Source organism: Salinicola rhizosphaerae, from assembly GCF_014652715.1.
GTDB classification, from domain to species: domain Bacteria; phylum Pseudomonadota; class Gammaproteobacteria; order Pseudomonadales; family Halomonadaceae; genus Salinicola; species Salinicola rhizosphaerae.
Genome location: NZ_BMZI01000004.1, coordinates 41,922 through 157,264, shown reverse-complemented (window position 1 = coordinate 157,264; position 115,343 = coordinate 41,922). Strand labels below are relative to the sequence as shown.

103 protein-coding genes (1 of these 103 only partly in view) are annotated in these 115,343 nt (G+C 63.2%); 49 read left to right on the top strand and 54 right to left on the bottom strand.

What is annotated here, in order from left to right; translation table 11 throughout:
* Together IE125_RS09475 and IE125_RS09470 are read right to left on the bottom strand one after the other, a co-directional pair.
* Positions 1-2,099 carry the 5' portion of a PhoX family protein gene (locus IE125_RS09475; RefSeq protein WP_189444427.1) on the bottom strand. The gene continues 28 nt to the left of window position 1, outside the view, so 2,099 of the gene's 2,127 nt are visible here — the first part of the coding sequence; the start codon lies at positions 2,097-2,099; its stop codon lies beyond the left edge, outside the window.
* 88 nt (positions 2,100-2,187) lie between these two features.
* The gene (locus tag IE125_RS09470) at positions 2,188-3,261 is read right to left on the bottom strand and encodes a 3-deoxy-7-phosphoheptulonate synthase (RefSeq protein WP_308430131.1); all 1,074 of its coding nucleotides are present in this window, start codon (positions 3,259-3,261) and stop codon (positions 2,188-2,190) included.
* A 452-nt stretch (positions 3,262-3,713) separates the two neighbouring features.
* Between IE125_RS09470 and IE125_RS09465 the strand changes: the two genes are divergently transcribed.
* Both IE125_RS09465 and IE125_RS09460 read left to right on the top strand, forming a co-directional pair.
* Positions 3,714-4,268, top strand: a complete 555-nt coding sequence (locus tag IE125_RS09465) for a sigma-70 family RNA polymerase sigma factor (protein WP_189444425.1) — start codon at positions 3,714-3,716, stop codon at positions 4,266-4,268.
* On the top strand, positions 4,247-4,954 hold the full coding sequence (locus IE125_RS09460) for an anti-sigma factor (RefSeq protein WP_189444424.1): 708 nt from the start codon (positions 4,247-4,249) through the stop codon (positions 4,952-4,954). Before IE125_RS09465 ends, IE125_RS09460 begins: the two co-directional genes overlap by 22 nt.
* Positions 4,955-5,002: 48 nt before the next feature.
* Here IE125_RS09460 and folM read toward each other — a convergent pair whose 3' ends face one another.
* From folM to IE125_RS09435, 5 genes are all read right to left on the bottom strand, one after another.
* On the bottom strand, positions 5,003-5,689 hold the full coding sequence (folM, locus tag IE125_RS09455; RefSeq protein WP_189444423.1) for a dihydromonapterin reductase: 687 nt from the start codon (positions 5,687-5,689) through the stop codon (positions 5,003-5,005).
* Positions 5,686-6,492 carry a ferredoxin reductase domain-containing protein gene (locus IE125_RS09450; protein WP_189444422.1) on the bottom strand — a complete coding sequence of 269 codons (807 nt, stop codon included), beginning with the start codon at positions 6,490-6,492 and terminating at the stop codon, positions 5,686-5,688. Before IE125_RS09450 ends, folM begins: the two co-directional genes overlap by 4 nt.
* A gap of 128 nt (positions 6,493-6,620) precedes the next feature.
* Entirely contained in the window at positions 6,621-8,120 is a 1,500-nt protein-coding gene (gene ubiD / locus IE125_RS09445) for a 4-hydroxy-3-polyprenylbenzoate decarboxylase (RefSeq protein ID WP_189444421.1), read from the bottom strand.
* Between the two features lie 211 nt (positions 8,121-8,331).
* Positions 8,332-9,591: a transcription termination factor Rho gene (gene rho, locus IE125_RS09440; protein WP_189444420.1), complete on the bottom strand. Its 1,260-nt coding sequence runs from the start codon at positions 9,589-9,591 to the stop codon at positions 8,332-8,334.
* Positions 9,592-9,987: 396 nt separating this feature from the next.
* On the bottom strand, positions 9,988-10,311 hold the full coding sequence (locus IE125_RS09435) for a thioredoxin family protein (RefSeq protein WP_189444419.1): 324 nt from the start codon (positions 10,309-10,311) through the stop codon (positions 9,988-9,990).
* A 176-nt stretch (positions 10,312-10,487) separates the two neighbouring features.
* On the opposite strand from IE125_RS09435, the gene IE125_RS09430 reads away from it, so the two are divergent.
* The gene (locus tag IE125_RS09430; protein WP_189444418.1) at positions 10,488-11,996 is read left to right on the top strand and encodes a Ppx/GppA phosphatase family protein; all 1,509 of its coding nucleotides are present in this window, start codon (positions 10,488-10,490) and stop codon (positions 11,994-11,996) included.
* A gap of 1 nt (position 11,997) precedes the next feature.
* On the opposite strand, the gene tilS is transcribed toward IE125_RS09430, so the two are convergent.
* The 18 genes from tilS to rpsB form a co-directional block, all read right to left on the bottom strand.
* Entirely contained in the window at positions 11,998-13,281 is a 1,284-nt protein-coding gene (gene tilS, locus IE125_RS09425; RefSeq protein ID WP_189444417.1) for a tRNA lysidine(34) synthetase TilS, read from the bottom strand.
* 406 nt (positions 13,282-13,687) lie between these two features.
* Positions 13,688-14,641: an acetyl-CoA carboxylase carboxyl transferase subunit alpha gene (gene accA / locus IE125_RS09420; RefSeq protein WP_189444416.1), complete on the bottom strand. Its 954-nt coding sequence runs from the start codon at positions 14,639-14,641 to the stop codon at positions 13,688-13,690.
* A 121-nt stretch (positions 14,642-14,762) separates the two neighbouring features.
* A complete protein-coding gene (dnaE, locus tag IE125_RS09415) occupies positions 14,763-18,272 on the bottom strand; it encodes a DNA polymerase III subunit alpha (RefSeq protein ID WP_189444415.1) in 3,510 nt (1,169 codons plus the stop codon).
* Positions 18,273-18,396: 124 nt separating this feature from the next.
* On the bottom strand, positions 18,397-19,023 hold the full coding sequence (rnhB, locus tag IE125_RS09410; RefSeq protein WP_189444414.1) for a ribonuclease HII: 627 nt from the start codon (positions 19,021-19,023) through the stop codon (positions 18,397-18,399).
* Positions 19,024-19,034: 11 nt separating this feature from the next.
* Positions 19,035-20,201: a lipid-A-disaccharide synthase gene (gene lpxB / locus IE125_RS09405; protein ID WP_189444413.1), complete on the bottom strand. Its 1,167-nt coding sequence runs from the start codon at positions 20,199-20,201 to the stop codon at positions 19,035-19,037.
* 12 nt (positions 20,202-20,213) lie between these two features.
* Positions 20,214-20,981 (bottom strand): acyl-ACP--UDP-N-acetylglucosamine O-acyltransferase, encoded by a 768-nt coding sequence (lpxA, locus tag IE125_RS09400; protein WP_189444412.1) that lies wholly within the window; start codon positions 20,979-20,981, stop codon positions 20,214-20,216.
* A complete protein-coding gene (gene fabZ, locus IE125_RS09395; RefSeq protein ID WP_189444411.1) occupies positions 20,978-21,421 on the bottom strand; it encodes a 3-hydroxyacyl-ACP dehydratase FabZ in 444 nt (147 codons plus the stop codon). The genes lpxA and fabZ overlap by 4 nt, the downstream gene beginning before the upstream one ends.
* A 201-nt stretch (positions 21,422-21,622) precedes the next feature.
* The gene (gene lpxD / locus IE125_RS09390) at positions 21,623-22,663 is read right to left on the bottom strand and encodes a UDP-3-O-(3-hydroxymyristoyl)glucosamine N-acyltransferase (protein WP_189444410.1); all 1,041 of its coding nucleotides are present in this window, start codon (positions 22,661-22,663) and stop codon (positions 21,623-21,625) included.
* A 21-nt stretch (positions 22,664-22,684) separates the two neighbouring features.
* Positions 22,685-23,188, bottom strand: a complete 504-nt coding sequence (locus IE125_RS09385; RefSeq protein WP_189444409.1) for an OmpH/Skp family outer membrane protein — start codon at positions 23,186-23,188, stop codon at positions 22,685-22,687.
* Positions 23,189-23,279: 91 nt separating this feature from the next.
* The gene (bamA, locus tag IE125_RS09380) at positions 23,280-25,619 is read right to left on the bottom strand and encodes an outer membrane protein assembly factor BamA (RefSeq protein WP_229809026.1); all 2,340 of its coding nucleotides are present in this window, start codon (positions 25,617-25,619) and stop codon (positions 23,280-23,282) included.
* A gap of 146 nt (positions 25,620-25,765) precedes the next feature.
* Positions 25,766-27,121, bottom strand: a complete 1,356-nt coding sequence (gene rseP, locus IE125_RS09375; RefSeq protein ID WP_189444781.1) for a sigma E protease regulator RseP — start codon at positions 27,119-27,121, stop codon at positions 25,766-25,768.
* Positions 27,122-27,135: 14 nt separating this feature from the next.
* Positions 27,136-28,440, bottom strand: coding sequence for a 1-deoxy-D-xylulose-5-phosphate reductoisomerase (gene ispC / locus IE125_RS09370; RefSeq protein ID WP_189444408.1), 1,305 nt, complete (start codon positions 28,438-28,440; stop codon positions 27,136-27,138).
* A gap of 7 nt (positions 28,441-28,447) precedes the next feature.
* A complete protein-coding gene (locus IE125_RS09365) occupies positions 28,448-29,248 on the bottom strand; it encodes a phosphatidate cytidylyltransferase (RefSeq protein ID WP_189444407.1) in 801 nt (266 codons plus the stop codon).
* Positions 29,241-30,002 (bottom strand): polyprenyl diphosphate synthase, encoded by a 762-nt coding sequence (gene uppS / locus IE125_RS09360; protein WP_189444406.1) that lies wholly within the window; start codon positions 30,000-30,002, stop codon positions 29,241-29,243. Before uppS ends, IE125_RS09365 begins: the two co-directional genes overlap by 8 nt.
* 60 nt (positions 30,003-30,062) lie before the next feature.
* On the bottom strand, positions 30,063-30,620 hold the full coding sequence (gene frr / locus IE125_RS09355; RefSeq protein ID WP_189444405.1) for a ribosome recycling factor: 558 nt from the start codon (positions 30,618-30,620) through the stop codon (positions 30,063-30,065).
* A 10-nt stretch (positions 30,621-30,630) separates the two neighbouring features.
* On the bottom strand, positions 30,631-31,344 hold the full coding sequence (pyrH, locus tag IE125_RS09350) for a UMP kinase (RefSeq protein ID WP_189444780.1): 714 nt from the start codon (positions 31,342-31,344) through the stop codon (positions 30,631-30,633).
* A 314-nt stretch (positions 31,345-31,658) separates the two neighbouring features.
* Entirely contained in the window at positions 31,659-32,525 is an 867-nt protein-coding gene (tsf, locus tag IE125_RS09345) for a translation elongation factor Ts (RefSeq protein ID WP_189444404.1), read from the bottom strand.
* Positions 32,526-32,695: 170 nt separating this feature from the next.
* On the bottom strand, positions 32,696-33,430 hold the full coding sequence (gene rpsB, locus IE125_RS09340) for a 30S ribosomal protein S2 (RefSeq protein WP_189444403.1): 735 nt from the start codon (positions 33,428-33,430) through the stop codon (positions 32,696-32,698).
* 357 nt (positions 33,431-33,787) lie between these two features.
* On the opposite strand from rpsB, the gene map reads away from it, so the two are divergent.
* The 7 genes from map to IE125_RS09305 all read left to right on the top strand — a co-directional run bounded on the left by map (position 33,788) and on the right by IE125_RS09305 (position 41,588).
* Positions 33,788-34,579 carry a type I methionyl aminopeptidase gene (map, locus tag IE125_RS09335; protein WP_189444402.1) on the top strand — a complete coding sequence of 264 codons (792 nt, stop codon included), beginning with the start codon at positions 33,788-33,790 and terminating at the stop codon, positions 34,577-34,579.
* Positions 34,580-34,615: 36 nt separating this feature from the next.
* The gene (locus IE125_RS09330; protein ID WP_189444401.1) at positions 34,616-37,360 is read left to right on the top strand and encodes a [protein-PII] uridylyltransferase; all 2,745 of its coding nucleotides are present in this window, start codon (positions 34,616-34,618) and stop codon (positions 37,358-37,360) included.
* A 102-nt stretch (positions 37,361-37,462) separates the two neighbouring features.
* On the top strand, positions 37,463-37,804 hold the full coding sequence (locus IE125_RS09325) for an ArsC family reductase (protein WP_229809025.1): 342 nt from the start codon (positions 37,463-37,465) through the stop codon (positions 37,802-37,804).
* Positions 37,805-37,894: 90 nt separating this feature from the next.
* Complete coding sequence (gene dapD / locus IE125_RS09320; protein ID WP_189444399.1) at positions 37,895-38,917, top strand: 2,3,4,5-tetrahydropyridine-2,6-dicarboxylate N-succinyltransferase; 1,023 nt, start codon at positions 37,895-37,897, stop codon at positions 38,915-38,917.
* On the top strand, positions 38,917-40,104 hold the full coding sequence (gene dapE / locus IE125_RS09315; RefSeq protein WP_189444398.1) for a succinyl-diaminopimelate desuccinylase: 1,188 nt from the start codon (positions 38,917-38,919) through the stop codon (positions 40,102-40,104). Before dapD ends, dapE begins: the two co-directional genes overlap by 1 nt.
* A 7-nt stretch (positions 40,105-40,111) precedes the next feature.
* Positions 40,112-40,504, top strand: coding sequence for a hypothetical protein (locus tag IE125_RS09310; protein ID WP_189444397.1), 393 nt, complete (start codon positions 40,112-40,114; stop codon positions 40,502-40,504).
* Positions 40,505-40,652: 148 nt separating this feature from the next.
* Complete coding sequence (locus IE125_RS09305) at positions 40,653-41,588, top strand: cation diffusion facilitator family transporter (RefSeq protein ID WP_189444396.1); 936 nt, start codon at positions 40,653-40,655, stop codon at positions 41,586-41,588.
* Positions 41,589-41,722: 134 nt separating this feature from the next.
* Here the strand turns inward: IE125_RS09305 and IE125_RS19365 are convergent, their stop codons facing one another.
* Positions 41,723-42,205, bottom strand: a complete 483-nt coding sequence (locus IE125_RS19365) for a cold-shock protein (protein WP_189444395.1) — start codon at positions 42,203-42,205, stop codon at positions 41,723-41,725.
* Positions 42,206-42,565: 360 nt separating this feature from the next.
* Here IE125_RS19365 and IE125_RS09295 point away from each other — a divergent pair, with 360 nt between their 5' ends.
* Complete coding sequence (locus IE125_RS09295; protein WP_189444394.1) at positions 42,566-42,784, top strand: SlyX family protein; 219 nt, start codon at positions 42,566-42,568, stop codon at positions 42,782-42,784.
* Positions 42,785-43,060: 276 nt separating this feature from the next.
* On the opposite strand, the gene trxB is transcribed toward IE125_RS09295, so the two are convergent.
* From trxB to IE125_RS09280, 3 genes are all read right to left on the bottom strand, one after another.
* Positions 43,061-44,014 (bottom strand): thioredoxin-disulfide reductase, encoded by a 954-nt coding sequence (gene trxB / locus IE125_RS09290; protein ID WP_189444393.1) that lies wholly within the window; start codon positions 44,012-44,014, stop codon positions 43,061-43,063.
* A 172-nt stretch (positions 44,015-44,186) separates the two neighbouring features.
* A complete protein-coding gene (locus IE125_RS09285; RefSeq protein WP_189444392.1) occupies positions 44,187-44,789 on the bottom strand; it encodes a peroxiredoxin in 603 nt (200 codons plus the stop codon).
* Between the two features lie 211 nt (positions 44,790-45,000).
* A complete protein-coding gene (locus IE125_RS09280) occupies positions 45,001-45,207 on the bottom strand; it encodes a zinc ribbon domain-containing protein (protein ID WP_189444391.1) in 207 nt (68 codons plus the stop codon).
* Positions 45,208-45,687: 480 nt separating this feature from the next.
* Here IE125_RS09280 and acnA point away from each other — a divergent pair, with 480 nt between their 5' ends.
* Entirely contained in the window at positions 45,688-48,450 is a 2,763-nt protein-coding gene (acnA, locus tag IE125_RS09275) for an aconitate hydratase AcnA (RefSeq protein WP_189444390.1), read from the top strand.
* A gap of 15 nt (positions 48,451-48,465) precedes the next feature.
* Here the strand turns inward: acnA and IE125_RS09270 are convergent, their stop codons facing one another.
* Positions 48,466-49,227, bottom strand: a complete 762-nt coding sequence (locus IE125_RS09270) for a response regulator transcription factor (protein WP_189444389.1) — start codon at positions 49,225-49,227, stop codon at positions 48,466-48,468.
* Entirely contained in the window at positions 49,224-50,432 is a 1,209-nt protein-coding gene (locus IE125_RS09265) for a GAF domain-containing sensor histidine kinase (protein ID WP_189444388.1), read from the bottom strand. The genes IE125_RS09270 and IE125_RS09265 overlap by 4 nt, the downstream gene beginning before the upstream one ends.
* A 273-nt stretch (positions 50,433-50,705) precedes the next feature.
* Between IE125_RS09265 and IE125_RS09260 the strand changes: the two genes are divergently transcribed.
* From IE125_RS09260 to IE125_RS09240, 5 genes are read left to right on the top strand one after another with little or no spacing between them, the layout of a single operon-like run.
* Positions 50,706-51,746 (top strand): ABC transporter substrate-binding protein, encoded by a 1,041-nt coding sequence (locus IE125_RS09260; RefSeq protein WP_189444387.1) that lies wholly within the window; start codon positions 50,706-50,708, stop codon positions 51,744-51,746.
* A 9-nt stretch (positions 51,747-51,755) separates the two neighbouring features.
* Positions 51,756-53,198, top strand: coding sequence for an ATP-binding cassette domain-containing protein (locus tag IE125_RS09255; protein WP_189444386.1), 1,443 nt, complete (start codon positions 51,756-51,758; stop codon positions 53,196-53,198).
* Complete coding sequence (locus tag IE125_RS09250) at positions 53,195-54,127, top strand: ABC transporter permease (protein WP_189444385.1); 933 nt, start codon at positions 53,195-53,197, stop codon at positions 54,125-54,127. The genes IE125_RS09255 and IE125_RS09250 overlap by 4 nt, the downstream gene beginning before the upstream one ends.
* A 10-nt stretch (positions 54,128-54,137) precedes the next feature.
* Positions 54,138-55,076 (top strand): ABC transporter permease, encoded by a 939-nt coding sequence (locus IE125_RS09245; RefSeq protein ID WP_189444384.1) that lies wholly within the window; start codon positions 54,138-54,140, stop codon positions 55,074-55,076.
* Positions 55,073-55,999 carry an SMP-30/gluconolactonase/LRE family protein gene (locus IE125_RS09240; protein WP_189444383.1) on the top strand — a complete coding sequence of 309 codons (927 nt, stop codon included), beginning with the start codon at positions 55,073-55,075 and terminating at the stop codon, positions 55,997-55,999. Before IE125_RS09245 ends, IE125_RS09240 begins: the two co-directional genes overlap by 4 nt.
* A gap of 212 nt (positions 56,000-56,211) precedes the next feature.
* On the opposite strand, the gene IE125_RS09235 is transcribed toward IE125_RS09240, so the two are convergent.
* From IE125_RS09235 to ald, 5 genes are all read right to left on the bottom strand, one after another.
* Positions 56,212-57,894: an NAD-dependent malic enzyme gene (locus tag IE125_RS09235; RefSeq protein WP_189444382.1), complete on the bottom strand. Its 1,683-nt coding sequence runs from the start codon at positions 57,892-57,894 to the stop codon at positions 56,212-56,214.
* 311 nt (positions 57,895-58,205) lie between these two features.
* Positions 58,206-59,420, bottom strand: coding sequence for a YeeE/YedE family protein (locus tag IE125_RS09230; RefSeq protein WP_189444381.1), 1,215 nt, complete (start codon positions 59,418-59,420; stop codon positions 58,206-58,208).
* A 330-nt stretch (positions 59,421-59,750) separates the two neighbouring features.
* Positions 59,751-60,764, bottom strand: coding sequence for a tryptophan--tRNA ligase (locus IE125_RS09225; protein WP_189444380.1), 1,014 nt, complete (start codon positions 60,762-60,764; stop codon positions 59,751-59,753).
* A 110-nt stretch (positions 60,765-60,874) separates the two neighbouring features.
* Entirely contained in the window at positions 60,875-61,240 is a 366-nt protein-coding gene (locus tag IE125_RS09220) for a hypothetical protein (protein ID WP_189444379.1), read from the bottom strand.
* A gap of 324 nt (positions 61,241-61,564) precedes the next feature.
* Entirely contained in the window at positions 61,565-62,683 is a 1,119-nt protein-coding gene (ald, locus tag IE125_RS09215; protein WP_189444378.1) for an alanine dehydrogenase, read from the bottom strand.
* Positions 62,684-63,048: 365 nt separating this feature from the next.
* Between ald and IE125_RS09210 the strand changes: the two genes are divergently transcribed.
* From IE125_RS09210 to IE125_RS09200, 3 genes are all read left to right on the top strand, one after another.
* The gene (locus IE125_RS09210) at positions 63,049-64,440 is read left to right on the top strand and encodes an amidase (protein WP_189444377.1); all 1,392 of its coding nucleotides are present in this window, start codon (positions 63,049-63,051) and stop codon (positions 64,438-64,440) included.
* 76 nt (positions 64,441-64,516) lie between these two features.
* The gene (locus IE125_RS09205; protein ID WP_189444376.1) at positions 64,517-64,792 is read left to right on the top strand and encodes a hypothetical protein; all 276 of its coding nucleotides are present in this window, start codon (positions 64,517-64,519) and stop codon (positions 64,790-64,792) included.
* The gene (locus IE125_RS09200) at positions 64,785-66,296 is read left to right on the top strand and encodes a sodium:solute symporter family protein (RefSeq protein WP_189444375.1); all 1,512 of its coding nucleotides are present in this window, start codon (positions 64,785-64,787) and stop codon (positions 66,294-66,296) included. Before IE125_RS09205 ends, IE125_RS09200 begins: the two co-directional genes overlap by 8 nt.
* A 23-nt stretch (positions 66,297-66,319) precedes the next feature.
* Here IE125_RS09200 and IE125_RS09195 read toward each other — a convergent pair whose 3' ends face one another.
* The 7 genes from IE125_RS09195 to radC form a co-directional block, all read right to left on the bottom strand.
* Positions 66,320-66,763, bottom strand: a complete 444-nt coding sequence (locus tag IE125_RS09195; RefSeq protein ID WP_189444374.1) for an acyl-CoA thioesterase — start codon at positions 66,761-66,763, stop codon at positions 66,320-66,322.
* 116 nt (positions 66,764-66,879) lie between these two features.
* On the bottom strand, positions 66,880-67,218 hold the full coding sequence (locus tag IE125_RS09190; protein ID WP_189444373.1) for a putative signal transducing protein: 339 nt from the start codon (positions 67,216-67,218) through the stop codon (positions 66,880-66,882).
* A 168-nt stretch (positions 67,219-67,386) separates the two neighbouring features.
* Positions 67,387-68,577, bottom strand: coding sequence for a class I SAM-dependent rRNA methyltransferase (locus IE125_RS09185; RefSeq protein WP_189444372.1), 1,191 nt, complete (start codon positions 68,575-68,577; stop codon positions 67,387-67,389).
* A 125-nt stretch (positions 68,578-68,702) separates the two neighbouring features.
* Positions 68,703-69,518 (bottom strand): bifunctional DNA-formamidopyrimidine glycosylase/DNA-(apurinic or apyrimidinic site) lyase, encoded by an 816-nt coding sequence (gene mutM, locus IE125_RS09180; protein ID WP_189444371.1) that lies wholly within the window; start codon positions 69,516-69,518, stop codon positions 68,703-68,705.
* 165 nt (positions 69,519-69,683) lie between these two features.
* Positions 69,684-69,839, bottom strand: a complete 156-nt coding sequence (gene rpmG, locus IE125_RS09175) for a 50S ribosomal protein L33 (RefSeq protein ID WP_035472447.1) — start codon at positions 69,837-69,839, stop codon at positions 69,684-69,686.
* 11 nt (positions 69,840-69,850) lie between these two features.
* Positions 69,851-70,087 (bottom strand): 50S ribosomal protein L28, encoded by a 237-nt coding sequence (gene rpmB, locus IE125_RS09170; protein WP_189444370.1) that lies wholly within the window; start codon positions 70,085-70,087, stop codon positions 69,851-69,853.
* Between the two features lie 515 nt (positions 70,088-70,602).
* Positions 70,603-71,277 carry a RadC family protein gene (radC, locus tag IE125_RS09165; protein WP_189444369.1) on the bottom strand — a complete coding sequence of 225 codons (675 nt, stop codon included), beginning with the start codon at positions 71,275-71,277 and terminating at the stop codon, positions 70,603-70,605.
* A gap of 249 nt (positions 71,278-71,526) precedes the next feature.
* Here radC and IE125_RS09160 point away from each other — a divergent pair, with 249 nt between their 5' ends.
* The 14 genes from IE125_RS09160 to slmA all read left to right on the top strand — a co-directional run bounded on the left by IE125_RS09160 (position 71,527) and on the right by slmA (position 86,089).
* Positions 71,527-72,228, top strand: a complete 702-nt coding sequence (locus IE125_RS09160) for a GntR family transcriptional regulator (protein WP_189444368.1) — start codon at positions 71,527-71,529, stop codon at positions 72,226-72,228.
* Between the two features lie 28 nt (positions 72,229-72,256).
* Entirely contained in the window at positions 72,257-73,468 is a 1,212-nt protein-coding gene (gene manD, locus IE125_RS09155) for a D-mannonate dehydratase ManD (protein ID WP_189444367.1), read from the top strand.
* A gap of 76 nt (positions 73,469-73,544) precedes the next feature.
* Positions 73,545-74,567 carry a Zn-dependent oxidoreductase gene (locus IE125_RS09150; RefSeq protein WP_189444366.1) on the top strand — a complete coding sequence of 341 codons (1,023 nt, stop codon included), beginning with the start codon at positions 73,545-73,547 and terminating at the stop codon, positions 74,565-74,567.
* A 156-nt stretch (positions 74,568-74,723) separates the two neighbouring features.
* Complete coding sequence (locus tag IE125_RS09145) at positions 74,724-75,704, top strand: TRAP transporter substrate-binding protein (protein ID WP_189444365.1); 981 nt, start codon at positions 74,724-74,726, stop codon at positions 75,702-75,704.
* Between the two features lie 100 nt (positions 75,705-75,804).
* Positions 75,805-76,398 carry a TRAP transporter small permease gene (locus tag IE125_RS09140; RefSeq protein WP_189444364.1) on the top strand — a complete coding sequence of 198 codons (594 nt, stop codon included), beginning with the start codon at positions 75,805-75,807 and terminating at the stop codon, positions 76,396-76,398.
* Positions 76,398-77,681, top strand: a complete 1,284-nt coding sequence (locus tag IE125_RS09135; RefSeq protein WP_189444363.1) for a TRAP transporter large permease — start codon at positions 76,398-76,400, stop codon at positions 77,679-77,681. Before IE125_RS09140 ends, IE125_RS09135 begins: the two co-directional genes overlap by 1 nt.
* Positions 77,681-79,198: a mannitol dehydrogenase family protein gene (locus IE125_RS09130; RefSeq protein WP_229809024.1), complete on the top strand. Its 1,518-nt coding sequence runs from the start codon at positions 77,681-77,683 to the stop codon at positions 79,196-79,198. Before IE125_RS09135 ends, IE125_RS09130 begins: the two co-directional genes overlap by 1 nt.
* A gap of 2 nt (positions 79,199-79,200) precedes the next feature.
* Positions 79,201-80,382 (top strand): mannonate dehydratase, encoded by a 1,182-nt coding sequence (gene uxuA / locus IE125_RS09125; protein WP_189444362.1) that lies wholly within the window; start codon positions 79,201-79,203, stop codon positions 80,380-80,382.
* A gap of 105 nt (positions 80,383-80,487) precedes the next feature.
* Positions 80,488-81,747 (top strand): bifunctional phosphopantothenoylcysteine decarboxylase/phosphopantothenate--cysteine ligase CoaBC, encoded by a 1,260-nt coding sequence (gene coaBC / locus IE125_RS09120; protein ID WP_189444361.1) that lies wholly within the window; start codon positions 80,488-80,490, stop codon positions 81,745-81,747.
* An 85-nt stretch (positions 81,748-81,832) separates the two neighbouring features.
* A complete protein-coding gene (gene dut / locus IE125_RS09115; RefSeq protein WP_189444360.1) occupies positions 81,833-82,303 on the top strand; it encodes a dUTP diphosphatase in 471 nt (156 codons plus the stop codon).
* 25 nt (positions 82,304-82,328) lie between these two features.
* On the top strand, positions 82,329-82,880 hold the full coding sequence (locus tag IE125_RS09110) for a YaeQ family protein (protein WP_189444359.1): 552 nt from the start codon (positions 82,329-82,331) through the stop codon (positions 82,878-82,880).
* Positions 82,881-82,957: 77 nt separating this feature from the next.
* A complete protein-coding gene (locus IE125_RS09105) occupies positions 82,958-84,355 on the top strand; it encodes a phosphomannomutase/phosphoglucomutase (RefSeq protein WP_189444358.1) in 1,398 nt (465 codons plus the stop codon).
* 100 nt (positions 84,356-84,455) lie between these two features.
* The gene (gene argB, locus IE125_RS09100; RefSeq protein ID WP_189444357.1) at positions 84,456-85,358 is read left to right on the top strand and encodes an acetylglutamate kinase; all 903 of its coding nucleotides are present in this window, start codon (positions 84,456-84,458) and stop codon (positions 85,356-85,358) included.
* 116 nt (positions 85,359-85,474) lie between these two features.
* Positions 85,475-86,089 (top strand): nucleoid occlusion factor SlmA, encoded by a 615-nt coding sequence (slmA, locus tag IE125_RS09095; protein ID WP_189444778.1) that lies wholly within the window; start codon positions 85,475-85,477, stop codon positions 86,087-86,089.
* 67 nt (positions 86,090-86,156) lie between these two features.
* On the opposite strand, the gene rpoH is transcribed toward slmA, so the two are convergent.
* The 4 genes from rpoH to ftsY all read right to left on the bottom strand — a co-directional run bounded on the left by rpoH (position 86,157) and on the right by ftsY (position 90,476).
* The gene (rpoH, locus tag IE125_RS09090) at positions 86,157-87,023 is read right to left on the bottom strand and encodes an RNA polymerase sigma factor RpoH (RefSeq protein ID WP_189444356.1); all 867 of its coding nucleotides are present in this window, start codon (positions 87,021-87,023) and stop codon (positions 86,157-86,159) included.
* A 188-nt stretch (positions 87,024-87,211) separates the two neighbouring features.
* Positions 87,212-88,222, bottom strand: a complete 1,011-nt coding sequence (gene ftsX / locus IE125_RS09085) for a permease-like cell division protein FtsX (protein ID WP_189444355.1) — start codon at positions 88,220-88,222, stop codon at positions 87,212-87,214.
* The gene (gene ftsE / locus IE125_RS09080; RefSeq protein ID WP_189444354.1) at positions 88,219-88,887 is read right to left on the bottom strand and encodes a cell division ATP-binding protein FtsE; all 669 of its coding nucleotides are present in this window, start codon (positions 88,885-88,887) and stop codon (positions 88,219-88,221) included. Before ftsE ends, ftsX begins: the two co-directional genes overlap by 4 nt.
* Positions 88,884-90,476: a signal recognition particle-docking protein FtsY gene (gene ftsY, locus IE125_RS09075; protein WP_189444353.1), complete on the bottom strand. Its 1,593-nt coding sequence runs from the start codon at positions 90,474-90,476 to the stop codon at positions 88,884-88,886. Before ftsY ends, ftsE begins: the two co-directional genes overlap by 4 nt.
* 127 nt (positions 90,477-90,603) lie before the next feature.
* On the opposite strand from ftsY, the gene rsmD reads away from it, so the two are divergent.
* On the top strand, positions 90,604-91,257 hold the full coding sequence (gene rsmD / locus IE125_RS09070; protein WP_189444352.1) for a 16S rRNA (guanine(966)-N(2))-methyltransferase RsmD: 654 nt from the start codon (positions 90,604-90,606) through the stop codon (positions 91,255-91,257).
* Positions 91,258-91,358: 101 nt separating this feature from the next.
* Positions 91,359-91,577 (top strand): cell division protein ZapB, encoded by a 219-nt coding sequence (locus IE125_RS09065; protein WP_189444351.1) that lies wholly within the window; start codon positions 91,359-91,361, stop codon positions 91,575-91,577.
* A 41-nt stretch (positions 91,578-91,618) separates the two neighbouring features.
* On the opposite strand, the gene rimI is transcribed toward IE125_RS09065, so the two are convergent.
* From rimI to prfB, 7 genes are all read right to left on the bottom strand, one after another.
* On the bottom strand, positions 91,619-92,119 hold the full coding sequence (gene rimI / locus IE125_RS09060; protein WP_229809023.1) for a ribosomal protein S18-alanine N-acetyltransferase: 501 nt from the start codon (positions 92,117-92,119) through the stop codon (positions 91,619-91,621).
* 12 nt (positions 92,120-92,131) lie between these two features.
* Positions 92,132-92,989, bottom strand: a complete 858-nt coding sequence (locus IE125_RS09055) for a hypothetical protein (RefSeq protein ID WP_189444350.1) — start codon at positions 92,987-92,989, stop codon at positions 92,132-92,134.
* Positions 92,986-93,297, bottom strand: a complete 312-nt coding sequence (locus IE125_RS09050) for a BolA family protein (RefSeq protein ID WP_189444349.1) — start codon at positions 93,295-93,297, stop codon at positions 92,986-92,988. Before IE125_RS09050 ends, IE125_RS09055 begins: the two co-directional genes overlap by 4 nt.
* An 85-nt stretch (positions 93,298-93,382) precedes the next feature.
* Positions 93,383-94,771: an MFS transporter gene (locus IE125_RS09045; RefSeq protein WP_189444348.1), complete on the bottom strand. Its 1,389-nt coding sequence runs from the start codon at positions 94,769-94,771 to the stop codon at positions 93,383-93,385.
* A 64-nt stretch (positions 94,772-94,835) separates the two neighbouring features.
* Positions 94,836-95,222 (bottom strand): hypothetical protein, encoded by a 387-nt coding sequence (locus IE125_RS09040; RefSeq protein ID WP_189444347.1) that lies wholly within the window; start codon positions 95,220-95,222, stop codon positions 94,836-94,838.
* A 511-nt stretch (positions 95,223-95,733) separates the two neighbouring features.
* The gene (lysS, locus tag IE125_RS09035) at positions 95,734-97,269 is read right to left on the bottom strand and encodes a lysine--tRNA ligase (RefSeq protein WP_189444346.1); all 1,536 of its coding nucleotides are present in this window, start codon (positions 97,267-97,269) and stop codon (positions 95,734-95,736) included.
* Between the two features lie 164 nt (positions 97,270-97,433).
* A protein-coding gene (gene prfB / locus IE125_RS09030; RefSeq protein WP_189444345.1) for a peptide chain release factor 2 occupies positions 97,434-98,532 on the bottom strand; the annotation gives its coding sequence in 2 pieces (ribosomal slippage) (positions 97,434-98,456 and positions 98,458-98,532; 1,098 coding nt in all).
* 183 nt (positions 98,533-98,715) lie between these two features.
* On the opposite strand from prfB, the gene IE125_RS09025 reads away from it, so the two are divergent.
* From IE125_RS09025 to IE125_RS08965, 13 genes are all read left to right on the top strand, one after another.
* Positions 98,716-100,293 (top strand): peptide ABC transporter substrate-binding protein, encoded by a 1,578-nt coding sequence (locus tag IE125_RS09025; protein WP_189444344.1) that lies wholly within the window; start codon positions 98,716-98,718, stop codon positions 100,291-100,293.
* Positions 100,294-100,600: 307 nt separating this feature from the next.
* Positions 100,601-102,214 carry a peptide ABC transporter substrate-binding protein gene (locus IE125_RS09020; protein WP_189444343.1) on the top strand — a complete coding sequence of 538 codons (1,614 nt, stop codon included), beginning with the start codon at positions 100,601-100,603 and terminating at the stop codon, positions 102,212-102,214.
* A 14-nt stretch (positions 102,215-102,228) separates the two neighbouring features.
* Positions 102,229-103,176, top strand: a complete 948-nt coding sequence (locus IE125_RS09015; RefSeq protein WP_189444342.1) for a C40 family peptidase — start codon at positions 102,229-102,231, stop codon at positions 103,174-103,176.
* A gap of 100 nt (positions 103,177-103,276) precedes the next feature.
* A complete protein-coding gene (locus IE125_RS09010; RefSeq protein WP_229809022.1) occupies positions 103,277-104,896 on the top strand; it encodes a peptide ABC transporter substrate-binding protein in 1,620 nt (539 codons plus the stop codon).
* Between the two features lie 134 nt (positions 104,897-105,030).
* Positions 105,031-106,635 carry a peptide ABC transporter substrate-binding protein gene (locus IE125_RS09005; protein ID WP_189444341.1) on the top strand — a complete coding sequence of 535 codons (1,605 nt, stop codon included), beginning with the start codon at positions 105,031-105,033 and terminating at the stop codon, positions 106,633-106,635.
* Between the two features lie 91 nt (positions 106,636-106,726).
* The gene (gene oppB / locus IE125_RS09000; RefSeq protein ID WP_189444340.1) at positions 106,727-107,653 is read left to right on the top strand and encodes an oligopeptide ABC transporter permease OppB; all 927 of its coding nucleotides are present in this window, start codon (positions 106,727-106,729) and stop codon (positions 107,651-107,653) included.
* Positions 107,654-107,664: 11 nt separating this feature from the next.
* Positions 107,665-108,642 (top strand): ABC transporter permease, encoded by a 978-nt coding sequence (locus IE125_RS08995; protein ID WP_189444339.1) that lies wholly within the window; start codon positions 107,665-107,667, stop codon positions 108,640-108,642.
* A gap of 10 nt (positions 108,643-108,652) precedes the next feature.
* Positions 108,653-110,257, top strand: coding sequence for an ABC transporter ATP-binding protein (locus IE125_RS08990; RefSeq protein WP_189444338.1), 1,605 nt, complete (start codon positions 108,653-108,655; stop codon positions 110,255-110,257).
* Between the two features lie 68 nt (positions 110,258-110,325).
* Positions 110,326-112,254, top strand: a complete 1,929-nt coding sequence (gene pepF, locus IE125_RS08985) for an oligoendopeptidase F (protein ID WP_189444337.1) — start codon at positions 110,326-110,328, stop codon at positions 112,252-112,254.
* 627 nt (positions 112,255-112,881) lie between these two features.
* A complete protein-coding gene (locus tag IE125_RS08980; RefSeq protein ID WP_189444336.1) occupies positions 112,882-113,757 on the top strand; it encodes an energy transducer TonB in 876 nt (291 codons plus the stop codon).
* A 55-nt stretch (positions 113,758-113,812) separates the two neighbouring features.
* Positions 113,813-114,529, top strand: coding sequence for a MotA/TolQ/ExbB proton channel family protein (locus IE125_RS08975; protein ID WP_229809021.1), 717 nt, complete (start codon positions 113,813-113,815; stop codon positions 114,527-114,529).
* 48 nt (positions 114,530-114,577) lie between these two features.
* Entirely contained in the window at positions 114,578-114,979 is a 402-nt protein-coding gene (locus IE125_RS08970; RefSeq protein WP_189444335.1) for an ExbD/TolR family protein, read from the top strand.
* A 183-nt stretch (positions 114,980-115,162) separates the two neighbouring features.
* On the top strand, positions 115,163-115,343 hold a 181-nt coding region (locus IE125_RS08965; protein WP_189444334.1), incomplete at its 3' end, for a hypothetical protein.

The following is a 115,343-nucleotide window of genomic DNA, read 5'->3' as shown; positions in this document are numbered from 1 at the left end:
TTCCAGATCACCACCGTCGAGGCGCGCGGGCGAACCGCTCCGGACGTCGTTACCGTGGCATCTTGGATCAGCGCATCGCCATCTGCCGGCCAGTTGCCCGGGTGCTGGATGTTGATGAAAAGCGCCGTCCTGTCGGGCGTGGCGAAAATGCCGGTCACTTCGCAGTCGTTGGGACCGACGGCAAAGCGCTTGAGCTGATCCTGATTGCCGTCATCGATCACCGCACCACCGTTGCCAGCCTTTAGTGACGCCGGTACCACCGCCAGCAGCTGGTCGTTGGTGTACTCCGCCACCGCGTTATCGCTATTGTCGGTCTGAAACCAGAGAATCCCTCGGCCGTCACCGCGCTCGTCGTACCAGAGTCCATCGGGGCTTGCGAACTGGTTGCTCGCCGTGAGTCCCGAGCGATTGGCGTTGCCCTGGGCATCGCTACCGAAGACGAAGATCTCCCAATGGAAACGGCCGTCACCCTGCTCGCGCCAGCGAATGATATGACCGTTGCCGTTGTCGGCACGCGGGTTGGGCGCGTTGGTGGGCGCCGTGGCATAACCGACACCCGTTTCGTCGATCGCGCTGCCTTCGTTGGTATAGGTCGCCTCGCTGCCCTCCGCCGTGCGTTTGGAATTATTGGTCAGCGTGAAATAGACCTCGCCGGAGACCGGATCGACGCTGGACCACTCCGGGCGATCCATTGGTGTGGCCCCCATGCAGTCGGCAGCGTCGCAGGTGTGGATGATCACGCCAGCGAGATCGCCCGCTTCGAGCCCGAGCGCGTCGGCCAGGGACTCTCCATCTGGGGTCCTGGCATCCGGCGTCAGCGGCAGCCACTCTCCGCTGCCGTCTTCATCGAAGCGCGCCGCATACAGCGTTCCCTCATCGAGATACTTGTTACCGATCGCCAGACGCTCCGCTTCGTTGCCCGGGCTCGGGGCGTCGGCCGGGTCCCAGGTCGCCGCGCTGACGAACTTGTAAATATACTCGTTGCGCGAGTCGTGGCCGGTATAGAACACCAGCGGTTCGCCCTCGCGCACCGGCCCCGGCCAGCAGCCCTCGTGACGGAAGCGTCCGAGCGCAGTCCGCTTGATCGCCTTGGCCTGCGTGTAGGGGTCGATCTCGACGACATAGCCAAAGGTGCGGGCTTCGTTGCGATAGTCGTCGCTGGCCTTCTCGCCACGCGGCGTGACATCAAAGCGCGAGAACTCGCCCGACTGTTCGTCTTCGCCTGCCGCGCTCTCCCAGCCGTAGCGCCCGCGGTCGGTCGGCATGCCGAGTCGCGCATCGTCGGCATGGCGTTCCCCGGTATTGACGAACACTTCCGGCCAGTTCTCTTCGCAGGTCAGGTAGGTGCCCCAGGGGGTATAGCCGTTGGCGCAGTTGTTGTTGGTGCCGCGGGTTTCGGTGCCGTCTTTCGAGTAGGCCGTCACGACGTAGTCGCTGCCGGCCACCGGACCCGAGAGCGTCATCGGCGTTGCGGTGGTGAAGCGGCGGTTGTAGCGCGAATCGGCGACGTGCGACCAGCTGCCATTCGGCTGCCGTTCGATCTCCACGATGGTCACGCCATGCGCATTGATCTCCGTGCGGACCTCGTCGGCCGGACGCACGCCGTCGGGATCGGTCGGGCCACCCTGAGGTGCCCAGAGCGCATCCTGATCGATGTATTCGTTGTTGAGCGCCAGCAGGAATCGGCGCGATTCGCTGTCCGCGTCGAGCGCGAAGGCGTGCATGCCATCGTGGTGCATGCCCACACTCGCAGCCTGCTGCGCCGGCGTCATCGCCAGATCACTATGCCAGGCGGCCGCCTCGGCGCTCAGCGGCGTCCCCCACGGGATCAGCACCTGCGCGCGATAGCCGGCCGGCACGACGACGGCATCGGTGCGCGACCCCTGGATGGCCTCGAACGCGAGCGACAGCGGCGTTTTCTCTTCCGCCAGCGCCAGACCGCTTGCCCCTAGACCGAAGCCGCCCATCATCGAAAAGGCGGCGAGCCCGAGGCCGCCCTGGAGGATCTGGCGGCGCGACAGATGACGCTCAACGATCTCCTCGAACGGCGTGTTCGTGCTCTGGTTGTGCAGGCGGTGATCTTCGACTTCCCGACTCATCGTTATTCTCCTCGTCACGATAAATGCCGCCGAAGAGAATAGAACCGAAGCGATGACAGAACGGTGTCAGCCAGAGGCCATCCGCACTTCAAACCGCGGGCAGGCGCAGGCGCTCGGCCATCGTGACCAGCGCTTGCTCGGTGGTTTCCCAACCCAGACAGGCGTCGGTCACCGACACCCCGTAGCGCAGATTGTCACCGAGTGGCTGCTTACCCTCGAACAGGTGGCTCTCGAGCATAACACCGATGAGACCGCGCTCGCCGGCAAGACGCTGTGCCAGCACGTCGTGCAGGACCTCGACCTGCCGCCGATGGTCCTTGCGCGAATTGGCATGACTGCAGTCGACCATGATGCTGGCGTCGAGCCCTGCCTGTGCCATCGCCAGCCGGCTGGCGACGACACTGTCACGATCATGATTGGGTCCCTGCTGCCCCCCGCGCAGCACCAGATGCGTGTGCGGGTTGCCGGCGGTTTCGATCATCGCCGGCGCCCCGTCGAGCGAGGTCCCGAAGTGCCGATGCGAGTGCGCTGCAGACTGCATGGCGGCGATGGCGACATCGATATTGCCCTGAGTGCCGTTCTTGAAGCCCACTGCCGCGTGGAGGCCACTCGCCATCTCGCGGTGGATCTGGCTCTCCGTGGTTCGTGCTCCGATGGCGGCCCAGCTCAGCAGGTCATCGAAGTAGGCCGCGGCCGTCGGTTGCAACAGCTCCGTGGCGATCGGCAGCCCCAACGTCGCGATATCTCGCATCAGGCGCCTGCCCATGGCGAGACCTGCCGCCATGTCGTCGCTGCCGTCGAGGTAAGGATCGTAGGCCAGCCCTTTCCAGCCCACGGTGGTCCGGGGCTTCTCGACGTAAACCCGCATCACCAGCAACAACCGATCGCCGACCCGCTCGTTCAACGCGGCCAGGCGTTCGGCGTATTCAAGCGCTGCCTGCGGATCATGAACCGAACAGGGGCCGGTCACGACCAGCAGTCGATCGTCTTCGCCTTGCAGGATTGCCTGGATCGCCCGGCGATGCGCGGCAATGTCGGCGTCGAGTACAGGGGACAGCGGTAGACGCTCGCGAAGCTCTCGCGGCGTCGGTAATGGCTGTGACATACGCCTGACGGCAGAGTCGCACGGCGCAGTGTTTCGGGGGGCAATTACGGCATCCATCATCATCTCGTTCCAGTGTGATGCCTGAAACGCAAGAACCCCCGGAGGTGGGCAGCCATCCGGGGGTTCTTGAAGCGAGGGAGGCAGCCCGGTTCCGGGCGTGCCTCGCGGTTCAGGTCATATCGACCGACCAGCGGGCACGCCAGTCCTAAACCAATAGCCATAACCCACAAACGCCGACGCCAGCGCATGCACAACAGAAGCAGCGGCGCTCACCACAGAAGCAGCGGCGCTTTCAGCATCTCTGACGTGTTGGGCAGCGAACCGGGGCATGACCATCTCTCGCGAAATTCGAGCCTCTATCGTACCGCCCTTTTTACGTTTGGCAAGTATCGGCCTCGACTTCCTTGTCCATCGGCACCGATTCGCCAAGCGAGGATGCCAAACTTTACTTGTGTGAAACCGTTGGCGAGACTGACACTGAGAAAAAGAAAGGGAATCCAAGGACATCCATGGCTTATCCGCCCCCCGACCTGCTGAAAGCCCACCTCGAAGCCTGCGCCCGAGGTGATGGCCCGGCCTTCGAGAAGCTTTATCGCGCGACCAGCCCGCATCTGTACGCTCAGCTTCTGCGTATCGTTCGCCAGGAAGCTGCCGCACAGGATTGTCTGCAGCAGGTCTATTTGCGAATCTGGCAGGTCGCCGGTCAGTACGACGCCAACCGATCCCGCCCCATGACCTGGCTTTCGACGTTGACGCGCAATGTCGGTATCGACTGGCTGCGCCGTCAACGTCCGCAGGAATCCGATAGCGAAGCGATCATCGATACGCTACCCGGAGAGGCGGATGTCGAACACGAGAGCGATCTCAACCAGCAGGCCGAGTCGCTGCAACAATGTCTGACGGAATTGACGGCGCAGCAGCGTCAGGCCTTGGAATTGGCTTTTTTCGAGGGGCTGACCCATCACGATCTGGCATCGCATCTGACCACGCCGCTGGGCACGGTCAAAAGCTGGGTTCGGCGCGGCCTCGAGAGGTTGAAAGAATGCATGACACGTTTCGCTTGAGCGACCCGGAAGGACGCGACCTCGCCGCAGGCGAGTACGTGCTCGGCACGCTCGAGCCCGAGCAGCGTGTCGAGTTCGAGTCGCTGCTGGCCGTGAGCCCCGAGCTGCAGCGCAGCGTCGACGCCTGGCGCGAGCATCTGCAACTGCTCAATCAGCAGCTGACACCCGTTTCTCCGCCGCAGCGCCTGTGGCCGGAGATCGCCCAGCGGCTGGGCCTTCGCACCGGACTGCTGCACCGACTCGGATTCTGGCGGACGATCAGCGGCGTCGCGACCGCCGCCGCGCTGGCCCTGGCCGTGATGGCGTTGGCGCCGCGAGAGCCAGCGATGATGCCCGGTGAGTACGTCTTCGTGATCAACCAGCCTAACGGTCAGCCAGCCTGGATTCTGAACGCCACGCTCAACGGCAAGATGATGGTCCAGGCCGTGGCCCCCGGTCCAATGCCCGTCGGCAAGGGCGGGGAGCTGTGGATGATGGAAAATGGCACCCCGGTTTCGTTGGGTATGCTGCCGACCCAGGGACAGGCCACCATGCAGCTGCCGGCGAAGATGCTCAATCTGATGAAGACCGCCGACTTTGCCGTGAGCATGGAGCCGAGCGCCGGTGCGCCTGGTGGCAAGCCCTCGGGCCCGGTCATCGATGAAGGCAAGCTCGTGCAGATTCGCGGCAATACGGTCTCGCTTTAGCGCGACCGTATCGCTGTAACAGGGGCCTGGAGCTGAAACCTGCCGACATCAGGTGAGATGCTGGCCCCCATCGACCGGCATGACCGTGCCGGTCACGAAGTCATTGTCGAGCAGGTAGCGAATCGTCTGATAGATGACCCCGGGGCCGGGAACCCGGCGAGCGTCGACTGGTGCCCCAAGTTCCGCGCTCATGATCAGTCCCGGCGCGACCGCATTGACCTGGATCTGCGGGGCAAACTGCGCCGCGAAGGAGCGCGTCAGGCTTTCGAGCCCGGCCTTGGTCGCGGCATACGCCGCCTGCCCGGCAGCGCCGCGCTGCACCACGCTGTCGGTGATGTGAATGATGTCGCGCTGCGGCTCCTGGCACGCCTCGAGCAGTGCACGGGCGTGCAGATTGATCAGGTACGGTGCCTGCATATGAACCTGGAACAGTCGCTCGAACGTTTCACCCGCTGCCTCGACGTCCGGATCGGCCACCCATTCGCTGGCATTATGCACGATGGCACGCAGGCTCCCGGTCGTCTCGGTGAGCCTGGCGATGAACTCTCGTATCCCCCGCTCGCTCGAGAAATTTGCCATCAGCGTGATGGCACCACGCTCGCGCAGCGAGTCCAGCGTGTCTCGCTCGCGGCGATAGGTGACGATCACCGGGTGCCCATCATCGAGCAGGCGCTCGGCGCAGTGACGTCCGAGGCGCTGCGCACCGCCGGTGATGAGAATCGGCGACTGGCTCACGACTTCTCCCGTGCTTCACCGGGACTCAACGGCGCGCTCTCGGGATCGGCCTCCGGCAGCGGTAGAAACGGCACACGCGGCGCATAGCTGAACACGTCCGAGTGCACCTGCGATTCCTCCAGGCCGAGCGGCGCGAGCGTGTCGACGCAGGCATAGACCATGCCCGGCGAACCGGCGATATAGATCTCGAGTCCGGCGAGAGATTCGAGCTCGGTTGCCAGCACCTCGTCGATGCGCCCCTGATGCCAGATGACGCCGGGCTGCGGCTCCAGCTCGACCTCCGGCGCTTCGATCACCGCGTGGAATTCGACTGCGGGATGGTCCAGGGACCACTGCGCGGCCAGCGTCTCGGCGTAGAGATCCCGCCGCTCACGGACCGCCCACCAGATCGAAATCTCGCGAGACGGGTCCTCACGCAGCGCCGCCTCGGCAATCGCCTTGAGCTGGGCAAAGCCGGTGCCGGCACCCACCAGCAGTAGCGGTTCCTCTCGCGCTTGGGGCAGGTAGCAGTCGCCATTGGGCAGACGCACGGACAGTCTGGCCTGATGGGTCAGCAGCTCCCGCAGACGCGCGGAGTTCGTGCGCTCCGGCCAGTGCTGGATATGCAGCTCGAGCCGATCATCGCCGCGGTGGGCGCTGGCGATGGAGAACGGCACCCAGGTCTCGTCGTCCACGGCAAGCTCGAGATACTGTCCAGGCGCGTGGGCGATGGCTTCACCACGACCCTCGAGAACAACGCGAAAGACATCCGGTGTCAGGTCCTCGACCGACTCGACTTGGCAGGTCAGGATTCTGACCGTCATGCTTCACCTCTGTGTCAGACCGTGCGCGGCGCTATCGACAACCGCGTCACGGCAATCCGAAATTGTTTCCCGGCGACGATAGCGGATCGTTCGCTCACCGGGCTTCCTCCATACGCGCGTCGTCGCGCTCAATCGTCACCATGACGCGCCGCCGGCGGCCGGATATCGATGCCGTACTCGCCCCAGCGCGCATCGACTCGCGCCTTGACCTCGGCGTCCATCAAGATCGGCTCGCCCCACTCGCGGCTGGTCTCGCCCGGCCACTTGTTGGTCGCATCCAGGCCCATCTTGGACCCCAGGCCGGCAACTGGCGAGGCGAAATCGAGATAGTCGATCGGCGTGTTCTCGACCATCACTGTATCCCGCGCGGGATCCATGCGCGTGGTGATGGCCCAGATCACGTCTTCCCAGTTACGCGCGTCGACATCGTCGTCGAGCACGATCACGAACTTGGTATACATGAACTGACGCAGGAAACTCCAGACGCCCATCATCACGCGCTTGGCATGCCCCGGATACTGCTTCTTCATCGTCACCACCGCCATACGGTAGGAACACCCCTCCGGCGGCAGGTAGAAATCCACGATTTCGGGAAACTGCTTACGCAGAATCGGCACGAAGACCTCGTTCAACGCGAGCCCCAGCACGGCCGGCTCGTCGGGTGGTCTTCCGGTATAGGTCGAGTGGTAGATCGGGTCGCGCCGATGCGTGATGCGCTCGACGGTGAAGACGGGAAACGACTCCACCTCGTTGTAATAGCCGGTATGGTCGCCGAAGGGCCCTTCCGGTGCCATGTCGTCGGGATAGATATAGCCTTCGAGCACGATCTCGCTGGAAGCCGGCACCTCGAGATCGGCGTGACCGCACTTGACCAACTCCGTACGCGAGCCTCTCAGCAGGCCGGCAAAAGCGTACTCGGAAAGCGTGTCAGGTACCGGCGTCACCGCGCCAAGGATCGTTGCCGGATCGGCGCCCAGCGCCACCGCCACGGGAAATGGCTCGCCGGGGTGCTGCTGCTGCCACTCGCGGAAGTCCAGCGCCCCGCCGCGGTGGCTCAGCCAGCGCATGATCAGGCGGTTCTTGCCGATCTTCTGTTGACGATAGATGCCCAGATTCTGACGCGACTTGTGCGGCCCCTTGGTCACGACCAGCGCCCAGGTCACCAGCGGTGCGGCATCGCCCGGCCAGCAGTGCTGAATCGGCAGCCGATCAAGATCGACATCGTCGCCTGTCTGCACGACCTCCTGACAGGGCGCAGAGCGCAGCGTCTTCGGCCCCATGCTCATCACCTGCTTGAAGATCGGCAACTTCTCCCAGGCATCCTTGAGCCCCTTGGGCGGGTCCGGCTCCTTGAGAAACGCGAGCAACTTGCCGACCTCGCGCAGTGCCTCGATGCTCTCCTGCCCCATGCCCAACGCCACGCGCTCGGGCGTACCGAACAGGTTGCCGAGCACCGGCATCTCGCTACCCTTGACGTTCTCGAACAGCAGAGCCGGCCCGCCCGCTCGCAGCGTGCGATCACAGATCTCGGTGATCTCCAGATACGGATCCACCTCGACACCGACGCGCTTCAGTTCGCCGCGCGCCTCGAGCACCGCGATGAAATCGCGCAAATCGTTGTACTTCATCCCGTTACCGAATCCCGACGCCTGAAAACACAAAAAGGGCAGCATAACATGCTGCCCTCTAGTGTCTCGCTCATCAAACGCGCTTTTGTACCGAGGCGCGTCACGAGCGACATGGAGACAAGGCGAAGCCGAACAAAGGCGCGCAGTGTACTTCAGTACATGAGCATGGCGAGTCGGCATTCAACGCCGTACTGCCGAGCGCGGACCGATGTTACCTGCGTTTCATGGCTTCGAAGAATTCAAGATTGGTCTTGGTATCTTTCAACCGATCGATCAGAAACTCCGTCGCGGCCACATCATCCATCGGGTTGAGCAGCTTGCGCAGAATCCACATGCGCTGCATCTCTTCCTCGGAGGCGATCAGGTCCTCGCGGCGAGTGCCGGAGCGGCGAATGTTGAGCGCCGGGTAGACGCGTCGCTCGGCCAGCTTGCGATCGAGATGGGCTTCCATGTTACCGGTACCCTTGAACTCCTCGAAGATGACCTCGTCCATCTTGGAGCCGGTATCGACCAGCGCCGTGGCGATGATCGTCAGGCTGCCGCCCTCCTCGATGTTACGCGCGGCGCCAAAGAAGCGTTTGGGCTTCTCCAGCGCGTGCGCGTCGACACCACCGGTCAACACCTTGCCGGAGGACGGCACCACGGTGTTGTAGGCCCGCGCCAGACGGGTGATGGAGTCGAGCAGGATGACCACATCCTTCTTGTGCTCGACCAGACGCTTCGCCTTCTCGATCACCATCTCGGCGACCTGAACGTGGCGCGCCGGCGGCTCGTCGAACGTCGACGCTACCACTTCGCCGCGCACGGTGCGCGACATCTCGGTCACCTCTTCCGGGCGCTCGTCGATCAGCAGCACGATCATGTGACATTCGGGATTGTTACGCGTGATCGAGGTCGCGATGTTCTGCAGCATCAGCGTCTTGCCCGCCTTGGGCGGAGACACGATCAGGCCACGCTGACCCTTGCCGATCGGCGCAGTCAGGTCGAGCACGCGCGCCGTGATGTCCTCGGTGGAGCCGTTGCCGATCTCCATCGGCAGGCGCTCCTGCGGGAACAGCGGCGTCAGGTTCTCGAACAGGATCTTGTGCTTGGCGTTCTCGGGCTTGTCGAAGTTGATTTCATTGACTTTGAGCAGCGCGAAATATCGCTCGCCCTCTTTCGGCGGGCGAATCTTGCCGGAGATCGAGTCGCCCTTGCGCAGATTGAAGCGGCGAATCTGAGACGGCGAGACATAGATGTCGTCCGGCCCGGCAAGATAGGAGGAGTCGGCGCTACGCAGGAAACCGAATCCATCCTGCAGGATCTCGAGAACACCATCGCCGTAGATGTCTTCACCGCTCTTGGCGTGCTTCTTGAGGATGGCGAAGATGATGTCCTGCTTGCGCGAGCGGGCCAGATTGTCGATGCCCATTTCCCGGGCAATATCCAGCAGCTCAGGGACGGATTTTTGCTTGAGTTCGGTTAGATTCATGAGTTCGGTCAGAAATGGCTCGTGTCGCAGGCAAAGAGTTTGCCGGAAATAAAGAAGAAGGACATGAGGCGGTCAATTCAAACGCCGCGCGGCGCGTTCAGTCGTCCCAGAAAGTCAGGCTTTCCGCATGGCGGTCGGGCTGCCGTGGAACAGCATGCCAAAGGGCCATGGAGTCGGGAGAGCGGTTCGATTCGCCTGCGATTTCTCGGTGCAGTGTCAACCGAGAAGCATGTCATGGTCCGAAAGTCGGTATCGGCCGATGATCGGTGCTGGGATTGACTGACGACTTGGGGGACCGCGGGGCGGTCGAGAAGCATTCGGAACAGGCGAACGTCCAGATGGTAGACAAGCCAAGTTTCGAAAGCAAGTAAAGAAATGGGGGCTTGCCGCTGTCTTTCAACCCCGGGCGGCTTCGTCGCAGAGCGTCTCCAACTGAGCCTCGGACAGAGCACCGACGCGCGTCGTGCGCGGCTCGCCCTCGATAAACAGCACGAGCGTTGGCATGCCCTTCACCCCGTAGCGCTCGGCCAGCTCCGGCTCATGCTCGACATCCACGACGCCCACCGGCAGATCGCGGCCGGCAGCCGGAGTCATCGCCGACAGGCGCGACAGCAGAAGATCGCAAGGCTGACACCACCCGGCAACGAAGACCGCAAGCCAAGGAGCTTCATCTTCCCGCCGCTGCTCGAATGTCTCGCTGTTCAACTGTCGACGCTGCATCGGCGATTCCGCTGTCCAACTCGAATGCGCCACAGCATGCGCCCGGTGGCGATAATTGACAAGGCCCCTCCCCCATCGCAACCTTGACCCTACGGCCGCCACGCGGGATCGCGTGCCACCGAAGTGACGCGGGTAAAGCGCCCACCACGTTCAAGAATTTCGAGGATCGCCACTGCATGAGCGGGAAGTCGAGCGCCAGCGATACCCCGCGGCGCCTGGCCGCTATCGACCTGGGTTCCAACAGCTTCCATCTGTTGGTCGCCAACTATCAGGACGGTCAGCTGCAGGTCGTCGCCAAGATGGGCGAGAAGGTTCAGCTCGCAGCCGGCCTCGATGCCAGCGATTGCTTCACCGATGCTGCCATGCAACGAGCGCTGAGCTGTCTCGAGCGATTCGCGCCGTTTCTGGATGGCGTCGACGCGGGCGATCTACGTATCGTCGGCACCAACGCACTGCGCGCCGCGGACAATGCACGCCAGCTGATCGACCGCGCCGAGGCGCTGGTTAACCACCCCATCGAGATCATCGGCGGACGCGAAGAGGCCAGATTGATCTACCTGGGCGCTGCACACGCGCTCGCCGAGGTTCACGGGCGTCGGCTGATCGTCGATATCGGCGGTGGCTCCACCGAGTTCATCATCGGCGAGGATTTCGAACCGCAAGCGCTCGAGAGCCTGCACATGGGCTGTGTCGCCTACACCGGCACGTTCTTCCCGAGCGGCGAGCTGAGCGAAAAACGCTTTCGTCGAGCAGAGCTCGCCGCACTCTCCGAGATCGCCAATATCCAGCGCCACTATCGTCAGCTTGGCTGGCAGGACCCGATCGGTTCGAGCGGCACGATCAAGGCCGCCGCCGCCGTCATTGCCGCCAGCGGAGATGGCGATGCGTCGGTCGTCGAACGCGAGGCCTTGCTCAAGCTACGCAAGAAGCTGATCGGCTTTGGCCATCTCGACAAGGTGGCCATGGATGGCCTCAAGGAGGATCGCGCCCGCGTCTTCCCGGCCGGCATCGCCATTCTCTGCGCGGTGTTCGAAGCCTTCGGCCTGGAGCGGATGCGCTACTCCGATGGCGCGCTTCGCGAAGGCGTGCTGTTCGACCTCGTCGGGCGCAACACGCCGGAGGACTCCCGTCGTCACAGCATCGACCTGCTGATGCGCCGCTACAGCGTCGATACGCTGCACGCCGAGCACGTCGCCGAGACGGCGATGGCGGCCTTCGATCAACTGGAAGAGGCCTGGGCGCTGAGCGAAGAGCAGCGACTGTTTCTCCGTTGGGCGGCGCTGGTCCACGAGATCGGCCTTGCGATCTCGCACAGCCAATTCCACCGCCACGGCGCCTATCTCCTCGAATACTCCGATCTCACGGGCTTCTCGCGTCCGGAACAGCAGGCACTCGCCTTCCTGATCCGCGCCCATCGGCGCAAGTTCGCCCACAAGGAGCTGGAGTCCCTGCCCGCCGCCATGCAGACCGCCTACCAGCGTCTGGCGAGGCTCCTGCGGCTCGCGGTGATTCTCAACCACGCGCGACCGGAACAGGCCGTCACCGATATCGGTTTCACCTGCGATGGCGAGAACCTCGAATTGACGCTGCCCGAAGCACGCCGACAGTCACTGCTGCTCAACGATCTCGAGCAGGAGTCCGACTACTGGAAGTCGGCAGGCTACCGTTTGCGCTACGACGCTTGAGCTATCGACTCGCACAGCGCTGACGCCAGCCTGTCGCCGTCAGCAGCCCCGGCACGGCAACGAGTTCCTCGCCGTGCCAGATCAGTGGCAGTCGAGCGCGCTCCCATGACGGCACTTCCAGCTCCTGCAGCAATCGCTTGAGATCCCGCTCGCCACGTTCGGGAAGCCTCAGACGCTCGCCACCGCGCCGAAGCGTGACCCGAAACGGCCGCGCGACATTCCGCTCGCCGTTCCCCTCACCCTGCCGCGACAGGACGAGATGGTAGCGCCCCCAGGGTGTCTCGAGCGGCGCGCATCCGTCCCACTCCAGGCGCCAGCCTGCCTCGACCGGCACCGGCGGCGCCATCAGATAGAGATGCCCTCCCCATCGCCGCGCCTCGGCGCCGGGCCAATCGATGTGAACCTGACGGTCTTGACCGGCACTTTGCAACTGACGATCGATCTCCGCCAGCCGGGTGCCGGGAGGCGACGGCAACCCCAGACAGTCGAGCGCGTGGCGCACCAGCAGGCGGCGACGCGACGCGCTCAACCGCATCAGTGGCGCCAGGGCCAGCCGTGCGGGGTCGCCACCGGCCGCCGCCAGATCCAGCGCCGCCAATTCTGCCAGCAGCCCCTCGGCCTCCTGCTGCCACGCAGCGCTCTGCGCCACGGCACTGGCAGCGTGAGGCCAGCGCTCGCGCATGGCAGGCAGAACGCGAAGACGCAGATAGTTGCGATCAAAATGCGCATCGGCATTGGTGGGGTCTTCGACCCAGGCCAGTTCGCGGGTCGCGGCCTCCTGCACGAGCTGCGAGCGCGAAAGCGAAAGCCAGGGGCGACGAATCACGATGCCATGATCCTCGCGCTCGCTCGGCATGGCCGCCAGCCCCCGTACGCCGCTGCCACGCAGCGCGGCGAGCAGAAATGTCTCCGCCTGGTCATCGCCATGCTGCGCGAGCAGCAGCGAGTCGCCGGCCTGAAGACGCGACCGGAACGCCCGGTAGCGAGCCGTTCGGGCCGCCGCTTCCCAGCCTTCGCCAGCCGTCACGACCTCGACAGGCTCGACCGTGAGCGGCACCGCCAACCGGGCGCACAGCGCCCGGCAGTGCGCTTCGAAATCGACAGCGGCCGGCTGCAGGCCATGATTGATATGGATGGCATGAAGGGAGAGCCCGCGCGCGCGCGCCAGCGGCGCGGCGATCTCCAGCAGCAGCGAAGAGTCCATACCGCCGGAGAGCGCCACCCAGACACGACGCACCGGCGCGCACAGCGCCAGGGCGTCATCGACGAGCCGATCGGGAGTCATGACAATGCGCCTCGCTTTGAAACACTGTGCTTATCGGAGCGCGAACGATGAACGAACCTGACGCCGCCGTCGCGGGCTCGCTTTGGGCAATCAGACCACTCATCCCTCGAGGCCATGCGATCGAGCGAACGACGAACGAATCCAACACCGTCAGTCATCGCGGGCGCGCCCAGGGCAATCAGATCATTCATCCCTCGGGGCCATGCGGTCGAGCGAACGACGAACGAATCCGACACCGTCGTCGCGGGCTCACCCAGGGCAATCAGACCATTCATTCCTCGAGGCCATGCGGTCGAGCGAACGATACTCAGACAAGGCGAAGGCGAGTGAGGACGCGCAGTGTAGCGTGCTACATGAGCATTCCGAACGAGCATTCAACGCCGTATGAGTGAGTGCAGCCGATCGCCTACTGAGGTGCGCCGTAGGACATGAGACGCTTGTACCGCCGCTCCAGCAACGCATCGGTCTCCAGACTCTCGAGGCGATCGAGGCTTGCGAGCAGCGCGTCCTTCACCTTGCCGGCCGTCTGCCTGGGGTGACGATGCGCGCCCCCGAGCGGTTCTTCGATCAGCGTATCGACGAAGCCGAGCTCTTTCAGGCGCGAGGCGATGATGCCCATGGCCTGCGCCGCGTCGGAGGCCTTCTCCGCGCTCTTCCACAGAATCGAAGCGCAGCCTTCCGGCGAGATCACCGAATAGGTGGCGTACTGCAGCATCTGCAGCTCGTCGCAGACACCGATGGCCAGCGCACCGCCTGATCCGCCCTCGCCGATGACGGTAGAGATGATCGGCGTCTTCAGCCGTGACATCACCGCGAGATTGTAGGCGATCGCTTCCGACTGCCCGCGCTCCTCGGCGTCGATGCCGGGGTAGGCGCCCGGCGTATCGATGAAGGTCAGCACCGGCATCTTGAAGCGTTCGGCCATCTCCATCAGCCGGCACGCCTTGCGATAGCCTTCAGGACGCGGCATGCCGAAGTTGCGGCGCACCTTCTCCTTCACGTCGCGGCCTTTCTGATGGCCGATCACCATGACCGGCTTGTCGTCGAGACGGGCCACGCCGCCGACCAGAGCGGCGTCGTCGGCAAAGTTGCGGTCGCCGTGCAGTTCGTCGAAATCGGTGAAGACGTGGCTCAGGTAGTCGAGCGTGTACGGGCGCTGCGGGTGGCGAGAGAGCTGCGTCACTTGCCAGGCGGTCAGGTCGCGGAAGATCTGCTCGGTGAGCTTACGGCTTTTCTCTTCGAGCTTGCCGATCTCGTCGCTCAGGCTGATTTGACTGTCGTTACCGACCAGTCGCAGTTCTTCGATCTTGGCCTGAAGTTCGGCAATCGGCTGTTCAAAGTCCAGATAATTGGGATTCATAGGGCTTCTACTGTGTGATCCTGGCAATCGGCGATGACTGGCAAGCGTACTGGCGTGTCGCGAAACGCGTCATTATCGCACCCTGACGAGTGTAAGCAAGGTGATGCATTTGTTCGTCCGATCAGCCGCCGCGATAACGTAGCGATACGGTATCGAAACCTTCGACGTCGCGCAGTGCGGTCATCAGCTCATCGCAGGGCGAGACCTTCCAGGCCTCGGCCAGCTCGAAACAACCGCTGGCGGCGCTGTTGCGGTAACGCACCCGCACGGGCAGCCCGGCATCACTGAGCCACGGCGAGAGACTGTCATGCAGCGATCGGGAAAAACGCCCGTTGAGCCGCGCGCCGTCGACCGCCAGCTCTACCGCTTCACCGAAGCGAGCCCGGGCGTCCGCCATGAGCGTGACGTCCTTGCTGCGCAGACGCAAACCGCCCGAGTAGTCGTCACTCGACACTTCGCCTTCGATGATCAGCACCTGATCGGCGTTCAACTGGCCGCGAACCTGGTCGAAGAGTTCACCGAACAGCGACGCCTCGATGCGTCCCGTGCGGTCGTCGAGCGTGACGAACGCCATGGTGTCGCCGCGCTTCGATTTCATCGTGCGCATCGCGACCACCAGACCGGCGACGCGCTGTGGCTCACGGGATGGCTTGAGATCGACGATCCGCGTGGCGACGAAACGCTTGAGCTCGTGCTCGTATTCATCGATCGGGTGACCGGTGAGGTAGAGGCCCAGCGTGTCTTTCTCGCCGGCAAGGCGTTCCTTGTCGCTCCAGTCTCGCGCATGACGATAATCGGCGTAGATATCGCCATCCGCTGTCGGCTCGGCGAACGCCTCGCCGAACATGTCCATCATGCCGATGTTCTGGTTGGCCTGGTTCTGCGAGGCGGCCTTGAGCGCGGCCTCCAGAGAGGCGGCCAGCACGGCGCGGGATGGCCCCAATGCATCGAGAGCGCCGGAGCGAATCAGCGCTTCGATGGTGCGCTTGTTCATGCGCTTGCCGTCGATCCGGCGACAGAAGTCGAACAGGTCGCGGAACTCACCATCCGCCTCTCGCGCCTCGACGATGGCACCGATCGGCCCCTCGCCGACGCCGCGAATCGCCCCGAGCCCGTAGACGACCTGCCCAGCCTCGTCGACCGTGAACTTGTAGGCACCGACGTTGACGTTGGGCGGCGTCACCGTGAGCCCGAGATGACGACACTCCTCGATCAGCGGTACGACCTTGTCTAGGTTGTCCATTTCGGTGGACAGCACCGCCGCCATGAACGGTGCCGGATAGTGCGCCTTGAGCCAGGCCGTCTGATAGGAGACGAGGCCGTAAGCGGCGGAGTGCGACTTGTTGAAGCCGTAGCCGGCGAATTTCTCGACCAGATCGAACAGGTTGCCGGCGAGATCGTTGTCGATGGCGTTGGCCGCACAGCCGTCGAGGAAACCCTGGCGCTGCTTGGCCATCTCCTCGGGCTTCTTCTTGCCCATGGCACGGCGCAGCATGTCGGCCTGGCCCAGGGTATAACCCGCCAGCACCTGCGCGATCTGCATCACCTGCTCCTGATACAGAATGATGCCGTAGGTCGGCTCGAGGACCGGCTTGAGCAGCTCGTGCTGGTAATCCGGGTGTGGATAAGCCAGTTCGGCCCGCTTGTGCTTGCGGTTGATGAAGTCATCGACCATGCCCGACTGCAGCGGGCCTGGGCGGAACAGCGCCACCAGGGCGATCATGTCCTCCAGCGAGTCCGGCTGCAGGCGCTTGATCAACTCTTTCATGCCGCGCGATTCGAGCTGGAAGACCGCCGTGGTCTCGGCCTTCTTGAGCATGTCGAAGGTCGGCTTGTCATCCAGCGGAATGGTGCTGATATCGAGCGGCCCAACGCCGTCGCGCGCGCGCACGACATCGACCATCTCCAGCGCCCAGTCGATGATGGTCAGCGTGCGCAGCCCCAGGAAGTCGAACTTGACCAGACCGGCATCCTCGACGTCGTTCTTGTCGAACTGCACGACCAGCCCGGAACCATCCGGCTCGCACAACAGCGGCGAGAAGTCGGTCAGTTTGGTCGGCGCGATCACCACCCCGCCGGCGTGCTTGCCGGTGCCGCGGGTGACACCCTCGAGCTTGAGCGCCATCTCCCAGATTTCGGCGGCTTCTTCGTCGAACTCGAGATACTCCTTGAGCTGAGGCTCATCCTCGATCGCCTTGGCCAGCGTCATGCCGACCTCGAACGGAATCAGCTTGGAGAGCTTGTCGCCCATCGAGTAGGGCTTGCCCTGGGCACGGGCGACATCGCGCACCACCGCCTTGGCCGCCATGGTGCCAAAGGTCACGATCTGCGAGACCGCGTTGCGGCCGTAGCGGTCGGCCACGTAGTCGATCACCCGATCGCGCTTCTCCATGCAGAAGTCGACGTCGAAGTCGGGCATGGAGACACGCTCCGGATTCAGGAAGCGCTCGAACAGCAGATCATACTCAAGCGGATCGAGATCGGTGATCTTCTGCGCGTAGGCAACCAGCGAACCGGCACCCGAACCACGCCCCGGCCCGACCGGGATGTCGTTGTCCTTGGCCCACTGGATGAAGTCCATCACGATCAGGAAGTAACCGGGAAACCCCATCTTCAGGATGATATCGAGCTCGAAATCGAGGCGCTGTCGGTAGGCGGGCTCGTACTCGGCCCGGGAGCGTCCGGGGTAGATCGGATTGTCGCCGTCGAACAGCTGCTCGAGTCGCGCCGTCAGACCATCGTGGGAGATCTTGCGGAAGAAATCGTCCTGGGTCATGCCCTCGGGGATCGGATACTCCGGCAAGAAAATTTCGCCAAGACGCACGCTAGCCGAGCAGCGGGCGGCGATCATCACGCTGTTCTCGAGTGCTTCGGGAATGTCAGCGAACAGCGCCGCCATCTCTTCCGGGGACTTGAGATACTGCTCTTCCGAATATTTACGTTCGCGGCGCGGATCCTCCAGCGCCTTGCCCTCGCCAATCGAGACGCGGGTCTCGTGCGCCCAGAAATCCTCGCGCTCGAGAAAGCGTACATCGTTCGTCGCGACCACCGGGGTACCGGTCTCGCTAGCAAGCGCCACCGAGGCATGCACACACTCTTCATCGTACTGACGACCGGTCCGCTGAAGCTCGAGATAGAACCGTCCAGGGAAGAAGCGATTCCACTCCTCGAGCAGCGTCCGCGCGGTCTCCCCGTGCTCGGCGATCAGGAAGCGGCCGATCTCGCCCTCGCGAGCGCCGGAAAGCGCGATCAACCCCTCGCTCTGTTCGAATACCCAGGCCTTGTCGAGAATCGCCATGTTCTGGCGCTGGCCGTCGGTCCAGGCGCGCGAGATCAGCTCGGTAAGATTGCGGTAGCCGATATCGTTCATCGCCAGTAGCGTCAGGCGATAGGGGTGGCTTTCGTCGTGCGCATTGTGCAACCAGAGGTCGGCGCCGATGATCGGTTTGAGCCCCGCTCCCTGTGCCGCCTTGTAGATCTTGACCAGCCCGAAGAGGTTGGTGTCATCGGTCACCGCGACCGCCGGCATGCCGGCAGCCGAGGTCGCCTTGACCAGCGGCTTGAGCCGAACCAGACCGTCGACCAGGGAGTATTCGCTGTGGACTCGGAGATGAACGAAAGGTGTTGTCATGACGAACTCGGGTCAGTCGGCGAATGAAATGGCGAACCAGCCGTCGGTATCGGGCGTCGCCGGTCGCGCTACCAGCATGCCCAAAGCTGCACGGCCTCACAATGACGCTTTGGCCGTCGGCGTCTCAGGCAAAAAGCTCGATCTGCTTGCGCACCGGCGCGAAAGAGCGCCGGTGCACCGTCAGCGGACCGAGACGTGACAGCGCTGCCAGGTGTTCCGGTGTCGGATAGCCTTTGTGACGAGCGAAGCCGTACTCGGGAAATTGCGCGTCCAGGCCGGCCATCTGGGCGTCGCGCGCCACCTTGGCCAGAATCGACGCGGCACTGATCGCCGGGTGACGCAAATCGCCCTTGACCACGGCCTGGCCGGGACAGGCGTGGCCCGGCATTCTATTGCCATCGACCAGCAGGTACTCGGCCGCGATCGACAGTGCATCGATCGCGCGCCGCATGGCCAGATGCGTCGCGTGGTAGATATTGAGCGCATCGATCTCGGCCGGGCTCGCTTCCGCGATCGCGAAAGCCAAAGCGCGCTCTCGAATCTGCGTATCGAACGCCTCGCGGCGGGCGGCGCTCAGCGCCTTGGAGTCGGTCAACCCGTCGATCGGCCGCGCGGGATCGAGAATGACCGCAGCCGCGACGACGGCGCCGACCAACGGGCCACGCCCGACCTCGTCGACACCGGCAAGCCGGTCTCCGCGGTACGCGATCACCAGTTCCGGATAGGCTGTGGCTGGACGTCTGGCAGGCATCGAACGGGGCCTCAAATTTCAGCGGTATCGGACGGCAGCGAGCCGCGCTCGACGACGGCCGTGACCGCTTTTGCAGCCCGCTCACTGGCGCCGCGCTGGAGCCCGGCATGCATCTCGGCGAAACGCGACTCCAGCGCTTCGCGGCGATCCACGTCCTCGAACCAGGGGGCCAGCTCGGCAACGATATTCGCCTCGCTCGCGGCATCCTGGATCAGCTCGGGCACCAGCGTCTCCTGCGCGATCAGATTGGGCAGCGCGATCCAGCGCGTCTTGACCAACCGCTGGGCGAGCCACCAGGTCGCGGGCGCCATCCGATAGGCAACGACCATGGCACGATGGCAGAGCATGGTTTCCAGCGCCGCGGTGCCGGAAGTCAGCAGCACCGCATCGCTTGCCACCATCGCCTCGCGCGCACGCCCTTCGACGATGCGCGTGTCGGCAGCCAGTTCGGGAAAGCGCTGCAGCAGCGTTTCGATCTCGAGCTTTCGCTCGGCGGAGGCCGCCGGAATGACCACCTGGAGCGTACCGAGACGCGCTCGCAGCGCGGCTGCGGCCCGCAGAAATCGCTCGCCCTGAAAACGAATTTCGTTGCCCCGCGAACCGGGCAGCAGCGCCAGCGTAGGTAGATCGGGCTCAAGGCCAAGCGCTGCACGTGCGCCAGGGCGGTCGTTGGTCAGCGGCAGCTCATCGGCCAGGGGATGCCCTACATAGGCCACCGGCACGCGATGCTCGAGGTAGAAGTCCGCCTCGAACGGCAGAAACGTGAGCATCGCATCCACGGCCTTGGCGATCGTCTTGACGCGCCCCTGACGCCAGGCCCAGACCGAGGGACTGACGTAGTGCGCGGTGCGAATGCCGGCATCGTGGAGCTGGCGCTCGAGTCCAATGGTGAAATCGGGAGAGTCGATACCGATCATGATATCGGGACGCCAGGCGATCGCGTCCTGCTTGAGATGACGGCGCACTTTCACCAGCCGGGGCAAGTGCTTGAGCACTTCGACGAAGCCCATGACCGACAGGGTCTCGAGCGGATAGAGGGAAACCAGCCCCTCCGCCTGCATGCGCGGGCCACCGATCCCGCGACACTCGATTTCGCCGTAGCGACGCTTGAGCGCCTGGATCAGGCCCGCGCCAAGGTTATCGCCCGAGAGCTCTCCCGCGACCAGATAGACGCGCATCGCTTCAGTTCCCTAGCGGATGATGCCGCGCTGAGACACCTTGATGGAGTCGAGAAAGCGCTGCGTCTCGTCGAGCGAGAAGCGACTCTCGATCTCGCTCACCGCCTGCTCCAGCGTCAGCCCCTTGCGATAGACGAGACGATAGGCCTCGCCCAGCGCGCGCACGCCCTCGTCGGAGAACCCGCGACGCTTGAGCCCGATCGAGTTGAGCCCGTGTGGCGATGCCGGATTGCCGCTCACCATGATGAAAGCCGGCACGTCCTTGGTGATCGCCGAACAGCCGCCGACCATCGCATGCTCACCCATGTGGCAGAACTGATGGATCGCCGAAAGGCCGCCGAGAATCGCGAAATTGCCCAGCTTGACGTGGCCGGCGAGCGTGGCCTGATTGGCAAGAATGCAGTCATCGCCAATCACGCAGTCGTGCCCCACGTGCGAGTAAGCCATGAACAGATTGCGACTGCCGATGGTGGTCACACCGCGATCCTGAACGGTGCCGCGATGCAGCGTCACGCTTTCGCGGATGACGTTATCGTCGCCGATCTCGAGACGCGTCGACTCGCCCGCGTACTTCTTGTCCTGGCAATCCTCGCCGACCGAGGCGAACTGGAAGATGCGATTACGCTTTCCGATTCGGGTCGGCCCCTTGATCACCACATGCGGGCCGATCACGCTACCGGCATCGATCTCGACGTCAGGGCCGATCACGCTGAACGGCCCGACTTCGACATCCGACGCCAGCTGCGCGGTGGGATCGACGATGGCGGTAGGATGGATCAAGCGATTTTCCTCTCGGCACAGATGATTTCGGCTTCACAGGCCAGCTCGCCGTCGACGCTGGCGCGGCAGGCAAACTTCCAGATACCGCGTTTGCCCTTGATCACGCTCGCTTCCAGCTTGAGCTGGTCGCCCGGCATGACCGGCCGCTTGAAGCGCACGTTGTCGCTGCCGACGAGATAGTAGACATAACCATCGGCCGGCATCTTGTTGACCGTCTTGAAACCCAGAATGCCACAGGCCTGCGCCATGGCTTCGATGATCAGCACGCCCGGCATGATCGGGTGATGGGGAAAATGGCCGTTGAAGAAAGGTTCGTTGATGCTGACATTCTTGAGCGCCACGATCGATTCGCCCTGCGTGATCTCCGTCACGCGATCTACCAGTAAAAACGGATAACGATGCGGTAGATACTCACGAACCTGGTTGATGTCCATTATCATCAATACGACCTCTGAAATAACGAAATGCCTGCCCCCGGACGACGATCGATCAGACCAGACCGGGGGCAGGCACGGGGCAGCAGAACGGCGATCCCCTTGTGGGCGGGCATTATACAGGCGCACTCGCGGCCTGCCAGCCTCGGGTAAGTCGCCTTGAAACGTGCCCGGCCCGCGGCCGGCCACGTCAGGCGGAAGTGACGATCAGGTATCGCGCATGTCTCGCTCGAGCCGATGCAGTCGCTTGGCGATCTCGTCGAGCTGCTTGAAGCGTACCGCGTTCTTGCGCCACTGACTATTGGACATGGAGCCGGTACCGGAAGAGTAGACACCGGGCTCGAGAATCGAATTGGTCACCAGACTCATGCCCGTCACCTGGACGCCATCGGTCAGTGTCAGATGCCCGGACAAACCGACGCCACCGCCGAGCAGACAGTGCCGCCCGACCTTGGTCGAACCGGCGATGCCGACACAACCTGCCAGCGCACTGTGATCGCCGATCTGCACGTTGTGCGCGATCTGCACCTGGGAGTCGATCTTGACACCGCTGCCGATCAGCGTGTCGCCGAGCGCACCGCGATCGATGCTCGAGCAACTGCCGACCTCGACATCATCGCCCAGTGACACCCCACCCAGCTGAGCGATCTTCTCCCATTGCTTGCCATCATGAGCAAATCCGAAGCCGTCGCCACCGATGACGCTGCCACTGTGAAGAATCGCGCGCTTGCCGATGGTCACGCCGTGATAGACGGTCACGTTGGCATGCAGGCGGGAACCCGCGCCGACGACGGTATCGGCACCGATGACACAGCCGGGACCGATCACGCAGTCGTCGCCGATCTCCACACCAGCCTCGATGACGCAGTTGGCGCCAATTTCGACCCGCTCACCGACCGCAGCGCTCGGTGACACCGTGGCCGTCGAATGCACAGCCTGACGCGGGCGATTGTTCAACGGATCGAAGAGATGCGAGAGCTTGGCGTAGCCCAGGTAAGGGTTGTCCAGCTCGAGCCGAGGACAGGGACAGGCTTCACCGTGAGCCGGATGCACCAGCACCGCACCGGCGCCGGTGCCGGCCAGGTACTTCAGATACGCTCTATTGGCGAGAAATGCCAGGTCTCCGGGGCCGGCGTCGGTCAAGGTCGAGAGCCCGCTGACGCGAAGATCCGCGTCACCGATCAGGCGAGCATCGAGCCGCTCCGCCAATTCGCCCAGGGTGTAGGAGACTGCAGCATCACTGTTCATGAACGGGCGCCGATTCGAAGATTAGTTGAGCGAGTTGAAGATCTGGGTCACTTCCTGGGTGATATCCAGGCTATCGCCGGAATAGACCACCGCGTCACGGTCGACGACCATGTCCAGGTCATGCTCTTTCACCACCCGCTCGATCGCCTGGTCGAGCTTGGGCTTGGCGCCTTTCAGGTACTGCTGCTCGGCCTGCTGCTGAGCCTGAGAGATCTGGCCCCGAAGCTGCTGGAACTGTCCGCCCTTCTGGCGCAGCTGCTGGGTCACGGTGTTACGCTCGGATTCGGACATGACGTCGCCATTCTGCTGCAGACGCTTTTGCAGCTGCTGCAGTTCCTGCTGCAGCGACTGCGCCTGCTGCTGCTGCGAGCTGACGCGATTCTTCAGCTGATTCATCGACGCCTGGGCCGAGTCGGAAGACATCAGCGCCTCGCGCCAGTCGAGCACGCCGACTTCGGTGGCCATTGCCGGAACCGATACCATGGTCAACAGACCGAGCCCGAGGGCTCCTACTACCTTGCGCATCCCGCGCCTCCTTGAGAAAGACTCTCGATGAATGGAGATGGGTGAGTCGGTGTCGCGACGGATCATCCCGCCGCGACCGTGAAATTCCGGATCAGAACGTCTGACCCAGCGAGAACTGGAACACCTGCGGGTCGTCGCCATCCTTCTCGTTGAGCGGCTTCGCCACGCTGAACGTCAGCGGTCCCACCGGCGTCAGCCAGGAGAGCCCCAGGCCCACGCTGTAACGCATGTCGTCGAGGTTGATCCCGCTTTCGCACTCGGAGGGACCGTCGCCATCGACGACTGCATAGCAGTCGGTCAGGAAGGTGTTACCTCCATCGATGAAGACGCTGGTCTGCAACGAGCGGCGATCCTCGATCCACGGGAACGGGTAGATCAGCTCGGCCGACCCTTCGACCAGCACGTTACCGCCGAGTGTATCGTCGTCGCCATCGTTGCGCTCGGTGGTCTTCGGCCCCAGCGTGTTGCCGGTATAGCCGCGCACCGAGCCCAGGCCGCCGGCGTAAAAGTTCTCGTAGAACGGATAGGGGTCGTTGGAGCCCAGCGTGTCGGCGTAACCCAGGTTGCTGCTGAACTTCAGCGACCAGTCAGGGTTGAGCTCGAACAGCTTCTGCCCGCGATAGCGAAGCTTGTAGTACTCGGCGTCGGAGCCCGGCACTGCGGTTTCCAGCGAAACCCGCTGGTAGCTGCCCGCCGTCGGCATGATGCCGCGGTTCAGGTTGTTGCGCGTCCAGCTCGCGGTCAGCTTGTAATTGAGGAAGTCCTCGCCCTCGTCATCGGTGTACTTGACGATTTCCGACGGCGTGTCGTCGTAGGTATCGATCGACAGGCGCTCGAGTCCGACACCGAAGTTGAGGCGGGACAGATCGTTGATCGGATAACCGAAATTGATGTTGCCGCCGTAGGAGTCGGTCGAGTACGTCGAGATGTCGGAATCTTCGTAATCGGTCTCGCGGTAGAAGACGTTGTAGCCGCGCGAGATGCCATCCAGCGTCCAGTACGGATCGGTGAAGCCGAAGTTGATGTTGGTGAACGTGTCACTGCGCTGCGCACCGATGTTGACGCGGTTACCCGTCCCCAGGAAGTTGTTCTGGGAGAGCGCGGCGCCGTAAATGACACCGGCCGACTGGGAGAAACCGACGCTTGCCGAGATCGAACCGGACGGCTGCTCCTGCACGTTGTAGGTGACATCGAGCTGATCGGGTTCACCGGCCACCGGGCGCGTGTCGACATCGACCTGCTTGAAGAAGCCGAGTCGCTCGAGGCGCTGACGCGACTGAGAAATCTGGTCGGTAGACGCCGGCGCCCCTTCCATCTGCACCATTTCACGCCGCAGCACTTCGTCCTGCGTGGTGGTGTTGCCTTCGAAGTTGATGCGCCGGACGTAGGCGCGGCGGCCGGGATCGACGCGGAACGTGATATCGACCGTGCTGTCGGCTTCATTGACCGTGGGCACGGCCTTGATGTCGGCAAAGGCAAACCCTTCGGCACCCAGCTTCTGGCGCAGCGCCTCGGAGGAGGCGGTCAGCTTGCTCTGCGAGAAATATTCGCCCGGTTCGGCAGTGACCAGCGAACGCGCGGTTGCGTCGTCCATCTTCAGGTCACCGTCGAAGTTGATCTTGTCGAGCTTGTAGCGCTTGCCTTCATCGACGTTGATGGTCACGAAGATGCGCGACTTGTCCGGGCTGATCGACACCTGCGTCGAGGTGATCGAGAAGTTGACGTAACCGCGATCGAGATACCAGGAACGCAGCGTCTCGAGATCACCGGAGAGCGCTTCGCGCGAGTACTCGTCGTCGGAGAACCAGCCGAAGAACCAGCCCGGCTTGTCCTCGAGCTGGAACAGATCGCGCAGCGTATCGTCGTCGTAGGCCTGGTTGCCGACGACGTTGATCTGGCGAATCTTCGCGACCTCGCCTTCGTTGATATTGATGTTCACCCGGACCCGGTTGCGCTCGAGCTGCTCGACGGAGGTCTTGATGCTGGAGCTATAGCGCCCCTGAGACTGATAGAGACGTTCGAGCTCGCGCTGCATCTCTTCGAGCGTGGAGCGCTGCAGCACCTGGCCTTCGGCGATACCGGCGTCGCTCAGCCCCTTGCGCAGATCGTCGTCGGAAATCTGCGAGTTGCCGTCGATGTTGATCTCGGCAATCGACGGGCGCTCGGACACGTTGACGATCAGGACATCGCCATCGCGCGAGAGCCGGATGTCATCGAACAGCCCCGTGTCGAAAAGCTTCTGGGCCGCCTGACCCAGCTGCTGGTCATCTACCGTCTGGTCCGCGCTGACGGGAAAAGCGTTGAACACCGATGCGGCGGAGACACGCTGCAGCCCCTCTACCCGAATGTCCGAAATCTCGAAAGGTGCAGCCAGCGCCACGGGGGAGCTGGCCAGCAGCAGTCCTGCCAATCCGATGGTCTTGAGTTTCATGCAATCAATCGCTTCTCTGGGGTCCGCCCGCGTATCGAACAGGCACCTTATACATTTCTCCCTGTGACTGACAAGATCGTCTCTCGTCACTCAAGGGATCTTCCACGGCGCCCATGGCGCCAGGCGTTCACCTCGACGTCCTGCTGTCAGAGGCGCATCAGGTCGAAATAGAGCGCCATCGCCATCAGACACCCCACCAGGGCAACACCGACGCGCAGCCCCATGGCCTGCGCCGTCTCGGAGACCGGTTTGCCACGCACCAGTTCGATCAGGTAGTAGACCAGATGCCCGCCATCGAGCACGGGAATCGGCAACAGATTGAGCACGCCGAGGCTGATCGACAGATAGGCCAGAAACCCGACGAAGGTCTCGACGCCGCTGCGCGCCGAGTCGCCGGCGATGCGGGCGATCGTGATCGGGCCCGATAGGTTGGACGGCGAGATCCAGCCGACGATCATCTTGCGAATGGAGTCCGCCGTCAGCCAGGTCATCTCTGCCGTCTTCGAGAACGACTGACCGATGGCTGCCAGCGGCCCGTAACGAATTTCTCGACGGTACTCCGCCGGCCACGTGACCGCCGCCGAGGCCGCACCCACATACCCGATCGTCTGACCATCTTCGGTCTCGCGCGGTTCCGGCGTCAGATTCAGCGTTTTCCGCTCTCCGTCGCGCTCGATCTCCACCGTCAGTGGCTGCCCGGCGTGATCGCGTACGACCGTGACGAAAGCCGACCAGTCGGCCAGCTCACGCCCTCCGACGCTGACGATATGATCGCCCGCCCGGAGACCGGCAGACGCGGCCGGGCCATCGTCCAGCACCTGCCCCAGGGTCGCCGGCACCGTCGGGCGCCACGGCGTGATGCCCAGCGACGACATTGGACGCGGCGGGTCCTGCCGCACCAACCACTGATTCACCGGCACGCGGTGCGTTCGCGTCGCACTGCCCTGGTGATCGCGCGTCGTCACGCTGAGCTCGCCGCTGGCGCCGATGGCGGCAATCAGCTGCAGATTGACGTCATTCCATGAAGGCGTCGACTCGCCCTGCACGCTGACGATCTCTTGGCCACTCTGCAGCCCGCCGCGCGCGGCGGGCGAATCCGCGGCCACGTCACCGATCACCGGCGCCACGGTCGAGGTGCCGTAGACGAACAGCGCCCAATAGGCGACCAGGGCCAGCAGGAGATTGGCGATCGGCCCGGCCGCCACGACCGCAATACGCTGCCACACCGACTTGCGATTGAAGGCGCGATGCTGCTCTTCCGGCGCGACAGGTCCCTCGCGCTCATCGAGCATCTTGACGTAGCCACCCAGCGGGATGGCCGCAATGGCAAACTCGGTGCCATGTCGATCCCGACGCGACCACAGCGGTTTGCCGAAGCCGACCGAGAAGCGCAATACCTTGATGCCGCAGCGCCGCGCCACCCAGAAATGCCCGAACTCGTGAAACGTGATCAGCAGGCCGAGTACGACGATGACAGCCAGCACGTTCTGGAGCGCATCCATCACGCCTGCCCCTCCTAAAATGACCGTTGTTGCAGCAAGGCTTCGGCAATTCGCCGCGCCTCGGCATCCTCGCACAGTATCACGTCGAGCGAGTCGGCCGCGCGCGTTCGCGTCGCGGACAGCGTCTCTTCGATCAATCCACCGATCCCGGGAAACGATATTCGTCCCTCGAGAAAGGCAGCCACCGCCACTTCGTTGGCGGCATTCAGACTCGCCGGCGCCGTGCCGCCCGCTTCGATCGCCTCGCGCGCCAGGCGCAGGCAGGGGAAGCGGACCTCGTCAGGTGCCTCGAAGTCGAGCCTGGCGACCGCGAATAGATCGAGCGGCTCCACGCCGGCATCGATGCGATCAGGCCAGGCCAGCCCGTAAGCGATCGGCGTACGCATGTCAGGGTTGCCCATCTGCGCGATGACCGACCCGTCGCTGTATCCGACCATCGAGTGAATGATGCTCTGCGGATGCACCACGATCTCCACCTGACGAGGCGAGGCATCGAACAGCCAGCAGGCCTCGATCAGTTCGAGCCCCTTGTTCATCAGCGTCGCGCTGTCGACCGATATCTTTCGACCCATCGACCAGTTGGGGTGCGCGCACGCCTGTTCCGGGGTCACGGACGCCAGCCGCTCTTGCGGCCATTCACGAAACGGGCCGCCGGAAGCCGTCAGCAGCAGTCGAGAAACGCCTTGCCCGGCGCTCCCGAATCCACGCTGGCCGACCTGAAGGTGCCTTTCGGCATGCCCCGTGACGGACTGCCCCGTCTCGGGCCGCCCCGCCACGGACTGACTAGGAAGACACTGATAGATGGCATTATGTTCCGAATCGATCGGTAAAAGTGTGGCGCCGGAACGCGCCACCGCGTCCATGAACAGTGCCCCCGACATGACCAGCGACTCCTTGTTCGCCAGCAGGACGCGTTTCCCGGCCTCCACGGCGGCGAGAGTCGGCATCAAACCGGCTGCGCCGACGATGGCGGCCATCACGGTGTCGACCGCATCCGCAGAGGAGACTTCCTGCAGCGCCGACTTACCGTAGGTCACCTCGATGTCGTCGGCCCCTGCCGAACGCAGCCGCGATCGCAACCAATCGGCATCCTCCATGGTGCCGATGACGGCAACGCGCGGACGAAAGCGCAGGCAGATCTCGAGCAGCGCCTCTTTCGAGTGCTGTGCGGTCGCGGCATGAAGCCGATAGCTGTCGGGATATCGCGCCACGACATCCAGCGTGCTGCGACCGATGGAGCCGGTGGCCCCCAGCACGGTCAGCGTGCGCGGTGAAACCGGGTTCGAAGACGCAGGGGAGCTCGAAAACGATGACGTCATGAAAAGATCAACCCAACCAGGGGCGAATGAGGGCAAATAGCGGGATTGCAGCGGTCAAGCTGTCTATCCGATCAAGAATGCCGCCATGGCCCGGCAGCAGGTGGCTCGAGTCCTTGAGCCCGCGGAAACGCTTGAGCATGCTCTCGAGGAGATCGCCGATCACCGAGACGAAGGCGACGACGAGTGCCAGCACCAGCAGGCCGAACGTCTGGGCGACGCTCAGCGAGAGCCACAGGGCGTAGACGAGGACGAGCACGGCAACCGCCACCCAGCCACCATAGACGCCCTCCCAGGATTTCCCGGGGCTGACACTGGGTGCCAGCTTGCGCCGCCCGAAGCGGCGGCCGGCAAAATAGGCCCCGATATCGGCGACCCAGACCAGCAGCAGCGCAAAGAGCAACCACTCGCTGCCCTCCTGACGCAGCTGATGGAACCCGACCCAGCAAGGCACGAGAACCCAGAGCCCCATCGCCAGACGGACGGCAGGCTGCTGCCACTGCTCGGTCCCGCGCGGGTAGCGCGACACCCACCAGGCGTTGAGCAGCCAGCCGGCCACCCCGAGCCAGAGCGGCCAGTGCGCATCGATCCCGCCAGCGAACCAGACGAGACCGAGAATGATCCCGACGAGAACGGTGTAGAGCAGCCGAGGGGCAAGGGCGTCGAAACCGGCCAGACGCCCCCACTCCCAGGCACCAAGCAGCAACACCAGGGCAGTAAAGGCGGCAAATCCACCGTGGGAGAGGCCGAACAGCCCGGCCAGAGCGATCGGCGCCAGAATCAGCGCCGTCAATATGCGCTGTCTAAGCACCCTGAACCTCGACCTGCTGCTGACTCATGCCGAAACGCCGCTGGCGCTGCTGATAGGCCAACAGCGCGGCATCGAAGGCGTCGCCGTCGAAGTCCGGCCACAACTCCTGGGCGAAGACGAACTCGGCATACGCCATCTGCCATAGCAGAAAATTGGAGATGCGCTGCTCACCGCTGGTGCGGATGCAGAGGTCGACCGGTGCCTCGTGAGCGAGGCAGATTTCGCGATCGAGCATTTTCTCGTCGATCTCGTCCGGGGCGATCTGGCCATCGGCGACGCGCTGGCTCAATCGCCGAGCGGCCTGAGCGATATCCCAACGGCCACCATAGTTGGCAGCCACCACGAGATGCATGCCCGGGTTGTCTCGGGTCAACGCCTCGGCACGCCCCATCTGCTTCTGCAGCGAGGTGGAGAAACGACGACGCTCGCCGATGATGGTGAGACGAATGTCATTTTCATGGAGTTTCTTCACCTCGCGTTTCAACACGAGCATGAAGAGTTCCATCAGCGCGCCGACCTCGGCCGATGGCCGACGCCAGTTCTCGCTGGAGAACGCGAAGAGCGTGAGCGTCTCGACGCGCCGTTCGGCAGCGCGTCGAATGACCGCGCGCAGCGACTCCACGCCCGCGCGGTGTCCCTGAGCACTGGAGAGTCCCCGAGCTCGCGCCCAGCGATTGTTACCGTCCATGATAATCGCCACGTGGCGGGGCACAGACGACGGCGCAACAGCGTCACGCAACTGCATGTCTGTCATGTTAGCTCGCAAGACAGGTGAACGACGGCGCCCACGAGCGATCTCGGCGCGCCGTCCCGCTCATACCTGCATCAGGTCGTGTTCCTTGGTTTCCAGCAGCTTGTCGATCTCGCCGACGAACTTGTCGGTCAGCTTCTGGACGTCCTCTTCTCCGCGACGCTCGTCGTCCTCGGTGATCTCCTTCTCCTTGAGCAGGCTCTTGAGATCGCCGTTGGCATCGCGCCGCACATTGCGAACGGCCACTCGAGCGTTTTCCGCTTCGGCACGCGCCTGCTTGATGTAGTTCTTGCGCGTCTCTTCGGTCAACGGCGGCATCGGCACGCGAATCACGTTACCTGCCGTCGCCGGGTTCAGCCCCAGATCGGAGGTCATGATCGCCTTCTCGATCTTGGGCACCATGGGCTGTTCCCACGGCGTGATGCTCAGCGTGCGCGCATCTTCGACGGTGACGTTGGCCACCTGATTCAGCGGCATGTCGCTGCCGTAATACTCGACCATCACCGCATCCAGAATGCTCGGATGCGCGCGTCCGGTACGGATCTTGTGAAAATTGCTCTGCAGAGACTCCAGCGTCTTCTGCATGCGCGCTGCCGCGTCTTTCTTGATATCGTCGATCATGTCCTAAACCTCACTCAATCAGCGTGCCTTCTCGCCCACCGACTACCAGATTCAACAGCGCGCCATGCTTGGTCATGTCGAACACCCGAAGCGGCATGTCATGGTCACGTACCAGACAGATGGCGGTCAAATCCATGACCCCGAGCTTCTGATCGAGGACGTCATCGTAACCCAGCCGGTCATACTTGACGGCATCGGCGTGTTTCACCGGGTCCTTGTCGTAGACGCCATCGACCTTGGTCGCCTTGACCACCACGTCGGCATCGATCTCGATGCCGCGCAGACAGGCTGCCGAGTCGGTCGTGAAGAAGGGGTTGCCCGTACCGGCAGAAAAGATCACCACGTCACCCGAGGTGAGATAGCGAATGGCAGTGCGGCGATCATAATGCTCGACCACACCACTCATCGGAATCGCGGACATCACGCGGGAGCGAATATTGGATCGCTCGAGCGCATCGCGCATCGCCAGCGCGTTCATGACCGTCGCCAGCATCCCCATGTGATCGCCGGTGACCCGCTCCATGCCAGCAGCGTGCAGTGCAGCACCGCGAAACAGATTGCCGCCGCCGATGACGATACCCACCTGAACCCCGATCCCCACCAGCTGACCGATCTCCAGCGCCATACGGTCGAGCACCTTGGGATCGATGCCGAACTCCTGATCACCGGCCAGTGCCTCTCCGGAAAGCTTGAGCAGGATCCGCTTGTACTTTGACTTGTCCATACGCTCGAACTTGTCACGACGTTCGGACGGGTCGCTGCGCTCGTGGGGCTTGGCGGAACGGTCGATGGCGTCGGGCATGACGATCTCTCCTGATTATACGCGTCGGTGTCGGCGAGCCGGGCAGATGCCGAATCCATCTGCCGGATACGCGATGGCGTGCGCTCTCGCGCACGCCATCGACTAGAGTATGAAGTCATTCTAATACGAATGACATCCACACCTCATACTGCATGGCAATCACGCCAGGCGTTGACTCGAGAATCCCGTTCGAGACCTCTCACGCAGCCCGGGCGCAGCATGCTCGTCACGAGCGTTCAGCGACGAGCCTGTTCCATGACTTCCTTGGCGAAATCGACTTCTTCCTTCTCGATGCCTTCGCCGACTTCGAAACGCGTGAAGCCGAGCACTTCGCCACCCGCCGCCTTGGCGTATTCGGCCACGCTCTGGTTCGGGTCCTTGACGAACGGCTGCTCGGTCAGGCTGTTCTCGGCCAGGTACTTCTTGAGACGGCCCTGAACCATCTTCTCGGCGATCTGCTCCGGCTTGCCGGCCATGTCGGGCTGGGCCAGGATGATCGCCTTTTCCTTGTCGAGCTGCTCCTGCGGCATCTCTTCCGGACGCGCGACGACCGGATTGATCGCTGCCACGTGCATGGCGATGTCCTTGGCGACTTCCGGGTTGCCGCCCTGAAGTACGGTCAGCACACCGATGCGGTCGCCGTGGACGTAGGCCCCGACAGTGCCGCCGGCCGGCGCGTCGACGATCGCCGCGCGGCGCACGGAGATGTTCTCGCCGATCTTCTGCACCAGCTGGTTACGCGCGTCTTCCAGCTCGCCTTCCATGATCGCGGCAACGTCTTCGGACTTGCTCTCGAAGACCTTGGCCAGCACCTTGGCGGCAAAGCCCTTGAAGTTGTCGTCGCGGGCCACGAAGTCGGTTTCGGAGTTGACTTCGAGCATCGCACCAAAGCTGCCGTCTTCGGCAACCTGGGTGACGATGGCGCCTTCGGCGGCAGTACGGCCGGCCTTCTTGGCGGCCTTGAGACCGGAGTTCTTGCGCAGGTCTTCGATCGCGCGCTCGATATCACCATCGGCTTCGGTGAGTGCTTTCTTGCACTCCATCATGCCGAGACCGGTACGCTCGCGCAGTTCCTTGACCATAGAAGCAGTGACAGCTGCCATGTTGATTCTCCGCTAGATCGCTATGTCGTCTGACGAGGGCGCCACTGGCGCCGCTCCAAGTGTAAAAAGGGGGCTCTTGAGCCCCCTTGTGTCTGCGCTGGCGTCGGCGGACCGACTGTCGCCCTGCGGGAGCTTGCTCAACGCAGACCGGATGCCGTGGCGGCGTCGCCTTACTCGGCGGCGGCTTCGCTCGACTCGCTGACCTCGACGAACTCGTCGGGGCGGCCTTCCTTCGCCTTGCCGCAGGCATCAGCGATCGCCTGGACGTAGATCTGGATAGCGCGGATCGAGTCGTCGTTACCCGGGATGACGTAATCGACGCCGTCCGGGTTGGAGTTGGTATCGACGACGCCGATGACCGGGATGCCCAGCTTGTTGGCTTCGTTGATCGCGATACGCTCGTGATCGACGTCGATCACGAACAGCGCGTCGGGCAGACCCGCCATCTCCTTGATGCCGCCGATGGAGCGCTCGAGCTTGTCCTGCTCGCGAGTGGCCATCAGCACTTCTTTCTTGGTCAGCTTCTCGAACGTGCCGTCTTCACGCATGCTCTCGAGCTCACGCAGACGCTTGATCGACTGACGAATGGTCTTGTAGTTCGTCAGCATGCCGCCGAGCCAGCGATGATTGACGAACGGCTGACCCACACGATTCGCTTCTTCCTTGATGATCTTGCTCGCGGAACGCTTGGTGCCGACGAACAGGATCTTGTTGTTGGAAGCGGCCATCTTCTCGACCACGCCTGCCGCTTCGAGCAGTGCCGGCAGAGTATGTTCGAGGTTGATGATGTGGATCTTGTTACGGGCACCGAAGATGTACTGACCCATCTTCGGGTTCCAGTAACGGGTCTGGTGACCGAAGTGTGCGCCTGCCTTGAGCAGATCGCGCATGTTGACTTGTGCCATGATGACTCCTGAAGAATCGGGTTGGGCCTCCACACACCCCATGGATCCGACCGCTCGGCGCTTGGCCGTCACGGCACCCGGGACCATGTGTCGGTGCGTGTGTGTTTTTGGTGACGCGGCAATGCCGCTATCGCTGATGCCTCGCTGCCATTTCCATGAGCGCGACGCGGGCTGTCGATGCCTGTTGCATGCAAGCCTGGGCGTCGTGCGGGACGAGAATTGCAGTCGAGCGCGCGGCTTTATACCATACAACGCATTCAAGATGAAGTCGCCGCTGGTCTAAGCCAGTCGCCCGCGCCTCGATTTGGCGACGCTCGATCCAGCCCGACGCCCACCGATCCTCCGCTGCGAGAACGCATGAATATTCCACGCAAGACCCCGGACGAAATCGAAAAGATGCGCGAAGCCGGCCGCCAGGCCGCCGCCGTGTTCGAGATGATCACGCCTCACGTGAAGGCAGGCGTGACCACCGGCGAGCTCGATCGTCTGTGCCACGACTTCATCGTCAAGGAACTGGGCTCCACCCCGGCGCCGCTCGACTACCACGGCTTCCCCAAGTCGATCTGCACATCGCTCAATCACGTCGTCTGCCACGGCATTCCCGACTTCGACAAGAAGCTCAAGAACGGCGACATCATGAACATCGACATCACCGTGAAGACCGCCGATGGCTATCACGGCGACAGCAGCATGATGTTCGTGATCGGCGAGACGATTCAGGGCGAGCGGCTGAGCCGCATCACGCAGGAGTGCCTCTATAGAGGTATCGCCGAAGTGCGTCCGGGCGCGCGCCTCTCGACCATTGCCCGGGTCATCCAGGCGCATGCCGAACAGGCGGGCTACTCGGTCGTGCGCGACTTCTGCGGCCACGGCATCGGCGCAGGCTTCCACGAGGAGCCGCAGGTGCTGCACTACGACGGCTATGCGCCTGAGGCCGATGCCGAGCTCGCCGCCGGCATGTGCCTGACCATCGAGCCGATGATCAACACCGGCGGCTATCGCACCAAGGTACTCAAGGATGGCTGGACCGCGGTGACCAAGGACAAGAGCCTGTCGGCGCAGTGGGAGCACACCCTGCTAGTGACCGAGACCGGCGTCGAGGTGCTGACGGCGCGCTCCGACGAGGATCTGAGCTTCCTCGCCGCCTGAGGCGCCGGAGACGGTTCCCACGGAGAACGACGGACCATGCTGCTGCACCACTACCGCTTTCACCCCGACGACACCCTGTTCGATGTGGCGGCCTTCCGAGACGAGTTGCAACACCACCGCCAGCCGATTGCCCTGTTCAAACAGGCGCTGGCGGCGCTACGCGAGCGCCTCGACGAGCGCTTCCGGCGCGGCGCCGACATCCGCGACCTGGTCTACGGGCGCGCCTGGTGCCTGGATCGCCTACTGGAAGTCGCCTGGGAGCGATTCGACTGGCCCGATGATGGCGTTGCGCTGCTGGCCGTCGGTGGCTACGGCCGCGGCGAGCTGCACCCGCACTCCGACATCGATCTGCTGCTGCTGCTCGGCCACGACGACGATACGCCCTACCGCGAACCCTTGACCGGTTTCATTACCTTTCTTTGGGATATCGGGCTCGAGATCGGTCAGAGCGTCCGTTCGCTCAACGACTGCGAACGCGAGGCCCGTGGCGACGTCACCATCATCACCAATCTGCTCGAGACACGCACGCTGGCCGGCCCCGAACGCCTGCGAGAGGCAATGCGCGAGCGCCTGTCGACCGCGCACATGTGGTCCTCACCCGCGTTCTTCGAAGCCAAGTGGCAAGAGCAGATCACTCGGCATCACAAGCACAACAACTCCGAGTACCACCTGGAGCCGAATATCAAGAGCGCTCCCGGCGGTCTGCGTGACATCCAGATGATCGGCTGGGTCGCCAAACGTCATTTCGGCCCGCTGCGCTATGAAGACGTGGTCGCCCAGGGCTTCATGAACGACGCCGAACTGCGCATTCTGAGCCAGGGCCAGGCGTTTCTGTGGCAGGTTCGCTACGCCCTGCACATGTTGACCGAACGCGCCGAAGACAGACTGCTGTTCGACCACCAGCGCACGCTGGCCAAGCTGTTCGGCTACGCCGACACTCGCGAACGACTGGCGGTCGAGCAGTTCATGAAGACCTACTATCGCCATGTCACGGCGCTGGCCGGCCTCAACGACATGCTCCTGCAGCACTTCGACGAGGTGATTCTGCGCGCCGGTGAGGCGCTCGAGGTCAAGCCGATCAATCCGCGCTTCGAGATCAAGGGCGGCTATATACAGCTGCGTCAGCCGAACGTCTTCGTGCGCCGGCCCGGCGCGCTGCTCGAGCTGTTCCTGCTGATGGCCCAGCATCCGGAGATCGACGGCGTGCGTGCCGACACCATTCGTCAGATTCGCGATCATCGTCACCTGATCGACGATGCCTTCCGTGACGATCTGCGTCATCAAAGCCTGTTCATGGAGCTTCTGCGCAGCGGCGGCGACGTGCCCACGCAGCTGACCCGGATGAACCGCTACGGCGTACTCGGCAAGTACCTGCCCGAGTTCGGCGAAGCCGTCGGCCTGATGCAGCACGACCTGTTTCATATCTACACGGTCGATGCCCACACGCTGCGCCTGATGAGCTTTCTGCAGCGCTTTCGCGAAGCCCGCGATGGTGACGAGTATGCGGTCGCCATCGAGGTAATCCAGAAGCTGCCCAAGCTCGAACTGCTGTGGATCGCCGGTCTTTATCACGATATCGGCAAGGGCCGCGGTGGAGATCACTCCGAGCTCGGTGCCGTGGATGCCGCCGAGTTCTGCCGTCGCCACGCGCTGGCAAGCTGGGACACGCGCCTGGTCGCCTGGCTGGTGGAGCATCATTTATTGATGTCGAAGACCGCACAGAAGCGCGATCTCTCGGACCCGGACGTGATCCACGCTTTCGCCCGCACGGTGCGTGACGAAGTGCACCTGGACTACCTCTATGTCCTCACCGTCGCCGACATCAGCGCCACCAATCCTTCACTGTGGAACGGCTGGCGGGCGTCACTGATGCGCCAGCTCTACACCGAAACCCGACGCGTGCTGCGCCGCGGGCTCGACAACACCGTCGACCGCAAGGGCTGGGTCGACGAAACCCGCGTGGAAGCGCTGGGTCTGCTGCGTGCCATCGGGGCGGACGCCGTGCGCGTCGAGCAGCGATGGCAGACTTTCGGCGAGGACTACTTCCTACAGTACACACCGAGTGAAATCGCCTGGCAGACCCAGGGCATTCTCGCCCACGAAGCCCCGGTCCACGACAACTCGAGCCAACACGAACAGGCGTTACCGGACCAGCCGTCCGCGGCCCCGGTCGCGGCCGAGCTGCCGCTGGTGCTGGTCAGCGGCCCCAGCGACGACATGACCGAAGGCGGCACCAAGATCTTCATCCACGCTCGCTCGGTCGACGATCTTTTTGCGGCCACGGCAGCCGCGATCGAACAGCTCGGACTCTCGATCCACGATGCGCGGATCGCCACTTCCAGCGACGACTGGACGCTCAACACCTTCATCCTGCTCGACGACGATGGAGAGGCGATTCGCGAGCCGTCGCGACTGGAAGCGATTCGCCGCCACCTGGTCGAGGAGCTCGACGATCCTGACGACTATCCGCAGATCGTCAGCCGCCATACACCGCGTCAGCTCAAGCACTTCAAAGTGCCAATCGAAGTGATCATCGAGCAGGACCCGGCCAACGCACGGACGTCGCTGGAACTGGTGGCGCCTGACCGGCCTGGCCTGCTGGCACGCGTCGGGCGTATCTTCATGGAGCAGAATATCTCGCTGTCGGCGGCGAAGATCGCCACGCTCGGCGAGCGCGTCGAGGACGTCTTCTTCATTACCGACAAGCAGGGGCGGCCATTGACCGATCCCGAAGCACAGTCTCGCCTGCGCGCGCGACTCTGCGAGGCGCTGGATGTATAGCGCCGCGACCGCCCTGGTTGCCCGCGACACCGGCGCGTTTGAGCCCCTTCGAACGCGCCCTTATACTCTTCGCCCTCGACGACAACGGTAACGATGGCCGCCATGACCGCCACGCTCTATGGAATCAAGGCCTGCGACACCTGTCGCAAGGCGCGACGCCTGCTCGATGCGCAAGGCGTCGACTACCGCTACCACGATCTGCGCGAGGATGGACTGACTCGCGCACATCTCGATGCCTTTCTGAGTCGGGTCGACTGGCAGGCACTGCTCAACACTCGCAGCACGACCTGGCGTCAGCTCGCCCCGACAGACAAGGAAGGGCTCGACGAAGCGCGCGCCATCGCGCTGATGCTCGCGCATCCGACCCTGCTGAAACGCCCGGTACTCGAGTCCGCCGGCGAAGTGATCGTCGGCCTGGACAAGGCGCGCTACGTCGCGCTCTGACGTCGTCGGTTCCGACAGCTTGGCCGAGATCGTTTCAGACACGACCCGTTCGAACACCCCTATACAGACAACAGCCATGAGGAAGACGCGATGCTGAGCTTCGCTTTAGGAATCGGAACCCAGAATAGCCAGGGCGACTGGCTCGAAGTCTACTACCCCGCCCCACTCTTTCAGCCTGCCTCGGCCATCGTGGAGGCGGCGCGTCAGGCACTGGGTGACGCCGACAGCGAAACCGTCAGCTTTCTGCCGGAGCACTGCACCGCCCTGGCGACGGCCCTGCGTGAGGCCGGCGCCGCCGAACAGGCCGACCTGGCAGAAGCCTTCGCCGACGCGAAGCGCCCGCTGGTCGCCGTCTTTCTAGGCGAAGATCATGCGCCCGCCAGCGTGCCGGAAGTCTATCTCAAGCTGCACCTGCTCTCTCACCGTCTGGTCAAGCCGCACGGCCTCAAGCTCGACGGCATGTTCGGCCTGCTCCGTAACATCGCCTGGACCAGCGAGGGCGCCATCGACGTCGAAGAGCTGTCGGCACGCCGCCTCAAGGCGCGTCTGGCCGGGCGCCCGCTCTCGGTCGACTGCGTCGACAAGTTCCCGAAGATGACCGACTACGTGGTGCCCAAGGGCGTGCGCATCGGCGACACCGCCCGCGTTCGCCTCGGCGCGCATCTCGGCGAAGGCACCACCGTCATGCACGAAGGTTTCTGCAACTTCAACGCCGGTACCGAGGGTCCGGGCATGGTCGAGGGCCGCATCTCCGCAGGCGTCTTCGTCGGCAAGAACTCGGATCTTGGCGCGGGCTGCTCGACCATGGGCACCCTCTCGGGCGGTGGCAACGTCGTCATCAGCATTGGCGAGAACTGCCTGATCGGCGCCAACGCCGGCCTCGGCATCCCGCTCGGCGACCGCTGCACCATCGAAGCCGGCCTTTACGTCACCGCCGGCTCCAAGGTCACCGTGCTCGACGACAAGGGTGAAGCCGTCGAGACCGTTGCCGCCCGTGAACTCGCCGGTCAGAGCGACCTGCTGTTCATCCGCCACTCGGTGACCGGGCGCCTGGAGTGCCGCACCAACAAGAGTGCGGTGGCGCTGAACGAAGCGCTGCACGCGCACAACTGATGTCTGCCCAGACCACACCGCCGGTGCCTTCGCTGTCCGGTGGTACAGGCCAGACCTCGTCCGCCACGCTCGCTCTGGCGCTCGATCTGCTCGCGCGACCTTCGGTCACGCCAGACGATCACGGCTGCCAGCCGCTGATGATCGAACGGCTGGAAGCGATCGGCTTTCACGTCGAGCGCATGACCATCGGCGGCATCGACAACTTCTGGGCCACTCGCGGCCAGCACGGCCCGGTGCTCGCGTTCGCCGGGCACACCGATGTCGTGCCCAGCGGGCCGGAGAGCGAATGGGACGTGCCACCGTTCACCCCTTGTGTCGATGCCGAGGGCTATCTGCGCGGTCGCGGCGCCGCCGACATGAAGGGCAGCCTCGCGGCGATGATCACCGCCGTCGAGCGGTTCGTGGCCGCTCACCCCGATCACGAAGGCCGCCTCGCCTTTCTCATCACTGCTGACGAAGAAGGTCCCGCCGTTCACGGTACGCGTGCCGTGGTCGAGCGATTGCGCGAACGCAACGATCCGCTCGACTACTGCATCGTCGGTGAGCCCTCGTCCACCAGTCACCTGGGAGACGTGGTCAAGAATGGCCGTCGCGGCTCGCTGGGCGGCGTACTCACGGTCCGCGGAATTCAAGGCCATGTGGCGTATCCCCACCTGGCGCGCAACCCGATTCATCAATCGCTCGCGGCGCTGCAGGCGCTGACGGAGACCCGCTGGGACGAGGGCAACGACTTCTTCCCGGCGACCAGTTTCCAGATCTCCAACGTGCATGCCGGCACCGGCGCGACCAACGTCGTTCCCGGCGAGCTCGAAGTGACGTTCAACTTCCGCTACTCGACCGAAGTGACCGACGAGCAGCTGCGTGAGCGAGTCGCCGAGATCCTCGATGCCCACGGCCTCGATTATCGCCTGACATGGACGCTCAACGGCGAGCCGTTCCTGACACCGGATGGCAAGTTGCTCGACGCTACGCGAGCCGCCTGCGAGGCTGTCACCGGGCGCTGCCCGGCGCTCTCCACCTCAGGCGGCACTTCCGACGGGCGCTTCATTGCTACACTGGGAGCGCAGGTGATCGAGCTGGGCCCGGTCAACGCCACCATTCACCAGGTCAACGAACGCATTCTTGCCGCCGACCTCGACACGCTGAGTCGCCTCTACGAGACGATTCTGCAGCGACTCTACACCTGAGGGGCTCATGGAGCGTTTCCCGGATATCGAAATCTATCTCGCCGACGCCGATGCCGAGGCAATCACCGCCTGGCTGCAAGATGCACTCGGTGACAGCGAGCTTGCCCTGAAGCGCACCGGCAAGGGGCTCTGGCGCGGCCGTGCGATTACCTCGAGCGGCGCCATCGGCATCATGCTGGTGGAGCGGGCAGCGGACCGGTTCGCGAGTCTCTGGTTCGACTGCGACGCTACGCCGTGGCCCAGAGACACCGACTGCGCCCGTGAAGCCGCTGCGACACTGGCCTGCGAGGCCCGCTGTTCTCTCGGCGGCTGGCAGCCCGGCGACGACCCGGATCGTTTCTGGCAGGTCCTGCCGGACGGTCGGGAAGGCACCATCGACTGGCCGGACTCGGGCCAGTGAACGCAAGACACGCCTGTGCCTACGCAGGCGCCTCGATGTCATCGGCGTCAACGATGTCACTGACGTCATAACAATACCCGGCCGTTTCGACGGCCATGAGATCGGGGCGGGATGTCTCGATCTCTCGACCTTGACAGGGAGTCAACGCATGGCGGAATCCAAACCGGTCATCTTTGCCGCAATGGGCGGCAATCTGGCGATCGCAGTCACCAAGTTCGTCGCCGCTGCCCTTACCGGCAGCTCGGCGATGCTTTCCGAGGGCATCCACTCGGTCGTCGACACGGGCAACCAGATCCTGCTGCTGCTTGGCATGAGTCGTGCCAAGCGCCCCCCCAGCCCGCAGTTCCCGTTCGGACACGGCAAGGAAGTCTATTTCTGGAGCTTCGTGGTGGCACTGCTGATCTTTGCCATCGGCGCCGGCGTTTCGATCTACGAGGGCATCACCCACATTCTGCACCCGGAACCGATCGAGTCGCCGCTGATCAACTACATCGTGCTGGGACTCGGCATACTCTTCGAGGGCGCATCCTGGGCCTTCGCGCTCAACGAGTTCCGCAAGACCAAGGGCAAATGGAGCTACATCGAAGCGGTGCATCGCGGCAAGGACCCGTCGATGTTCGTGGTGATCTTCGAGGATTCGGCGGCACTTCTGGGTCTGTTCGTCGCCATGGCAGGCGTGGCGCTGAGCCAATGGACCGGCATCGAGCAGTTCGACGGCATCGCTTCCGTCATCATCGGGCTGATTCTCGGCGGTACGGCCATCTGGCTGGCCATGGAAACCAAGGGATTGCTGATTGGCGAAAGCGCCAATCGCCATGTGGTGGAAGGCATTCGTGAGCTGGCCGGACAGGCCGATGGCGTCGAGCAGGTCAACGAGGTGCTGACCATGCATATGGGGCCGAATTTCATACTCGTCACGCTGAGCGTGCGCTTTGCCCGAGGCACTCCCGCCGAGCGGATCGAACAGGCTATCGCCAAGCTTGATCGCGAGATCAAGTCGGCCAATGACAGCGTCAAGCGCGTCTTCGTCGAGGCGGAGGCCAGGGCCGGAGTCGACGACATACCGGAGAGCGCTCAAGCCTGAAAACGCTGGACTCGCTCACCGGATCGAGACAGTCAGCAATATCGATTCTGACGGTACTCCAAAAAGCGACACCCCCGAGAGCCGTGCCCTCGGGGGTGTCGTCCAGCGTGACCGAAAGTGCTTCGGCAAGTCCGTCAGGTAATGACGGTCACGTCGTCGGCCTGCAGGCCACGGTCATTCTCGACGACGTGGTAACGTACCTTCTGACCCTCGGCCAGCGTGCGATGCCCCTTGCCGCGAATGGCACGAAAATGGACGAAGACATCTTCACCGCTGGCACGGGTGATGAAGCCATAACCCTTGTTGACGTTGAACCACTTCACCTCGCCCAGTTCACGATCATCGTTCTCGACATCCGCCAGCATGGCGGCCGTCACGGCTTTGGGTGACGGCGGGGCCAGCGCGGCGACCGCCAGAGTGCCCAGTAATAGAACGATGAACACGGCCAGCACCGTGGCCGCGTACATGGCAGAAACGCCTTCGACGTTCAGAAACCAGGTCAGGTCGGTGGCCAGCATGTTGCTGATCAGGGTGATCAACAGTCCGATCAGCAGCGGTGAGGGTATGGCAAGCAGTAGACTGATCAACGTACAGCGTAAAACGATCTTGCTATTCATGGATTTTCATATCTCTAGACGTCAGGACAATGGAAAACGCACCGCCGATGGCGGATCGAAATATCGCCGAATGAATACCGATGGCGATACTTTCGAGCGCGATGTGATGAAACCGGCTCCGATATGAGAGCGACTTCGAATCGAGACACTTCATCAGCGCCTCTCGATACAGACTTATGTTGCAAAAGTACCCGACTCATGACCCCGTCTCGCCGGCGTCTGCCGACCGGGCAGCCCGGCGAGCCCGCAGCCATCAAGGTGCCGTGAATGAAAAATGACACACAGCCAGCAAAGTCTAACACGGCAATGAGGCCGCCGGGCACGGGCGCCGAGGAGCCACCAGCCGACTGGCAGCGAGCGATGGAAAGTCGTCTCGAAGCGGTCGAAAGTCGCCTGGCGTTTCAGGAGGATTGGCTGGAGACCCTGGACCAGCTGCTGCGCGATCAGGCTGGCGAAGGGGAACGGACGCGTCAGCTAATCGCCCTGTTGAGGGAGCGTCTCGTCGAGCAGCGACAGGCGATCGATGACCTGGGCGGCGATACGCCGAGCGCGGAAGATGAACGGCCGCCGCACTATTGACAGGCGCCCGACCCCGCGCCATCGACAGGCGCCCGACCCGCGCCATCGAGAAGCGCTGAGCCTCGAATCATTGCCAGGCGCCCAACTCGCGCCATCGACAAGCGCTCAGCCTCGCATCATGCACAGGCGCCCGACCCCGCGCCCGTTCGCGGCCGAGCGATGAAGCCGACCCGAGGATAACCGGAATCGCCGGCTCATCTTGCACCTACCGACTGACAATAAAGCGCCCGGCACGAAGCCGGGCGCTGGAGAAGCCATGCTGTAAAGGCCGAAGCGCTATTCGAGACCGTCGAGGAATCGCTCGGCATCCAGCGCCGCCATGCAACCGCTGCCGGCAGAAGTAATCGCCTGACGATAGACATGGTCCATGACGTCGCCAGCGGCGAAAACGCCGGGAACGCTCGTTGCGGTAGCGTTGCCCTCGAGCCCGGAATGAACGCGAATGTAGCCATTGTTCATCTCGAGCTGTCCTTCGAAAATGCCGGTATTCGGCGTGTGGCCGATGGCGATGAACACACCCATGGCGTCGAGTTGCTTGGTCTCTCCCGAAGTGATCGAGCGCAGCTGTACGCCAGTGACGCCACTGCCATCACCCAGCACCTCATCGAGCGTGTGATTCCACTCGACCGCCATATTGCCGCTCTCGACTTTCTCGAACAGCCGATCCTGCAGAATCTTCTCGCCACGCAGGCTGTCGCGACGATGAACCAGGGTCACCTTCGACGCAATGTTGGAAAGATAGAGCGCCTCTTCCATCGCGGTGTTGCCGCCACCGATCACGACCACGTGCTGGTTGCGGTAGAAGAACCCATCGCAGGTGGCACAGGCGGAAACGCCTTGCCCCATGAACTGCTGCTCGGAAGGCAGCCCCAGGTAGCGCGCGCTGGCACCGGTAGCGATGATCAAAGCGTCGCAAGTGTAGGTGCCGTTATCGCCTTTCAGCGTGAACGGCTTCTCGCGCAGCTCGACTTCGTTGATATGGTCGAAAAGCACCTCGGTCTGAAAGCGCTCGGCGTGCTTGCGCATGCGCTCCATCAGCTCCGGCCCCTGAACGCCCTCGTCGTCGCCAGGCCAGTTGTCGACGTCTGTCGTCGTCGTCAGCTGACCACCCGCCTGCATACCGGTGATGAGCAGCGGCTTCAGGTTGGCCCGCGCCGCATACACGGCCGCCGTATAGCCAGCCGGGCCGGAGCCCAGGATGATCAATCTTTCGTGGCGCGCATCGCTCATGACGACCTCGATTCGAGTGAGAATTCGGTTGAAGATTGCGACCTCAACGTCCTGTGAAATGACCCGGCGCCCGAGGCATTTCGCAGCACACTGACAGACCCGCCGAGACAGGCGGCATCATACCAGAAATGAAGGAGGCGACCCGATGGGTCGCCTCCTGGATCGCTACCGCTTACAGATTGGCGGAGTGAGTACCGAGGTACTTGGCCACGCCTTCAGCGGTGTCCTTCATGCCCTCCTGGCCTTCTTCCCAGCCAGCCGGGCAGACTTCGCCGTGGGTCTGGTGGTATTTGAGCGCCTGGACCATGCGGATCATCTCGTCGACGTTACGGCCCAGCGGCAGATTGTTGACGGTCTGATGCTGGACGACGCCGTCTTCGTCGATCAGGAAGGAGGCGCGCAGCGCGACACCGGCTTCCGGGTGTTCGATGCCATAGGCCTGGCAGATTTCGTGCTTGACGTCGGCAACGACCGGGAAGCCGACTTCGCCGATGCCGCCAGCGTCCGGAGAGGTCTTGCGCCAGGCGTAGTGAGTGAACTGCGAGTCGATGGAAGCACCGATCACCTCGACACCCAGCTCCTTGAACTTCGCCAGACGGTTGTCATGGGCAATGATCTCGGACGGGCAGACGAAGGTGAAATCCATCGGCCAGAAGAACAGCACGCGGAGCTTGCCGTTGGAGTCGGAGAGACGGAAATCGTCCTTGATGGAGCCGTCGGGCATGACTGCGGCAGTTTCGAAATCCGGGGCTTGGCGTCCTACGAGTACGCTCATGAACATCTCCTGAATGCAGGTTGTCTTGGGCAAGACAAAATACGTTGTCTTGGGGCTGAAAATCGATGCGGGGATAGACTAAAGGCTTACCCCGCGATACTCCAATTTAATTGCCGCAATGAATTGTATAGCGCTTTGCTATCACGACAGTGCGGCAAGGCTATCGCTCGTCTACGCCGGGATGAGGCGTCCTGTCCGTCGCAGCAAGTCATCACAGCACGTCATCATCACTGCCCAGCGTGACAAGCTCGATATCACCATTCAGCGACACTTCCACCGCGACCTGGATCGGCTGGCAGCAGACCGCGCAATCCTCCCAGGTGCTATAGCTGCCGGCGCTGGCATCCAGCAGCATCGTGAAGGGCGCGTCGCAATACGGACAGTGGACAGGCCACTCATGAATCGCCTCTTCCGCCATGAAGCCCTCCTCCTGGATTGCCGGACCCGCGCAGGTCTGGATTGACGCAGCCTGGAACCGTCCACCGGGCGGCCGAACCGCTCGAGCTGGGCTACGCTTGCTGAACTATGCTTGATGTTGCTGGACCTGAATTGGCGGCGAGCCATGCCCGTTTCAACCCCGTGCTCGTCACCGTCGCCAGAGGCTCTCATCAGCCCCGGAGCTCGCATTAGACCAAGGTCGAGCCGACGCCGTTTGGCAAACGCACCGATTGAAAAGCGGTGTCATGGCGTCCATATTAATTGTCGACAACTTGGCAATCGAACCGTCGATGGAGGCCGCGAGACATCCCCGTCCTCTCGGAATGGGTCTCTGGATCGAAGGTTCGACGACAAGACCGCCAGCGGTGAGATGAGCCGAGGCGGCATCGCCAGGCAACCGGATCGATGAGTCGGCGTCCCAGGCGCACGCCTCTCAAGACCGTCACGAGGAGGAGGACCCATGTCTACAGCACCCAGTGATACGCTGTCGTCGTTAGATGTCGGCGGCAAGACTTTCCACTATTACAGCCTGCCCAAAGCCGCTGAAGCGCTCGGCAACATCGACAAACTGCCGATGACCTTGAAAGTGCTACTGGAGAACCAGCTGCGCTACGCTGACGACCCGACCGTCTCCCAAGAAGATTTTCAGGCGCTGGCCGACTGGTTGAAAGAAGGCAAGTCCAGCCGTGAAATCGGCTATCGCCCGGCGCGCGTGCTGATGCAGGACTTTACCGGCGTACCGGGCGTCGTCGACCTTGCCGCCATGCGTGACGCGGTCAAGACGCTCGGTGCCAAAGCCGAGCGCATCAACCCCCTCTCTCCTGTGGACCTGGTCATTGACCACTCGGTGATGGTCGACCACTTTGGCGACCCTTCCGCATTCAAGGACAACGTCGCCATCGAGATGGAGCGTAACCGCGAACGTTACGAGTTCCTCCGTTGGGGTCAGAGCGCGTTCGACAACTTCCGCGTCGTGCCGCCGGGTACCGGCATCTGCCACCAGGTCAATCTCGAGTACCTCGGCAAGACGGTGTGGACCAAGGAGATCGACGGCAAGACCTACGCCTTTCCCGACACGCTGGTCGGTACCGACTCCCACACCACCATGATCAACGGCCTCGGCATCCTCGGCTGGGGCGTCGGCGGCATCGAGGCGGAAGCCGCGATGCTCGGCCAGCCGGTGTCGATGCTGATTCCGGAAGTCGTCGGTTTCAAGCTCACCGGCAAGCTCAAGGAGGGCATCACCGCCACCGACCTAGTGCTGACGGTGACCCAGATGCTGCGCAAGAAAGGCGTGGTCGGCAAGTTCGTCGAATTTTACGGTGACGGTCTCAAGGATCTGCCGCTGGCGGATCGCGCCACCATCGCCAACATGGCGCCCGAGTACGGGGCGACCTGCGGCTTCTTCCCAGTCGACGACGAGACGCTCAACTATCTGCGCCTGACTGGCCGTGACGAGGACCAGATCGAACTGGTCAAGGCCTACACCCAGGCTCAAGGCCTGTGGCGCGAGCCGGGTGCCGAGCCGACGTTCACCGACACGCTGCACCTCGACATGGGCGAAGTGGAAGCCAGTCTCGCCGGCCCGAAGCGTCCGCAGGACCGGGTCGCTCTGTCGAACATGAAGTCCACCTTCGAGTCGCTGATGAGCGGCGGCCAGCCGGACGCCTCCGCCGAAGAGAAGGCCAAATGGACCTCCGAGGGTGGCGACACCGCCGTCGGCGCGCCGCCGGCCTCGGGCGAGGACTACCAGGATGGTGACGACTACCGCACCGGAGACAGCCAGCAGGTCGAGTACGACGGCGAAACCTTCTCGCTCAATCACGGCGCGGTCGTGATCGCCGCGATCACCTCCTGCACCAACACCTCCAACCCGAGCGTGATGATGGCCGCAGGCCTGCTGGCCCGGAAGGCTCACGAGAAAGGGCTGACCACCAAACCCTGGGTCAAGACATCGCTCGCCCCCGGCTCCAAGGTCGTCACCGATTACCTCGCGGCCGGCGGCGTGCAGGACGATCTCGACAATCTCGGCTTCAACCTCGTCGGCTACGGCTGCACTACCTGCATCGGCAACTCCGGGCCGCTGCCGGAGCCGATCGAGAAGGCGGTCAACTCGGGCGATCTCACCGTCGCCTCGGTGCTCTCGGGCAACCGTAACTTCGAGGGCCGCGTCCACCCGCTGGTCAAGACCAACTGGCTCGCCTCGCCGCCCCTGGTCGTTGCCTACGCGCTGGCCGGTAACGTGCGCAAGGACCTGACGAAGGAGCCGCTGGGCAAGGATCAGGATGGCAGCGATGTCTACCTGAAGGATATCTGGCCCTCTCAAGCCGAAATCGCCGACGCGGTCGAGAAGGTCAAGACCGAGATGTACCGCAAGGAGTACGCCGAGGTCTTCGACGGCGACGACATCTGGCAGGCGATCGACTTCCCCCAGAGCGAAGTCTACGAGTGGTCCAAGGAGTCCACCTACATTCAGCACCCACCCTTCTTCGAAGGGATGGACAAGGAGCCCAAGCCGGTCGAGGACATCAAGGACGCCCGCGTACTGGCCAAGCTCGGCGACTCGGTGACGACCGACCATATTTCGCCAGCCGGTTCGATCAAGCCGGATAGCCCCGCAGGCAAGTATCTGCAGGAGCATGGCGTCTCGGTGAAGGACTTCAACTCCTACGGTTCGCGTCGCGGCAACCACGAGGTGATGATGCGCGGCACCTTCGCCAACGTGCGTATCCGCAACGAGATGCTGGAGAATGTCGAAGGCGGCTATACCCGTCATGTCCCGAGCGGCGAGCAGATGTCGATCTACGACGCGGCAATGAAGTATGCCGAAGACGACACGCCGCTGGTCGTGATTGCCGGCAAGGAGTACGGCACCGGCTCCTCGCGCGACTGGGCGGCCAAGGGCACACGCCTGCTCGGCGTGCGCGCCGTCATCACCGAGTCCTACGAGCGTATCCACCGCTCCAACCTGATCGGCATGGGCGTGCTGCCGCTGCAGTTCCCCGAAGGCGAAAGCCGAGAAACGTTGGGCCTGACCGGCGACGAGACGGTCTCCATCGAAGGGCTCGCCGATCTTACCCCGGGTGGCAACGTCAAAGTGACGATCAAGAGCGACAAGGGCGAGAAGAAGATCGACGCCCTCTGCCGTATCGACACCGCCAACGAACTGGAGTACTTCCGCCACGGCGGCATCCTCCACTACGTGCTGCGCAGCATGCTGTAAGACGCTGGCAAAACACTACCGAGCCCCGTCGCCCTCCTGGGTCGGCGGGGCTTTTTCATTGACGGGCCGCTCGCCCAGCCAACTTTCCAGGTCGCGCTGCGCCGTCTCCAGCATTTCCACGTTGAGGATGCGTGTCGAGATCGCTCGCGACAGCGCCCGAACGCGCTTGTTGAGACCCGGCATAGATGGCTCTTCATCGCTCACGCCGAGTTTGGCGTAGAGCGTCAGCAGACGATTCTGCACCGTTCGTAGCGACAGTCCCCTGCGTTCGGCGATCAGCCTGTCCTGTAGCCCAAGGGCGAGATCCAGCAGCACGGCATATTCGCTGTCGTTGAGCACATGGCGGTGCGAGGCGCTGCGCCGGCGTAGACGCTGAATCTCGCGATCGACCATCACCTGGCCTTCGAGCAGGACGGCCCGCAGCACAAGCTTGAGACGTTCGCGAGACGCGGTCTTGAGAACGTAACCATAGGCGCTCTTCGCCGGCACTATCTCGGCGACCCCGCGTAGATAGGCCTCGTCGGAGTAGTTGGACCAGAACAGGATGCGCGTGCGCGGCCGCTCATCCCAGATGGTTCGCGCCGCTTCGATACCGTTGCGGCGCGCCATTTGCAGGTCCATCACCACCGCCTCGAAACGTCCAGCGCGAGCTGCAGCCTCGCCCTGAAGGCCGTCCTGGGCGTGCAGCGTCTCGGTCACCTCCGGCAGCGCCTCGGCGATGACGTTTTGCAGAAACGAGGCATGAAAATAGTCATCCTCGACTATCAGAATTCTCATGTTCGACCTGCGACGTCAGGAGAGCTCAATGTGATCGAGACACAGGTCCCGGCCTCGTCAAAAACATCCAGCTCCGCGGCGATCAACCTCGCTCGCGTACGCATGTGGTCCAGGCCGCAGGAACGCGAGTGCTCTCGATAGTTTCCTCGATCAAGCCCGCATCCATCGTCTCGGACGGTGATCCAGAGAGCGCCTCCGAAATTCCGCATCACGTTGACCCAGATGCGCCCGGCGCGAGCGTGTCTGGCGGCGTTGTTGATCGCCTCCTGAACGATACGGTAGAGCGCCGTTCGCACCGTGGAAGGCAACTGATCGGGCGCGCCCTCGGTGGTATCGGTGATATCGACCTGCAATCCATCGCTTTCGGCGGCCCTCTCCAAATGATCCCTGACGGCATGCGTAAATCCGAACAGATCGAGCAGTTTCGGCGAGGCCGTCTCGATAATGCCTCGAAGGTCGTCGATACAGTTTGCCAAGCGCTCCACGAGCATCTCTCGCGAGAGCGGCAAATCACTGCCATCCACCTCGCGAAGCAGCCGTGTCAGCTCGGCCAGCGTCTGATCATGCAGGTCCATACCGATCCGCTGACGCTCCTGTTCCAACGTCTGTGTCAGTTGAAGCGATCCTCGACGCAGGCCCTCTTCGCGCGCCTGCGTCTCCGCTCGCGTTCGCTGCATCCGGCAAAGGCTCGCGTCGATATGCAACGCCTGAAAAGCCGGGGCGAGAAGACCGGAGAGACGAGTCGCCAGTTCGAGCGTCGTCGATGCGTAGCGGTTCGCTTCGTGATGAGAAATGTTAAACGTGCCTATCACGCGCCCCATGCCGTACAGCGGTACGTGGACTCGGCTGCGCAACTCGTGGCGGTATATCGGTTCGCAACAGGCACCGTCGAAGGTCTGACGCGGATCGTTCATCGCATTGTCGGTCAGCATGTACGGCAGCGCTCCGGTGAGGACATCGCGAACCGGCGAGCAGTCGAGACGCGTGCGGCGCTCCGACCAGTAAGTGCTGATGCCCACTTCATGACTCACGACCCAGCCCGGCGTGTCGAACAGGCACAAGTCGGCGTGGGTGTACGGCACTATCCGGGCAATATCTCCCGCGATGGCATCGAGCGCTGACTGAATCGTCCTCTCTCGGCACAGGAGTGCGGGAACCCGCACCCATACCTCCTCCGCCGCTGAATGCTCCGCCGTCTCGCTCATGCGTTGATCCGCTCTGATTGTCGCCATCGAGACCCGCAGAATAGCGGTAGCCGCCATCCGCGCCCTTCATCCATAGGTCGCTATCCCCCCTCCCTCATCCTTAAGTTGAGGGTAGAAGTGCGGGCTCCCGCATCATTTGTGCGGTTCGCCGCCTTTACAGGTTTCTGCTCCGAAATCGATCATCGAGAGGAGCGCTTGTGGCGTCGGCATAGCCCATCGGCGTACTCGATATCGAGGAAAGGAATTGAGTGGCAAGGCCAACGGGAGAAACCCATGACTCACGATAAACTGCTGCTTTCTGCCATCCTGATCGGCTCCTGTGGCCTCGCGGTCGGTGGCGTGGCTCAGGCGCAAGATGGCGCCAGCACTGCCGACAAGCGGGTCGCGCTATCCAATAACTACGCTGGCAACTCATGGCGTCAGGTCATGTTGCAATCGTTCGACGAGACGGCGAAGCAAGCCAAGGCGAGGGGGATCGTTGCCGAAGCCGACTCCTACACGACCTCCGAAAACCAAGCCACCGAGCAGGCGGCGCAGATTCAGAACCTAATTCTGCAGGGCTACGACGCCATCATCATCGATGCGGCGTCGCCGACTGCCCTCAACGGTGCCGTTCAGGAAGCCTGCGACGCGGGCGTTACCGTGGTCAGCTTCGACGGTATCGTGACTGCGCCCTGTGCCTGGCGTATCGCCGTCGACTTCGAGGAAATGGGCCGGCAGCAGGTAGACTATCTCGCCTCGCGCTTGCCGGATGGTGGCAACCTGCTCGAAATACGAGGGCTTGCCGGCACCTCCGTCGACGAGCAGATCCACGCGGGTATCGAGAAAAGGGTGGAAGCCCACGACGATTTCCGCATCGCCGGCTCGGTCCATGGGGACTGGGCACAGGAAGTGGCTCAGAAAGGCGTCTCCGGGTTATTGCCCTCGCTCCCCGATATCGCCGGCGTGGTCACGCAGGGCGGCGATGGTTACGGCGCGGCCCAGGCTTTCGAGGCCGCCGGGCGCGACATGCCGATCATCGTGCTGGGCAATCGGCAGGACGAACTGCAGTGGTGGCAGGAACAATACGCCGACCACGGCTATCAGACGCTGTCGATGTCGATCGCTCCCGGCGTCGCCTCTCTCGCCTTCTGGGTAACGCAACAGATCCTTGCCGGCAAGGACGTGCCCAAAGATCTCACCGTGCCTTTCCTGAAGGTGACGCAAGAGACGCTGGACAGCGTACTCGAGGAAACGCCAAAGGGATCGGTCGCCAACACGATCTACACCCAGCAGGATGCCCAGTCCGTCATAGCTGATGCCACGACGCGCTGAGGAGAGACGATGCTCGAGCGTGAAGCCCCAAAGAATCCGCCCTTGGTGACTCTCACCGACGTGGCCAAGCACTTCGGTGCGGTCGCCGCCTTGAAAGACGTGAATCTCGCAATACGCGCTGGCGAATGTGTCGGCCTCGTCGGCCACAATGGCGCGGGTAAATCGACTCTAGTGAGCATCATCAACGGCTCGCTTCGCGCCTCGGAGGGGCGCGTCGAATTCCCCCTAAGCGCCGCGGATGACGCCTTGGCCGCAGGAGTACGTTCGGTCTTTCAGGAACTCTCGCTCTGCCCAAACCTGAGCCTGGCGGAGAATCTGCGCATTGCCCATACCGGAATGCGGGGATGGGGCTGGCGTCGGCGTGCCGGCACCGAAATCAGTCAGAGTCTGGATGCGCTCTTTCCCAGCCACGGTATTGCCGCCGGTGCGCTGATCGAGACACTCTCGATCGCCCAGCGTCAGATGGTCGAGGTCGCGATTCGCTTCGCGCCACTCGGGGGAAAGCCGCAACTGGTGATCCTCGACGAGCCCACTTCCTCCCTCGATGCCGGTATCGCCAATCAGCTGCTCGATGCCGTCAGGCGTTTCTGCGCTCGGGGTGGCGCAGTCATCTTCATCTCTCACATGCTCGGCGAGATATTTCGGGTCGCCGATCGTATCCTGGTGATGAAGGATGGACGCATCGTTGCCGATGAACCCGCCGATCATTTCACTCGGCAGGGACTGGTCGACTTCATGGGACACGTAGCCGCCGAACCCGAAACGCTCCAGACCGAGAGTCGACGCGAACTGGGTGAGATCGTCATCTCGCAAGGCGGACTGCAGGCGCGTCGAGGCGAAATCGTGGGCCTTTCGGGGCTCGCCGGCCATGGTCAGGCCGAAGCACTGGCCACGCTCTATCTCGATGCCACTTCCGCCTGGCGCAACCCCGGAAACCCACCGATGGTGTTCGTGGCAGGAGATCGCAAACGCGACGGCATCCTGCCGCTGTGGTCGATTCTGAACAACATGAGTCTATCGCTGCTCTCAGCTACCGCCCGGTGGGGCCTGGTCGACCAAGTCAGCGAGCGCCGAATAGGTGATGAATGGAAGCGTCGCATCGGCATTCGCACCGAGTCTCTCTCCAACCCCATTCTGTCACTCTCCGGCGGCAATCAGCAGAAGGCTCTGTTCGCACGGGCGCTTGTCTCACGAGCCCCGATCGTCGTCATGGACGACCCGATGCGTGGCGTGGACGTCGGGACCAAACAGGATGTCTACGCGCTCATCCGCGCCGAAGCCGCCAAGGGCCGCACCTTTCTATGGTATTCCACCGAAACCGAAGAGGTCTGCCAGTGCGACAGGGTATACGTCTACCGCGATGGAGCGATCTCCGCGGCGCTCAGCGGTGACGAACTCACTGAAGCGCGGATTCTCGAGGCGTCGTTCGAAATGCAGGAGTCCTCGGCATGAGCCTCTTCAGTCGCTACCGCGTCCTGCTGCCTATCGCCTCTCTCACCCTGCTGATGGCGGTCACTTTCTATGTGCAGCCGCGCACGTTGAGCTACTTCGGCTTGAATCTGCTGTTCAACCTGGCGGTGCCAATCGCACTCGCGACCATCGCCCAGATGCTGATCATCATGGTCAACGACATCGACCTCGGCATCGGCGCCTTCGTCAGTCTGACCGCCTGCGTCACTGCGACTTTCCTCGAGCAATCGCCGTTAATGGGTACGGTAATGCTGGTGGCATTGATTATCGCCTACGCACTGATGGGGGCGATGATCCATGCCCTCGCACTGCCAGCCATCGTGGTGACGCTGGGCATGTCATTCGTCTGGGGCGGGCTGGCGCTGTTTCTTCTGCCCTCCCCGGGTGGCGCCAGCCCAACATGGCTTCGCGAGATCATGACCGTCAAGCCACCGCTAATACCGATGGCCCTGGTGGCAGCCTGCCTGATTGCCGGCGTGACTCACTGGCTCATCGCGCACTCGGGCATCGGAACCGTACTGCGCGGGATCGGAGGCAATGCCGAGGCGGTTCGTCGTGCAGGCTGGCCTCTGATACGTCTGAAAGCGCTGGCCTATGGACTGGCCGGGCTTTTTGGCGTGCTCGCGGGCATGACGCTTGTCGGTCTCACTACCTCGGCCGATGCCAACATCGCATTGCGTTACACCCTATTGAGCATCGCCGGCGTCATTCTCGGCGGCGGCGAGTTCATTGGCGGCAAGGTCAGTCCGGTGGGCGCCGTAATCGGTGCCCTGACGCTGGCGCTCGCTGCCTCTTTCCTGAGTTTCATGCGGCTTTCTCCCGATTGGCAGATAGGTGCGCAGGGGGCGATTCTCATTGCCGTGCTGGCAGCTCGCCTACTGTTCCGTCGGCGCGACGGCGCCAGGCGCTAAGGAGATCGATATGCCAAGCATCCTGAGACGTCCCTGGATCTGGGCCTGGCTTGCCGCTACCGCCACCTTTGCCGTTACCGTTGCTTTAGGTTCCGGACGCGGCGCCGCCGGACTTGCCTACGCGGCGCTCTCTTTCGGCGCGTTCGCCGCTATCGTCGGCGTCGGCCAGATGCTCGTCATCAGCCTGGGGCCGGGCAACGTCGATCTATCGATACCAGCGACCATGACCCTCTCAGCCACCCTGGCGCTCAAGGCAATGGATGGCGTACCGGGAACGGAGCTATTGGGTCTCGGCGTCGCCCTGCTCGTCGGGCTGGGCACGGGTGCGGCCAACTTCGCCCTGATCCTGCTACTGCGTCTCCCGCCGATCATCGCCACCTTGGCGGCCTCGCTGATCTATCAGTCGCTGGCGATCTGGTCCAACCGCGGCCTGCGCGTCAAACCGCCGGAAGCGCTGGCGGAGTTCGCCACCGGGCGCACGCTGGATATCCCCAACGTCGCACTAGTGGGGCTTCTATTGAGCCTTGCAGTCTGGGTTGCCCTTGAACGCGGCGTGTGGGGACGCTGGTTACTCGCCGCAGGGCAGAACCCGCGCGCCGCGAGACTCGCAGGCGTCCCAGTGGAGCGGGTTCGCGCCACGGCCTATCTAACCGTTTCGGTGTTCGCCGCCGTCGCTGGTTTTCTGTTGGCGAGCTTCTCCGGGGGCGCGGCACTCAATATGGGCGCGGAGTATCTGCTGATGTCGATTGCTGTGGTCATCATCGGCGGCACCTCGATCGCCGGCGGTTTCTCCAACGTGCCGGGCATCTGGGGCGCGGCGTTCTTCATGTTTCTTGTCGTTTCGATGCTCAATACCTACGGCGCCGGCGCCGGCGCACGTAGCGTGCTGACCGGGGTGATCATCATCGGCATCGTCATCGCCGCCAGTACCAAGAGGAATCACGCATGATCCATTTTCCCGAGCATATCGAGCTGGTCGATCCGCGCTTCGCACGACTGGTTCATCCCATGGCGCCATTGACTCAGCTGGCCACCGGTTTCACCTGGACCGAGGGACCGGTGTGGTTCGGTGACCATCAGTGCCTGCTCTTCTCCGATATCCCCAGCCAGCGTCTGATGCGCTGGTCGGCACGCGACGGTATCTCCCTCTTCCGCGAGCGCACCGAATTCAACAACGGCAATACCCGCGACAACTTGGGGCGCCTGGTGAGCTGCCGCCACGGACACCGCGACGTGGTACGCACCGAGCCCGATGGGCGTATTCAGGTGCTCGCCTCTCACTACGCCGGCGGACGGCTCAACTCGCCCAACGACGTGGTGGTGAGCCGCGACGGCGCTATCTGGTTCACGGACCCGAGTTACGGGATCATTTCGAACTTCGAAGGCTATCGGGCAGCACCGGAACAGACGGCCAGCCATGTCTTTCGACTTGACCCCGTTACCGGCGATGTTGCGCCGGTCGCTTCGGATTTCGTTCAGCCCAATGGCCTCTGCTTCTCCCCCGACGAGCGCCTGCTCTACGTGGCCGAGAGCGGCGCCACCCACGACCCGGCTGTCGCCCCGGTCATCCGCCGCTTCCGGGTGAACGGTGGGACGCTCGAAGACGACGGCATCTTTGCCGAGATCGGCGCCGGCGTGCCCGACGGCATGCGCGTGGACCGTGAAGGCAATCTCTGGTCGTCGGCGGCCGACGGCGTGCACTGCTTCGCTCAAGACGGCACCCTGCTAGGGCGCATCCTTGTCCCCGAGACGGTCTCCAATCTGTGCTTCGGCGGCAGCGACGGGCAGCGTCTCTACATCACCGCAACCACCTCGCTCTACAGCTTGTTCGTCGACGTTCAGGGCGCCGAGCCCTGGACGAGAACGTCATAGCTCGACGTGGCGAGCCTGACGTGGTGAATCCGCGGCAGCGACGTTGATGTCACAAGCCCGACGCGGCATGCCCAGACACGAACAAGCCCCGCTCTCGGGCGGGGCTTGTCGTAGCTCGTAGCGACTTGTTTAGCGCTTCCCAGCCGGCACTTGCTGTAGACGGCGCTTGCCTGTTTAGCGCCCCGTAGCCGGCGCTATCGCCGCCCGCACGCTCAGATAGAACGCCGACGATACTGCCGGTAGCGCGGATACCAGAAATGCCGCTGGATCGCCTCCCACAGCACGTCTTCGCTCGAGGAGAGTGCAACCCCGTCTTCCTGCGCCTGCTTGCCAACGGCGAGAGCAATCTGCTGGCTGATTTCACGGATATCGCTTAGCGCCGGCAACAGCGCCCCCTCGCCGGTCTTGACGATCGGCGCGGCGTCGGCGAGCGCGTTGGAGGCCGCCATCAGCATGTTGTCGGTAACGCGATTGGCGTTCGCCGCGATCACGCCGAGGCCGATGCCGGGGAAGATATAGGAGTTGTTGCACTGGGCGATCGGGATCTCGCGGCCGTCGATCTCGACCGGCTTGAACGGGCTGCCGGTCGCGACCATCGCCTGGCCGTTCGTCCAGTTCAGCACATCCTCCGGCGTCGCTTCGACCTTGGAGGTCGGGTTGGAGAGCGGCATGACCAGCGGATTCTCGCAGTGCGCATTGAGCGTCCTGATCACCTCTTCGGTGAAGAGGCCGCGCTGACCGGACACACCGATCAGAATGGTCGGCCTGGCATTACGCACTACATCAATCAGCGTACGCGCATCGCCGTCGAAGCCAAGCGAGGCCGGATCGTGCGCGAGCCGCTGCTGGAAACCGTGCAAACCGCCCATATCGGTGGTCAGCAGGCCATCCTTGTCGACCATGAAGATGCGCTGGCGCGCCTCGGCTTCGGAGAGCCCTTCCCGCGTCATCGCGACCACGATTTGCTCGGCGATGCCGCAGCCAGCGGAGCCGGCCCCGGCGAAAGTAATGGTCTGCTCGCTCAGCTTGGCGCTCTTCGCCTTGCAGGAAGCCAGCAGCGTCGCCACGACGACGGAAGCCGTACCCTGGATGTCGTCGTTGAAGCAGCACAGCTCGTCGCGGTAGCGCTCGAGCAGTGGCATGGCGTTGGCCAGCGCAAAGTCCTCGAACTGCAGCAGCACGTTGGGCCAGCGACGCTGCAACGCCTCCATGAAGAGCGTGATGAACTCGGCATACTCGTCCGGCGAGACGCGCTTGTGACGCCACCCCATGTACATCGGATCGTCGAGCAGTTTCTGGTTGTTGGTGCCCACGTCGAGCGTGATCGGCAGTGTGTAAGCCGGGCTGATCCCGCCGCAGGCTGTATAGAGCGAGAGTTTGCCGATCGGTATGCCCATGCCGCCGATGCCCTGATCACCCAGGCCGAGGATTCGCTCGCCGTCGGTCACCACGATCACGCGGACCTTGTCCTTGGTCGCACTGCGCAGAATATCGTCCATCCGATGACGGTCGGGATAAGCGATGAAAAGCCCGCGATGATTGCGATAGATGTTGGAGAACTCTTCGCAGGCTTCACCGACCGTCGGCGTGTAGATGATCGGCAGCATCTCCTCGAGATGCTCTTCCAGCAGACGAAAGAACAGCGTCTCGTTGTCGTCCTGAATGCCACGCAGATAGATGTGCTTGTCGAGGTTGGTCTGACACAGCGTGTACTGATGATAGGCGCGCTCGGTCTGCTCCTCGATGCTCTCGACGTTTTGCGGCAGCAGTCCCACCAGATTGAATTCGATGCGCTCGTCGGACGTGAAGGCGCTTCCCTTGTTGAGCAGCGGCATCTCCAGAAGCGACGGGCCAGCGTAGGGAATATAGAGCGGACGTTTGGCGTGATCGGTCATGAATCGACTCTCGTGGTAACCAGCGAATCAAAGGCACCCGTCGAACCGGCGAAGGCGGCATCCGCTGCTGTCGGTCCGTGATGGCGCATTGTCATTGGCGTCCGCACGTGACGGCGGCGCCGGCGCGCGACCAGCCCTGGCTGATCGTGGGGCGAACAGTATGCCATTTTGTCGCACCCGGTGGCATGTCATCGGGTCGAGCCCCTTACGCCAATGGTCTGATGCCTCTCACCCGATGGTATGAAAGGCGTTGATCATTACCACGAAAAAGCCCCGCCGGAGCGGGGCTTCAGGCCAGCGTTCAACGTGGCTCAGCAGCTGGCGGCGGCGGGCTTGGCCGGCCCCGGGAAGAAGAGTGGACGCAGCTTGACACCGAACATGTTGCCGGCGAAAGCCGCAACCAGCCACAGCCAGCCGTGAAGACTGCCGGACGCGATACCGCTGAAGTAGGCGCCGATGTTGCAGCCAAACGCCAGACGCGCGCCGTAGCCGAGGAAAAGCCCGCCAATGACCGCTGCCGCCACCGAACGCATCGGAATGCGGAAGTTCGGCGCGAAACGCCCGGCCAGCGAGGCGGCCAGCCCAGCGCCGAGAATGATGCCGATGTTCATTACCGTGGTGACGTCGCTGAAGATGCTGCTATTCAGAGAAGCGGCACGGCCCGGATTCTGCCAGTACCCCCAGGCGGTCACATCGCCCCCGACGGCCTGAAAGACCTTGGCGCCCCAGAGCGCAAACGCCGAGGTAATCCCCCAAGGCCGACCGGCCAACGAAAGCGTCAGGAAATTGAGAATCGCCAGACCAATGGCACCCGCCAGCAGCGGCCAGGGTCCAGTCAACCAGCGCGCCGGACCGTGCGGCACGTGGGCGGCCTGCTCCAGCTGACCATGACGACGTTTTTCCATGACGACCGTCAGCACGGCAATCGCCGCGAACAGGACCAGGCTGGCAGCGATTCCCCCACCGGTGCCGAACAGGTCGATCATCGACGTCGGCTGGAATGCCGGCAGACTCTGCCACCACGCGAAGTGGGCGGTACCGATCACCGAGCCGACGATGAAGAAGAGAAGCGTAATGACCATTCGTGCATTGCCGCCACCCACCGTAAACAGCGTGCCTGATGCACAACCGCCGCCGAGCTGCATGCCGAGACCGAACAGAAATGCCCCGACGATGACCGACACGCCGATCGGCGAGACGAAACCGTGCACCGGATGACCGAAGAGCGTTCCCGATCCTAGCGCGGGGAAGAACAGCACCACCGCTAGCGCCAGCATCACCATCTGCGCACGCAGGCCGCGCCCCCGCCGCTCGGTGATGAAAACACGCCAGGCCGAGGTGAAACCGAACGAGGCGTGATACAGCACGATGCCCAGTCCACCGCCGACCAGCATCAGCCATCCCTGGTTGCCGCCAAAGGTCAGACCAACAGCAAGCGACCCAACCACAAGTAGTAGCGCGGCAATCCACGCTTTGGGCGACAGGCGCCCGACACCGGGCGGCGCCGTTTTCGTTAAAGTCGTCATAAACGGAACCCTTTTTTAGACCAAAATCGAATGGACGATACTTTAGTCTTTTACTCGGGAATTCGAAAACGACAAAATAATCTGTGAATAGACGCTTTTGTTATATATGAATTGGCGGAAGCTGCGAGCTGCAAAAGTCAGGGTAGGGTTTCGCTGATGCCAATCGCCAGTGACAAATATCGCTGGCGATTATTCAGGTTGGCTTGTCGCGACCCGAAGTTGTCGCTCGTCGCTCGTCGCTCGTGGCTCGTGGCTCGTGGCTCGTGGCTCGTGGCTCGTGGCTCGTGGCTCGTGGCTCGTGGCTCGTGGCTCGTGGCTCGTGGCTATAGCCTACTGAAACCGACCCAGGCCGACGGCAACACGCAGCCTGTCCATCAGCGCATTCGCCTCTTCGCGGGCGCGTTCGGCGCCTTTCACCAGCACCTGCTCGATATGGGCCGGATCGTTCATCAGCGCCTCATAGCGCTCGCGAGGCTCGCGCAGGTGGGCATTCAGGTACTCGAACACCTCGTTCTTGGCGTCGCCCCAGCCGATGCCGCCTTCATAGCGGCGGCGCATGTCCGCGCTCTCCTCCGCCGTCGCGAAGGCAGAGTAGATCTGGAACAGCGTGCAGGTATCGGCATCCTTGGGCTCGCCGGGCTCGAGCGAGTTGGTCTTGATCTTGCGCACCAGCTTCTGAAGCTTCTTCTCGCTGACGAACAGCGGAATCGTGTTGTCGTAGCTCTTGGACATCTTGCGCCCGTCGAGCCCTCGCAGCACTTCGACCCTCTCGTCGACGATCGCTTCCGGCAGCGTGAAGTAGTCACCCTTGTAGATGTGGTTGAAGCGTCCCGCCATATCGCGAGCCATCTCGATATGCTGGATCTGATCGCGCCCCACCGGCACCTTGTGGGCGTTGAACATAAGGATATCGGCGGCCATCAGCACCGGATAGCCGAACAGCCCCATGGTGATACCGCGGTCCGGATCGGGGACGCCGTTCTCCTCGTTGTCCGCCACGGCTGCCTTGTAGGCGTGCGCGCGATTCATCAACCCCTTGGCGCAGACGCACGAGAGCAGCCAGGTCAGCTCCGGAATCTCGTGAATGTCCGATTGGCGATAGAAGATGGCGTTGTCGGTATCCAGCCCCAGCGCCAGCCAGGTCGCGGCGATCTCGAGTCGCGACTGCTGCACCCGCTGCGGGTCCTGCGCTTTGATCAGCGCATGCAGGTCGGCGAGAAAGTAGTAGGACTGAACGTCCGGGTTCTGGCTCTCGGCAATCGCCGGCTTGATCGCGCCGACGTAATTGCCCAGATGCGGCGTACCCGTGGTGGTGATACCGGTAAGAACGCGTCGCTGGCTCATGGACTCTTCGAAATCGTCTGGGGAAATGGCGGTGAGATAAAGTGCGGGCAGTTTACCCTGCCGCCACCGCTATCGCGACCTCGATACCACGCCGAAGGTGCCACGCGAGGTCAGATCTGCTCGAAGCACAGCGATGTGATTCGCCACTCGCCCGCCATCAGAATCCACATTTCGAAGTACCGATAGCGGCCAACAGCATCTCCCTGCAGCGTCACCGACGCCTCACCTTTCACTGTCAGCCAGTCGCTGCCATGATCTCGAGCCTCGATGACGTCGTCGATTTCCGCGAGCGCTAAACCATGGTTCATCCCTGCCCTTAGTGCATCGAGCTGCTGTTGCTTCGACGTCAATCGTCCGCCGCATTTTGCAAAGAAGAAAGGTGCTTCAACGCACTCCAGGAAATCACTGTCGCCTTGATAATAGGCTTTCACCCAGCGATGCCGGAGATCATCCACTGCCTGCCAGTTCGTTGCCATATCATGCCACCTCTTGTTGTTGTGAAACTCTGGCTGTCATGAAGCCTTGATTGTCATGGAGACTGGGCTACTGCGACGCTCTGATGATTGTCGAGCCTTTAAGGTTTTTGACGTAACAGCCGCGAGGAACCGGATGACGTCATTGGGCAGTACCAGGTCAACCTTCTCAGCGGCGGCATCTCGCGGGAAGCGTCGCGACGGATTTCTCGACGAGTTCTGCGGTTTTTCAATATCCGCCGTTCACGACAAACCGGCCACTCCCGCGAAGCCAATCGCGGGACACGGCCGGTATCATGACGCCATTCGGTAAAAGTTCCGCTTCGGTCAGTCAGCCAGAACCTGAGCAGGCGTGACGGTGCCAATGCCGAACGCCTCGCCCACGGCGGAGTAGGTGAGCTGACCGGCGTGGACGTTGAGGCCGGCACGGAAATGCGCGTCCTCCGCGAGAGCCTGTTTCCAGCCCTTGTCGGCAAGCGCCAGCACGAAAGGCAGCGTGGCGTTGGTCAGCGCCTGCGTGGAGGTCCGCGCCACGGCACCGGGCATGTTGGCAACGCAGTAGTGAACGATGCCGTCGACGAGATAGCTCGGCTCGGCGTGCGTCGTGGCCCTGCTGGTTTCGAAGCAGCCGCCTTGATCGATGGCGACATCGACCAGCACGCTGCCCGGTTTCATGTCAGCGAGCATCGCACGCGTGATCAGCTTGGGCGCCGCGGCGCCAGGCACCAGCACGGCACCGATGATCATGTCGGATTCCCGCACGGCGGCATCGAGCGTCTCGCGCGTCGAGTAGACGGTGCGGATCTGTCCCTGATAGCGGTGATCGAGCACCTCGAGACGCGCCAGGGACTTGTCGAGAATCGTCACTTCGGCGCCCAGGCCCAGCGCCATGCGCGCGGCGTTCTCGCCGACCACGCCACCACCGATCACGGTGACCTTGGCTGGCGCCACCCCTGGAACGCCCGGTAGCAGGATGCCCGCGCCGCCCTGCGCCTTCTCGAGGCTATGCGCACCGGCCTGCACCGCCATGCGGCCGGCAACACGACTCATCGGGGCGAGCAGCGGTAGCCCGCCGAAAGCGTCGGTGATCGTCTCGTAGGCGATGCAGGTAGCGCCGCTTTCGATGAGCCCACGGGTTAGCCGCTCTTCGGCAGCCAGATGCAGATAGGTGAAAAGCGTCTGCTCGGGTCGCAGGCGCGCGACCTCTTCGGCCTGCGGCTCCTTGACCTTGAGAATCAGTTCGGTGCCGGCCCAGACCGCCGCCACGTCCGCCATCACCTCGGCTCCCGCCTCGCGATAGGCGTCATCGGTATAGCCCGAGCCGATACCCGCGTCGGACTCCACGCACACCAGATGACCGCGCGTGACGAGCTCGCGCACGCCACCGGGCGTCAGCGCCACGCGATATTCGTGATTCTTGATCTCTCTCGGTACGCCGATACGCATGTCGTCTACCTCACTCGCCGATTGTCACTGGGTTCGAGCGGATTACAGCACAGCCAAACTGCCGACGGGACAGGCCATGAAAAAAGACGATAAAACGCTAAAAATCGCCGAATTGCAGATTATTTTACCGAGATGATGCCAATAAAAAGTTTCTTTATCCAACCAAGCTTCTTTGCTCTCCCGACCTTGGACTTTCGTCTGGTCATCACCTGCCCGTTCGTTTCAAACTAGGCGCGTACCCGCGGCGTCCCATAGGCCATATCCATCGTCAGCGGCTCGACGGGTACCGGATCGATCGCGGGAGCGCTCATGGGCGTTCCACTGCGCCTGCGACAACAACAACTTTGCATCGAGGTCGCCACACCATGGAACCGCTCGACTGCTCCGCCACCGAGCTTCTTGCCGCCTTTCGCGACGCCACTTTCACGCCCACCGACTATGCCGAGGCACTGGTGGCGCACATCCAGGCCTGGGAACCCCATATCAACGCGCTTTACGCGTTCGATGAAACGACGCTGCTCGAAGGCGCGGCGCTGTCTACCGAGCGCTGGCGGCGCGGCGCACCGCACGGCCCGCTCGACGGCATCCCGGTCACGGTCAAGGAACTCATCGCCACCGAAGGCACGCCGATTCCTCAGGGGACGGTGGTCACCGAGCTGACGCCGGCGCCGACGGATGCCCCGCCGTCCGCTCGCCTGAGGGAAGATCGCGCGCTGATCTTCGCCAAGACCACTTGCCCCGACTTCGGCATGATGTCCTCGGGCGTCTCGACCTTTCACGGGCTGACGCGCAACCCGTGGCGGCTCGATACTAACCCCGGTGGCTCGAGTTCCGGCGCCGGCGCCGCAGCGGCGGCCGGTCTCGGCCCGCTGCACGTGGGTACGGATATCGGTGGCTCGGTGCGGCTGCCGGCGGCCTGGTGCGGGCTGGTCGGCTTCAAGCCGACGCTTGGCCGCATTCCCATCGATCCCTGTTACACCGGTCGTTGTGCCGGGCCCATGACGCGCAGCGTCGAAGACGCCGCATTGATGATGGCAACGCTTGCCCGCAGCGACCGGCGCGACCCGACCCGGCTGCCGCCGAGCACCATCGACTGGCGAGACCTGTCGATCGACCTGCGAGGGCTCACTCTCGGGGTGATGCTCGATGCCGGCTGCGGCATGACGGTCGAACCGCAGATTCTCGCGGCGGTCGAGGCCGCCGCCGCCGCGTTCGAACGCGCCGGGGCGAAGCTCGTGCCCGTTGCGCCGGTGATGACACGGGCGATGCTCGACGGCCTCGATAATTTCTGGCGCGCCCGCCAGTGGAAGACGTTGATGGCACTATCGGCGGCCGAGCGCGAGCGCGTTTTCCCGATGATCACCCAGTGGGCCGCTCGCGGCGCCGAGTTGAGTGCCGTCGACGCCGTTCACGGCTTCGAGCAGACCTTTGCCATGCGGCGCTCGACCGAAGCCGCATTCGACGCGGTCGATGCAATACTCTCGCCGACCACGCCGCTTTACAGTTTTCCCGCCGAATACGGCCACCCTTCGAACGACCCGGAGCATCCATTCGAGCATCTCGGGTTCACGCTGCCTTGGAACATGGGAGAACAGCCGGCGCTGTCGATCAACGCCGGCTTCAGCCACGATGGTCTGCCCATCGGCGTGCAACTGGTCGGCCCGCGGTTCGAGGATCAACGGGTGCTGCAGCTCGCCTATGCCCTCGAGCAGTGGCGCGGACCGATTCGCCACTGGCCAACGCCGCCATCGCGCTGAACTGACATAACTTTCGCCATCAACTTATGCAACTACCGCCATCGGTATTTCGACGACAAGAGACAGGAATCCATCGATGAATCACCGCCTGATCGTCCCCGCCACCAAAGCCGGCAAAACGATGCTCGTGCTGTTCGTGGCAGTGATTCTGGCCGGCGTGTGGCCCGTCGTGCTGCTCGCCAACCAGGCTGCGCTGCTGCTTGGTCTGCCGCTGATCGCGGCCTGGTCGTGTCTGATCATTCTGGCCTCGAGCGGCGTGATGCTGCTGGCGAACCGCCTGCTGCCGCTGCCCGACACGATCACCCGCGCTCACGAACCGGATTCGCAGACGCAGGAGACGAGCAATGAGTGATCCCGTACCATTTTTGATGACGCTGGCCTACGTCGCCATCGCGCTCTGGTTGGGCATCCGTGCCCGCGGCAGCTATCGCATGGACAGCCTGGAGCAGTGGGGTGTGGCCGGGCGCAGCATGGGCCCGCTGGTGATGTATCTGCTGATGGGCGCCGGCAGCATCAGCGCCTACACGTTCATGGGCGCACCAGGGTGGGCCTGGAGCAAGGGCGTGCCGGTCTTCTACGTGGTCATCTATCTCTGCTATCTGGCGCTGATCGCCTGGTACTGCGGCCCACGCGTGTGGGCCTTCGGTGCCCGGCTCGGCCACGTGACCCAGGCGCAGGCGGTGGCGGATCGCTTCGAGAGCCCGCTGCTGGGGGCGCTGACTTCGCTGGTGATGTCGATCGGCGCTCTCGCCTACGCCATTCTGCAGACGATCGGCGCCGCGTACATTCTCAACGTGATGAGCGGCGGCGCGCTGCCGTTCGCACTCAATGTCTGGCTGGTGCTGGGTACCATCTCGATCTATCTGTTCATCAGCGGGCAACGCGCCATCGGCGTGACCAACGCCTTCCAGGGCGGACTCATGCTGGTCGTCGCCTGGGTCATCGGGCTGTGGGCGGCCCACCAGATGACCGGCGATTGGTGGTTCGGCGGTGTCTTCGAGCGCGTGCGCGAAACGCGCCCGGATTTTCTGACACTGCCCGGCGGGCTTGGCGACATGAGCTTCGCCTTCTGGACGTCGTCGATCATCGTTTCGATGTTCTCGTTCCAGCAGCCGGTCTGGCTGCAGTGGATGAGCGCCGACTCCGCGCAGAGCATCCGCCGCAGCGCCAGCTGGCTGCCGACGTACTACCTCGTCATTCTGCCGATGGTGGTGGTCGGCTTCATCGGTATTTTCACCCTGCCGAACCTGGAACGCGCCGATACCGTCGCCCTCGAACTCGCTTTCCAGCAGATGCCATCGGTACTCGTCGGCCTGCTCGGCGCGGGCACGCTGGCTGCCGCCATGTCCTCGAGCGAACCCTACATTCATGGCACGGCACTGACCTGGACCCGAGACGTGATCCGCCCGCTGCTGCGTCTTTCGGAACGGCGCACCGGGCAGCTCGCGCGCTACATGATCTTCCCGATCATGATCGGCATCGTCGGGCCCGTTTCGATGATCAATCCGGGCAATCTGATCATGATCCTGCTGGTTGGCCTGGGCTTCGCCTCGCAGATGTTGCCGGCGTTCATTGGCCTCTTTGTCTGGCCGCGAGCGACCCGAACGGGCGTGCTGTGCGGCCTGACGGCGGGTTTCGTGGTAACGGCGCTGTTCACCGTGGTGTGGTCCAATCCGCTAGGCGTGCACGCCGGCGCCTGGGGCTTGATGATCAATCTACCGCTGTTCGTGATCGTCTCGCGCCTGACCCGTCCGGCGAGTGCGACGACGCTCGCCCGCTTTCAGGACATCGTCGCGCCGGGCCGACCAGGGCCGGCATCAACGCGAACCGACGCCAACCTCATTGCCGATGCATGACATGACCGCCGGTCGACGCGCTATCAGGCGTCGACCGGCACGCAGGCACTGCCATAGACATCGACGAAGCGGGCCGGCATGCGCTTGGGGCGACCGCTGGAAAGCTCGATGCAGGCAAACCGGGTTTGGGCGCGCAGCAGCGTGCGCGAGGTGGCAGCGTCGATCAGCTGAAATCGACGGGTGAGCGTCAGTCGACCGTCACAGGCGACGATCCAGGTTGCCAGCGTGAGGTGATCCCCCTCGAAGGCCGGCGCCAGGTAGTCGAGCTCGTGCCGGTGCACGACCATGCCGCGATCGAGCGCGCGGTAGTCGTCGAGGGTCAGCCCAAGGTGACGCGAGTGATCCCAGCTGGCGCGTTCGTTCCAGCGCAGATACTCGGCGTTGTTGACGTGCCCGTAATGATCGATGCTCGAACGCTCGACGGTGAACTCGAGCAGGAACGGATCGCGGTAATCCCAGTTCGTCATTCGCTCCTCCCTGCGATGCTCGAGGGCTACACACTCCAGGGTTACACACTCCAGGGTTACACACTCAAGGATTACGCACTCGAGGGTTACGCACTCCAGGATTACACTAGGGCGCGCTATCGCCGCGCGGGATCGTCCTGTCTCACGAAGCCGCACTGCCAACAGGTATCGAACACGCCATCCAGTCGCTCACCGCACTGCGGGCAAACCCAGGCTGGCGGCGTTATCGTCGGCCCATCCAGCGCCTCGCGCACCAGCGCGGCGGCCCACTCCCGGTGCCGGCTCTCGACCCAGACCTCAGCCTCGCACTGATCGAGTGGCAGCTCGCCGGCGCCGCCAGCAAGCGTCATGTTGCGCAGGTCGGCGGCAATGCCAGCGCTGGCGAGCACATTGTGAACATGACTCACCAGCAAGACATTCGGATGACGAAAGACGCACTGCTCCTCGGACGACATCGCTACCCCGCCTGTCGACGCTCAGGAAACGCTGAAAAAATCGACGAGCGAGATGAAGCGCAAGGCGCATGGAACACAGAACACGAGACATAACATGGGGTTAGGCGAGTGTTCGAGTACCACGCAACGCAGCGATTCGCTAGCGCAGGCATTTGTGCAGCGTTTCCTTCAGTTGCGGAAGACACGAACGCCGAGGGCCTTCAGATAGGCCGTTTCGGGAATCGCCGGATGGATCGGGTGATCGCCCGACTGCCCGCCACGGTAAAGAACCTGACCGTGACGGTCCTGATGGCGCACCGCGCCGCGTACGCTCTCGATCAGGCGCTCCTCGGCGAGGTGCATCGAGCAGGACGCCGACATCAACAGTCCGTCACGTCTCAGCAGACGCATCGCCTCGCGGTTGAGACGCGCATAGGCGCGTTCGCCGTTGGGGATATCCTTTCGCTTCTTGATGAACGCCGGCGGATCGGCGATCACCACATCGAAACGCTCTCCCTCAGCACGCAGGGCCGTCAGCGCCTCGAAGACATCACCATGACCGACTGCCACCTGCTCGTGCAGTCCGTTGAGTGCCGCGTTTTCCGCCACCCGCTCCAGCGCGATCTCGGAGGCGTCGATACAGAGCACCTCGCTGGCGCCGTGAGCTGCCGCCTGAATGCCCCAGCCGCCGACGTAGCTGAACAGATCGAGCACGCGCTTGCCGGCCACCAGACCGTTGAGCCAGGCCCGATTGGCGCGATGATCGTAGAACCAGCCTGTCTTCTGACCGTCGAGCACGGGTGCCAGAAAACGAACGCCGTTCTCTTCCAGCAGCACTTCGTCGGGCAGTTCGCCATGAACCACCCCGACCTCGGACTCGAGCTGTTCGAGTCGACGGCCGCTGGAGTCGTTCTTGAACACGATCGCCTGTGGAGACAGCACTTTGTCCAGCGCCGCGATCACCTCGTCGCGCACCTGCTCCATACCGAGCGTATTGAGCTGTACCACCAGCACGTCGCCGAAGCGATCGACGATCAGTCCCGGCAGCAGGTCGCCCTCACCGTGGACCAGCCGGTAGAACGGCTTGGCAAAAAGCCGTTCACGCAAGGCCAGCGCCTGGTTGAAGCGGTGAACGAGCAGCGAGCGATCCAGCCTGACATCGGCATCACGCGACACGACCCGTGCACAGATCAGCGAATGCGGATTGACGTAGGCAACGCCGAGCGGCTTACCGCTGGCCGCTTCGATCACGGCCTGAGCCCCCGGCTCGAGGCCTTTGAGCGGGGTCGCCTGAATATCGATCTCGTTGGAATAAAGCCACAGATGGCCGGCCTTGAGGCGGCGATCGGCATTCTTCTTGAGGCGCAGGGTCTGGGTCACGGGTGGCTCCATAGCGAATGCGTTGACATGTGGGGGCTCGCGGCGCGCATTTTAAGGAAACCGCGCCGGATTGCCTACGTAAACCACGACGCTCGGCGGGTAGATCACGGACCTTGGCGCGTGGCTCACGTCTGGCAGAGCGGACAGAAGACGCTGGCACGCTGTCCGAGCGTCACCGAGCGAAGCTCGTGGCCGCAGCGTCGGCAGGGCTCGCCGGCCCGGCCATAGACATTGAGACGCTGGGCGAAATAGCCCGGTTCGCCGGTACCGCTGACGAAATCTCGAAGCGTGGTGCCCCCTTGGGTAATAGCCGCCGCCAGCACCTCACGGATAGCTGCCGCGAGCCGGTCGTAGCGTTCGCGGGAAATACGTCCCGCCGCGCGGCGAGGGTCGATGCCCGCCAGAAATAGCGCTTCGCTGGCATAGATATTGCCGACGCCGACCACGACCGCATTGTCCATGAGGAACGGTTTGACTGCAGCTCGACGCCCGCGGGAAAGCTGGTGAAGGCGCTCACCGTCGAAGGCGTCGGAGAGCGGCTCCGGGCCCAGCCGGGAAAGCCGGATATCTTCTCCGGCGCCACCCGCCAGCCAGTCGACGAAGCCGAATCGCCGAGGGTCGTGGTAGCGCAGGATATGGCCCCCCGCGAATACGACATCCACGTGATCGTGTTTCCTGGGCTGATCGCCTATCTGCGCGATACGTAGACTGCCGGACATTCCGAGATGCCACAGCAGCGTGCGCTCGCCGATAGGGAGCAGCAGGTACTTCGAACGTCGACCGATCTCCCCCAGCGTTGCGCCGATCAGCGAGGATTCGAGATCCGCCGGCACCGGCACACGCAGGCCGCGATGACGCACGATCACCTCGACGATTTCGCGCCCCTCGGTATAGGGCGCGATACCGCGGCGCGTGGTTTCGACTTCGGGAAGTTCAGGCATGAGGGTTCCTTGAGAACTCGGTCGCATCGCGCCGGCAGGTCGCGGTCGTACCGGCGCGCTCTTAAACGCTAAGCCCCGCCAAACGCAAAGCCCGTTAAACGTAAAGCCCCGTTAAACGCAAAGACCCGGCCGAAGCCGGGTCTTGGACCTACAGGAACCCCCAGATCACTTGATCTTGGCTTCCTTGTAGATGACGTGCTTGCGAACGACCGGATCGTACTTCTTGAATTCGAGCTTGTCCGGCGTATTACGCTTGTTCTTGGCGGTGGTGTAGAAGTGGCCGGTACCGGCACTGGACACCAACTTGATCTTGTCACGCATGTTGCTGCTCCTTAAACGCTAGCGCCGTTCTTGCGGATATCGCTCAGCACCGCTTCGATGCCTTTCTTGTCGATGATACGCATGCCCTTGGAAGAGATGCGCAGCTTGACGAAACGCTTCTCGGACTCGACCCAGAAACGGTGCGTGTGCAGGTTCGGGACGAAACGACGACGCGTCTTGCGCTGAGAGTGCGAGACGTTATTACCAGTCACCGGACGCTTACCGGTAACCTGACAAACTTGGGACATGGAAGCCTCCGACCACTGGCGGGTTGGGTTGTTCGTTCATCTTGGACAGAACGTCGCGAAATCGTGGTGAATTTCGGCTGACGCTTGCGCTTTCGGCTTCTGCCCTGATTCAAAGGGCGTACTTTATACCAGACCCCCTCCCACCCCGCAACCGAGAGCGCGGATTAATCCTGGCGGAAGGGCGTGTTTTGACCGCTGTGCAGCCTTTGTCATGATCGATACAAGGTCGCTTCGCGAGCAAAGCTCGCTCCCACAAACTGCCGCCCCCGCTCGGTCTACCAATGAGACCAACGTTCACCCATTCGTCGTGGAAGTGAATTCTGCTCGGAATGCGGAATGTATCGTGCAGTCGTTTTCATGATCGACGCAAAGTCGCTTCGCGAGCAAAGCTCGCTCCCACAAGCTGCCGACCCAACTCGGTCTACCAATGAGAGTAACGTTCACCCATTCGTCTTTGGAGTGAGCATCGCGAGCGAGTGAAGGCAAGGAGTCAAAATCCTGTAAACCTTCTGCCCTCAAAGCCAGCCGCGCTCGGCAAAGGAGATCACCTCTCCATCGCCGACCACGAAATGGTCCAGCACGCGAATATCGAAAAGCCCGAGCGCCTGACGCAGCCGCTCGGTGATGCGCCGGTCGGCATCGCTCGGTTCGGCCACGCCGGAGGGATGATTGTGGGCGAAGATGACCGCGCCGGCGTTGTGGGAAAGCGCCCGGCGCGCCACTTCTCGAGGGTAGACGGAGGCGTTGTCGAGCGTTCCCTCGGAAAGGATGTCGAATCGGATGACCCGGTGCTGAGTGTCGAGAAAGAGCGCGGCGAAGGCCTCGTGGTCGAGATGGCGAAGCTGAGCGCTGAGAAACCGTCGAACCAGGGTCGGCGAGGTCAGCGCCGCTTCTCGCTCCAGCAGGCTGCCAAGATGACGTCGGGATAGCTCGAGCGTTGCCTGAAGTTGAACGAACTTGGCTTCCCCCAGCCCGTGCTCGGCACAAAAGCGCTGCCGATCCGCTTCCAGCAACTGACGTAGACCGCCGAATCCACTCAACAGATCCCTCGCCAGATCGACCGCCGAGCGCCCCTTGACGCCGACACGCAGAAAGATCGCCAACAGCTCGGCATCGGAAAGCGCCGATGCGCCCAAAGACAGCAGTTTCTCTCGTGGCCGCTCACCCTCCGGCCAGTCACGTATTCCCATCGATGCTTGCTCCCGGACCCGGTCGACACCAAAGCCTCTTGTTCTTGTTTACCCGGCGCCATCCTCTTGCGGCTGGCGCGCCCGTCGCTCGTGGCTTGCGTCTATCCCAACCCGAAATCGGCGCGGTCGTAGCCAGTGATTCTCATCGGCAGGATCTTGTAAAACTGTTACCGGAGCTCATCCCAAAGTTGAATCGCCAAATCCGCTGGCGTCACTACCATACTAGTCAGACAAGAGAGAGCGAATGCCGTGGCCACCACACTACAGACACTCTGGAACGCCTCTAATGCCAGCCATGTTCGCCAGCGCCTTTACGACGTATTGCGGCACGCAATCATTCGGCTGGCACTGGCGCCAGGTCAGGCGCTGTCGGAGAAAGAGATTGCCGACACCTTCAACGTCAGCCGTCAGCCGGTGAGAGAAGCCTTCATTCGCCTCTCGGAGGCGGGTCTAGTCGAAGTTCGTCCACAGCGTGGCACCTTCGTGGTCAAGATTTCGCCACAGGCGGTTTACAGCGCCCGCTTCGTCCGCGAGGCGATCGAGGTCGCCGTCGCCAAATCCGCCGCCGAGGAGGGCCTGTCTCGTCGCGGTCTGGACGAGTTGTTCGAACTGGTCGAGCGCCAGAGACGCAGCATCGGCGGAGGCGATTACGACCGTTTCTACGTCCTCGATGAAGAGTTCCATCAGACGCTCTCGCGCGAGGCGGGCCACGAATCGGCGTGGCGCTTCACCGAAGAGGTAAAGGCGCATTTCGATCGTGTGCGGTACATCAGCGTGCCCGACGGAACACCGCTGGAGACGTTGACCGAGCAGCATGGGCAGATCGTCGAGGCGATTGCCGCGCGTGACCCGGTCAGCGCCGAACGCGCCGTCAAGACACACCTGCGCGAGCTGCTGACATCGCTTCCCCGCCTGATCGAGCGCTTTCCCGATCTGTTCGATACCCATTGAACCGCCGTTATCCGTAGCCGGAGATCCCATGAAAATCATCGACGCCCGCGTCATCGTCACCTGCCCCGGACGCAATTTCGTCACCCTCAAGCTGATCACCGATTCCGGTCTCTACGGCATCGGCGATGCCACGCTCAACGGCCGCGAGCTTGCGGTGTCGAGCTACCTCGAGGAGCACGTCGTGCCGGCGCTGATCGGCCGTGACGCCAGCCGGATCGAGGATACCTGGCAGTATCTCTATCGCGGTGCCTACTGGCGCCGAGGCCCGGTCACCATGAGCGCGATCAGCGCCGTGGATATGGCGCTATGGGATATCAAGGCCAAGGCGGCTCAGATGCCGCTCTACCAACTGCTCGGCGGCAAGAGCCGTGAACGCGTCATGACCTATGCCCACTGCACCGGCAAGGACATCGACAGCTGTCTCGAAGAGGTCGCTCGCCACGTGGAGCTCGGCTACAAGGCGGTGCGTGTACAGGCCGGCATTCCGGGTATCAAGACCATCTACGGCGTGGCCAAGCACGAGGGCGAGCGCTACGAGCCGGCGGATGCCGACATTCCGGCGGAGCATGTCTGGAGTACCGAAAAGTATCTCAATCACGTGCCGCAGCTCTTCGCCGCCGTGCGCGAACGCTTCGGACACGACCTGCATCTGCTGCACGATGTCCATCATCGGCTGACACCGATCGAGGCTGCGCGGCTGGGCAAGGCGGTCGAGCCCTATCACCTGTTCTGGCTCGAGGACTGCGTGCCGGCCGAGAATCAGGAGAGCCTGCGCCTGATCCGCGAGCACACCACGACGCCGCTCGCCATCGGCGAGGTCTTCAACTCGATCCACGACTGCCGCGAGATGATCCAGAACCAGTGGATCGACTATATCCGCACCCCGCTCACCCATGGCGGCGGCATCACCCATGTGCGCCGCATCGCCGATTTCGCCTCGCTCTATCACGTGCGGACCGGCTTCCATGGCCCGACCGATCTATCGCCGGTGTGTCTCGGCGCTGCCGTTCATTTCGATACCTGGGTGCCGAATTTCGGTGTGCAGGAGCACATGCCCCACGACGCGCTGACGGACAGCGTCTTCCCGCACGACTACCGCTTCGAGGATGGCCATTTCCTGGTCGGCGAGTCTCCCGGGCACGGCGTGGACATCGATGAGGAAGCCGCCGCGAAGTATCCGTTCAAACGCGCCAGCCTGCCGGTCAACCGTCTCGAGGACGGCACGCTCTGGCACTGGTAAGACAGGTACACGAATACATCAGCGATCGGTAGAGATCGGCGGCGGCCCGTCGCGACACGTCGAGGAGACAGAATTCATGCAAGCATTTCAGGTCAAGGCTGCCCACGACTTCGAAGTCAACGAACAGCCCGCTCCCGAGGCCGCCGCTGGCGAAGTGGTCATCGATGTCGCCTTCGCCGGCATCTGTGGTTCGGACATGCACATCATCCACGGTGATAACGCCTTCGTGCGGTTCCCGCGTATCACCGGCCACGAGTTCGCCGGGGTGATACGCGCCGTCGGCGAGGGCGTCGATGCCGCGCGTGTCGAAGAGCGGGTCTGTATCGACCCGGTGGTCAATTGCGGCAAATGCTATCCCTGCCGCATCGGTCGTCCGAACGTTTGCAGCGCAATGAACGTGATCGGCGTTCACCGCAATGGCGGGTTTGCCGAACAGGTCGCCGTGCCGGCAGCCAATGCCTACCGCATCCCCGAAGCCCTCGATCTCGATGCCGCAGCGCTCATCGAGCCCTACTCGATTGCCGCCAACGTACTCTCGCGCATGGCACCTCTACCGGGTGACCGCCTGCTGGTGATCGGTGCCGGCGTCATCGGTCTGACCGTGCTGCAGATGGCCCGCGCCATGGGCATCGAAGAGATCATCGTCACCGATATTCTCGACGAGCGCCTGGCGACCGCCCGCGAGCTGGGTGCGAGCCATACCATCAACGGTCGTGACGAGGATCTCGAGCGTGCCGTGCTGGCCGCCACCGACGGCGAGGGCATCCCGCTGATCGCCGATGCTGCCTGCGTACCCTCGATGTTACCCGGCATGCTGCGTATGGCCTGCCCGGCCGGACGCATCGGTCTGCTTGGCTTCAGCGCGACGCCCAGCGATCTGATCCAGCTCGAGGTGATCAAGAAGGAGCTGACGCTGATCGGCTCACGACTCAATAACCGCAAGTTTCCCGAGGTGATCGCCCATATCGAGACGGGACGGCTCGACCCCAAGGCGCTGATCAGTCATCGCGTCGCCTTGCGCGAAATGCCCGAGGCCATCGATCTGCTCGATAACCATCCGGAAAAGGCGCGCAAGGTGCTGGTACGCATCGGCAGCTGACGCCAAGGCTCGTGTCGCCGCGTTCGGTACGCCGCATCGGTGACACGCACTCCCATAACAACGACGAACGACACTGGGTCGAGAGCACTGCGCGAGGTCCGCGACAGCCCTCACACCAGCCCTCACGACAGGCCCCAAAGCCAGGAGATTCACGCCATGTTTTCACTCCCCCTGAAGCAGTTGCTGGCTGGCGCCGCGATCGGCGCCACTCTGCTCGGAAGCCAGGCGGTCTTCGCCGCCGATTACACGCTCAAGTTCGGCCATCTGGCCAATGAGCAGAACATCTGGAACAAGGCAGCGCTCAAGTTCAAGGATCTGGTCGAGACCAACTCCGACGGCCGCATCGAGGTCCAGGTCTTTCCCAACGAGCAGCTCGGCAGCGAAATGGATGTCATCAACAGCATCCAGCTGGGTACCGCCGACATGACCATCACCGGCGAGAGCCTGCAGAACTGGGCACCGAAAGCCGCGATGATGGCCGTACCCTATCTGTTTCGCGACGAGGACCACCTGCGCAAGACGGTCGAAGGGAGCGTGGGCAAGGAGATCGAGAAGCAGATCACCGAACGCACCGGACTGGTGCCCATCGCCTGGTTCGAGCGGGGGCCTCGCGAGCTGACGTCCAACCGCCCGATCAAGACGCCGGACGACCTCGACGGACTGCGCATCCGCGTGCCTAACGTGCCGCTCTTCGTGGACACCTGGGAAGCGCTCGGCGCGCGACCGACCCCGATGGCCTTCAGCGAAGTGTTCACTTCGCTGCAGCAGAACACCATCGAAGCCCAGGAGAACCCGCTCAGCCTGATCGAGAGCGCGAGCTTCGACGAGGTGCAGAAGTATGTCGACATGACCGATCACGTGCGCAGCTGGATCTACGTGGTGATCGGCAAGCAGAAACTCGAGTCGATGCCGGATGACCTGCAGCAGGTCGTACGCGATGCGGCCAGTCAGATGCAGTCCTACGAAGAGGACCTGTTCGTCAAGGATCAGCAGCGTCTGGAGCAAGCGCTCAAGGACAAGGGCATGACCTTCGTCGATGTCGATCAGAAAGCCTTCGCCGATAAGGCAGAGCCTGCCGTGCTCGACTCCCTGAGCGACGAGCAACGCAAACTCTATCAAGAGATTCAGGGCCTCTGAGCCAATCGGCATTCGAGCCAGGCGCATCCGGTTCGGTCGCGAATCTGACGAAGCATCGAGTCAGATTCCCGACCCCGCCATCACCCGTTCGGAGACTCTCATGTCGAATCAAGCAGCGGATACACAGCAAGAGGACGTCCAGGAGAGCCTCGAGGTTCTGAATCGTGTGCCCCGTCTGGGCGGCCCGCTGGGCAAGATCGCGGACGTGCTCGACCGAATCCTGCTGTTACTTGCCATCATCGCGCTGGTCGGTCTGTCGCTGACCGTACTGCTGCAGGTGGCGTCGCGGCTTTTCCTGCCGATCACCCTGTCCTGGACCGAAGAGCTGACGCGCTATCTGTTCATCTACATGGTGTCACTCGGCGCCGGTGTCGTGCTGCACCGTCACCGCAACGTCAACGTCGAGCTCTTTCACGGCTGGCTGGGCGCTCGCGGCCGGGCACTCTACCTGGTGCTGATCTCGCTGATCACCGTGGGTTTCGCCCTGCTGGTACTGCCCAACGCCTGGAAATTCGCCCAGATCGGAGCTTTTCAGACCTCGCCGACCCTACGCATTCCGATGATCTACATCTTCTACTCATCGGTGCTGCTGTTCGGCGCGCTGCTCTTCTACGGCTTGATCTGCGCGCTGGAAGGCCTGCTGGCTCTGATTCGCGGCACGCCCCGAAGCGATAGAACCCAAGAGGTGTCCTGATGGAAATCGCTGTTCTTTTTGTCACCTTCCTGGTGCTGCTGCTGGTCGGGCTGCCGATCGCCTTCTGTCTGGGCGTTTCCTCGGTCGCCTATCTGCTGCTTAGCGGGATCTCGCTGACGATCGTGCCGCAGCGCATGTTCTCCGGCATCGACTCCTTCGTGCTGCTCTGCATCCCCGGATTCGTCATGGCGGGCAACCTGATGAACGTGGGCAACATCACCCAGCACATCGTGCGCTTCTCCAATGCGCTGGTCGGCCATATCCGTGGCGGTCTCGGGCTCGCCAACGTCGGCGGTTCGATGATCTTCAGCGGTATCTCAGGCACTGCCGTAGCCGATGCCGCCAGCATCGGCTCGGTCATGATCCCGGGGATGGCCAAGAGCGGCTACGACAAGCCGTTCGCCGCGGCGGTGACGGCGGCGTCCTCGACCATCGGCCCGATCATCCCGCCGAGCGTGCCGATGATCATCGTCGGCTCGCTCTCCGGCATTTCCGTTGGTCGAATGTTCCTTGCCGGCGCCCTGCCCGGCCTGCTGCTCGGTGTGGCGATGATGATCACCGTCTACTGGCTGGCCGTGCGTCGCGGCTACCCCAAGGAAGAGCGTGCCTCGTTCAAGACTCTGATCAAGGAAGGCCGCAGCGCGTTCTGGGCGCTGCTGATGACCTTCATCATCCTCTACGGCATCATCGGCGGCCTGTTCACCCCGACGGAAGCCTCGATCGTCGCCAGCCTCTATGCACTGCTGGTCGGCACCTTCGTCTACAAGGGCATCAACTGGCGCAATCTCGGCGGCATCCTGTCGGACACGGTGATCACCTCAGCGGCGCTGATGCTGCTGGTCGGTCTGGCCAATCTGTTCGGCTGGATTCTGACCAGTCAGCAGATTCCGCAACTGCTCGCCAGTGCGATTCTGGGATTCAGCGACAACCCGATCGTGGTGATCCTGATCCTCAACCTGATCCTGCTCTTCGTCGGCGCTTTCATGGAGACCATCGCCGCGCTGATCATCCTGTTTCCGGCGCTGCTCGGCGTGGCGACCGGTGTCGGCATGGACCCGATCCACTTCGGCGTCATGGCCGTCCTGAACCTGATGATCGGTCTCACCACGCCGCCGGTGGGCGTCTGCCTGTTCGTGGTCTCGAGCATCGGCAAACTGCCCATGCTGCGCGTGGCCAAGGCGATCGTTCCGTTCCTGATCTGCAACCTGATCGTGCTGCTGCTGGTCTCTTTCATTCCAGCGCTGTCACTGTGGTTGCCCAATCTGCTGATGGGAGAGTCTTGATGCGTGCCTGCGACATGGACATCGAGCGCCGGCCGGCCGGTCGAGTTCCAGCCCGAATCGGTATCGTCCATCTGGGACTGGGCGCGTTCCATCGCGCCCACCAGGCCGTCTATCTGCAGCAGTGCCTCGACCGTACCGGGGCGGACGATTGGGGGATCTGCAGTGCCAACATTCGCTCCAACCGTGCGCTGGTCGACCAGCTGCGCGATGCCGACATGCGCTATCACGTCGCCGAGTTCAGCCACAGCGACAGCGTCACGGTGCGCGAGATCGGCGTCATCCGAGAGGCGCTCTACGCCGGCCCAGACGGTCCGGACCGGGAAGCTCTGATCGCCCGAATGAGTCACCCGGACGTACGTATCGTCACGCTGACCGTCACCGAAAAAGGCTATTTCCTCAATCCAGCCAGCGGCGAGCTGCTGACGAACGCCGAGCCGATCGCCCACGACATCGCCGAACCGGCGACACCATGGACGGCGCCAGGCCTGCTGGTCGCCGCGTTGACCAGACGTCGGCGGGCGAACATCGCCCCGTTCGCCGTACTCTGCTGTGACAACATGCCGGAGAACGGCAAGCGCACGCGTCGCGCCGTCATCTCGCTGGCCGCCGAGAACGACGCCCCGCTGGCGCAGTGGATCGCGGAGAACGTTGCCTTCCCCTCGAGCATGGTCGATCGCATCGTGCCGGCGATGACGGATAGCGACCTTGAAAGACTCGCCGCCATCGACGTCGACGATCCCGCCGCCGTGGTCTGTGAATCGTTTCGCCAGTGGGTGGTCGAGGACGACTTTCCCCAGGGGCGGCCCGACTGGGCAGCGGACGGTGTGGAGATGGTGAACGACGTGACGCCGTTCGAGACCATGAAGCTACGCCTGCTCAACGGCGCGCATTCGCTGCTGGCCTACTGCGGCTCGCTCGCCGGCATCGAAACGGTCGATGCCGCCGTGGCCCACCCGGCCTATCGCGAATTACTGCGTCACTACTGGCAGCGTGAAGCCATCCCGACGCTGACACTGCCCGCCGGCGCCGATGCCACCGCCTATACCGAAAGCCTGCTGGCAAGATTCGGCAATGACAGTCTTCGGCACCGGCTGATCCAGATCGCCATGGACGGATCGCAGAAGCTGCCTCAGCGCTGGCTGGCCGGGGCCGCGGCACGGTTGAACGGCGGCGCCACGCCACCGGCAGATGCAACGCTCGACGCCACCCTCATCGGCATCGCCGCCTGGATTCGCTTCATGGCCGGTCAAGATCTCGCCGGACACCCGCTGGCCATCAGCGACCCGATGGCTCCGACCTGCGCCGAATTGCACCGGCGTCACGCCGGCGATCCGATCGCGCTGGTAACGGCCTTCCTTTCTCTCGATGCGATCTTCCCTGCCAAGCTGCGCAATACCCGGGGGATCGTCGAGGCCATCGCCGACAGGCTTGACCAGTTCGAGCGCCAGGGACTCGACAACGCTATCGAGCGTTGCCTCGGCGACGCCTCCACTTCCGCCTCCAACCGGATACCCTGAACATGGAATACACCTGGCGCTGGTTCGGCCCCGCCGACCCCATCACCCTGGAAGAGATCCGTCAGGCGGGCGCGACCGGCATCGTCACCGCGCTGCATGAGGTCCCCAACGGCGAAATCTGGCCGGTTGAGGCGATCGCCGAGCGCAAGCGCACGATCGAGGCCGCCGGACTGACCTGGTCCGTGGTCGAGAGCGTACCGGTCCACGATGCGATCAAGCAGGGCTCGCCGGAAGCCGAGCGTTATATCGACAACTACCGTCGAACGCTTGCCAATCTCGGCGAGTGCGGTATCGACGTGGTCTGCTACAACTTCATGCCGATTCTCGACTGGACACGTACCGACCTCGCCTGGCCGCTGCCTGACGGCGGCACCGCGCTGCGTTTCGATCAGACGGCGTTTGCCGCTTTCGATCTCTTCCTGCTCGCACGCGAGGGTGCCGAAGCGGAATACAGCGAGACCGAGAGAGAGGCCGCCCAAGCCTATGTCGGCACGCTCGATGACGCCGGCCGAGCGCATCTCGTCGATACCATCATCGCCGGGCTACCGGGCACCGAAGAGCACTACACGCTGGAGGATTTTCGCCGCGCGCTCGCCGCCTATCGAGATATCGACGCCGAGCGACTGCGGGCCAATCTGGCGACGTTCCTGCGCGCTATCGTTCCGACGGCCGAGGAAGCGGGCGTCCGTCTGGCAATCCACCCCGACGACCCGCCTCGAGAACTGCTGGGCCTGCCCCGCGTGGTGTCGACTGCCGACGACGCCCAGGCGATTCTCGATTGCGCGCCGAGTCCCGCCAACGGGCTGACTTTCTGCACCGGCTCCTACGGCGTTCGCGAAGACAACAATCTCGTCGCGATGGTCGAGCGCTTTGGTCCGTATATCCACTTCGCCCATCTGCGTGCCACGCGCCGCGAGGCCGATCCACGCAGCTTCCACGAGGCCGGGCACCTGAATGGCGACGTCGACATGGTGGGCGTGATCGGTGAGCTGATTCACGAACGGCGCCGCCGCCAGCAAGAAGGCGGTCATCGCCTGCCCCTGCGCCCCGATCACGGTCACCACCTGCTCGACGATCTGACCCGCGACAGCCGTCCCGGCTACCCGCTCATCGGCAGACTCAAGGGACTGGCCGAACTGCGTGGGGTGGCGTGCGCCGTCGAGCGACTGTTACCCGGGCGCTGACGATCGCGTTGCGTCGGGCTCGCGTGCCCGGCGCTACGCATTCCCGAACGCGGGTGATAAGGTTGTGACCACGATTTTCGGAACCTTCCACCAGGGCATTCGACCATGTCGTCCTCCCCGCTTGCCTCGCTGGCTGGCAAACGCATTCTGCTCGGCATCAGCGCCGGTATCGCCGCCTACAAGAGCGCGTCGCTCGCCCGCCTGTTGAAGAAGACAGGGGCCGAAGTGCGCGTGGTGATGACCGAGGGCGCGCAGGCTTTCATCACGCCGCTGACGCTGCAGGCACTGACTGGTGAGCCGGTTCGCACCTCGCTGCTCGACCCGGAAGCCGAGGCCGGCATGGGTCACATCGAGCTGGCCAAGTGGGCGGACGTGATCCTGATCGCCCCGGCCACCGCCGATCTGATGGCACGCCTGGCTCATGGCCACGCCGACGATCTGCTGACCACGCTTTGTCTCGCCACCGAAGCGCGCTGCGTGATGGCGCCGGCGATGAATCAGGCGATGTGGCGACACCCGGCGACACTGGCCAATGCCGACAGGCTCGGTCAGTTCGGCTGGACGCTGCTGGGCCCGGATGCCGGCGATCAGGCCTGCGGTGATGTCGGCCTCGGTCGCATGCTCGAACCGGAGGCGATCTTCCATCAGCTAAGCGAGACACTCGCATCGAGTGGACATCCGTCTGTCGAGGCGATGACGATTCATCGAGACCTGGCCGGCAGGCATGTGGTGATCACCGCCGGCCCGACGCGGGAGGCGCTCGACCCGGTGCGCTATCTCTCCAATCACAGCTCCGGCAAGATGGGTTACGCGCTTGCCGCGGCCTGCGCCGCGCGCGGCGCTACCGTGACGCTTGTCAGCGGGCCGGTGTCACTGCCGACGCCGCCGGGCGTCGAGCGCCAGGATGTCACCTCGGCCGAGGAGATGCTGGCCGCAGTGGAATCTCGACTGCCCTGCGACCTGTTCATCGCCTGTGCCGCCGTGGCCGACTATCGCGCCGCCCATGTCGCCGAGCACAAGTTGAAGAAGACCGAAGACGAGAGCGGCCTGACGCTCGCGCTGGTACGCAACCCGGATATCGTCGCGACCGTCGCCGCTCGTGCGGACCGGCCCTTCACCGTCGGCTTCGCCGCCGAGACGCAGTCGCTGGAAACGCATGCCGGCAGCAAGCTCGAGCGCAAGCGACTCGATCTGATCGTCGCCAACGACGTCGCCCGTGGGGACCGTGGCTTCGGCAGCGATGACAATGCGGCCACGCTGCTGTGGCGCGAACGCGACGAGACACGCCGCCAGCCGCTGCCGCTGCAGTCGAAGAGAAGGCTTGCCGACGCCATCCTCGATCACGTGGTCGAACGCCTGCCCTGAACGGCGCCGACCGCCTGAGACCGCCACGATGTTAAGCTAGCCGTCTTCCGGACTCACTTTCGCTTTTCAGGAACGCTTTCTCGACATGTCATCTTCCAACTCGGCCCCCCGACTCTCCGTCAAGATTCTCGATGAGCGCGTGCGCGAATACCCTCTGCCGCACTACGCCACGAGCGGCAGCGCGGGGATGGATCTGCGTGCCCTGCTCGATGCACCGCTCGAACTCGCCCCGGGCGACAGCGCTCTCGTCAGAACCGGGCTCGCGATGCATATCGGTGACCCTCAACTGGCCGGTATCGTGCTGCCCCGTTCGGGGCTGGGCCACAAGCACGGCATCGTGCTTGGCAATCTGGTCGGGTTGATCGACTCCGATTATCAGGGCGAGTTGATGATCTCGGTCTGGAATCGCGGTCGCGATACGTTCGTCCTCGAACCGGGCGAGCGCCTGGCACAGTACGTACTGGTCCCGGTGGTGCAGGCGGAGCTGGAGATCGTCGAGGAGTTCGTCGCCACCGAACGCGCCGCGGGTGGCTTCGGCCACTCTGGTCGCCAGTGATCACTCTCACCAGGAGCCGACCGTCGTGGCCCTGAGCGCAACCATCTATAAAGCCAGACTCAACGTCAGCGATCTGGACCACCACTACTACGCTACCCACGCGTTGACGATCGCCTGCCACCCGTCGGAAACCTCGACGCGGCTGATGGCGCGGCTGATCGCCTTCATCGACAACGCGCATTTCATCGACGACGGCGACGATCTTGCCATGACGCGGGGACTCAGCAGCGAGGACGAGCCCGATCTGTGGCTCAAGACGCCGGATGGCCAGAACCGGCTGTGGATAGAGTTGGGTGAGCCATCGCTCAAGCGGATCAAGCAGGGGTTATCCCGTGCCGAGCGCGTCCTGATCTACCCCTACTCGCCTCGCAGTGCCGAGCAGTGGTGGAAGAAGCTCGGTCCCGATATCGAAGCCTTGCCGCGAGTCGAAGTTCGCAATCTGCCGTCAGCGCCTCTCGCCGCGCTGACGGAACGGGTCGACCGCAACCTGTCGCTCGATGCCACCTTGATGGAGGGCGAGTGGTTGATGACCGACGGCGTCGAGTCCGTGTCGTTGACGCTCGAGCCTTGGGGCTGAACGACTCCACCGAGGCGCGATTCACCGGATCCTGTCAGGCAGCGTCCAGAAGAGAAAGCAGACCCACGAGGCACGAGATGACTGAAGATTTTCCGACGCCGGTACCCGCTGCGATTTTCCGCGCTTACGACATTCGCGGTATCGTCGGCAAGACTCTCACCGAAACCGGGGTCGAATGGATCGGCCGCGCCGTCGGCAGCGAAGCGTTGTCGCGCGGGCAGCATCGGGTGATCGTCGCTCGCGACGGTCGCCACTCGGGCCCGACGCTACAGGCGGCGCTGGTTCGCGGGCTGCTCGCGACCGGTTGCGACGTCATCGATATCGGCCGAGTGCCGACGCCGGTGCTCTACTTCGCCACCGCCACGCTCGCCGACAGCGCGAGCGGCGTGATGGTTACCGGCAGCCATAACCCGCCGGACTACAACGGCTTCAAGATCGTGCTCGACGGCGTCGCCATCTCGGGTGACGCGATCACGGCGCTCTTCCAGCGAATCGAACAGAACGACCTGCGCGAGGGAACGGGCACGCTCGAAAGCCGCGATATCCGCAAGGACTATCTGGCCCGGATTGTGGACGATGTCCACCTCGAGCGGCCGTTGAAGGCTGTCGTCGACTGCGGCAACGGCGTCGCCGGCGAACTGGGGCCGGAGCTGATCGCGGCGCTGGGCGTCGAGACCGTTCCTTTGTTCGCCGAGATCGACGGCGACTTTCCCAACCATCATCCGGATCCCGGCAAGCCCGAGAACCTGCAGGATCTGATCGCCGAGGTGCGCGAGACCGGCGCCGACATCGGCCTGGCCTTCGACGGTGACGGTGATCGTCTCGGCGTGGTGACCCCCGCCGGCGAGATCATCTTTCCCGATCGTCTGATGATGGCCTTTGCGATCGATCTGCTCTCGCGACAGCCAGGCGCGCGGGTGATCTTCGACGTCAAATGCTCGGGGAATCTGTCCGAAATCATCGAACGCGCCGGCGGCGAGCCGGAAATGTGGCGCACGGGTCACTCGTTGATCAAGGCGCGCATGAAGGAGACCGGCGCTCTGCTCGGCGGCGAAGTCAGCGGACATATCTTTTTCCAAGAGCGCTGGTATGGCTTTGACGACGGGCTTTACAGCGCCGCGCGCCTGCTCGAGATCCTGTCTCGTCAGCCACTCGACGCCGACGCCTTCTTCGCCGCGTTCCCACAGGATCCGGGCACCCCCGAACTCAATGTCGAAGTCAGCGACGAGGAAAAATTCGCGATCGTCGAGCGCCTGGCCGAGCGTGGCGATTTCGGCCAGGGTGGCATCAAGACGACGCTGGATGGCATCCGCGTCGACTACCCGGATGGCTGGGGCCTGTGCCGCGCCTCCAACACCACCCCGATGCTGGTACTGCGCTTCGAGGGCAAGGATCAAGAGGCGCTCGGACGCGTGCAGCAGCGCTTCCGCGGTGCGCTCGCCGCGGTGCTGCCTGACGCCGAGCTCCCCTTCTAGATTGATGACGCTGCATTTTCAGGCTGACGAAGCTGCCTTTGCCGGTAGCGAGAGAAACGAGACGACAACACATGAACAACGGTTGGAGAGACAACGACTCATGAGTGCGAGCTCACGCGACCCGCGCCACGTGGTGGAGATACTGTCGGAGGCGCTGCCCTACATTCAGCGCTACTCCGGGAAGACGGTGGTGGTCAAATATGGCGGCAACGCCATGACCGAGGACAAGTTGATCGACTCGTTCGCCCGAGACATGGTGCTGATGAAGGAGGTCGGCATCAACCCGGTCGTCGTGCATGGCGGTGGTCCGCAGATCGGCCAGCTGCTGGCGCGACTCAATATCGAATCCCGCTTCGTCAACGGCATGCGCGTGACCGATGCCGAGACCATGGACGTGGTCGAGATGGTGCTGGGCGGGCTGGTCAACAAGAGCATCGTTAACCAGATCAACCAGTGCGGCGGCAAGGCGATCGGGGTGACCGGCAAGGACAACGCACAGATTCTGGCACGTCAGCTCAAGGTCGAGCACCGCACGCCGGAAATGACCGCGTCCGAGATCATCGATATCGGCCATGTCGGCGAAGTCGAGCATATCTCGACCGACCTGATCGAGATGCTCGCCGAGCGGGATTTCATTCCGGTCATCGCGCCGATCGGTGTCGACCGCGAGGGTCATAGCTATAACATCAACGCCGATCTCGTCGCCGGCAAGGTCGCCGAGGCGCTCAAGGCCGAGAAGTTGATGCTGCTGACCAACGTCGCCGGCCTGCAGGACGCGCAAGGCAATGTCATGACCGGCCTGTCGACGGAGCAGGTCGATGCCCTGATCGCCGACGGCACCATCTACGGCGGCATGCTGCCGAAGATTCGCTGCGCCCTCGAGGCGGTCAAGGGCGGCGTCGGGAGTGCGGTGATCGTCGATGGTCGAGTCGTCCACTCGACGCTGCTCGAGATCTTCACCGACGCCGGCGTGGGCACCCAGATCACCGATCAGCGGGACTGAGTGCCGATCGCCTGAATATGGCATCTCTCATCGACCACCCGGGCCAGGAGGGCCTGCTCGGCAAGACGTCGGGCGCTTCAAAGAGGAAGCCGGACAAGGCAGTGACAACAAACATCATGACGCAGGCAAGCTCTACACCTTCACGCCGTGAACAGATCCTTCAGGCACTCGCGCTGATGCTCGAAGAAGATAGCGGCAAGCGCATCACGACCGCCGCGCTGGCCCGCCAGGTCGGCGTCAGCGAAGCGGCGCTCTATCGCCACTTTCCGAGCAAGGCGCGTATGTTCGAGGGGCTGATCGAGTTCATCGAGACCAGTCTGTTCGAGCGAATTCGTCGTATCGTCGATGAGGCGCCGACGGCGCTCGAACAGTGCGAGACCATCGTCCAGCTGGTACTGGCTTTCGCCGAGAAGAATCCCGGGCTCAGCCGGCTGATGGACGGCGACGTTCTCACCGGCGAGACCGCGCGGCTGCGAACGCGGATGTCGCAGCTGTTCGAGCGTCTCGAGACGCAGTTCAAGCAGATCCTGCGCGAGGCGGAGCTTCGCGAAGGTCTGCGCGCCAGAGTGCCGACGAGCGCCGCGGCCAACCTGCTGTCGGCCTTCGTCGAGGGAAGAATCAGCCAGTACGTGCGCAGCGATTTCCGCCATCGGCCGACGGCACATTGGGAAGATCAGTGGCGCCTGCTGGGGAGCGGCCTGTTGGCGCCGACTCCCGCCGTCAACGTCTGAACGACGCAAAAAGCCCGGCGATCGCCGGGCTCTTGGTTTACTACTCCAACCTTTGATGGAGAACGCATCAAGCTGCCAAGGTGTCGCCCAGCTGCTGCTTGATCTTCTTCATCGCATTCTTCTCCAGCTGACGAATACGCTCGGCGGAGACGCCATAGACGTCCGCCAGCTCGTGCAGCGTGGACTTGTGCTCGGAAAGCCAGCGACGCTGCAGAATATCGCGTGAGCGATCGTCGAGCGAGCCGAGTGCGTCACGCAGGCGACGTGTGTAGTCCGCCTCCCAGTCATCGGCCTCGAGCTGCGCCGCCGGGTCGAAGCTGTGATCCTGCAGGTACTGGGCCGGGGCCTGGTAACCCTGCTCTTCCTCTTCACCTGGACTGGCATCGTAACCGGCGTCGTAAGCGGAGAGGCGGCCCTCCATCTCACGCACGACCGTCGGCTTGACATCGAGATCCTTGGCGATGGCATCGACTTCGTCATTGTTCAACCAGGCAAGACGCTTCTTGGCGCTGCGCAGGTTGAAGAAGAGCTTGCGCTGCGCCTTGGTCGTCGCGATCTTGACGATCCGCCAGTTGCGCAGCACGTATTCGTGAATCTCCGCCTTGATCCAGTGGACCGCGAAAGAGACCAGACGCACACCCTGGTAAGGGTCGAAGCGCTTGACCGCCTTCATTAGGCCGACGTTGCCTTCCTGAATCAGGTCGGCCTGCGGCAGGCCGTAGCCGGAATAGCTGCGGGCGATATGCACCACGAAACGTAGGTGCGACATGATCAGGCGCCGTGCGGACTCCAGATCGTCCTCTTCGTGCAGCCGCACGGCGAGATCATGTTCTTCGTCCGCGGTCAGTATCGGAATGCCGTTGACGGCCTGAATGTAACCGTTGACGTCGTTACCTGGGGAGAGATTCCCGATCGTTTGAAGACTCGTGCTCATGTGCAATGTCTCCATGCTAGGCACCGCAGCGGCGGGAGAGCGTCAGGCTCCATCCCACTGTGACCGCGCGGCGCGGCAGTTTGTTCTGCCCATTGGCGAGGTAATCTATATGACCTCGGCATGGGCCAAAAGTTCAAGGCTTTCAGTAGCGCCATTGACGGGCGCTTTGGCCAGACAGGGCGTTAAGCCTAGCGGGGCTTGATGTCGGCAAGATGACGGCCGACGGCGATCCAGGCACCCAACCAGCCAAGTATTGTACTAAAGAACAGCAGAAAAGCCGAATGCGTCAAGCCCAATGATGGCAGCGTGAACTCAGCCCCATAACTCTGGGCGAGTGCAGCGACCGGCGCCGCCAGCCAATTGCCGCCGAGCGCGAGAATGACCAGCGCAAGCGCACCGCCGCCGAGGCCATACCAGGCGCCGCTATAGAGAAACGGGCGTCGCACGAAGGCGTAGGTCGCGCCGATCAAGGTCACGACTTCGATCTCCTGGCGGCGACTCTCGACCGCCAGCCTGACGGTGTTACCGACCACCAGCAGCACGCCGAGACCGAACAGCAGCGCCAGGCCGAGCGTCACCCGTTGCCCCAGCGCAGCAAGCTGCTGCAGACGGTCCAGCCAGGCCAGGTCGAGACGCACCTCGTCGACACCGGGAAGCTGCTTCAGACTTTGACTCAGCGTCTGAACGGCCGCCGGCGTCGTATCGTCCGGCGTGACCACGACACTCGCCGGCAGCGGATTCTGGTCGAGTTCCGACAGCGCATCGTCGACGCCAAGCGACTGCTGGAAATCCGCCAGCCCTTCCGCCGCCGTCACCAGTCGCGTCGCCGCCACGCCGGCCTGATCGCCGATGTTCGTGGCCAGGCCCATGGCCCGAGTCTCGTCGACGTCGGCATCGAAGTAGACGGTCAGCGTGGCGCTGTCGTCGAGCCGATCATCGAGCAGCCGAGCGCTGTCCAGCACCAGCCAGAGACCCGCCGGCAGAATCAATGCGATGGCGATGGCCAGCATGGTCAGCAGGCTCGAAACCGGTCGCCGGATCAGCCGCCGGGCACTGTCGGTCATGATCTCGCGATGGTGGCGCAGCCAGGCTCGCCCACCGCCGCCATGCTGCGATCCACCGCGTTGCGATCCACCCTGCCGCGATGTGGCCCGCTGCGCGCCGCGCCGGCCGGCTTCGGGTTGGCGCCGTGCGTTCATGCCGCCTCCTCGTCGCTGATCAGACGTCCTTGGCCCAGCTTCAGCACGCGGTGGCGCAGACGCGCGATCAAGGCCAGGTCGTGACTCGCCACCATGACGGTCGTGCCGATGCTGTTGAAGTCCTCGAGCAGGCGCATGATGTCGGTCGAGAGTTGAGGGTCGAGGTTCCCCGTCGGCTCGTCCGCCAGCAGCAGCGCCGGCTTGTTGACCACGGCGCGGGCGATACCGACCCGCTGCTGCTCACCCGTGGAGAGCTCGATCGGCAGCGCCCGCTCGCGGTGCAGCAACCCGACCTTGTCCAGCGCGGCACGCACGCGCCGCGCTGCATCGGCAGGTTCCACGCCCTGAATCGTCAGCGGCAGCGCCACGTTGGCGAAGATATCGCGATCGAACAGCAGTTGATGATCTTGAAACACGACCCCGATCTGGCGACGGTAATAAGGCACCTGACTGATGTGCAGCCCGTCGAGATCGTGACCGGCGACCATCACCCGACCGCGCGATGGGCGTTCTAGTCGCATGATAAGGCGCAGCAGCGAACTCTTGCCCGCGCCGGAGTGGCCGGTCAGGAACACCATCTCACCGCGCTCGATGCGGAAGTTGATATCGGCGAGCGCTTCGAAACGCCCGCCGTAGCGCTTGCCGACATGCTCGAAGGCGATCATGAAGCGGAATCGTCCTCCTGCTCGGCGTCACGACCGAACAGCGCCTTGACGAAAGTATCCGCATCGAACGGCCGCAGGTCATCGAGGGTTTCCCCCACGCCGATGAAACGAATCGGCGTCCCCGTCTTCTTCGCCAGCGCAAAGATGATGCCGCCTTTCGCGGTGCCATCGAGCTTGGTCAGCGTGATACCGGTTACCGGAATCGCCTCGTCGAACGTCGTCGCCTGGGAGATCGCGTTCTGCCCGGTACCGGCATCGAGTACCAGCATCACCTCATGCGGAGCCTCGGCATCGAGCTTGGCCATGACCCGCTGCACCTTCTTGAGCTCTTCCATCAGGTGGCTCTTGTTGTGCAGGCGCCCGGCCGTGTCGGCGATCAGCACGTCGACCTTGCGCGCCCTGGCTGCAGCAAGCGCATCGTAGATAACCGAAGCGCTATCGGCGCCGGTGTGCTGGGCGATCACCGGCACGCGATTACGCTCCCCCCAGACCTTGAGCTGCTCGACGGCCGCGGCGCGAAAGGTGTCGCCAGCCGCCAGCATCACGCTGCGCCCTTCGTTCTGGAAGCGCTGTGTCAGCTTACCGATGGTGGTCGTCTTGCCCACGCCGTTGACGCCGACCATCAGGATGACGAACGGTCCCTGGCCTTTTGGCGGCAGGCTCAAAGGCTGGCTCACCGACTCGAGTAGTCCCGAAAGTTCGTCCTGGAGCGCCCGATAGAGAGCGTCGGCATCGGAGAGCTCCTTGCGACGGACTCGGGCCGTGAGGCGCTCGATGATCTCGCTCGTCGCGTCGATGCCGACGTCCGCCATCAGAAGCTGGGTCTCGAGATCCTCGAGCAGATCCTCGTCGATCTGCTTCTTGCCGACGAGCAGATCCGCAATACCGTCTGTCAGATTGGCGCGGGTTCGCCCGAGACCGGCGCGAACGCGGGCCAGCCAGCCGCGCTTGGGCTTTTCCTGCGGCGCCTGCGACGCGGGTTCGGGTGTGACGTCAGTGGCAAGCTCGGCTTCACGCGTCTGCGCCGCCGGGACTTCCTCCACTGCCGATTGCGCCGACTCTGCCGGCAGCGACTCGCTCAACGCGGCTTGCGCCGCGGCCTCCTCGCGGGGCGCCGGATCATAGGGCGTGGCGGCAGGCGGCTGCGGCTCGGTCCATTCGACCGGAGCCGGCTCCTCGTGAGCTGGCGCCTTGACGGCGTCGTCAGGGCGGTTCTGGGCAGTCGACCCTTCGTCGACACCAGCCGCCGCCTCGTCGGCGGGCTTCTCTTCCACGTCCACGCGCGCGACGTCGCCGACCTCGGCAACATCTTCCGAAGGCTCGGCGCTCCTGTCGGCCTGCTTGTCAGCCTCGGGGGTTGGCGAACCGTCGGCCGTATCAACGCGCTCATTCTCGGCCTGCTCATCCGCGGCCTGCTCATCCGCGGCCTGCTCGGGCGCGCCGGGCGGGTGTTCGACCGCGGCGTCGCCGGCGTCAGCGCCGTTCTCGACTGATGCGTCAGCCGCTGCCTCGGCCTCCTCGCGGCGCGCCTGTTCCTCGTCGGCTCGTTCCTGCTGCTGTTTCTTGCGACTCTTGAATAGTCCGAACATGGGTGGCTTCACTGCTGATAGCCGCCCGGCAGCACCCTCGGATGCCCGCCGCAGCGGCTCGAAAAAAGAATCGATATCGGGCCCACATCCTATCACCGCGACAGTGGCGGGGGTACAATCCGGCGCCATGAATCGACGACGTGCATCCGCCCGCCCCCGCGGCGCAGACAAGGGTTCCGGCACCTCCAGCGGGCATACCGGTAGCGGCCAGCTGCGCCTGATCGGCGGGCAGTACCGGCGACGCAAGTTGCCGGTCGCGGCCAGCCCTGGGCTCAGGCCAACGCCCGATCGCGTCCGCGAGACGCTGTTCAACTGGCTCGCCTTCGAGGTGGCCGGGCGTCGAGTGCTGGATCTCTACGCCGGCACCGGCGCCCTGGGGCTGGAAGCGCTGTCGCGCGGCGCGGCGGAAGCGGTCTTCGTCGAATCCACGCCGCCGGTCGCCCGCGCCATCGAGAACAACGTCTCGACGCTTGGCGCCAACGGGCGTGTCAGCACGCTTGCGGCGCTCGATTATCTGCAGGGGCCGGCATCGCCGTTCGACCTGGTGTTTCTTGACCCGCCCTTTCGGCAGGGCCTGGTAGCGCCGACCTGCGACGCGCTCGAACGTCGCGGATGGCTGGCGTCGGATGCGTGGATCTACGTGGAACACGAACACGAGCTGACATGGACACCGCCGGCCCGCTGGCACAGACATCGCGAGATTCGGGCCGGTGACAGCCAGGGAGTGCTGTTCATGCGCCAGCCCGCCGAGGCCTCGCCGGGAGCAGGCCATGATGGCTGACGTCGCTGATTCGAGACGCTTGCCGAGGCTGCTGGCGGCACGTACGCTGGCGCCAGCCGGAGCATCGGACGAATACGTTTGGACCCTATCGGAGAAAGCAGATGAATGGTGAAATCTTCGCCCAGCTCGAGCGCAAGATTCAGAGCGCGGTCGACAGCATCGAGATGCTGAAGATGGAAAATGAAGAGCTCAAGGCAGAAAACGCGCGTTTCCAGCAAGAGCGCGATGAGTGGGAACGACGCCTTGGCGGCCTCCTCGACAAGCTGCAGTCGCTCGACGAGGAGACAGAGAACGCGGCAGCCGGCGAAAGCCATAGCTGAGCCGTACGGCGGGACGGGCAACGCTGGGTGAATTGACACATCTAGTCGGTACCCGTCTCGCGAGAGTCCAGCGGCCGCGACATCAATACCGCGTCTTCGCTGCTTCCGTCCTCCCGCCGATAGTAGCCCCGACGCTGCCCGTCGACGCCAAACCCCATCCGCTCGTAGAGCGCCCTGGCGGCAACATTCGAAGCTCTAAGCTCCAGCAGCATTCGCTCCGCATTCCGAGCCCGCGCGCTATCGATCACCCATTCGAGCAGAGACCTGGCGACTCCCCGGCGTCGCGCATCCGGCGCCACGCAGATCGACTGCAGCTCAGCGTCGAACGGTAGATAGGCCACGACTGCCGCCGCCATCAAGTTCGACCGCGACGCATCCCATACACCCCAGACCTCCACGTCGCGATCCGCGAGCGCCGCATCGAGCAGGGCTGCCGACCAGGCATCGTCGTTGGCCAGTCGCTCGAGCGCCATGAGCGAATCGAGATGACGGCCCTGCAAAAGCGCGGGAAGAACAGCCACGGCGAGTTCACGCGTCGACATGAGATTCGGCCATCAGCGAGGGGCGGTTTCCGCACCATCGCCAGCCAGCCGCCAGTGATCGCCCGCCCGGCGCAGCAGCGGCCAGCAGTCGCGCTTGGCGTCGGCCGAACCAAGCAGATCGTCCGGATGCGGCCAGTGCTGCCAACTCATCGACTCGCCGTCGGCCGGCGCCTCGGGAAGCAGGCCTGCCCACGCACCATCGGCGCCCACGACGATCGCGCCATCGACCTGCAACGCGTTGCGCTGAGCCTGTCCCGCGCAGAAGACCTCGATACCCTCGCGCGCCTCCGCTTCGGGGTCCGTTGTCGGCACATCCATCAAGGGCCAGGAAAAGGTGCTCAGGATACGCCACTCGACCGGCAGCCCCGCTGCCGCCAGCTGCTGATTCAGCAACGCTTCACCGGCCGACGAGAGCGGCCGCTCTCCCGGCAGGATCAGCCACCACCGCTCGGCGAGAATGGCTAAGCTCAGGCGAAAACGTAGCGGGTCACGGCGCTCGAGTGCAGGCGCGAAAACATCGTTCTCCCCGGTTTCGGCCTCGGCGTTCTCTAGCGCCGACGGCGGGGCTTTCGCCGTGGCCGGAGGCTCACCCAGCAGCGCTCTGGCGCGGGAGGAAGCCGGCGCCTCACTGGGCGAAGCATCCGGCGTCGGCGCCTCGCCAGCGGCATGGCCGGCGGATCGGCCGGCGGCATCGGCGGGCGTCTCCAGCAGCGCATGCAGCCGCTCGCCGGGCGCCGCCTTCTTCGGGGCTTCGGGCAGCTGCCACTCGCTACGCTCGCTCTCCCTGGCGTTGACGAAGCGGTAACGCGACGTCCAGGCCGTGATGCCCATCGCCTCCAGGTACTGCAGGCGCTGCGGATCGGGCGTCACCGTCCGCCACCACCGCGACAGTTGGGTGAGTCCGGACGCGACTCACCGCGCGTCTGCCACTGTTGCGGCGTGTAGAGATGCAGCGCCAGCGCATGCACCGGGCCTGCCAGCTCATCGGCCAGCGTGGCGTAGATGGTCTGATGACGCTTGACCGGCATTAGCCCCTCGAACCGAGCAGAGACCAGCGTGACCTTGAAGTGCGTCTCGGAATCGGGCGGCACATGATGCATGTGGCTCTCGTTCTCGACCGCCAGATAGACGGGCTCGAGCGAGGCCAGCTTCTCTTCGATTCGTGTCTGAACACTCATGACGACCTCCTGTACCTGTGGCCATTGTACGTCTCGCACGTCGCGAACGCAGCCGTGCACGAAGACCTTTCGGCTCGCTGGCGTTTCAGCGATGCCGTGCCCGCGCCGCCAACGGCACCCGGTAGAGACTCAGCGCCAGCGCCACCATGACCGAAACACAGCCAAGCCACAGCGAGAGCGTCAGAGAACCGAAGGAAAGTCCGAGGATCAGGCCGACCGACGCCGTGCCGAGCGACTGGCCGAAGGTGCGAACCGAGGCCAGCACGCCGGAAGCATTGGCACTCAGCTCGACCGAGACGCTGCCGATCATCTCGCGATTGTTGGGGGCCTGGAAGAGGCCGTAGCCGATACCGCAGAGTGCGGTTCGCCAGATGACGTCGAAATGGCTCGAGTCGGCCCCCAGCCCGGTCAACGCCAGCATGCCAAGCAGAAAGAGCCCTAGCCCGACCGAGCTGATCAGCGCCGGATTGCGCTTGTCCGCCAGCCGACCGGCCAGCGGTCCGATGATCATGATCACCAGCGGCCAGGGCGTGAAGAGCACCGCCGACATGATCGGCGAGACACCCATCACCGTCTGGTAGAGAAACGGCAGACCGACGAAGGCGACGCCCTGAGCGAGAAAGGCAAAGGTAGACGTGGCTGCCGCGAACGAGAAACGCGGCTCCGCGAACAGCGCCAATGGTACCAGCGGGCGCTGGACGTGGCGCTGGCGATAGATGAAGCCGCCCAGACTCGCCAACGCGATACTCAGCGTGACCAGCGCCATCGCCCCGCCCTCACCATGACCGAACTGGTCCAGCGCAAAAACGCTCCCGGCCAGCATCACGATCGAGAACAGCGCGCCCCAGATATCGATCCTGCCTCGCTGCGGCGCCTCCCGTGGCAGCGAGCGAATCCCGAGCGCGAGCGCCATTACGCCGATCGGCACGTTGATCGCGAAAAGCCAGGGCCAGCTTGCGACATGCAGGATCAGCCCGCCGAGAGACGGCCCGGCGGCGATACCGAACGCCACCGTCAACGCGCTCAGACCGATGGCCGAGCCGAGCAGCCGCGTGGGGAAGATGATGCGATAGAGCGACGGACCGATGCTCAGCATCGCGGCCGCTCCAACGGCCTGCAGGGCGCGGGTCACCAGGAGAAATTCGAAGGAGCGCGCCAGCGCACAGCCCAGGGAAGCCACGGTAAAGATCGCCAGCCCGCCGATATAGAGCCGGTGACGGCCCAGCCGCCGACTGAGCGCGGCGAAGGTGAGAAGCAGTGCCGCCGTCACCAGTTGGTAGACGTTGGCAATCCAGATCGATTGCGAGCCGCTGATCGAGAGCTCGTCGGCCAGCGTCGGCAGCGCGATATTGACGATGCCGTTATCGAGCACCGCCATCTGCGTACCGGTAATCATCGCCAGCAGCGCCAGCTTACGCGCCCTGCCCGGCAGACCGTCGTCGCCTTCGCGCTCCTCGAACAACCGCCTCAGCATGGACGCACGGCACCCTCGTTGGCGGGCGAACGCCGGGCAACGACAGGGTAGCTCGACGGCGACATCACTCCTCGTCGGTCTCCATCAGCAGTTCGTCGTCGATTTCTGACGTCTCCAGCTCACCTTCGTCATCGAGATCGATCGCCAGATAGCTGTGCTCGACGACGAGAAACTCAACGAAGAGCGCCCGACCCAGCGTCTCCGGCCACTGGCGCTCGTCCTCTTCCCAGGCGCGCAGCTCGTTTTCGAGAATATCGACGTAGCGCTCCTCGACGTAGGCCGTGAGTGCCTCTGGCGTGTCCATCTCCGGAATCAGGTAGACCGTATTCTCGCCGGCGATGTCCTCGAGCGTCAGGTCATCCTCGCCGACGGTCGGCTCCAGTGAATTGACCCAATCGACGAATGCCTGAGTGGGCTTCACGCTGAGTGCGGAACGGTTGAGCAGCTTCATGGTGTCACCCCTGTGATGAGAACCGGCACGACCCGGCAAATGGCAGAACGCCGACATTATGGGCGCTCGGCGCGCCTCTGACCAATCTTCGAGCTGCGAAAGCAAGGGTGCGGCGCTATCGGTGCGCCGCAACTACCTCTTCTCGTGGCAGACGCAGCGCCCCGCCCTCCCAAACGTCATCGACGAATAGCGCGAAGACGATCTGCGAGCCTCTTCAAATACAAGGCGCACGGAGCGCAGGCGCCAGAGCCTATGGGTTATAGATGAGCCACGCCGAGCACCCTCAATCCAGCGCTCAGGAAGGCGGCGAGCTTGGGCAGCAATGCCCTTATCTTTCCGCGACGAATAGCGCGAAGACGGTCTGCGAGCCTGACGTATTTCAACATCAAGGAAGGCGGCGAGCTAGCGTAGGGCAAGGCGCGCGAAGGCACATCGGCGCAGTGGACGTGGTTGTCCATGAGCAAGATGTTCCTTCGCGCAACGAAGCACTGCCGACGCGCAGCCCCTTCGATCACTCAGGGCGCATGGCCGGAAAGAGCAACACATCGCGAATGGACGGGCTGTCCGTCAACAGCATCACCAGGCGGTCGATGCCGATGCCCTCGCCAGCGGTCGGCGGCATGCCGTACTCCAGCGCGCGCACGTAGTCGGCGTCATAGTACATCGCCTCGAGATCGCCGGCGTCCTTCTCGGCCACCTGGGCGGCAAAGCGTTCGGCCTGATCCTCGGCGTCGTTGAGCTCGGAGAAGCCATTGGCGATCTCGCGGCCGCCGACGAAGAACTCGAAGCGGTCAGTGACATGGGGATTGGTGTCGTTGCGCCGCGCCAGCGGGCTGACCTCGGCCGGATACTCGGTGATGAAAGTCGGCTGATCGAGGCGGTGCTCGGCGACTTCTTCGAATATCTCGGTCTGCAGCTTGCCCAGGCCCCAGCTCGGCTTGACCGCGATCTTGAGCCGCTCACAGGTGGCCTTGGCGCCCTCCAGCGTATCGATCTCCCCTTCGCCGATGCCGCTGTCGGCACCGTATTCGATGATCGACTGGCGCATCGTCAGACGGCGGAACGGCTGGCCCAGGTCGTAATCGGTGCCCTGGTAATGCACGGTCGTCGTGCCCAGCACCTGCTCGGCGGCCTCACGGATCATCGCCTCGGTCAAGTCGAGCAGATCGCGATAGTCGGCGTAGGCCCAGTAGAACTCGAGCATGGTGAACTCGGGGTTGTGCCGCGTCGACAGCCCCTCGTTGCGGAAGTTGCGGTTGATCTCGAACACGCGCTCGAAGCCGCCGACGACCAGGCGCTTGAGATACAGCTCCGGCGCGATGCGCAGATACATGTCGATATCCAGCGCATTGTGATGCGTGGTGAACGGCCGCGCCGTGGCCCCTCCGGGGATCGGCTGCAGCATCGGCGTTTCGACTTCCATGAAGCCGCGCTCGACCATGAATCGGCGGATCGCCGCGATCACGCCGGAGCGCACCTCGAACACTCGCCGAGACTGCGGATTCATGATCAGATCGACGTAGCGCTGGCGATAGCGCGCCTCGAGGTCGGTCAGGCCGTGGAACTTGTCCGGCAGCGGACGCAGGCTTTTGGTCAGGAGCTTCGCCTCGACCAGCATCACGTAGAGATCGCCCTTGCCGGACTTATGCACCGGGCCGGAGCCGGCGACGATGTCACCGATATCCCAGCTCTGGATGTCCTCGAGCAGCTCGGCCGGCAGTCCTTTCTTGTCGACGTAGAACTGAATCTGGCCGGAAGCGTCCTGGATCACCACGAACGGTCCACGCTTGCGCATGACGCGCCCGGCCACCGAAGCCCGGCGATCCAGCGCCTCCAGCTCCGGCTTCTCCTTGTCACCCAGTTCGGCCTGCAGGTCCGCTGCCAAGCTGTCGCGACGAAAATCGTTGGGGAAGGCACTACCGCCCTGCTCCGCCGCCTGCTCGCGTCGCGCCGCCAGCTTGGCACGCCGCTCCGCGATCAGCCGATTCTCTTCCTGCGCGTCGGTTTGTGCCTCGGAGGGGGATTGCGGATTGTCCTGGTTCGCCATGTCGTCGCCTGTCGAAAAGAAAATTAAGCCGCGAGCCGCGATTGCCAGCATGCGGTCGTTTCGAAGTTCGCAACTATTTCTCGAAACTCGAAGCTGCTGTCCAGCGCCCCACAGCCGGCGCCGTCGTCGCTCGTAGCTCGTAGCTCGTAGCTCGTAGCTCGTAGCTAGAGACCTTGCTTCAAACTCGCCTCGATAAACTGGTCGAGATCCCCATCAAGCACCTTGTCACAGTTGCTCGACTGCACCCCGGTACGTAGATCCTTGATGCGCTGGTCATCGAGCACGTAGGAGCGGATCTGACTGCCCCAGCCGATATCGGCCTTGGAGTCTTCCGCCGCCTGCTTGGCGGCGTTGCGCTTCTGCATCTCGTGTTCCCACAGTTTCGCCTTCAGCTGCTTCATGGCGAAATCGCGGTTGGCGTGCTGACTGCGCTGACTCTGACACGCCACGACGATGCCGGTCGGCTCGTGGGTAATACGCACGGCGGAGTCGGTGGTGTTGACGTGCTGACCACCCGCGCCGGAAGAGCGGTAGGTATCGGTACGCAGATCCGCCGGGTTGATCTCGATCTCGAAGTTGTCATCGACCTCGGGAGAGAGAAAGACCGACGCAAACGACGTATGCCGACGGCCGCCCGAGTCGAACGGGCTCTTGCGCACCAGGCGGTGCACGCCGGTCTCGGTTCTGAGCCAGCCGAAGGCGTGATCACCCTGCACGTGAATGGTGGCCGACTTGATGCCCGCCACTTCACCGGCGGAGACTTCGGTCAGTTCGGCCTTGAAGCCGTGATGCTCGGCCCAGCGCAGGTACATTCGCAGCAGCATGTTGGCCCAGTCCTGCGCCTCGGTGCCGCCGGAGCCGGCCTGAATATCGAGATAGGCGTTGTTCTCGTCCATCTCGCCCGAGAACATGCGCCGGAACTCCAGCTTGTCGAGCTGGGTCTCGAGAAACGCGAGCTCCTTCTTGACCTCCTCGACCGTCTCCTCGTCCTCTTCCATCACCGCGAGTTCGAGAAGTTCACGGTTGTCGACGAGGCCTGAGTCCAGCGTATCGATGGTCTCGACCACAGCTTCGAGCGACGCCCGCTCCTTGCCCAGCTTCTGGGCGTAGTCGGGATCGCTCCAGACGTCGGGGTTTTCCAGCTCGCGGGAGACTTCTTCTAGCCGATCTTTCTTCTCGGCATAGTCAAAGATACCCCCTCAGGACGTCTGTCCGTTCGGACAGGTCCTTGATGAGGTTGTTGATGGGATTGATCTCTTGCATGGGGCTCCTGCCGGGTCGCCACGAGGCGCCTCGACGCACGAACGGCGAGGCACCGAAAAAAGGACCGCTATTGTAGCCAAACACCGCCATAGCGTCATCCCGCGCACCGCCGGTGACGCGGCCCGCTCGCGCGGGATAGGCTAAGGTGTGGTCAACCAACAATCATTCGAGGAACCTAGAGCCATGTCACCGACCCGCCTCGCCGCCGCTATCGCGTTCGCCGCCGGCGTCACCGCGCTCCCGCTTCAGGCCGCCACGCTGCACATGGGCATCTCCGGCGATCCCGCGTCGTTGAGCCCCGCCAAGATCACCGGCGGCGTGTGGGAAGAGGACGTGCTGCGCGATATCTTCGAAGGCCCGATCGCCATCGACGCCGACGGCCAGATCATTCCGGGCGCCGCCGAAAGCTGGGATATCTCCGACGCTGGCAAGACCTACACCTTTCATCTGCGCGACGGCCTCAAATGGTCCGACGGCGCACCGCTGACCGCGGACGACTTCGTCTACGCCTACCGCCACCAGGTCGATCCCAAGACGGCGTCCAACTACGCCCACCGGCTCTATCCAGTGGTCAACGCCCAGGCGATCAACGCCGGCGACAAGCCGCTCGACTCGCTCGGCGTCGAATCCCTGGACGATGGCAAGACGCTCAAGATCACGCTCAAGGAACCCACGGTCTACTTCCTCAAGACGCTGGTGCTGCCGTTCGCCTACCCGATTCCCAAGCATATTGTCGACAAGGTCGGCGACGACTGGAGCGACCCGGCCAACATCGCCGTCAACGGCGCCTTCAAGCCGGTGAAGTGGGTCTCCAATACCGAACTCGAGACCGTGAAGAATCCCGAGTTCCACGATGCCGACAACGTGACGCTGGATGGCGTCGACTACTATCCGCTGGAAGACAAGAACGCCGGCATCCAGCGTTTCCGCGCCGGCGAGCTGGATATCCTGCGCGACTACCCGGCGGCGCAGTACCCGCGCCTCTCCGAGACCTTGCCTGACGCCACGCATCTGTTCTCCTCGCTAGGCACCTACTACTACGTGTTCAACCTGCGCGACGGCTCGCCGGTCGCCGACCCACGGATTCGCGAGGCGCTGAGCCTGGCGATCCGCCGGGATGTGATCGCCAAGAACCTGCTCAAGGGGGGCGTCACCGCGGCCACCTCGCTGGTGCCGCCGGGCACCAGCGGTTACGAGGCACAGTCCCAGCCAGGCCTCGGTGACGACATGGACACGCGCATGGCCCGCGCCAAGCAGCTGATGCAGGAGGCTGGCTACTCCACCGACAATCCGCTCGAACTGACGCTGCGCTTCAACAGCGGCGACGAGCATCGTCAGATCGCGGTCGCCGTTGCCGCAATGTGGAAGCCGCTCGGCGTCGATGTCGAACTCCGTAACACCGAAGCCAACGTGCATTACGCCGACCTGATGGAGGGTGATTTCCAGGTCGCCCGCGCCGCCTGGATCTCGAGTTACGACGATGCCCAGAACTTCCTCCAGCTGCTGTCGGCCGAGACCAACAACTACGGCGACTACCACAACGATCGGTACAACGCGCTGATGAGTCAGTCGGATGCCGAGCAGGACCCCGACAAGCGCGCCGATTTGATGCAGCAGGCCGAAGCACTGGCGCTCTCCGAGTATCCGCTGACGCCGATCTACACCTACAGCTCGCGCAACCTGGTCAATCCGGAGATCGAAGGCTGGGACGACAACGCGCTGGATATGCACGCCTCACGCTGGGTGTATTTCGCCGAGTGAGCGTCTGACCGTTCGCCTTCGACCATGGTCTGACACCTTAGAAAACACCACCGGGAGCGGTGCCACGCCGCTCCTGAACCCGCCTCATGCGCCAGATGAAACGCACCATCGAGCATTTGAATTAGACGCCTCATCCCGTTCGCGCGAAGGTGTCCGCCTGATCGGCGTCAACCGCCCTGCTTCAGAAGCCTTTTCGCATTCCGATTCATCGCTTCGCTCCGATTCAGCGCTTCGCCCTGCTGGCCATCGATCATGGCGGGGCCAACCAGCAAGCCGGAGCACAACAACAAGCTGGAGTCTGCAACGCATGTCCAAGTCGCTTTCCTCGTTCTTCAAGGGTCGTCGCGCACTGCTGCCGCTCGGCGTCCTCGCGCTCTCCTCCTCGCTGCTCGCCACACCCGTCATGGCGGAAACGCTCAATATCGGCGTCATGGGCGAGCTCGCCTCGTTCGATACCTCGCAGGTGTCCGGTGGCGTGTGGGAGTCCCAGGTGCTGATGGACGTGTTCGAGGGGCTGTTGAAAAAATCACCGGACGGCGAGCTGCTGCCGGGCATGGCGACCAGCTGGGATGTCTCGGACGACGGCAAGACCTACACCTTCCATATGCGTGAAGGGGCTAAATGGTCTGACGGCGAGCCGGTCACCGCGGAGGACTTCGTGTTCGGCTGGCAGCATCTGCTGGCGCCGGAGAACGCATCCAAGTACGCCTATATGCTATATCCGATCAAGGGCGCCGAGGCGGTCAATACCGGCAAGGCCGATGCCGACACGCTCGGAGCCGAGTCGCTGGACGACGGCAAGACGCTGAAGGTGACGCTGAACCATCCGACGCCTTACTTCCCGCAGCTGTTGACCCATTACACGGCCTATCCGGTGCCGAAGCACCTGGTCGACAAATATGGCAAGGATTGGGTCAAGCTGGACAACATTGCCGTCAACGGCGCCTTCAAGCCGGTCGAGTGGGTCTCCCAATCGCGCATCAGCGTGAAGAAGAACCCGAGCTACTATGACGCCGACGATATCTCGCTCGACGGGGTCAACTACTACACCACGGAAGATCGCAACGCCGGTATCTCGCGCTTCCGCGCGGGCGAGTTCGACGTGCTGCGCGACTACCCCTCCAGCCGTTATCAGTGGCTGACCGAAAACCTGCCCGATGCCACGCACATGAGCCCGATGCTCGGCTCCTACTACTACGTGCTCAACAACCGCGAGGGCCGCCCCACCGCCGACAAGCGCGTGCGCGAGGCGCTCAACCTGGCCGTGCGCCGCAACGTACTCTCCGAGCAGATCATGGCGGGCAGCTTCAAAACGTCGACCGGGATGGTACCGCCAGGCACCAACCACTACGAAGCGCAGCACATGAACCTGGTCAGCGACGACATGAGCGCACGCATGGCCAAGGCCAAGGCGCTGCTGAAGGAAGCCGGCTACGGCCCGGATCATCCGCTTCACCTGACCCTGCGCTACAACACGTCCGACGAGCACAAGAAGATCGCCATCGCCGTCGCCGCCATGTGGAAGCCGCTGGGCATCGATGTGGAAATGGCCAACGCCGAAGCGACCGTTCACTACCAGACCATTCAGCAAGGGGACTTCGACGTCGCCCGCGCCGGTTGGATCGCCGACTACAACGACGCCGAGAACTTCCTCACGCTGCTGCACTCTGGGGTGGGCAACAACTACGGCGCCTACTCCAGCAAGCAGTATGACGATCTGATGGACCAGGCGGCGCAGACCCAGGATCTGGATGCCCGCGAGAAGCTGCTCGAGAAGGCCGAGAACGTCGCGCTGGATGACTACGCGTTCATTCCGATGCTGACCTACGTCACTCGCAACCTGGTCAACCCGGAGATCGAAGGCTGGGCGGACAACGTCGGTGACGATCACCCGTCGCGCTGGGTGCACTTCACCGACTGACGGCAAATCGACCCATGCCCCGCTCGAGCGAAGCCATGCACTGCGTCAGCGTCTCGGTCGCCGGACTCTGGACCTCTCCTCAGGCGCCGCGAGTCATCGACTCGCCGGCGCTCGAGCAGCCGGTCCAGCTGGAGCCGTGGCTCGATGCGCTCGATGACGATACCCGTCTGGCACTCTGCCGCGAGAAGCGACTCGTCTCTCAGCTGCTGCTCGACACGCCGGTCGACGTCATCGAGCGAGTCCAGGATGCCGAGCGGCGAGCGTGGTGCCGGGTCGTCGTGCCGAGTCAGCGCTCTTCGCTCGATCCGCGCGGCTACCCGGGCTGGATTCCGGCGGACCAGTTGAGCGCTTCGCCCGGCTGCGGGCCAGCCGATGACGCCGTACAGATTGTCGAGCCGATTAGCTGGCTTCACGGGTTGACCGACAGCCCCGCGATCAAGCTGAGCTTTCTAACGCGTCTGCGCCGGGTCGAGCCGTCAGAGGCGGCTGGCGATCGTCTCTGGGTGGAAACCTCGCTGGGCCGAGGCTGGGTTCCGAAACGTAGCGTTGGCGAGTCGCTTGCGCCGAGCGCCGCGACGCTGGAAACGCTAGGGCGCCGATTCACCGGCCTGCGCTATCTGTGGGCCGGCAACTCGAGCTTCGGCTATGACTGTTCCGGCCTGGTTCACAGCCTGTTCGCCGCGGTGGGCATTGCCCTGCCCCGCGATGCTCACGATCAGGCGGAAACGGGTGAAGCCGTGCCGCTCGCTGCGCGCCGCGCCGGCGACCTGCTGTTTTTCGAGAAACCGAACGATCAGGGCGAGTTGCGCATCGATCACGTCGCGCTCTATCTCGGCGAGGATCGCATGCTGCATGCCCCGACCAACAATGCGCGCGTGGAGTGCCGCCGCCTGAGCGGCAGCCAATACGCCGCACAGCTTTGCGCGGTGCGCCGTCATCTTTCCGATAGATCGACAGGATGACGAGCACCGCAAGCGTGAGAAAAACGGCCGATACTGGAGGTCGAGCGGGCGCGTGGATGCGCCTGTTGACCTTCGTTTCCAATAACCCAAGGCCACTGCAATGACCTCGAACCGATCACGACAAGTCGCTCCGGGCAAGACGCTGCGCACCATGCTGGGTGCCGCCGCGCTCGCCTGCGCGTTCTTCGCCACGCCGGCGCTAGCCGCAACGCTGGCTATCGGCATCCAGGGCGAACCCGCCTCGCTGGATACGGCGCGCATCGGCGGCACGACCTGGGAAAACGACGTGCTCGGCGACCTGTTCGAGGGCTTGGTCACGCTGGACCCGGCGGGGCAATACATCCCCGGCGCGGCCAGCGGCTGGGACGTCAGCGATGACGGCACGGTCTACACCTTCCACCTGCGTGACGACGCCAACTGGTCCGACGGCGAACCGGTGATCGCGGACGACTTCGTGATGGCCTTTCAGCGCCTGTTCGACCCGGCCAATGGCGCGGTTTACTCAAGCCTCTTCTACCCCATTCGCGGCGCCGAGGCGCATACCAAGGGTGAGCAAAACGCACCGGCACTGGGCGTCGAAGCGCTCGACGCCAAGACCTTGAAAATCACTCTGAACCAGCCCACGCCATACTTCCCCACGCTGCTGGCCCACATCGCGGCCTCGCCGGTGCCGTCGCATCTGATCGAGCAGTTCGGCAACGACTGGACGCAGATGGATCACATCGCCACCAACGGCGCCTTCACGCCGACGAGCTGGGTCTCTCACGACCATATTGCGGCGAAGAAAAATCCCGAGTTCCACGCCGCGGCTGACGTGGCGCTGGATGGCGTCGACTACTACCCGGTCGAAGATCGCAGCGCCGGGCTTCAGCGCTTTCGTGCCGGCGGCCTCGATATCGTCCGCGACTTCTCGCCGGACCGATATCAGTGGCTCGAGGAGAACCTGCCCGGCGCCGTTCACCTGGCACCGCAGCTCGCCAATTACTACTTCGCGCTCAACCAGCGTGACGGCCACCCGACCGCCGACAAGCGCGTGCGCGAGGCGCTCAATCTGGCCATCCGCCGCGACGTGATCGCCGACAAGATCATGGGCGGCGTCGTCTCACCGGCGAGCGGCTTCGTCCCCGAAGGCGTCGCCGATTACACGGCGCAGGCGATGCCGGGGCTGGATCAGGACATGGACGCCCGCATCGCCAGGGCCGGATCGCTGCTCGAGGAAGCCGGCTACGGCCCGGACCATCCGCTGAAGCTGACCCTGCGTTACTCCACCACCGAGGCCAACAAACGCATCGCCGTGGCGCTGGCCGCGATGTGGCAGCCGCTCGATGTGCAGACCGAGCTGGTCAATGCCGAGGGCGCCGTTCACTACACCGAACTCGCCAACGGCAACTTCGACGTCGGTCGGGGCAGCTGGGTCGCGGATTTCGACGATGCCAGCAACTTTCTCGGCATTCTGCAGAGTGACTCGCCCAAGAATTACGGCAGCTATCACAGCCAGGCATTCGACGACCTGATGTCCAAGGCCAGCCGCGAAACGGACACCGCAGCGCGCGAGGCACTGCTCGAGAAAGCCGAGCGCCAGGCGCTCGCCGACTATGCCGTCGCGCCGATCTACGTCGACGTCTCGCGCAATCTGGTCGATCCGCAGCTCGAAGGCTGGGAAGACAACGCGCTCAACCGGCATCTATCCCGGTGGCTATCGCTGTCGCCCGAGAACTGAAAACCGAGCGCTGAGCTCGACGCCGAAGCGCTTGGCGCGATGCCGATGATGGTCGCGATGGCCGATGGTCATAACAAACAACGAAGACGAACAAAAACAATTCAGGAAGCACTGACGTGAGAGCAGAACCCGGCATGACCACAACCATCAAACACCTGCTCATCGCCGCGGGTTGCGCGGTAATGACACTGGCGGCGCCACTGGCCAGCGCCGATATCGAAGGTGGCAAGCAGGTGCTGCGCCGCGCCAACGGCGCAGACCCCTCTACGTTAGATCCTCAATTGGCAACTGGTGCCTGGGAATCCAACATTCTCGTCGACCTGTTCGAGGGCCTGATCGCCCGCGACCCTGCGGGGAACATCGTTCCCGGCGTCGCGGCGTCGTGGGAGCGCTCCGATGATGGACTGCATTACACCTTTCATCTGCGCGATGATGCCAAATGGTCGGATGGCGAGCCGGTCACGGCTGGCGACTTCGTCTACTCGTGGCGTCGGGAGCTGAGCCCGCAACTGGCCGCTGCCTACGCCTACATGCTGTTTCCGATCCAGGGCGCCGAGGCGATCAATCGCGGCGATCAGCCGGCCGACACGCTCGGCGTCACGGCGAGCGATCCTCACACGCTGGAGGTCACGCTGGCGCGCCCGACCGGCTACTTCATCGACATGCTGGGTCATCCCTCGACATTTCCGGTGCCGGAGCGGGCCATCGAAGCCCACGGCAGCGACTGGACCAAGCCCGGCAACATGATCTCCAACGGCGCCTTCGAACTGGCAAGTTGGGTCTCCCACGATCACATCACCGCGACGAAGAACCCCGAGTTCCACGACGCCAGGGACGTGGCGCTCGACGAGGTGCGTTTTCTGCCGATCGACGATGCCCGCGCCTCGCTCAACCGCTTTCGCGCCGGCGAGGTCGACATGACCGGCAGCCTCCCGCTGGGACGTATCGAATGGGCGCGGGAGAATCTGCCCGACGCGCTGCATGAAACGCCGATCCTCGCGACCTTCTACTTCGCCTTCAACCAGCGCCCCGGCAGCGTCTTCAATGACCGGCGCATTCGCGAAGCGCTGAATCTGGCGCTGCGCCGCCAGATCATCACGCATCAGATCACCAAACTGGATCAGCCCTCGGCGTTCAGCCTGGTGCCCACGGCGATCAGCGACTACGACGGCCCGCAGTTCGATTTCGCCGACCAGCCGATGGCCGAGCGTCTTGCCAAGGCCAAGGCGCTGATGAAAGAAGCCGGCTACGGCCCCGATCATCCGCTGGAGCTGACGATCGACACCATCACCAACCCCGACACCAAGCGGATTCCAGTGGCGATGGCCGCGATGTGGAAACCACTCGGGGTCAACGTCACGCTGCAGAACAGCGACGCCGCCGTCTACTACGCCAAGCTGCGCCAGGGTAACTTCCAGCTCGGCATGGCGCCGTGGATCGCCGACTACGACGATGCCAGCAACTTCCTGGATCTGTTCCATACCGGCGTGCCCAACAACCACGCCGGCTACAGCAATCCCGAGTACGACGCGCTGATGGACAAGGCAGCCAACACGCTGGATGCCACGGCGCGCAGCCACACCATGGCCCAGGCGGAGCGCGTGCTGCTCGACGACTACGCCCTGCTGCCGCTCTATTTCTATATCCAGTCCGGGCTCGTCTCACCGCGGCTCTCGGGTTGGGAGGAGAATCCGATGAACGATCATCCCAGCCGCTGGATGCACTTCACTCAAGACTGACACGGGAACCGCCCGGCATGACTGCACTATCGACAAAGCACCGGATCACGGCAGAGCACCGGACTGGTAAACACCGGAGAGATCGCCAAGCATGTTGATCTATACCTTGAAGCGCCTGCTGCAGGCGATTCCCACGCTGCTGATCGTGATCACGATCTCGTTCTTCCTGATGCGTGTAGCGCCGGGCGGGCCGTTCGACGGCGAGCGCCAGCTGCCGCCGGAGATCGAAGCCAACCTCGAGGCGGCCTATCACCTCGACGAGCCGCTGCCGATGCAGTATCTGCGCTACATGGGTAATCTGCTCCATGGCGATTTCGGGCCGTCGTTCAAGTACAAGGACTTCTCGGTCACCGAGCTGATCATGCAGGGCTTCCCGGTGAGCCTGGAGATCGGCGGGCTGGCAATTCTGCTGGCGCTGATCATCGGCTTGCCGCTGGGCATCGCCGCCGCCATCAAGCGCAACTCGACCGTCGATTATCTGGTCATGGGCACCGCGCTCACCGGTATCGCCGTGCCCAACTTCGTGCTCGCGCCGATCTTCGCACTGGTCTTCGGCGTGCTGCTCGCCTGGCTGCCGGCCGGCGGCTGGAACGGCGGCGCCCTGCCCAACCTGGTGCTGCCCGTGGTTGCGCTCTCCATCCAGCAGATCGCCTACATCGCGCGGATGATGCGCGCCAGCATGATCGAAGTACTGGGCAGCCACTTCATCCGCACCGCCCGCGCCAAGGGGCTGAACGAGGGTGAGGTGATCTTCCGTCACGCCATCCGCACGGCGCTTTTGCCGGTCATGTCCTATCTCGGGCCAGCCATCGCCGGGATCATCACCGGCTCGGTGGTCATCGAGCAGATCTTCGGCATCCCCGGCATCGGCCGCTACTTCGTGCAGGGCGCACTGAACCGCGACTACACCCTGGTCATGGGCACCGTGGTGTTCTACGGCGTGCTGATCGTGCTGATGAACCTGATCGTCGACCTGCTCTACTCCGCGCTCGATCCCCAAATTCGCTATGACGACTGAGGTAGCCGCTAATGACGTCTGAATCCAAGCCTTATAGCGGCGACAATGCCGATGGTGCACCGCTGCCCGCCGGCGGCCCGAACCCGCCGCGCGCACCAGAACCAGAGACCACGGCGGCGCCGGCGGCCAGTGCCGCGCCTGCCGGTGAGAGCCTGGCCCGCGATGCCTGGCGCCGACTTTCACAGAACCGTGCCGCCATGGCCAGTCTGGCGCTCTTGATCGCGATCATCCTGGTCTGCATCGCCGGCCCCTGGTTCCTACCCTGGGGGCTGGCGGAGGTCGACTGGAACGCTTTCGGCACCGGGCCGACGCTCGAAAACGCGCACTTTCTCGGCACCGATGCCAACGGGCGCGATCTGCTGACCCGTGTGCTCTATGGTGGCCGCGTCTCGCTCTCCGTCGCGCTGGTCGCTTCCTTCGTGAGTCTCGTCATCGGCGTGCTCTACGGCGCGATCTCCGGCTATCTCGGCGGGCGCGTCGACAACCTGATGATGCGCTTCGTCGACATCATGTATTCGCTGCCGTTCATGTTCCTGGTGATCCTGCTGATGGTGGTGTTCGGCCGCAACATCTTCCTGATCTACGCCGCCATCGGCGCGGTAGAGTGGCTCGACATGGCGCGCATCGTCCGCGGCCAGACGCTGGCCCTGAAGCGCCGCGAGTTCATCGAGGCCGCCCACGCGCTCGGCGTTCGCGACACCAAGATCGTCACCCGCCATCTGATTCCCAACGCCATCGGCCCTGTGATCATCTACGTCACCCTGACCGTGCCGAAGGTGATTCTGCTCGAGAGCTTCCTCTCGTTCCTCGGCCTTGGCGTGCAGGAGCCGCTGACCAGCTGGGGCGTATTGATCTCCGAGGGCGTCGACATGATGGAGAGCGCGCCGTGGATGCTGCTGGTGCCGTCGTTCTTCCTCGCCGCAACGCTGTTCTGTCTCAACTTTCTGGGCGATGGGCTGAGAGATGCCCTGGACCCGCGCACGCGCTAAGGACTGATCGATGACTCAACCTCTGCTCGACGTCGACAAGCTCAGCGTGACGTTCCAGCTGCCGACCGGCCCGGTCACCGCGGTCAAGGATGTCAGCTTCTCCATCGCCGAGGGCGAAACGCTGGCACTGGTCGGCGAGTCCGGCTCCGGCAAGTCGGTCACCTCGACCGCTGCGATGCGGCTGCTGCCGGAGCTGGCCAAGACCACCGGCGCCATTCGATTCAATGGCGAAAACCTGCTCGAGGTCAGCGCCAAGCGCATGCGCCGCGTGCGCGGCAACGACATCTCGATGATTTTCCAGGAGCCGATGACCTCGCTCAATCCGCTCCACCGCATCGGCCGTCAGATCGGCGAGGTGTTGGTCAAGCACAAGGGGCTCAAGGGCGACGCCAACCGTCGGCGGGTGCTGGAACTGCTGAACCAGGTTGGCATTCCGGAACCGGAACGGCGCTTCTCGAGCTACCCCTACGAGCTTTCCGGCGGTCAGCGTCAGCGCGTGATGATCGCCATGGCACTGGCCTGCGAACCCAAGCTGCTGATCGCCGACGAGCCGACCACGGCGCTGGACGTTACCGTGCAAGCGCAGATTCTCGATCTGCTCAAGTCTCTACAGACGCAGTACGGCATGGCGATCCTGTTCATCACCCACGATCTCAGCATCGTCAGGCATTTTGCCGATCACGTGGCGGTGATGCGTCAGGGCGAGGTGGTCGAAAGCGGGCGCACCGTCGAAGTCTTCGACGCCCCGCAGCACGATTACACCCGCATGCTGCTCGATGCCATCCCCCGCGGACGCAAGGTGCCGGCGCCGGCGGATGCCCCGGTCATGCTCTCGGCACGCGACGTGAAAGTCCGCTTCACGACCAAGCGACGGCTCTTCGGCGGCAACGACCACTTCGAAGCGGTGCGCGGGATCGACCTGACGGTGCGCCGTGGCGAAACGCTCGGCATCGTCGGCGAATCCGGCTCCGGCAAGTCGACGCTCGGCCGCGCGCTGCTCAGGCTTCTGAAATCGGAAGGTGACATCCGCTTCGAGGAGACCGACCTCGCGCCGCTCGATAAATCCGGCATGCGGCCGCTCCGCTCGAAGCTGCAGGTGGTGTTCCAGGACCCGTTCGGCTCGCTGTCACCGCGAATGACGGTCGGCGACATCATCAGCGAAGGCCTCAAGGTTCATCGTCCGGAGATGAATCGCCGCCAGCGCGAGGCCGAGGTGATCGCCGCGCTCGAGGAAGTCGCACTGGACCCCGGCATGCGCAACCGCTACCCGCACGAGTTCTCCGGCGGACAGCGTCAGCGCATCGCGATTGCGCGTGCGCTGATCCTCAAGCCCGAACTGCTGCTGCTCGACGAACCCACCTCGGCACTGGATCGTTCCGTTCAGGTACGCGTCATCGACCTGCTCAGGGATCTGCAGGCGAAGTATGGACTCACCTACCTCTTCATCAGCCACGATCTCTCGGTCGTTCGCGCGCTCTCCGATGACGTGCTGGTCATGAAGGAAGGTCGTGTCATCGAACAAGGCCCCGTGGAAACCATCTTTACCAGCCCGAAAGAGCCCTACACCCAGGCACTGCTCAAGGCAGCGTTCCTGGAGGAAGAAGTCGCGGCCTGAACTGGATAGCGGACAGCCGTCATGACAGCGCAAGACAACAACAATCCCGACGAGAGGCGAAAGTGGTTTTGAATACGACATCAACAACAAAAGGCGTAGCAACGGAAAAAGCCGTCGCAGCCGGCAAACGCCGCCTATCGCTGGCCATCGGCTTGCTGATGGCTGGTGTCTCGCTCACGGCGCCCGGCACAGTGCTGGCCCAGGACGAGGCTCCTTCTGCCGAAAACGGCCACTGGAATCTGACCGATCTCTACCCCTCCGACACCGCATGGCAGAAAGCACTGGACCAGGTCCAGGGGCGCATCGACGATCTGGGTCAGTACCAGTCGACGCTGACCGACGACCCGGCAGCACTGGCGACCGCGCTCGACGCCATCCGGGATGTCGAGAAGGAGACTAACCGCGTTGCCACCTACGCTTCGCTGCAGGCGGACGAGGATCTGCGCAACGCCAGCGCACAGACGCGGCAGGCGGAAGCAGAGCAGCTTGGCGCGAACTTCGAATCCGCCATCGGCTACCTGCGCCCGGCGCTGGTCGCCATGGATTCCGGGCAGCTTGGCGAATGGCTGAAAGATGAACGCCTTCGAGATCACCGTCGATTCCTCGAGAACGTGATCCGAGAAGCGCCGCATACCCTGTCGACGCAGACCGAGTCCGCGCTTGCGGCCCTGGGCCCGGTGATGAGTCACGAGACGCCCTACTCGCTGCTGGCGAATTCCGATATCGACTGGCCGGAGATCACCATCGACGGCAAGCAGGAGAGGCTGGACGCCGCGGGCTATAGCCGTTTGAGAGAATCCCCGGATCGTGAGCTGCGCAAGCGCGTGTTCGAAACCTACTGGCCCGCCTGGCAACAGTACACGGGGACGATCGGCTCGTTGCTCAACGCGCAGGTACAGCAGCACGTGACCGAAGCGCATCTGCGCCATTACGACAGCGCGATGGCCGCAGCCCTTTCCCGAAACGATATTCCCACGGCGGTCTACCATCAGCTGGTGGACTCGACCAACGCGCACCTGGATACGCTGCACCGCTACCTGAAACTGCGCCAGCGCATTCTCGGCGTCGATCAGCTGCACTATTACGATATCTACCCACCGCTCGCCGAGCTCGATCACCAGTTCGATCTGGACGATGCCCGACGCCTGACACGCGAAGCCACCCAACCGCTGGGACCGCACTACGCCGAACTTCTCACCAAGGCGACCGGCTCCGCCTGGACAAGCGCCTACCCCAGTCAAGGCAAGCGTTCCGGCGCCTATATGAATGGCTCTGCCTACGACGTTCATCCCTACGTGCTGATGAATTTCAACGGCAGCTATGGCGATGTCTCGACCTACGCCCACGAATGGGGTCACGGCATTCACAGCCTGCTGGCCAACGAAGCACAGCCATTCGCGAAGTCCAACTACTCGATCTTCACGGCGGAAGTGGCTTCGATCACCAACGAACAGCTATTGGTCGATCAGATGATCGATCAGGCAGAAACGCCAAAGGAAAAGCTCTTCTACATCGGCCAGGCTCTGGAAGCGTTGCGGGGCACTTTCTTCCGTCAGGCACAGTTCGCGGAATTCGAGCTGGCGATCCATGAAGCGGCCGAGAAAGGCGAGCAGCTCTCGGGTGAGCGGATGACGGCCATGTACGGCAAGATTCTGCGCAAATACTACGGGGTCGATGAAGGGATCACCGATATCGACAAGACGGATTACGTCGAGTGGGCTTACATTCCCCATTTCTACTACGACTTCTATGTCTATCAGTACGCGACATCGATTACCGCAGCAGAAGTCTTTGCCCATGGATTGCGAACCGATCCAGAGAAATGGCGTGATGACTATCTCAACGTGCTGTCTCAAGGCGGTGCCGCAAGCGGCTATCAGCTTCTGAAAATGGCGGGGGTCGATCTCGCGACACCGGCACCGTACGACAGCCTGATGCAGACAATGAATCAGCTGATCGACGAGGCTCAGAAGACGTTGGACGAAATACAAGCCTGACCGATCAGGTCTACAGGGAAAATTCACATTTCGCATCCAACATCCTGAAAACAGGAACTTGATAACGCCTCCCACCGGGAGGCGTTTTTCATTGCCTGCCGTGAAATTTTCGTATAATTCTTCGAACCCTGAATACCGTAAAGCTATGCGTATTTTCTATGGGAATATACGTCAAACGCATGTTTTATTCTCGTGCAATAACAGCCCTCTCGCACATAAAAAGTGCACCTGAAGACAAGAGAGAAAACAGAAGTCACTGACAGCGATATCACGATAAATCACAGGTCACGGACGGGAAAAGATCTACACGAATCCGTCAGAGATATAACCTGTAAAAATTGAGAAATACAGACAAAAAAACTTGACACAAATCATCTCGCAGCTTGCCAAAAAAGCTCGCGAAAAATAAAAACCAATTAGGATCATAGGTTTATTGATTGCAACCCCATAACTCGAACGTCAATTTCGATTCACGCCCATCTCGATAGACACTCTGTTACGCAATTCATTCCGCAGAAATTCACAAAAATTGCCGGGGTGGCATGCTAATTGCTCAAGTAAAAGGAGGGAACACCGGCGCCCATTGAAAGCGCCAGGTTCAGCAGCAATCAGAACAATCGAGACACTATGGCCGCGACCGAAACCGCACTCCCGCTGAATGCGAGCACGCACAGCAATAAACGATCGATATCACGCCCTGAGGTGATGGTGCTGATTGTCGTATCGGCAATCGTTCATGGACTGCTTTGGTGGTCGTTCAATCGTCAGCCGCTGATTGACGCGGAAGTCCTGCCCAATCAGGCCTCGTCACCGTCACAAGTCACGGTTTCCCTGAGTGCCGCGCAGCCACCACCGCCCGAGCCGGTAACGCTGCCACCGCAACCTCAGGTCCAGGATGCGCCGGTGGTCGATGAGAACGCGGTCATGCCGGCAAAAGAAGAGGTGAAGCCCGAACCTAAACCGGAGCCCGAGCCCAAGCCGGAACCGAAACCCCAACCGAAGCCCGAGCCCAAACCGGAGCCTAAGCCGGAGCCCAAGCCCGAGCCTAAACCGGAGCCCAAGCCGGAACCGAAACCCCAGCCAAAGCCGGCGCCCAAGCCCGCGCCGAAACCGGCACCCAAACCGGCGCCAAACCCGCAGCCTCAGCCGTCGGCATCAACCCAGAGCGCTTCGTCGTCGCAGTCGAGCCAGAGCAGCGCGGCGGCCGCCAGCAATCAGGTCACCCCGGCCGTCTCCGGGATGCAGAGCCTGGGGAATCCGCCGCCACGTTATCCCTCGCTCGCGCTGCGCCGCGGCTATGAGGGCAACGTGCAGTTGAAGATTCTGGTCATGCCGAACGGCACGGCGGGTCAGGTTCAGGTCGTGCAATCCAGCGGCCATCGCGAATTGGATGAAGCCGCGGTCGAGACGGTCAAGAGCTGGAAGTTCAAACCGGCTCGACGAGGTGACACGCCGATCAAGGGCTGGGCACTACAGACCATCGCTTTCCAACTACCCAATTGACGCCACCACAACGGCGAGCAACCAACAATTCGAAACGATTCAAGAGGAACCATCGATGTTAGAGAACAATGCCATTACCGCGATGATCGTCCCGGGGGTGCTCTGGGCGCTGATCTTCTTTTCGGTCGTCACCTGGGCGATTCTGCTGATCAAGGGACTGCAGTTCGCGCGGAACCGGACCGAGAACAAGCGCTTCCAGAAACTTTTCTGGGAAGCCAAGAGCATGGAAGAAGGCGAGTCCATCAGCGAAAATCGCCCCGGCACCATGGCCTCCATTGCTCGCGCCGGCTTCGCGGTAGTCACCGGCCGAGACATTGCTCCGACAAACCAGGAACTGGCGCAGAAAATCAACCGCTCGGATCGCCTCGAACGCAGCCTGCGACAGCAGATTCAGCGAGAAAGACGCTCACTGGAAGGCGGGCTCGCCATCCTGGCCAGTATCGGCAGTACCTCTCCCTTCATCGGTCTTTTCGGTACCGTCTGGGGCATCATGGAAGCACTGATGACCATCGGCGAAACCGGCGAGGCGGGGCTCGATACCGTCGCCGGCCCGATCGGTCACGCCCTGATCGCGACGGGTGTCGGTATCGCCGTCGCCGTTCCGGCGGTGCTGGTTTACAACTACTTCACGCGTCGTCTCAAGCTCAATGTCTCGCTGATGGACGACTTCGCGCATGACTTTTACAGCCTGGCTCAGCAGTCCGCCTTCCAGAGTCAGCCACAGAAGACGACGACTTCCACAACACATAACCCCTCGCTGGCCGTGAGCTGACGGGGGCGCCAAGCGTCGTTAATAACCGCCTTCGGGAGAAAAGACATCATGGCTTTTTCCAATCAAGACGATGACGAAGTTCTCAGCGAGATGAACGTGACGCCGCTTGTCGACGTCATGCTGGTACTGCTGGTGGTTTTCATCGTCACCGCACCGCTGATGACCAATGCCGTGCACGTGAATCTGCCCAAGACCGGCGCTGTCGCACCGCCGGAAACCAAGGAGCCGATGGTCGTCAGCGTCGATGCCGACGGCGCCTATTACATCGGCAAGGAAGAATACAGCTTCGAGGATCTCGAGCAGGCGCTGGTCGACGCGCACGACGAAAACCCGGATCAGGCCGTGCAGCTACAGGCCGACGAGGGCGTCGAGTACGGCACCGTCGCCAAGGCGATGGCCGCGCTGGAGCGATCCGGCATCCAGAAGGTCGCCGTACTGACACAGCAGTAGAACGGGCATTACAGAAGAGTATTCACGGTGGCCGCGACGGGACGCGGCCACATCACCGGGGGAGGGTCGACAAGCGCCGCGCGGTAGCCAGGGCCAAACAAACACAATGAACTCGATAAAGCGCGTTATCCAAACAGCAGCATCGACTGTCAACGACTAGAAACCGCGATTCAAGGAACACCAATGAGAACCACAAAAATTCGAGATGCCGAGCATCTCACGGGAACCTCTTGCCTGAAATTGGCCCCCGGGAGGGCCATCTCTCGCCCACAGCCGTGGCTGAAGCTCTCGCTGGCAGCCTCGACATTCGTGCTGCTGACGGCAGCCGCTTCGGTGGCCATGGCGCAGGAGAGTGACGACGACT

Excerpts from the sequence above, each read along its gene's own strand:
- IE125_RS09205 (WP_189444376.1), top strand. The coding sequence starts at position 64,517 with ATGAATCACCGCCTGATCGTCCCCGCCACCAAAGCCGGCAAAACGATG.
- manD (WP_189444367.1), top strand. The coding sequence starts at position 72,257 with ATGAAAATCATCGACGCCCGCGTCATCGTCACCTGCCCCGGACGCAAT.
- dnaE (WP_189444415.1), bottom strand. The coding sequence starts at position 18,272 with ATGACAACACCTTTCGTTCATCTCCGAGTCCACAGCGAATACTCCCTG.
- IE125_RS09200 (WP_189444375.1), top strand. The coding sequence starts at position 64,785 with ATGAGTGATCCCGTACCATTTTTGATGACGCTGGCCTACGTCGCCATC.
- IE125_RS09305 (WP_189444396.1), top strand. The coding sequence starts at position 40,653 with ATGGCGGAATCCAAACCGGTCATCTTTGCCGCAATGGGCGGCAATCTG.
- ftsE (WP_189444354.1), bottom strand. The coding sequence starts at position 88,887 with ATGATCGCCTTCGAGCATGTCGGCAAGCGCTACGGCGGGCGTTTCGAA.
- rpmG (WP_035472447.1), bottom strand. The coding sequence starts at position 69,839 with ATGCGTGACAAGATCAAGTTGGTGTCCAGTGCCGGTACCGGCCACTTC.
- coaBC (WP_189444361.1), top strand. The coding sequence starts at position 80,488 with ATGTCGTCCTCCCCGCTTGCCTCGCTGGCTGGCAAACGCATTCTGCTC.
- argB (WP_189444357.1), top strand. The coding sequence starts at position 84,456 with ATGAGTGCGAGCTCACGCGACCCGCGCCACGTGGTGGAGATACTGTCG.
- IE125_RS09250 (WP_189444385.1), top strand. The coding sequence starts at position 53,195 with ATGAGCCTCTTCAGTCGCTACCGCGTCCTGCTGCCTATCGCCTCTCTC.
- rseP (WP_189444781.1), bottom strand. The coding sequence starts at position 27,121 with ATGGATGCGCTCCAGAACGTGCTGGCTGTCATCGTCGTACTCGGCCTG.
- ubiD (WP_189444421.1), bottom strand. The coding sequence starts at position 8,120 with ATGAAGTACAACGATTTGCGCGATTTCATCGCGGTGCTCGAGGCGCGC.
- IE125_RS08970 (WP_189444335.1), top strand. The coding sequence starts at position 114,578 with ATGGCTTTTTCCAATCAAGACGATGACGAAGTTCTCAGCGAGATGAAC.
- IE125_RS09430 (WP_189444418.1), top strand. The coding sequence starts at position 10,488 with ATGAGCGGGAAGTCGAGCGCCAGCGATACCCCGCGGCGCCTGGCCGCT.
- IE125_RS09240 (WP_189444383.1), top strand. The coding sequence starts at position 55,073 with ATGATCCATTTTCCCGAGCATATCGAGCTGGTCGATCCGCGCTTCGCA.
- IE125_RS09450 (WP_189444422.1), bottom strand. The coding sequence starts at position 6,492 with ATGACGGTCAGAATCCTGACCTGCCAAGTCGAGTCGGTCGAGGACCTG.
- ald (WP_189444378.1), bottom strand. The coding sequence starts at position 62,683 with ATGCGTATCGGCGTACCGAGAGAGATCAAGAATCACGAATATCGCGTG.
- pyrH (WP_189444780.1), bottom strand. The coding sequence starts at position 31,344 with ATGGACAAGTCAAAGTACAAGCGGATCCTGCTCAAGCTTTCCGGAGAG.
- fabZ (WP_189444411.1), bottom strand. The coding sequence starts at position 21,421 with ATGATAATGGACATCAACCAGGTTCGTGAGTATCTACCGCATCGTTAT.
- IE125_RS09230 (WP_189444381.1), bottom strand. The coding sequence starts at position 59,420 with ATGACGACTTTAACGAAAACGGCGCCGCCCGGTGTCGGGCGCCTGTCG.
- mutM (WP_189444371.1), bottom strand. The coding sequence starts at position 69,518 with ATGCCTGAACTTCCCGAAGTCGAAACCACGCGCCGCGGTATCGCGCCC.
- frr (WP_189444405.1), bottom strand. The coding sequence starts at position 30,620 with ATGATCGACGATATCAAGAAAGACGCGGCAGCGCGCATGCAGAAGACG.
- IE125_RS09470 (WP_308430131.1), bottom strand. The coding sequence starts at position 3,261 with ATGGATGCCGTAATTGCCCCCCGAAACACTGCGCCGTGCGACTCTGCC.
- accA (WP_189444416.1), bottom strand. The coding sequence starts at position 14,641 with ATGAATCCCAATTATCTGGACTTTGAACAGCCGATTGCCGAACTTCAG.
- IE125_RS19365 (WP_189444395.1), bottom strand. The coding sequence starts at position 42,205 with ATGAATAGCAAGATCGTTTTACGCTGTACGTTGATCAGTCTACTGCTT.
- IE125_RS09255 (WP_189444386.1), top strand. The coding sequence starts at position 51,756 with ATGCTCGAGCGTGAAGCCCCAAAGAATCCGCCCTTGGTGACTCTCACC.
- tsf (WP_189444404.1), bottom strand. The coding sequence starts at position 32,525 with ATGGCAGCTGTCACTGCTTCTATGGTCAAGGAACTGCGCGAGCGTACC.
- rpmB (WP_189444370.1), bottom strand. The coding sequence starts at position 70,087 with ATGTCCCAAGTTTGTCAGGTTACCGGTAAGCGTCCGGTGACTGGTAAT.
- IE125_RS09130 (WP_229809024.1), top strand. The coding sequence starts at position 77,681 with ATGCGTGCCTGCGACATGGACATCGAGCGCCGGCCGGCCGGTCGAGTT.
- IE125_RS09020 (WP_189444343.1), top strand. The coding sequence starts at position 100,601 with ATGTCCAAGTCGCTTTCCTCGTTCTTCAAGGGTCGTCGCGCACTGCTG.
- IE125_RS09140 (WP_189444364.1), top strand. The coding sequence starts at position 75,805 with ATGTCGAATCAAGCAGCGGATACACAGCAAGAGGACGTCCAGGAGAGC.
- IE125_RS09460 (WP_189444424.1), top strand. The coding sequence starts at position 4,247 with ATGCATGACACGTTTCGCTTGAGCGACCCGGAAGGACGCGACCTCGCC.
- IE125_RS09245 (WP_189444384.1), top strand. The coding sequence starts at position 54,138 with ATGCCAAGCATCCTGAGACGTCCCTGGATCTGGGCCTGGCTTGCCGCT.
- IE125_RS09190 (WP_189444373.1), bottom strand. The coding sequence starts at position 67,218 with ATGTCGTCCGAGGAGCAGTGCGTCTTTCGTCATCCGAATGTCTTGCTG.
- IE125_RS09005 (WP_189444341.1), top strand. The coding sequence starts at position 105,031 with ATGACCACAACCATCAAACACCTGCTCATCGCCGCGGGTTGCGCGGTA.
- IE125_RS09010 (WP_229809022.1), top strand. The coding sequence starts at position 103,277 with ATGACCTCGAACCGATCACGACAAGTCGCTCCGGGCAAGACGCTGCGC.
- lpxD (WP_189444410.1), bottom strand. The coding sequence starts at position 22,663 with ATGAACAGTGATGCTGCAGTCTCCTACACCCTGGGCGAATTGGCGGAG.
- IE125_RS09105 (WP_189444358.1), top strand. The coding sequence starts at position 82,958 with ATGACTGAAGATTTTCCGACGCCGGTACCCGCTGCGATTTTCCGCGCT.
- map (WP_189444402.1), top strand. The coding sequence starts at position 33,788 with ATGAATATTCCACGCAAGACCCCGGACGAAATCGAAAAGATGCGCGAA.
- slmA (WP_189444778.1), top strand. The coding sequence starts at position 85,475 with ATGACGCAGGCAAGCTCTACACCTTCACGCCGTGAACAGATCCTTCAG.
- uxuA (WP_189444362.1), top strand. The coding sequence starts at position 79,201 with ATGGAATACACCTGGCGCTGGTTCGGCCCCGCCGACCCCATCACCCTG.
- IE125_RS09045 (WP_189444348.1), bottom strand. The coding sequence starts at position 94,771 with ATGCTGAGGCGGTTGTTCGAGGAGCGCGAAGGCGACGACGGTCTGCCG.
- bamA (WP_229809026.1), bottom strand. The coding sequence starts at position 25,619 with ATGAAACTCAAGACCATCGGATTGGCAGGACTGCTGCTGGCCAGCTCC.
- IE125_RS09235 (WP_189444382.1), bottom strand. The coding sequence starts at position 57,894 with ATGACCGATCACGCCAAACGTCCGCTCTATATTCCCTACGCTGGCCCG.
- IE125_RS09195 (WP_189444374.1), bottom strand. The coding sequence starts at position 66,763 with ATGACGAACTGGGATTACCGCGATCCGTTCCTGCTCGAGTTCACCGTC.
- rimI (WP_229809023.1), bottom strand. The coding sequence starts at position 92,119 with ATGTCGACGCGTGAACTCGCCGTGGCTGTTCTTCCCGCGCTTTTGCAG.
- IE125_RS09210 (WP_189444377.1), top strand. The coding sequence starts at position 63,049 with ATGGAACCGCTCGACTGCTCCGCCACCGAGCTTCTTGCCGCCTTTCGC.
- dut (WP_189444360.1), top strand. The coding sequence starts at position 81,833 with ATGTCATCTTCCAACTCGGCCCCCCGACTCTCCGTCAAGATTCTCGAT.
- IE125_RS09220 (WP_189444379.1), bottom strand. The coding sequence starts at position 61,240 with ATGGCAACGAACTGGCAGGCAGTGGATGATCTCCGGCATCGCTGGGTG.
- IE125_RS08980 (WP_189444336.1), top strand. The coding sequence starts at position 112,882 with ATGGCCGCGACCGAAACCGCACTCCCGCTGAATGCGAGCACGCACAGC.
- IE125_RS09330 (WP_189444401.1), top strand. The coding sequence starts at position 34,616 with ATGCTGCTGCACCACTACCGCTTTCACCCCGACGACACCCTGTTCGAT.
- tilS (WP_189444417.1), bottom strand. The coding sequence starts at position 13,281 with ATGACTCCCGATCGGCTCGTCGATGACGCCCTGGCGCTGTGCGCGCCG.
- rsmD (WP_189444352.1), top strand. The coding sequence starts at position 90,604 with ATGAATCGACGACGTGCATCCGCCCGCCCCCGCGGCGCAGACAAGGGT.
- trxB (WP_189444393.1), bottom strand. The coding sequence starts at position 44,014 with ATGAGCGATGCGCGCCACGAAAGATTGATCATCCTGGGCTCCGGCCCG.
- IE125_RS08975 (WP_229809021.1), top strand. The coding sequence starts at position 113,813 with ATGTTAGAGAACAATGCCATTACCGCGATGATCGTCCCGGGGGTGCTC.
- lpxB (WP_189444413.1), bottom strand. The coding sequence starts at position 20,201 with ATGCGCGTCTATCTGGTCGCGGGAGAGCTCTCGGGCGATAACCTTGGC.
- rnhB (WP_189444414.1), bottom strand. The coding sequence starts at position 19,023 with ATGCCTGCCAGACGTCCAGCCACAGCCTATCCGGAACTGGTGATCGCG.
- IE125_RS09465 (WP_189444425.1), top strand. The coding sequence starts at position 3,714 with ATGGCTTATCCGCCCCCCGACCTGCTGAAAGCCCACCTCGAAGCCTGC.
- ispC (WP_189444408.1), bottom strand. The coding sequence starts at position 28,440 with ATGACGTCATCGTTTTCGAGCTCCCCTGCGTCTTCGAACCCGGTTTCA.
- IE125_RS08990 (WP_189444338.1), top strand. The coding sequence starts at position 108,653 with ATGACTCAACCTCTGCTCGACGTCGACAAGCTCAGCGTGACGTTCCAG.
- IE125_RS09265 (WP_189444388.1), bottom strand. The coding sequence starts at position 50,432 with ATGAGCGAGACGGCGGAGCATTCAGCGGCGGAGGAGGTATGGGTGCGG.
- rpsB (WP_189444403.1), bottom strand. The coding sequence starts at position 33,430 with ATGGCACAAGTCAACATGCGCGATCTGCTCAAGGCAGGCGCACACTTC.
- ftsY (WP_189444353.1), bottom strand. The coding sequence starts at position 90,476 with ATGTTCGGACTATTCAAGAGTCGCAAGAAACAGCAGCAGGAACGAGCC.
- IE125_RS09065 (WP_189444351.1), top strand. The coding sequence starts at position 91,359 with ATGAATGGTGAAATCTTCGCCCAGCTCGAGCGCAAGATTCAGAGCGCG.
- IE125_RS09435 (WP_189444419.1), bottom strand. The coding sequence starts at position 10,311 with ATGCAGCGTCGACAGTTGAACAGCGAGACATTCGAGCAGCGGCGGGAA.
- IE125_RS09385 (WP_189444409.1), bottom strand. The coding sequence starts at position 23,188 with ATGCGCAAGGTAGTAGGAGCCCTCGGGCTCGGTCTGTTGACCATGGTA.
- rho (WP_189444420.1), bottom strand. The coding sequence starts at position 9,591 with ATGAATCTAACCGAACTCAAGCAAAAATCCGTCCCTGAGCTGCTGGAT.
- IE125_RS09145 (WP_189444365.1), top strand. The coding sequence starts at position 74,724 with ATGTTTTCACTCCCCCTGAAGCAGTTGCTGGCTGGCGCCGCGATCGGC.
- IE125_RS09040 (WP_189444347.1), bottom strand. The coding sequence starts at position 95,222 with ATGAAGCTGCTCAACCGTTCCGCACTCAGCGTGAAGCCCACTCAGGCA.
- oppB (WP_189444340.1), top strand. The coding sequence starts at position 106,727 with ATGTTGATCTATACCTTGAAGCGCCTGCTGCAGGCGATTCCCACGCTG.
- IE125_RS09295 (WP_189444394.1), top strand. The coding sequence starts at position 42,566 with ATGGAAAGTCGTCTCGAAGCGGTCGAAAGTCGCCTGGCGTTTCAGGAG.
- IE125_RS08995 (WP_189444339.1), top strand. The coding sequence starts at position 107,665 with ATGACGTCTGAATCCAAGCCTTATAGCGGCGACAATGCCGATGGTGCA.
- IE125_RS09310 (WP_189444397.1), top strand. The coding sequence starts at position 40,112 with ATGGAGCGTTTCCCGGATATCGAAATCTATCTCGCCGACGCCGATGCC.
- IE125_RS09150 (WP_189444366.1), top strand. The coding sequence starts at position 73,545 with ATGCAAGCATTTCAGGTCAAGGCTGCCCACGACTTCGAAGTCAACGAA.
- IE125_RS09025 (WP_189444344.1), top strand. The coding sequence starts at position 98,716 with ATGTCACCGACCCGCCTCGCCGCCGCTATCGCGTTCGCCGCCGGCGTC.
- IE125_RS09260 (WP_189444387.1), top strand. The coding sequence starts at position 50,706 with ATGACTCACGATAAACTGCTGCTTTCTGCCATCCTGATCGGCTCCTGT.
- dapD (WP_189444399.1), top strand. The coding sequence starts at position 37,895 with ATGCTGAGCTTCGCTTTAGGAATCGGAACCCAGAATAGCCAGGGCGAC.
- IE125_RS09015 (WP_189444342.1), top strand. The coding sequence starts at position 102,229 with ATGCCCCGCTCGAGCGAAGCCATGCACTGCGTCAGCGTCTCGGTCGCC.
- lysS (WP_189444346.1), bottom strand. The coding sequence starts at position 97,269 with ATGGCGAACCAGGACAATCCGCAATCCCCCTCCGAGGCACAAACCGAC.
- acnA (WP_189444390.1), top strand. The coding sequence starts at position 45,688 with ATGTCTACAGCACCCAGTGATACGCTGTCGTCGTTAGATGTCGGCGGC.
- IE125_RS09050 (WP_189444349.1), bottom strand. The coding sequence starts at position 93,297 with ATGAGTGTTCAGACACGAATCGAAGAGAAGCTGGCCTCGCTCGAGCCC.
- IE125_RS09135 (WP_189444363.1), top strand. The coding sequence starts at position 76,398 with ATGGAAATCGCTGTTCTTTTTGTCACCTTCCTGGTGCTGCTGCTGGTC.
- rpoH (WP_189444356.1), bottom strand. The coding sequence starts at position 87,023 with ATGAGCACGAGTCTTCAAACGATCGGGAATCTCTCCCCAGGTAACGAC.
- ftsX (WP_189444355.1), bottom strand. The coding sequence starts at position 88,222 with ATGAACGCACGGCGCCAACCCGAAGCCGGCCGGCGCGGCGCGCAGCGG.
- radC (WP_189444369.1), bottom strand. The coding sequence starts at position 71,277 with ATGGGAATACGTGACTGGCCGGAGGGTGAGCGGCCACGAGAGAAACTG.
- IE125_RS09285 (WP_189444392.1), bottom strand. The coding sequence starts at position 44,789 with ATGAGCGTACTCGTAGGACGCCAAGCCCCGGATTTCGAAACTGCCGCA.
- IE125_RS09325 (WP_229809025.1), top strand. The coding sequence starts at position 37,463 with ATGACCGCCACGCTCTATGGAATCAAGGCCTGCGACACCTGTCGCAAG.
- dapE (WP_189444398.1), top strand. The coding sequence starts at position 38,917 with ATGTCTGCCCAGACCACACCGCCGGTGCCTTCGCTGTCCGGTGGTACA.
- IE125_RS09280 (WP_189444391.1), bottom strand. The coding sequence starts at position 45,207 with ATGGCGGAAGAGGCGATTCATGAGTGGCCTGTCCACTGTCCGTATTGC.
- IE125_RS09270 (WP_189444389.1), bottom strand. The coding sequence starts at position 49,227 with ATGAGAATTCTGATAGTCGAGGATGACTATTTTCATGCCTCGTTTCTG.
- IE125_RS09225 (WP_189444380.1), bottom strand. The coding sequence starts at position 60,764 with ATGAGCCAGCGACGCGTTCTTACCGGTATCACCACCACGGGTACGCCG.
- uppS (WP_189444406.1), bottom strand. The coding sequence starts at position 30,002 with ATGACAGACATGCAGTTGCGTGACGCTGTTGCGCCGTCGTCTGTGCCC.